Source organism: Gluconacetobacter azotocaptans, from assembly GCF_014174355.1.
Taxonomy (GTDB): Bacteria; Pseudomonadota; Alphaproteobacteria; order Acetobacterales; family Acetobacteraceae; genus Gluconacetobacter; species Gluconacetobacter azotocaptans.
This window is the reverse complement of sequence record NZ_JABEQF010000003.1, coordinates 56221-165893: the sequence shown is the minus strand read 5'-3', so window position 1 is coordinate 165893 and position 109673 is coordinate 56221. Positions and strand designations below refer to the sequence as shown.

Below are 109673 nucleotides of genomic sequence, written 5' to 3'. Positions count from 1 at the left end.
AAATCCGTGTCCGGCAATGCCGCGCGTTCTTCCTCGGTCAGTCTGGCCATGGTGCTCGCCCCCATTGTGCGGGGCCAGCATATCACGGCATGCGACGTTCATCATCGCTGGTGCGCGGGGCCCGGCCCTGCGGTGTCACACCAAAGGGCCGGGCGTATGTCCGTCAGAAAGACGCGCCGATCGTTCCGAAGAACATGCGCGGCGGGGTGGGATACCCCACATAGGTATCGGCATCACCGGGGGTGAGGGACGACCACGAGCGGGCATTCGTCAGGTTGCTGATGTTGAACTGCAGTTTCAGGCTGTCCATGTGCGGAATATGCTGGAACGTGTAGCCGGAGCTGACGCCCAGCAGCAGGCGCGGCGGCACCATGACGCTGTTGGTCAGCGTGCCGGGGCGCACACCCATATAGCTGCCATTCAACTGGGCATTGAAACCACCCTGGTTGTAGCTGATGACAAACTTGTCGGACCAGACGGGAATGGCAGGCACCTTCTTGCCCTTGGTCGCATACAGCGTGGCGCCGTCCATGAAGTCGTTGCCGTAGATGCTGCTGATATACGAGACCGTGTCGTAGACGGAGAAATGCGGACCGAAGCGGAGCGTGAAGGACAGGTCCATGCCGTTCGTCGAGACGTTGCCCAGGTTGGCGACGGTGCCGCCAACGCCGGAAATGCCCTGGTTGGGCGGCTTGATGGCGCCCAGACGGTTGTAGAAGTCCACATGGTAATATTCGAGCTGTCCGCTGATGCCCGTCAGCGGGCCGGCCCGGAGCGGATGGCTGGTACGGATGCCGGTCTCGTAGGTCCAGGATGTCTCCGGCTTGCCTGTCCGCTTGAATTCCTCGAACGCATCCTGGGTGGTGACGGCCCACGGAGAGGTCGAACCGTACCCGGTCTGGGCAAAGGAGTTCATATTCTCCTGGATGTTGGCGAAGAGCTGTTCATGCGGCGTGAAGCTCCACAACGCGCCGAACGCGGGAAGGAACGGCTCGACGGACGGGATCGTGCCACCCGGAACAGTATGGGTACTTGTGTCCACCAGCGTCTTGGCGCCCGTCACCGCGGCGGCAAGGGATTGCGGCAATGCCGCGACCGGCAGCGTGCCGTTGGTATAGACCAGTTCCGACTTGAACCCCGCCGTCAGTGTCAGATGGGGCGTGACCCGCCAGGTATCCTGAAGGTGGGTGACGAACGTATTGGTGAAGAACACGTTGTTCCATTGCGTGAACAGCGGGTTTTTTGGCGTTTCGTACGGCGTCAGCGTATTCGTGGTGGTCAGCGGGTACCAGTAGCGGCCCTGGCTGTTGTTGTTGCGTTCATACCAGCCGCCGATTTCGATATTATGGTGGCCGATATGGTAATGCAGGGTGCTCATCAGGCCGCCACGGTAATCGTCATATTCCGTGGTGCGGACGGCATAGCCGGTTCCGCCGGTCGCGTCCCAGACCTTCGGGTCGATTCCGGCGACGGTGTAGGTGAACTGACCGTTCTTGATGTATTTCGTGCCCGTCGGATCGAGGTACGAGCCCAGAATGGTCAGGATGGCATTCGTGCGGACCGAGGTGGCGACCACCCCTGCGCCGTCATCGTAATGAAAATACAGTTGGTTGTCCCACGTCAGGTTCGGCGCGAACTTGTGGGAAATATTCACGTAGGTCAGGTAGTCGGTCCGCTGGGCGGCGGAAAAGTAATACAGATTGTTCGGCGCGCCCGGCGCTTTCGCCTTCGAGGACTCGGACGGATAATTCGCCATCGCCGCATCGAGGTCGGGATAGAAGGCGCCACGGGCATAAAGATCGGTGGGCGCGGTCAGGCCCTGCGTGTTCGGCTCGGCCTTGTTCTGCCAGTCGAAATATGCGGTGACGGTCGTGTTTTCATCCCTGTGGACGAACTTGCCATTGACCTGGTAACCGCCCTGGCGGTTGGCCGGGCCCAGGTTCCACGGACGGGCGTCCTGCCGGGCAAACGCGAAATAGGCCGCATTGCCGTTGCCGAACTGGCCGGTATCGACACGGGCGAATGTCCGGAACGTGGAGTACTCGCCAAAGGTCTGACGGATCGTGGCCCCCGCCTTCCGCTTGGGATCGCGCGTGGTGAATTCGATCGTCCCGCCCAGGTTGCTGGTCGAGGCCGTTCCCAGCGCGCCGGCGCCGGATGACAGCGAGGTACGCCCGATATCTTCGCTGATGGCCGCGCGCTGCGGGGAAAGACCATTGTAATTTCCGTACGCACCAGCACCCAGCGGAATGCCATCCAGCGTGTAACCCAGTTGGGTATTGGAAAATCCATGCACGAAGATGCTGGAATTCTGCTCGTTGTTGCCCCACGGATCGACGTTGGTGAAGGTCACGCCGGGCAGCAGGTCGAGCGCCTGCATGGGGTTCTGGCCGGGCATCATCTCCTGTATCTGGTCGCCGCTGATGCTCATGACCGACCGGGTGTGATGACCGGTCGCAACCACCTGCTCGATGCTCTCAGCCTGGCTTGCGCGCACCTTGCGGGCCGTGCGCTTGAAAGGGGCGGCGCTTGCCTTGTGCACGACCAGGCCGCCGCCGGGCATGGGTTCCACCGTCATGCCGCTGCCGGACAGCAGCCGGTGGGCGGCTTCGCCCGGCGTCATGGTGCCGTTGACCGCCGGGGCCTGGTGATGGGCAACCAGTTCGGGCGGGAAGACGATGCTCTGTCCGGTTTGCCGTCCCAGTGCTTCCAGCGCCTGATCCAGCGGCTGCCGGGCAATATGCACGGCGGTGGTGCCGGACGCCGCGCCCAGGGCGGGCGGCGTAAGAATGGAGGCCCCTGCCGTCAGAAGAAGGACGGATTGAAGGATGGACCGGGGGTGGGCTGTCATGAATCGTGTGTCCTGCTGTCGCGTGCGGTGGCGGTCTCGGCAGGAAGACAGATGAAAACCGGGAATCCTCCGTCATGGAGGCGCGGTTTCATGAAAACGTCATACAGGAACGATTTTGAAACCTTCTGTCACGGGCACCAGCCTGACGGGCAGAAGGCGGGGCAGCATCTGAAGAAAGCTGTCGCCCTGCGCAACGTAATAGACGCCGCTCAGCCGCCGGTCCGCCAGGGCCGGCGCGGCGAGGACGATTTCCCGCGGCGTGTAGCGGTTGATTTCCGCGATGACGTCGCGAAGGGAACGGTTGCGAAAGATCAGGCGCCCGCTTCGCCAGGACAGCAGTTCATCCAGGTCGGGCGTGTCCACATCCATCCTTCCGTTACGGAAGATCCGCAGGCGTTGGCCGGGGTTGATCCAGGTTCCGTCCCGGGGAAGGCGCGGGTCGTGCAGAAAGACCCGGCCTCGAATGGCCGTCACGTCGGTGCAGCCCGGGTCGATGCGGATATCTGCCGTTGTATGAACGGGAAGATGCAGATCGACGTCCCGCGCCGAGATGTGGGCGACCACTTCCGTGGACAGGACAACCTGCCCTTTCTCCAGAACGGCGGGCCGGCCATCCGACAGCACCAGGCGGGTATTGGTGTCGAGCTGGCATCGTGTCTGCCCGGCCAGGGTGACGCTGCGCAGCCCTCCGGCGCCGGTTTCCAGCACACGTTTCGCATGCGCGTACCGTGACAGGGGCGTCAGAAGCAGCCCACCGGCGCCCAGGCAGGCCAGCGCATGCCGCCGGGTGAAGCGGTGTGCGCGTTCCTTGGGGCGCACGGCGGCGGCGTGCGGCAGGACGACCCCACCACCCATCTCCCACAGGTCGGTCAGATGTTCGAAGACGGTGGCGTGACGGCGGTCGCTATGAAGCCAGCGCAGAAAATGGTCCCTGTCGCGATCCGTGCAGTCGTCGGCATGCAGGCGCGCGATCCACTCGGCGGCACGTTTCTGAACGTTGGAGGTGTTCGGGTGATATTTCAAGGATTGACCCAGGATGAAAGAAAGACCAGCGCCTTGGCGATATGTTTTTCAACGCTGCTTTCGCTGATACCCAGCGTGGCGGCGATGTCGCGATATTTCATTTTCTCGACGCGGTTCAGCAGAAAGGCCTGCCGCGTCTTTTCCGGAAGCTGCGCGCAGCCTTCCTGAAAGCGCGCCATGAGCTGGGTCGCGGCATAGGCTTCTTCCTGTGACGGGGCCGGATCCCGTACCTCCACAAGCATCTCATTCCGGTCCGCCGGCGCGACGCAGCCGTTCTGTTCCCGTTTGCGGGCATTGAGGGAGAGATTGAGCGCGCTTCGGGTGATATAGGCTTCGGGACTCGTAACGGTGCCCTCGGGCCGTTCGAAATAGTTCAGAAGAGCGGCCTGCAGGTGATCCTCGGCGTCGTCCCGGCGCGTGAGGGCACGAACCCGCCGATAGAGGCGCAGCCATTCCGTCTGACAGGGCAACCAATCTTCCGCCAAGGGTCTTGCAATCCCGGTTCAGAACGATGTCTGGAAAATGATGCCTGTCCATTACGGAATTTGCCGGGACAGTTCCGTGACAATTTTATGAAAAGAGAGGGGGCGGTGTGGGCATGCGGGCTTCTTGTTTGTCTTGACGGTATGCAGGGCGGATAGCCGCCTCATCCTTCGAGGGAGGACTTCCGGATGGTGTTTCTAAGGCGCAGGACGTTGCTGACGGGAATGGGCGCGGGCCTGCTGCTGTCCACGCGGCTGAAACATCTTCAGGCGGCGACGCCGCGAAATCTCGATGGAAAACCTCGTTTTGACGTCTCGCCCTTTCAGTTGGGCATAGCGTCGGGCGATCCGTCACCCGACGGATTCGTGCTGTGGACGCGGCTGGCGCCGTCGCCCCTGCAAGAGGGCGGCGGCATGACGCTGCGCCCGGTTCTGGTCGATTGGGAGGTGGGAGACGACGAAAAATTCTCCCGCATTGTCCGCAACGGGCAGGCCATTGCGCATCCGGAACTGGCGCATTGCGTGCATGTCGAGGTCGAAGGACTGCAACCCGACCGGCCGTACTGGTACCGCTTCCGCATTGCCGGTTATGAAAGCGCCATCGGCCGCGGCCGCACGCTTCCGCTGCCGGGCGCACCGGTGCAGCGTTTGCGTTTCGCCGCGGCCGGCTGCCAGCATTACGAACAGGGCTATTATACCGCCTGGCGCGCCATCGCGAACGAGCCGATCGACTTCGTCTTCCATTACGGTGACTATATTTACGAAGGCAAAGACAGCGGGGAGGGCATCCACAAGATGAACGGCCGCCCGTTCAAGGCGCTCCGTCGCCATGTGGGCCCGGAATGTTACTCGCTGGACGAATATCGCCGCCGCTATGCCCTGTACAAGCAGGACCCGGACCTGCAGGCCGCCCATGCCGCTGCGCCCTGGCTGGTCAGTTCCGACGATCATGAGGTCGATAACAACTGGGCGGGCGACACTGATCAGGACGGCACGCCGCCCGAGGTTTTTCGTCAACGCCGCACGTCCGCCATGCAGGCTTATTACGAGCATATGCCGCTGCGTATCCGTTCCCTGCCCGATGGCAGCCACATGCAGATGTACCGTGATTTCCGGTACGGCGACCTGATGAATATTTTCGTTCTGGATACCCGGCAGTATCGCAGCGACCAGGTCTATGGCGACCATGACGCGCCGCAGGGGCCCGATGTCTGGTCGCCCGAGCGCACCATGATGGGTGCGCCGCAGGAACAATGGCTGTTCGACGGGCTGGGCCGGTCCGACACGCGGTGGAACATGCTGGCGCACCAGGTCATGATGATGGATCTGGCCCATCGGAAGTCGGCACATTCCGAGCTGATCTACAGCATGGACCAGTGGTCCGGCTATCTCTACGCGCGCAAGCGCCTGCTGCAGTTCATCGATCAGCATTGCCCCGGCAATGTCGTGAACGTGACTGGCGACGCCCACCGTCATTTCGCAGGCGATCTGGTCTACGACCCCGACTATCCCAAACCCGTCTCGGTCGAGTTCCTGGCGACTTCCATTTCGTCCGGTTCAGACGGGCTGGGCGACGACGATGCGTTCAGCCGGTCCGTCCGCCGCGAAAATCCGCAGCTCAAGGCGACCACGGACAAGCGCGGTTACGTGCTGTGCGATGTCGGGCGCGACGTCTGGCACGCGGACCTGAAAGTGGTGGACAAGGTCATGGAGCATGACGGCCAGCTTTCGACCTATGCAAGCTTTGCCGTGGAACGTGGACGACCGGGCCTGCAAAAAGCCTGAGAGTCCATCCGGGCCCTCAGGGTTCCGCCCGAACCCGGCAAGGGCCTCGGCCCTTTGGTGGGTTCGGGCAACGCCCGATCTGTCCTTCGGGTTTCCTAATGAAGTACGGCGCAGGCAACCCGGTCGCCCGCGCCGCCGATCGGCTGGGTCTGGTAATCGTCGGAATGGGCGTGGATCACCAGGGACGCGCCGTCGGCGTCCAGCAGGGGCGGATGGCCGCCTTTCGACGTCAGCGAGACCAGCGTGGAATACAGCTCGACCGTCGCCGAACCGTCCGGGCCGACATAGAGGTTGGGAAGATCGCCCGCGTCATTCGCCTCCGGGTTCAGCAGGCCATGCACCACGGGCGTCACTGCGTGGACATGCCCGCCCGCGCTGGTGAATTTGGGCGTGGCGCAATTTCCCTTCTCGTGGAAGTGCACGCCGTGCCAGCCGGGTGTCAGGCCCTTGGCCTGGATGCGGACCAGCACGCCTTTCGGTGCCGCCGTCACCTGAACCGTCCCTTTCGACGTGCCGTCGGCCCCTGTCAGGTCGCCCGAGGCCGTATCGGCCGCAGAGGCAAGCGAGGGGATCGACACCAGCCCGCACGCAAGGACGGCGAACAGTTTAAGGCCCCGATTGAACATTGCGATTTCCTTCTTCTTTCTGGTCCGGCCGATCGGCGCGGGCGTCGGCACGCTAGCATCCTTCCCGCCCGGGGTCAGAATATCATGTTCGCGACGTCCCCCGCGGCCGGGCAGGCCGGGGCGGACAATATCGTCTCCAGCGCCGCGCCCCAGGCCAGCACCTGCTCGTCGGCGAAACGGTGGCCGACGATCTGCAACCCGACCGGCAGCCCGTCCGCCGCGCATCCAATGGGTATCGACAGCGCCGGCAGTTGCGGCAGCAGATTGAAGGGGCAGGTCATGTCCAGCCCCCCGAAGCGGCCGTCGGGCAGGGTGGCGGCATAATCGTCGTCGGTTGCGCCCGCCGGAGGCGCGGTGATGGCGCAGGTGGGGCAGATCAGGGCGTCGTACCGCGCATACAGCCGGGCCATGTCCCGCCACATGGCGGTACGCAGCAGGTCGATCCGCTTGTAGGTCATGGCGTCCATCGCCAGGCCGCGCGTCATCATCGCGACCACCGCCGGGTCCATGCGGGGGCGATGGGTGGCCAGCTCGTCGCCGAAATAGGCCGACATGAACACGCACCAGAGGTCGAACCACTGGTCGTTGACGGCGCGCGTCCAGTCCAGCGCCACCTCGTCGACCACGGCGCCCGCCTGGCGCAGCGCGTCGGCGGCCTGCCGGACCAAGGCTGCGACCTGCGGTTGGACGGCGTAATAGCCCAGATCGAGCGACAGCGCGAAGCGCCGGCCGCGTAACGTGCCGGCCCGTGCCGCCGCGCCGTCGAAGTCGATCGGCAGCGAGGAAATATCCTCGTCGCTGCCGCCCGCCGTCACCTCCATGAAGGCGGCGGCGTCATCGACGCTACGGGCCAGCGGGCCGAAATGCGAGATATTGTCGAACAGGCTGGGCAGGATGGTCATCGGAATCCGGCCGAGGCTGGGCTTGAACCCGACGACGCCGCAAAGCGCCGCGGGAATGCGGACCGAGCCCCCCATGTCGGTGCCCTCGGCGAACGGCACCACCCCTGTCGCCACGGCGACCGCCGACCCGCCCGACGACCCGCCCGGGCTGCGGGCCGGGTTCCACGGATTGCGGGTGACGCCCCAGCGCGGGCTGCTGGTGAAACTGGAATAGGCGAATTCCGGCGTCGTCGTCTTGCCGATCAGGATGGCGCCCGCCGCCTGCAGGCGACGGACGCACAGCGCGGTTTCGTCCGGTACCCAGTCCGGGCGCGTCCAGGACCCCAGCGTCGTCAGGTCGCCGGCGGTGGGGGTCAGGTCCTTGGCCACGAACGGCACGCCGTGCAGCGGCCCGGTCTCAGCACCGCGCGCCACCGCCTGGTCGGCGCGGCGGGCGGCCTCCATCGCCTGCGCCGCGCGGATCAGGGTGAAGGGGTTCAGCGTGGCCTCGATGCTCCGGGCGCGGCGGATCGATTCCGCCACGATGGATTCCGCACTGAACGTGGCCGCACGCACGCCGCGTGCGATCTCCCGCGCGGGCAGGTCCAGCGGATGGGTCATGACGCCACCGCGACAGGAGCGCAGGCTTGCCTCCGGGGGGCGGGTCTGCTCCCTTTCCCGGGGCGGCAGGAACAGGGGCGCGTTTCATGGATTGGGTACCCGGGCCGCTGGCCGGCTCCCCCGTGGACTTCCCGTCCTTCCACGCCTGGAATGCGTCCCTGGGCGCGGCCGCCACCGCGATCGGCACCCGCGACTTTCCCGACGCCCTGAGGGCGGCGCTGGATTTGCTGGCGCCGTCGCAGATGATGAACGGCTTTTTCTATTCGCCCGAGGGTCGCGCCTTCGATCTGTATAGCGAAAGGCTGGTGGCGGACCGCGCGTTGATCGTCGATCGCTACCTGACCGGCGCCTTCGTGCTGGACCCGTTCCACGACGCCGTCAGGGCGGACGGGCAGCCGCGCATGATCGCGATGCGGGACTGCGCACCCGACAGTTTCACGCAGACCGAATATTACCGGCTGCATTACGCCGCGACGGGGATCGTCGATGAAATCGGCTTCGTCCTGCCGCTGGACGGCGGGCATGTCGGCGTGCTGTCGCTGTCCCGCCTTGGCCCCGCGCCCCCCTTCACCGCCGGGGAACGGGATCGCCTGCACTCCGTCGCGCCGATCGTCTGCGCGTTCGGGCAGAGACACTGGTTTCTCGCCCCTGGCCGCGTATGTGACGGCGCAGGGCCGGTAGCCAGGATCGAACATGAGCGCCTCACCCGGCGCGAGACCGAGATCGTCACCCTGATCCTGAAGGGCCATTCCACCCCGTCGCTGGCGGCGGTGCTTGGGTGCGCGCCCAACACGGTCAAGGTCCATCGCCGGCGGATCTACGCCAAGCTGGCCATTTCCAGCCAGGCCGAACTGTTCCGCCTGTTCTGGGCATGAAGGTTCCGGGCATGAGGACCGCCTCATCCGGCGAACTCCATGTCGGGCGGCGTGCGCCGGAAGCCGCGTGTCCGGCAACCCAGATAGGCGACCCCGAGCGCCAGCCACGCCAGGCCCAGCAGCCGCGCGTGGCGGTCGAGGTGCCAGAGCAGGACGATATCGCACACCGCGCCCAGCGCCGGAACGACGACACCCGCCAGCGCCCCCAGCGCGCGAATGCGCCTGTCGCCCTTCAGATACAGCGCGATCACCGAGAGATTGACGGTGGCGAATCCCAGGAAGGCGCCGAAATTGATGAAGGAGGCTGAGGTCGCGACATCCATGGCCAGCGCCGCAAGCCCGATCCCGCCGACCAGCAGCAGATTCAACGCCGGCGTCAGCCAGCGCGGATGCAGCCTGCCGAAGAAGGCCGGCGGCAGGACCCTGTCGCGGCCCATGGCGTACAGCAGGCGGCCGACGCTGGCCTGCGCGGCAAGGCCCGAGGTGAACTGCGCGACCACCAGCGTGGCCAGGAAAACCGTCACGAACAGATCGCCGCCGATGGCCCGGGCAACTTCGGCGGCCGCCGCGTCGGTCGAGGCGAACGCCGCTCCGGGATGGGCCAACTGCGCAAGATAGGCGGACAGGACGAAGATCAGCCCGCTGCCCAGGGCGATGACCAGGATCGCCTTCGGCATGATCCGTCTGGCGTCGCGCGTTTCCTCGGCCAGGGTCGTCACGGCGTCGAAGCCCAGGAAGGAATAGGCGGCGATCGCGGCCCCGGCCACCGACGCCGAAAACGGGACGCCGGCCGTGAAGAACGGGGTAACCGACACCAGCCCGCCCGGACCGTTCAGCAGCAGCACATAGCGGGCCGCAAGCCCCAGGAAGGCCGCCAGCACGGCCATCTGCACCAGCATCAGGACGATATTGACCCGGTTCGCGCAGGCGATGCCGACGATGTTGATCGCACTCGTCAGAACGATGAAGCCGATGATCCAGACCCCGCCGGGAACGCCGGGAAAGGCGAAGGCCAGATAGGCCGCCCCGATCAGCCAGATCACCATCGGCAGGAAGATATAGTCCAGCAGCACCGCCCACCCGACCAGAAAGCCGATGCCGGGGCCGATCGCCCGCCGGGCATAGCTGTAGGCCGACCCCGCCACCGGATGGACGCGGGACATGACGCAATAGCTCATGGCCGTCAGGAAAATCGCCGCCGCCGCGATCAGGTAGGACATCGCCGTCGTCCCCCGGCTGGCGGTGGCCAGCGTGCCGAAGGTGCCCAGGACGATCATCGGCGCCATATAGGCCAGGCCGAATAGAACGACGGACCCCAGGCCAAGCGTCCGGTCGAGTTTCACATTGCCGTCCACCACGCCCCTCCCTGCGACGGCAGCATGACGCGGCGGTGCGCGCGTGACCATAATCCCAAGGGGGTATGCCGGCCCGCGAAGGCAGGGCTTTGTCCCAGCCGGGGTCGGGCTAGGCTGACGTTGCCGTCCGGTTGCTGGGACGGTCCGCCAGATCGTCGGCGACCTGCTGTTCCTCGTCCAGCTCGTCCAGTTCCACCATCGCGCTCTTGGCCGTACGGGCCGGCAGTTCGGTCGCCAGGCCGGGTGTCACCCGTCCGGGCTTCAGCCGGCGCACCACCGAAAAAGCGCTGAGTACCGCCCAGCTGCCGACGACGACGCTGCCCAGCACCTGGCCGATCTGCACGCCGCATGGCCCGTATCGCATGCCGATCCACACGAACGGGATCGTGCCCAGGGTCGCGCGCCCCCAGTTGAACAGGGTGGAGTACAGCGGGAAACCCAGATTGTTGAATGCCGTGTTGGCGACGAACAGCATGCCGATGAAGACGTAGCCGCCGACGGTCCAGGTGCAGAACAGGCGGATCAGCGCCGCGGTGGTGCCCTGTGCCGAAAAGCCTGCGACCACCAGATTCTGCGCCGGCAGCAGGATCAGCCACGTGACCGCGACGCACAGCGCCACCAGCTTCAGCGACGCGACCAGCGTCTGGTGCACACGGTCCAGCTGCCCGGCGCCGAGATTCTGCGACATGATCGGGCCGACCGACCCGGTCAGCGCGAAGACGAAGGCGAAGGCCACCGGCACGATCCGGTCGATCGTCGCCTGTCCCGCGACGGCGGCCAGCCCGAAGGTGGCCATGGCATGGGTGACGACCAGCCCGCCGATCGGCGTCGCCAGGTTGGTCAGGATGGCCGGCGTAGCCACCCCGCCGACCAGCCGCGCGTCGGACAGGATGTAGCGCGCGGCCGGCCATTCCAGCATGTCGTGCCGGCGGACGGCATGAAACCCCAGCGCCGCGACGAAGCCACGCGACAGGACGGTGCTGATCGCCGCCCCTTCCAGCCCCAGATGCAGCCCGAAGATCAGCAGCGGGTCCAGCGCCGCCGAGGCCAGCGCCCCCACCAGCGTGACGTTCATCGACCGCCGCGCGTCGCCCACGGCGCGCAGCAGGCTGGAACAGCCCATGCCCACTGCGATCAGCCACAAGCCCGGCGAGACGATGCGGATATAGCGCCCGGCCTGTTCGGCCGCCCGTCCGGTCGCGCCGAACAGATGCAGGATCGGGGCCGAGAACAGCAGCATGCCCAGGCCCAGGAGCGCGGTCGTGGCGATCATCACCAGCAGGAAGGACGACGCGATCCGCCGCGCCCGCTCGTGGTGGCCGCAGCCGATCTGCCGGGCGGTAACGGCCCCCAGCCCGATCGACATGCCGATCGACACCGCGATCTGGACATAGCCGACCGCCCCGGTGAAGCCGATGGCCGCCGTCAGGGCCGGGTCGTTCAGACGCGAGATATAGAACAGATTCAGCAGATCGACCGCGAAGACGGCCATCAGCCCGATGGCGCCGGTCCCGGCCATGACCACCACATGGCGCATGATGGCGCCGGAACAGAATCGGGCTGGGCGGCCCGTCACCGCGCGGTCTCCATGGTCGATCCGGTGTTCTCGCGGTCCGGGGTCCGGTCGCCAGCCGCCCAGGCGGCCCGGATCGCGACCTTCCGGACGTGTCTTGCACTCATCGCCGCGATGATAGCCGCTTTCCCGCCGGGCGGAAGCCCGCTTGGAAGGCCGGGCCTTGCCCGAACCCGGCAAGGGCCAAGGCCCCTGCATCCCATTCGTTTTATAAAGTCGCGGGTTTCCAAAGGGCTAGGCCCTTTGCTGGGTCAAGGACGACGCCCCGCCCGATGGCCCGCGAAATTGACTCAAAATTAATGCCTATGCCGGGCGGGCCGACGTCACGCGGAAAGCGCCACCGCCCGGTGCCCCGCGCAAGCGCCCTCGCCCGACAGGCCGCGCAGGAAGAACCGCACCCAGCGGCGGATATTGGCCTCGATCGCCGCGGGAGTGGCCGGTTCGCGGCAGTGGAACAGTTCCGCCAGGATCATCTTGCCGATGGTCATGCCGAACAGGCCGCGGCCCAACTCCACCACATCGTCGATCGCATAGCCGCCGGCGGCCTGCTGACGGGACAGCCAGGCCTCGACCTGGTTGCTGTGGCCGCTGATTTCGATGCTGTCCATGATCTTGCGGATTTCGCGTGAATCCCGGATTTCGCCCACGATGGCGCGGATCAGGCACATCCGGTCGGGTTGCAGCACGTTGGTGGCGATCGACAGCAGGATCGCCACCAGCTCGTCCTCGGGCGTGGCGAAGCAGCCGATGAGCGGCGTGTATTTTCCGTCGAACAGCCGTTCGCGAATCAGATTCCGAAACAAATCGTGCTTCGACGGGAACATCTGGTAGATCGTCTTCTTTGACATGCCGGACACGTGCGCCAGCTTGTCCATCGACGCGGAATGGTAGCCATGATCGTGCAGTACCTTGCAGGCCGCCCGCATGATCAGGTCCCGCCGTTCGCCTTCCTCCAGCACGGGCGGTCGCCCCGGGCATCGCTTCTCCTGGCACGCGGCGTCGTCGTCGGCAGGCGGGGGCGGCATGGCCGGTATCGTGGCCCCGATGTCGGGCATTACCGGTTCTCCTCGTAGCGTCTGGTTCGGCGGGGGGGCCCCTCGGGGGCCATTGACCGGATTTTAGAAACGAAATAGTTTCCGATCAAGAAAACCACGCAGTTTCCATATGCCGCTTATGCATGGGTCTGGTTCAGGGGCCGCCTGGCCCACGAATTCCCGTGCCCCAGTTCGTGCCGCACCACGTCTTTTCCAGGGTTGATATACGCAATGACGCACCCTCGTCCCTTCCGTGCCGTCCTTCTCGCCGCCGGCGCGTCGCTGGCGCTGGCCGGCTGCGACCGCAAGGCCGCCCCACCCGCACCGCCGCCGCAGGCGGTGGGCGTCATCACCCTGCGCGCCAGCCCGGTCGAACTCACCACCGACCTGCCGGGCCGGACCGAGGCGGTGGAGATCGCGCAGGTCCGCCCCCAGGTGAACGGCGTCATCCAGAAGCGGCTGTTCGTCGAAGGCTCGGACGTCACCGCGGGCCAGCAACTCTATCAGATCGACCCGTCCGCGTACCAGGCCACCTATGATTCGGCGCATGCCCAGTTGCTGCGCGCCCAGGCCGCCCGGGTTACGGCCCAGGCCCGGCTGGACCGCTACGGCCCGCTGGCCCGCGCCCATGCCGTCAGCCGGCAGGATTACGACGACGCCCTGGCCACCGCGCGGGAAGCCGACGCCGATATCGCCCTGGCCCGCGCCACCATGAGCGGGGCGGCGGTCAATCTGGCCTATACACGCGTGCTGTCGCCCATCAGCGGCCGCATCGGCCGGTCGCTGATGACGGTGGGCGCGCTGGCGACCGTCAACCAGACCTCCAACCTGTCGGTCGTCACCCGGCTCGACCCGATCTATGTCGACGTGAACCTGCCCGCCACGCGCCTGCTGGAACTGCGGCGCGAACTGAAGCAGGGCCGGCTGAGCCGCGCCGGCGACGACGCCGCGACCGTCAGCCTGACGCTGGAGGATGGCAGCAGCTACGAAACCCAGGGCCGCCTGGAATTCTCCGAGGTCAACGTGGACGAAACGACGGCGACCGTCGTCGTCCGCGCCGTGTTCCCCAACCCCGAGCACCTGCTGCTGCCGGGGATGTACGTGCACGCCGAATTGCAGGAAGGCGTCGATCCCACCGCCCTGCGCGTGCCGCAGGTGGCGGTGACACGCACCCCGCACGGCGACCCCATCGTCATGGTCGTCGGCGCGGACAAGAAGGTGTCGATCCGCCCCGTCACCACGGGGCCGGCCGTCGGTACCGACTGGATCGTGACCGCGGGGCTGAAGCCCGGCGAACAGGTCGTCGTCAGCGGCCTGCAGAAAATTCACCCCGGCGACACCGTCAATCCCAGCGAGGTCGCACAAACGGATGCCCCCCAGGGGCAGAAGGCGGGATAATCGTCCATGTCGCGTTTCTTTATCGACAGGCCCATCTTCGCATGGGTCATCGGCCTGGTCATCATGCTGGTCGGCGCCGTTTCGGTCTTCCGCCTGCCGATCGCCCAGTACCCCTCCATCGCGCCGCCGCAGATCGCCATCAGCGTCACCTATCCCGGCGCGTCGGCCGAAACGGTCAACAACACCGTCGTGCGGCCCATCCTGCAGCAGATGTACGGGCTGGACCACCTCGAGTACGTCTCGGCGCAGTCCTATGCCAGCGGGCAGATGGAAATCGACCTGACGTTCGAGCAGGGAACCAATCCCGACATCGCCCAGGTCCAGGTGCAGAACAAGCTGCAGCTCGCCCAGCCGCGCCTGCCGGCCGAGGTCACGGCCCAGGGCCTGACCGTCACCAAGGCGGTCAAGAACTTCATGCTGGTCCTGGCCTTCATCTCGACCGACGGGTCCATGTCGGGCTTCGACATCGCCGATTACGTGGCGTCGAACGTCTCCGACCCGATCAGCCGCGTCTCGGGCGTGGGCGACCATACGCTGTTCGGCTCGGAATACGCGATGCGTATCTGGCTGGACCCCGGCAAGCTGTTCAAGTACGGCCTGACCATCAATGACGTGCAGGCGGCGATCCAGGCCCAGAACATCCAGGTCTCGTCCGGCGAGATCGGCGGCCTGCCCGCCAAGCCCGGCGCGCGCCTGGACGCCACCATCATCGGCCCGACCCGCCTGACCTCGCCCGAGGAATTCGGCGCCATCCTGCTGCATGTGGAGCAGGGCGGCTCGCAGGTGCGTATCCGCGACGTGGCGCGGGTCGAACTGGGGCCGCAGAGCTACACCGTCAGTTCGTACTACAATAACAAGCCCACGGTCGGCATGGCGCTGAAGCTGGCGCCCGGGGCGAACCAGCTGACGACCGAAACCGCCGTGCGCGCCGAGATCGACCAGCTGTCGAAATTCTTCCCGCCGGGGCTGAAGGTCGTCTATCCGCTGGATACCGAACCCTTCATCGTGCTGTCGATCAAGGAGGTCGTCATCACCCTGCTCGAGGCCATCGGCCTGGTGTTCCTGGTGATGCTGGTGTTCCTGCAGAACTTCCGCGCGACCCTGATCCCGACCATTGCCGTGCCGGTGGTGCTGCTGGGCACGTTCGGGGTGCTGGCGGCGCTGGGGTTCACCATCAACACCCTGACCATGCTGGCCATGGTGCTGGCCGTCGGCCTGCTGGTCGATGACGCCATCGTCGTGGTGGAAAACGTCGAGCGCGTGATGGCGGAAAAGAAGCTGTCGCCCAAGGAAGCCGCGCGCGTGTCGATGGATGAGATCTCGGGCGCGCTGGTCGGCATCGTGCTGGTGCTGACCTCGGTGTTCCTGCCGATGGCGGCCTTCGGCGGGTCCACCGGCGTGATCTACCGCCAGTTCTCGGTCACCATCGTGTCCGCCATGTGGCTGTCGGTCCTGGTCGCCATGATCATGACGCCGGCGCTGTGCGGCACGATGCTCAAGCCCGGCACGCACGAGAAGACGCACGGGCCGGCCGGCTGGTTCAACCGCACGTTCGACCGCACGAACCGGGGCTATCAGTCCGGCATCCGCTGGATGCTGGAGCGCTCGGTGCTGTCGCTGGTGCTGTATGTGGCGGTCACCGGCCTGACGGTGTTCCTGTTCACCCGTATCCCCGGCGGCTTCCTGCCGGACGAGGACCAGGGGCTGGTGTTCGGCCAGGTGACCACGCCGCCGGGCTCGACCAAGGAGCAGACGGCCGCGATCAACCGCAAGGTCACCGACTACATCCTCAAATCCGAGGGCGACAACGTCGTCTCGGTCTTCTCGATGAACGGCTTCAACTTCGCGGGGCAGGGCCAGAACGCCGGCGCGTTCTTCATCCGGCTGAAGGACTGGGACGTCCGTCCGGGGGCGGCGCGCACGTCCTCGGCCGTGGCCATGCGGGTGATGATGCATTTCTGGGGCGACCCCGAGGCGCAGATCTTCGCCATCAACCCGCCGGCGGTGCTGGAACTGGGCAACGCGACCGGCTTCGACCTGGAACTGGAGGACCGCGGGCATCTGGGGCATGACAAGCTGCTGGCCGCCCGCAACCAGATCCTGATGGCGGCCGCGAAGGACCCGCGTCTGGTGGCGGTGCGCCCCAACGGCATGGAGGACGCGCCCCAGTACCTTCTGGATATCGACCGCGAGAAGGCGAACGCGCTGGGCATCACCAATGCCGAGATCAACATCACCATCCAGGGCGCGCTGGCCTCGATCTACGTCAACCAGTTCATGCGCGACGACCGGGTGAAACAGGTCTACATCCAGGGCGAGCCCGATGCCCGCATGCTGCCCGGCGACCTGGATAAATGGTACCTGCGTAACGCGACGAACGGGCTGGTGCCGTTCAACGCCTTCGCGTCCGGCAAATGGATCGTCGGCCCGCAGAAGGTCGAGGATTACAACGGGCTGAACGCGTTCGAAATCCTGGGCCAGCCGGCGCCGGGCTACAGCACCGGCACCGCCGTCACCGCCATCCAGGAAGCGCTGGCCAAGCTGCCGCCGGGCATCGGCTACGAATGGACTGGTCTGTCGTTCGAACAGATGGCCTCCGGTTCGTCCACCGCGCCGCTCTATGCCCTGGCCGCGACCGTCATCCTGCTCTGTCTCGCGGCCCTGTACGAAAGCTGGGCGATTCCCTTCGCGGTGCTGCTGGTCATCCCGCTGGGCGTGCTGGGCGCCCTGGTGGCGACCCTGACGCGGGGACTGGCGAACGACGTCTATTTCCAGGTCGGCCTGCTGACCACCGTGGGGCTGGCGGTCAAGAACGCCATCCTGATCGTGGAATTCGCCAAGGCGTTCTTCGAGGCCGGGGACGACCTGCTCGAGGCCGTGGTGAAGGCCGGGCGCGAACGCCTGCGCCCCATCCTGATGACGTCCATCGCCTTCGTCTGCGGCGTGTTCCCGCTGGCCATCTCGACCGGCGCCGGGTCGGGCGCGCGTGTCGCCATCGGCACCGCCGTGGTCGGCGGCATGCTGTCGGCGACCTTGCTGGCCGTCTATTTCGTGCCGCTGTTCTTCGTTCTGGTGCTGCGGCTGTTCCGGGTGACCCGGATCAAGGACCGGACGGATCCGCACGCGCCGCCGTCCGGGGCCTCGTTTCCGTCCGGTCAGGAGAAATAAGTCAATGAAGGGAGTTCTCCATCCGCGCCGGGCGGCGCTGCTGCTGATGGCGGCCCTGCCCGGATGCACCCTGATTCCGGACTACAAGCGCCCGGCGCTGCCGGTGTCGGCGGCCTGGCCGCAGGGCGCAGCCTATCACGCCAGTGGTACCGGCCAGATCGGCACCGCCGCGGCCGACCTGGGCTGGCGCGATTTCTTCGTCGATCCGCGCCTGCAGGCCCTGATCGCGCTGGCGGTGCGCGAAAACCGCGACCTGCGTTCGGCCGCGTACGCGGTCATCCAGGCGCAGGGCCAGTACCGGGTGCAGCATGCCTCGCTGTTCCCGCAGATCGGCGCGACCGGCCAGGCGATATACCAGGGGCCGTCCGACAACGCAGGCCTCAGCTTCGCGCCGGGGCTGGGGCGCAATGTCGGCACCTTCCGCTATTATTCGGCCGGCATCGGCTTCTCGTCCTACGAGATCGACCTGTTCGGCCGCATCCGCAGCCTGTCGCGCGAGGCGACGGACGAGATGATGAGCCAGGCGGAAAACCAGCGCGGCGTGCTGATCAGCGTGATCTCGCAGGTCGCGACGACCTATGTGGCCTGGCTGGCCGATCATGAGCAACTGCGCGTGACGGAACAGACCCTGGCCTCGCAGCAGGAAAGCCTGCGCCTGACCCAGGCGCGCTTCGACCGGGGCGAAACCGACCAGCTGACCCTGCGGCAGGTCGAGACCGAGGTCGAGCAGGCGGCGGCGAACCGCGCCCAGTACCAGCGCCAGGTGGCGCAGGACGAAAACCAGCTGGTGCTGCTGGTGGGCGCGCCGCTGCCGGCCGACCTGCCGCCGCCCGCACCCTTCGGCCGCCAGACCGTGATGGCCGACCTGCCGGCCGGCGTGCCGTCGGACCTGCTGGACCGCCGGCCGGACATCATGTCGGCCGAATACGCCCTGCTGTCGGCCAACGACGATATCGGGGCCGCGCGTGCCGCCTTTTTCCCGCGCCTGATCCTGACGGCGTCGGACGGGGTGTCCAGCCTGCAGTTCCACAACCTGTTCACCTCGGGCGGCACCACGTGGGGGATCAACCCGCAGATACAGGTGCCGCTGCTGACCTGGGGGCAGAACGAAGGGTCGCTCCAGGTATCGAAGGCGCGGCGGAACCAGCGGCTGATGGCATATGAAAAGGCGATCCAGACCGCGTTCCACGAGGTGTCGGACGCGCTGGCCGCGCGATCGACCTATCTGGACCAGTCCCGCCAGATCGACGCGCTGGTCGTATCGTCGGCCGACGCCTACCGGCTGGCGCGGATGCGCTTCGACGCGGGGGTGGATTCCTACCTGACGACGCTGGACTCGCAGCGCGCGCTCTATACTGCGCAGCAGAACCAGATCGTGGTGCAGGAAGCGCGGTACCAGAATCTGATCACCGTCTACCGGGCGCTGGGCGGCGGCTGGATGGAACACGCCCCGGCCAGGACGGCTGTGGCGACGCATCCTACGGCCGGCTGAACACCGGCGTACCGGACGATTGCAAAAGGCGGGCCGCAAGGCCCGCCTTTTCGCGTTTCAGGCAAGGACGTTACGCAATAGCCGATGGTCACGGTCCGCGTATATTGTGCAGTGCAATGTATTGTGCACTGCAACAAAAGCAGTGATCCACGTTTATTTATATATTTCCGTTGACGGCCAGAAAAAAACAGGTCATTAAAGACCCACCAGAGCGAGAAGACCGGAACGGCCCGCTCCCAAGAACAAGAAACCTGCGGCATTACGATCGCAGGAACAAAAAAGCCGGGGGTCACGAAACCCCTGGGACCTGATTTCGCAGGAGGTGCATCGCAATGCGGTGCACCTCTTTTTTTGTTCAATTTTCCGCGACACCCGCTAAAACCCCGACGGGAAACCCCCAGGAGTGAAAAGACGCACGCCGTGAAAACCCAATCCCAGGATCCCAGGCTGGTCATCGCCATCATCATGGTGACCGTCGCGATGGGGGCGCTGGACGCCATTTCGCTGACCCATCTTCAGGTTTTCACCGGCTACATGACCGCGACGGTCATTCTGATCGCCGTGCATCTGGTTTCGGCCCAATCCATCCTGGGCCCGGGGCTGCTGGCCATCACGTCCTATCTGGTCGGCGCGGCGCTGGGCGGGCGGCTGGTGCGGCGCGCGCATTCCCGCCGGCGTACCGTCGCCGACCTGCTGATGGGGGTGGGCGCGCTGATCCTGGCGGCGGCGGCGGTCTGGTGGATCGACATGGTGGGGCGCTACTACGTCACCCTGGTCATCATGGCCGTCGCGATGGGATTGCAGACCTCGGCCACCCGCCATGCCCAGGTCACGGACCTGACCCTGCCGGCGGCGACGCTGCTACTGCATGGGCTGGTGCACGACAGCCGCCTGGCCGGCGGCCCCGCGCGGGGCACCTGGCGCCGCCTGGCCGCCATCTTCGGCCTGTTCGGCGGTGCGGTGCTGGGCGCGTGGGCGTCCAGCCGATCGGTGCCGATCGCGATCGCGCTGGTCGGGCTGACCATCACCGGCGCGGGGTTCCTGCTCTATCTTCGCGATCACCCGCTACTGGAACGGCTGGAAAACGTCAGCCCGCTTTGAAGGACGCATCGCAAGGGCCGAGGCCCTTGCCAAGTTCGGGCGAGGCCCGACCGCTTCAGGGAACGCGGGCGACGCGCAGCGTGTTGGTGCTGCCGGCAACGCCGAAGGGCAGGCCGGCGGCGATCACCACATTGTCGCCGGACCGGGCCAGCCCGCTGGACACGGCGGCTTCGACCGCCTGGTCGACCACCGTCTCGACGGTGCGGACCGGGGTTTCCTGACCGACCGACTGCGCCAGCACGCCCCAGACCACGCACAGGCGGCGCGCGATCTCGTCCGTGGGCGTCAGGCCGATGATCGGGCACGACGGACGTTCGCGCGAAATGCGCAGCGCCGTGGCGCCCGCCAGCGTGAAGGCCACGATGGCCCGCGCGTTGACGGTGGTGGCGATCTGGCCCGCCGCCGCCGCGATCGCATCGGCGACGTAGCCTTCGGGCGCGGGGCAACTGGCCTGCATGATCGACAGCCACACCGCGTCGTCTTCCACCCGGCTGACGATGCGGTTCATGATGCCGACGGCCTCCAGCGGGAACTGGCCCGCCGCCGTCTCGGCGGACAGCATCACCGCGTCCGCGCCGTCGAACACGGCGGTTGCCACGTCCGACGCCTCGGCCCGGGTGGGGGTCGGGGCGCTGATCATGCTTTCCAGCATCTGGGTGGCGACCACCACCGGCTTGCCCATCTGGCGGGCCACGCGGATGATCCGCTTCTGCGCCAGCGGCACGGCCTCGGGCGGCAGTTCCACGCCCAGGTCGCCGCGCGCGACCATCACCGCGTCGGACAGCCGGACGATCTCGTCCAGATTGTCCATCGCCTGCGGCTTCTCCACCTTGGTCATGATCCAGGCGCGGCCGCCGGCGATGGCGCGGGCTTCCTCGACATCCTCGGGGCGCTGGACGAAGGACAGGCCGATATATTCGACGCCCAGTTCCAGGGCGAAATCCAGGTCCTTGCGGTCCTTGGGCGTCAGGGCCGGGATCGGCAGGACGATGTCGGGGACGTTGACGCCCTTGCGGTCCGACAGCACGCCGCCGACGGCGACGATCGTGTCCAGATGGTCGGGCCCGGTCGCGCTGACCACCAGGCGCAGCTTGCCGTCATCCAGCAGCAGGTTGCTGCCGACATTGGCGGCATGGATGATCTCGGGGTGCGGCAGGCGCACGCGCGCGGCGGTGCCGGGGGTGTCGTCCAGGTCCAGCCGGAAAGCCGCCCCGGTCTCCAGCGTCACGCGGCCGTTCTCGAACGTGCCGACGCGCAGCTTGGGGCCCTGGACGTCGGCCAGGATCCCGATCGGCCGGCCCAGTTCGGCCTCGACGGAGCGGATGATCTCGTGGCGCGCGGCATGGTCGGCGTGCGTTCCATGCGAAAAATTCAGGCGGAACACGTCGGCGCCCGCTTCCGCCAGGGCGCGGATGGTGGCCGCGTCGGACGAGGCGGGGCCCAGGGTCGAAACGATTTTCGTTCGCCGGGGGCGTGGCGCGGAGACGATGGTCATGGGCATTTTCTCCTTCTGGATTTTTTTCTTCGACCGGCCCGCCGGTCCTGGAAACGGACCGGCGGGCGCGGAAGTCAGGACGGCTGGATTGTCTCCTGCGGCAGCAGGCCCCAGACCGATCTACGGTCCAGCCAGCCGGAATAATGTTGCACGCTGACCCGGCACCAGCTGGTGCCGGCCGCACAGGTGCGGAACGTGCCGACCGCGCCGGGCCGCAGGACCGCGACGATGGACGACGCGGCGTCGGCGGACGACCGCAGCATGACGGCGCCGGGGATCCTGGCGGCTTCGGCCGGGTCCGCCAGACGGCCGACGATCCGTGTATCCGAATGGCCGGCCGGGGCAGGGGCCGGCTGGCCCGCCGCAGGCTGGGCCGTGCCAGGCTGAGCGGCGGCCGGCTGGGCGGTGGTGGGCTGAACGCTGGCCGGCTGGGCCGGATCGACCGGCTGCAGGCCCGGCACCACGAAGCTTCGCGTTCCCACCAGGGTGGCCTGGTGGACCCACCCCTTCTGCCCGTCCGAATCCTCGACCAGCCGCCAGACGTCGAATTCGCGTTCGATTTGCACGGGCAGGTCGCGGCGGTGGTACACCCACTGGATCGGATAGCGCTGCCCGGGGCCGGAACGCATGTTGACCTCGTCGGCGCGCAGCGCCGCGAAACGCGGCAGCGGCAGGCCGGTCACCGTGCCCTTGTCCTGATCCTTGTCGGGCGTGCCCCCGGCCGGCGGCATGTTGGCGGGGGCCGTCCCGTTCGCGGGGACGGTCGGCGCGGCAGCTCCGGTCACCGCCCCCGCCACGGCCCCTGCGGCCATGCCGGTGGCGACCCCGGTGGCAATCCCTGGCGCATGGTGTGTCGCGGTCGCGGCGGACCGGTGCGCCGGCGCATGATGGTGATGCGGCGGGGCCTCGGCGTGCCGGCCATGGGCGGCCGACGAAGCCGCGTGCCCGGCCGCCCCGTGATGGTGGCGGTGCGCGCCCTTGGATGCCGCGCCCTTCGCCGCCCCGGCCGTGGTGGTCCCCGCATGATGATGGTGGTGGCGGTGATGGGCCGCGCCACCGGGGGTGGTACCCTGGGCCGCCGCCGCCGTCGCATACAGCACGGCCGGGACCATCAGGGCGATCGACAACGTACCGCCCCCGACGCGACCGCGCGCGCCGGAAGACGGGATGGGCAATAGGGAAAGGATCATGGCTGCATCCCTGCCAAGGCCCACGCCGCTCGGCAAGGGGGATCCGTCGGGAACGGACAGGTCATCCCGCCTCACAGGCTGACGATCTGCCGGCCACGGGCCGCGTCGAGAAACGTCGGAACGCCGGCCACCTCGACCTCGGGCAGCAATGCATCCGTCGCCAGACCGGCGATGCGCAGCCCGGATTCACACGCCAGCAGGACGCCGTCCATCTCGCACACCGCCGCGCGCAGCGTGTCGAACCCGGCGACGCCGCTGGCCTGCACCGCCGCATCGCGCACCGCGTCACGCAGGCCGCTCCAGTCCCGGGCCAGGGCATGCACCCCCTGTCCGGCAGCGAACAGGATCACCGGGCGGTCGACCGCCAGCGCCCCCGCCGCCAGCACGAAGGCGTAATGCGCGCGCTCGTACCCCCCGTCCAGCAGCAGGATCGCCAGCCCCCCGGCCGGGGCGTCAGAGGCCCGGAAAGTCTCATCCGGCATGGATGTCGCAGGCCTCCTTCGCGGTTGCCCCCTTCGCAAGCGCCGCATGCGCCGACAGGTCGCGGATCGTCGCGTGCGGGCCGCACAGCGGGCACGCCGGATCGGGCGACAGCCGGATGGTATGGAACCGCGCCGCCAGCGCGTCCCAGACCAGAAGGCGGCCTGACAGGCTTTCGCCGATCTCCAGAAGCTCCTTCAACGCCTCGGTCGCCTGCAACGTTCCCATCACCCCGGTCACCGCGCCGAAAACGCCGGCTTCGGCGCAGGACGGAACGGCGTCGGCCGGCGGCGCGGACGGATACAGGCAGCGATAGCACGGCCCCCCAAGATGCGGCCGGAACGTCGAGACCTGCCCCTCGAACCGCAGGACGGCCGCCGACACCAATGTGCGCCGTTCCAGCGCGCAGGCGTCGGCCACCAGGTAGCGGGTGCCGAAATTGTCGCATCCGTCGCAGACCAGATCATAGCGTGCGACCAGGGCGCGGGCATTGTCCGCGTCCAGCCGCATGGGGTGGCGGTCGACCTGGACCAGCGGATTGACCGCGTGGATCGCCTCGGCGGCGGAATCCACCTTGCGCCGGCCGATCCGGTCGGTGGTGTGCGCGATCTGGCGTTGCAGGTTCGACAGATCAACGACGTCGTCATCGACCAGCCCGATCCGCCCGACCCCCGCCGCCGCCAGGTACAGCGCTACGGGCGACCCCAGGCCGCCCGCGCCCACCACCAGCACGCTGGCGTCGCGCAGGGCCGCCTGCCCGGCGCCCCCGATTTCGGGCAGCAGGATATGGCGGGCATAGCGCTGGATCTCGGTTTCGGAAAAATCGGCGATCATGCGTCCTGCCTCGGATGGGCCTGTGCGCATGGTATGAACCCGGCGCGGCCGGACGAATACGGCCTTCGGATCATCTTTTTGTGACAATTTATTTCGCGCGGCATGAAAACCATGCATGCCCGATATGCTTACGATATGGTCTGGATGCAAGATCAGGGGACGATTTGATGCACCGTTTGGGACGTCTCATGCCAGTCGGCCACATGGTCGCCGTCCGTCGGCATCAGGCCCGCCGGATCTGCGCCGTGACGCTGGTGATGTCCCTCTCCCTGTTCGTCGCTTCGCCGTTCGTGACGCTGTGGTCGGTCTCCTCGGCCCTCCAGGCCAACGACATGCGGACGCTGGGGTCCTTCCTGAACTGGCGCGCTGTCCGTACCAGCCTGAAGACGCAGATTGTCGACAGCGTCGTCGGCCCCCAGACAGCAGCCGACGACGAACTGCCGGAATTCGGCTCATCCTTCGCCACGGCGGCGGTGTCCAATGCCGTGGATCTGAACGTGAACGCCAACAATCTCGGGTCGCTCGTCGGGCAGGTCATGCCCGCGGCCCCCGCCGTCCCCGGGGAAGCACGGGTGGCGATCCTGCGTCACGTCCATGTCCGTTTCATGCGCCCCGACATGTTCGAGGCCAGCATCGCGGTGCCGGGTCACGAACATGAAAGCCCCCTGCATCTGCAGATGCGCATCCAGGGCTGGCGCTGGAAGATCACGCGGGTGGATCTGCCGTCCACCCGCCCCGACCATCCGATCATGGAAGCGTCGGCCGAACCGGCCCAGAGGGTCCTGCTGGCCCGCTAGCCGGCCCCGAAGGCACCACTTGCCTTCAATGCCTCTGATCGGGGTCCTGGGCCTCAGGCCCCCCGCTCGTGGATAACGGTTGGGTTTGGGCAATGTCCGACCTTTCCGGGCCGGGCAGGCCCATTCAGCGGCGCGACCGTGCGGCGGCCGTCTCGGCCGGCAGATCCTCTTCCAGAATGGTCATATGCAGGGCGTAGGATACCTCGCCCTCGTCCTCGTCGCGGTGGATCGTGCCGATGACCTCGCCCTTCACGGCGACCTCGACCGACAGGCCGGCGCGCGGCGGGGGGTTGACTGTCAGTTCGGGCGAACCCAGAAGCCGGCGCAGGCAGACCTGCAGGCGGGCGATCTCGGAGGCTGACATGCTGCTCATCACTTTATGCTCCCTGGGGGTATGGCGGTCCGGTTCCGGTCGGGTACGGGGCAGGCCGGAACGGATGAAATCCGGCGTGCCGGCCGGGTTGCCGCCCGCTATAGGGACATGGGCCTCCACCCGCAACCATTCCCGCACATTGTTCGCGCCTGCCCCCGAAACGTCTCCTTGCCGCCCGGACCACGCCATGATCCGCCGTTTTTCTCCATTCCCTCGTCTTGTATCCTCTGCATGGAGAATGGTCTTGCGGATGCGTGCCGCCCTTTTCGCCCGTTTTGCCCGCTCGTGGGGCCTGGCCTGCGTTGCCTGCCTGGTCGTGGCGACCTCGATCCGCGTCGGGGCGGCGGCAACGCCACCCTTCGGCCCCGCCGAGGCCACGCGCACCCTGACGGCCCGCACGCTGGCGCGGCAGATCCAGCAGGACGGGCCGCAGAAGGTCGTGCAGGCCCTGACCCAGAACAAGGAATGGCCCCAAACGCGCCGTGCGGTGGCAACCGGCTGGCAGAACTGGATCGACCTGATGCCCGATCTGATGTCGGCTACCGACCCCGCGACCACCCGGTCGCTGCAACTTGCCCTGCGTCAGGCGCTGCCGCGCAATCCGCGCGCGGTCGTGGCGGCGCTGGACCCCAAGAATGGCCCGGTGCGGGGTGGCCGGACCATCTGCGCCCCGGCCGGCATGCCGGCCACCTGGCATCGCCGCGCCATCCGCGCGGTCGAGGCCCTGCACGATATCCACCTGAGCGACGTGGGCGCGGACTGCCTCGATGCCCTGAACGGCAGGACGCGTTCGTAGGCCGTCACCATGCCGAACCGGCTTCCCGGCGCCGGGCGGTTTCTTGCAAGGCGCGCCCGCACTGACGTACCAGGATGCCCCCGCATGTCGGGACTCGGTATGAGAAGGAGGCAGGGCGCAACGTCCTGCCTTCGCCTTAATCGGCCTGACCCGTAGCGGCGCGCCAGATCGACAGCCGCGCCGCCCCGTGCCGGTGTTCCGCCAGCAACGGCCCGGCTCCGGCCGGCGCGTCCTCGTCGGCGGCGGTCTCGACGACGATCAGCGCGCGGGGTGCGATCCATCCCGCACGCCCCAGCGCCTGCAGCGCCCGCGCCGGCAGGCCCAGCCCGTAAGGCGGGTCCAGGAACACCAGCCCGCAGGCTCCATCCTTGCCGGCGGGCGGCGGGCGGGTGACGTCGATGGCGCGGATGGTGGCGGCGGCTTCGGCGCGGCAGGCGGCGACATTGGCGCGCAGGGCCGCCAGGGCCGCGCGGTCGGTCTCGAAGAACGTGCAGTGGGCGGCGCCCCGCGACAGGGCCTCCAGCCCCAGGGCGCCGGTGCCGGCGAATCCGTCCAGTACCCGCGCGCCCACCACCGCGTCGGCCCCCGCCCAGGGCGCGTGCAGCAGCATGTCGAACAGCGCCTGCCGCACGCGGTCGGCGGTGGGGCGGGTTGTGCGGCCCGGCGGGGCGGCCAGGGCGCGCCCGCGACGGGTTCCGGCGACGATGCGCATCCCGGCCGGTCCGGGGGCTAGCGGTGGCGTCCGGCCCGGGCGGGCGCGGCTAGGCCGGGCACCTGTTCGCGCAGGACCTTGCCGGGCACCTCCTCCAGTTCGGAGCGCAGCAGGGTTCCCAGCTGGAAGGGGCCATAGGACGTGCGGATCAGGCGGCTGACATGCAGGTTCAGCCCGCGCATCACCTTGCGGATCTCGCGGTTCTTGCCTTCGCGCAGCGACACGGTCAGCCAGGCATTGTCGCCCTTGCGGGAATCCAGCCCGGCCTCGATCGGGCCGTAACGCACCCCTTCGAACACGCTGCCGCCGGCCAGCGCCTTCAGCCGGGCCTCGTCCACCACGCCGAAGACCCGCACGCGATAGCGCCGGATCCAGCCGTTCGACGGCAGTTCCAGCCGCCGGGCCAGTTCACCATCATTGGTCAGCAGCAGCAGCCCCTCGCTGTTCAAATCCAGCCGTCCGACGCTGATGACGCGGGGCATGCCCGCCGGCAGCGACGCGAACACCGTGGGCCGCCCTTCCGGGTCGCGATGGGTCGTCACCAGCCCGTCCGGCTTGTGATAGCGCCACAGCCGCGTGCGCTCGGGCGTTTCGATCACCGCGCCGTCCGCCTGCACGATGTCGCCGGGCCCCACGAAGGTCGCCGGATGGGTGACCACCTCGCCGTTCAGGCGCACGCGCCCTTCCTCGACCATCCGCTCGGCATCGCGGCGGCTGGCCACGCCCGAGCGCGCCAGCCATTTGGCGATCCGTTCGCCGCGGTCGGGGTGTGGGGTGTCGTCTTGGTTCATCGTCTGGATCCCGAGGCGTCGGTCAGGGCAAGAAAGAGGCGTGTATCGGCGGGGGATATGGCGAATTCCGGATGCCATTGCACGCCCAGGCAGAAAGGATGGGCGGGATATTCGACCGCCTCGATGATACCGTCGTCGGCTGTCGCGCAGACCACCGCGCGCCCGGGCGTGCGGACGGCCTGGTGATGGGCGGAATTGACCGCCAGGCGGGCCGCGCCGGTCACGCGCGCCAGCAGGGTGCCGGGGACGATGTCGATTTCATGGCCGGGCTGGTCGCGGGGGTTGGGCTGTTCGTGCGCCAGCGCCCCGGGGCAGGCGTCGGGAATATGCTGGATCAGCGTGCCGCCCAGCGCCACCGCCAGAAGCTGCTGCCCGCCGCAGATGCCCAGCACCGGCATGTGCCGCGCGATCGCCGCCCGCGCCAGCGCCAGTTCCGCACCGGTCCGGTTCGCCTTCAGGGTCACGGCGGCATGGCGCGCGCTGTCGCCATACAGGGCTGGGTCGACGTCGAACGCCCCGCCGGTGATCACCAGCCCGTCGATCCGCGCCATGATGTCGTCCGTCAGCGCCGCATGGTGCGCCAGCGCCACCGGCACCCCGCCCGCATCGGCGATGGCATCCATGTAGTTGCGGCGCAGCGCATACCACGGATAGCGCGAATAGGCCCCGCCGTCGGGGGCGCCGTCCTCGCTGTCCAGGGTCACGCCGATCAGGGGGCGGGATCGGGTCATCCCGCCTGACCTAGAGGAATATCGCGGTGAAGGAAATCGCCCCGGCGTGCCGGGCGGAAAATCCGGGCTCAAGGGGTGGTCAGGCAAACTCCTTCACAATCCCCACCGTGCGATCCAGCCCGGCGTCCGTCGTGAACACATGCGGGGCCAGCCGGACGATCGCGGGCAGGCCGCGCGCCGCCATCTCCAGCGGCGCATAGGGCGCGGGCACGACGCTGGCGGTCACGCCGCCCTGCCCCAGGCGCTTCACGATGTCGGCCCCATCCAGCCCGTCGATGGTGAAGCTCACGATCCCCGACAGCACCGCCCCCCGGTCATGCAGGCGTACGCCGGGCAGCGCGCGCAGCCCGTCACGCAGGCACGTGGCCCGATCGGCGATGCGGGTCCGAATGAACGGCAGGCCTAGTGTCAACGCGCCCTCGATCGCGGTGGCCAGCCCCAGCCGCCCCGCGATGAAGGCCTCGCCCCCTTCGTACCGGCGCGCATCCTCGCGTCCCGCGCCGAACTGATCCGCCATGACGGCCTGGGTGCGCGCCAGGAACCGGCGGGACGCATACAACACGGCGGTGCCCCGGGGGCCGCGCAGCCATTTCCGCCCGCTGGCCACCAGCCCGTCGCACCGCAGCGCATCGACATCCACCGGCAACTGGCCCAATGCCTGGCAGGCATCGACCAGATGCACCGCCCCGATCTCCGTCGCCAGCGCCCCGAGTGCGTCCGCCGGATTGACCAGGCCGCCCGTCGCCGGGCACCAGGTCGTCAGGACCAGCCGCGTGCCCGGCCGCACCGCCGCCCGCGTCGCCGCGACGTCGGTCTCGCCCTGCGCGTCCGTCGCCATCACGTCGACCGAAACCCCGTCCAGCCCCCGCAGCATCGCCAGCGTCCCGCCCCAGCAGGCGCGATCGACCAGCACGCGGTCCCCTGCCCGCAACCCGACCGACAGCAGCAGGGCACGCAGTGCGCCGTTGCCGCTCTCGACAAAGGCGATTTCGTCCGGCCGGGCGCCGATCAGACGCGCGGCGTGGCCGTAGCCGGCGTCCAGCCGCTCCCGCGCTTCGGCCGCCGCCCAGGGCGCGCCCCGTTCGGCCTCGCGCAGCAGATGACCTGTCACCGCCTCCAGAACGGGGGCCGAGGTCAGGCCGCAGGCCGCATTGGCCAGGTAGACGCCCGTTTCAGCCCGCGCGGGCGCGATCCAGCGTGTCGTCGGATCGGACATCGTTTTCCTCCATGATGGGGTTTCCTCCGTGATGGGTGGGGGATCGGGGTCCAGGGCCTCAGGCCCTGGTGGGTTCGGGCAACCCTCGGGCGGCGAAACGTCGCGCCCCGGCCACGCAGCAGACGACACCCGCCGCCGTCAGCACCAGCGGCCAGCCGATCGCCTCATGCAGAAGGGCAGCCGCCAGGGCGAAGGCCAGGAATGGTTGCAGAAGCTGCACCTGCCCCACGGCGGCGATCCCGCCCAGGGCCAGGCCGCGATACCAGAAGACGAAGCCCACCAGCATGGAAAACACCGTCACATAGCCCAGCCCCAGCCACGCCGCCGGCGGGATGCCGCGCAGCGACGGCGGGCAGAGCACCAGCGCCACCAGGGCCATGGGCGGGGCCGCCACCAGCAGCGCCCAGCAGATGACCTGCCAGCCGCCCAGCCGGCGGGCCAGCGCGCCGCCCTCGGCATAGCCCAGTCCACACAGCAGCACCGACGCGCCCATCGCCAGGTCGGCCGTGCCGAACCCGCCGCCGCCCTGCAGGGCCGCCATCAGCACCACCAGCCCCGCCCCGCCGGCCGAACACAGCCAGAACGGCGGACGGGGGCGCTCGCCCCCGCGCAGCACGCCGAAGAAGGCCGTCGCCAGCGGCAGCAGGCCCAGGAACAGGATCGAGCGCGACGCCGTCATATGCCGCAGCGCCATGGCGCTGAGCAGCGGAAACCCGATGACGACGCACAGCGCGACCGTCACCAGCGGCCAACCATCCGTGCGGGCCGGGGGCGATGCGCGCATGCCGGCCAGGAACAGCGCCCCCAGCACAGCCGCCAGAGCGGCCCGCGCGGCGGTCAGGAACACGGGGTCGAACCCCGTCACGGCCAGCTTCGTCGCGGGCATCGACCCGCTGAAGATCGCCACGCCCACCAGGCCGCAGATCCATCCTTCGGTCGTCTTGTTCAGTGCCATCGCCTGTCTCCTTTCCCGCAATCCTTTTGCGGCAGGAGGGGACAGGCTTTCCAGAGACAGTCCGGTACGATTATCTTGTACTGTACCGATCAAGGATACAGTACGGAATGGCACAGGCGGCAGGACAGATCGGGCTTTGCCCGAACCCACCCGTTATCCCGGATCGGGGGCCTGAGGCCCTGGACCCCGATCATAAAACGACTGGGTTTCCAAAGGGCGATGCCCTTTGGCGGGTTTCAGGGCAGCGCCCTGAGGCGTGCCATTCGTTAGGCGGATTGGTGTAAGGATGAATGACTCCCAACCCCGGGACGGCACGCGCGTGGCGCGGATCGTCCATGAAGTCCGCCATCGTATCGACCGCCGCCAGTTGACGCCGGGCGCGCGCCTGCCGTCGATCCGCCTGATGGCGGAAACGATGAAGGTCTCGAAATCCACGGTGGTGGAGGCCTATGACCGCCTGGCCGCCGAAGGCGTGATCCGCGCGCGCGCCGGCGCCGGCTTCTTCGTGACCGCGCCGCTGGCGCCCCTGTCACTGGATATGGAACCGGCACCCCGCGACCGGGATATCGACCCGCTGATGGTATTGCGCCAGTCGCTGGAGGACGCCAGCCGGCGGATCGCCCCCGGCTGCGGCTGGCTGCCCGAAGCCTGGATGCCGGAGGACGCCATGCGCCGCGCCCTGCGGACGATCGCCCGCACCGGTGACGGATTGTTCGAGTACGACGCGCCCCTCGGCCTGCCGGCCCTGCGCCGCCTGCTGGCCCGGCGCATGGCGGACCATGATATCATGGCCGCTCCGGCACAGATCCTGCTGACCGATTCCGGCACCCACGCGCTGGATCTGGTCTGCCGCTATTTCCTGCGGCCGGGCGACGCGGTGATGGTGGACGACCCGTGCTATTTCAATTTCCACGCCATGCTGCGCGCGCATCAGGTGCGGGTCGTCGGCGTGCCCTACACGCCGGATGGCCCCGACCTGGACCGTTTCGCGGCTCTGGCGACGGAGGCCCGGCCCCGGCTCTACGTCACCAATTCGGCGCTGCATAACCCGACGGGCGCAACGCTGTCGCCGGTCACGGCGCATCGCGTGCTGAAACTGGCCGAAGCCCATGACCTGATCATCGCCGAAGACGACATCTTCGCGGATCTGGAAGACACCCCGGCGCCCCGCCTTGCGACTTTCGACGGTCTGGACCGGGTCATTCGCATCGGCAGCTTCTCCAAGACCATCTCGGCCTCGCTGCGCTGCGGCTATATCGCCGCGCGGCCGGACTGGATCGACGGGCTGATCAACCTGCGGGTCGCGACCGGCATTTCCGGCGGCCGTGTGGCCGCCGAACTGACGCATATGGTCCTGACCGACAGCGGCTACCGCCGCCACCTGACCGCCCTGCGCCCCCGCCTGGCCCGCGCGATGACCACCACCATCCGGCGGCTGAAGGCGATCGGCATCACGCCCTGGCTGGAACCCACAGCCGGCATGTTCCTCTGGGCCCGCCTGCCGGACGGCTGCGACGCCACCGACCTCGCCCGCCGCGCCCTCACCCACAATATCGTCCTCGCCCCCGGCAACGCCTTCAGCGCCAACGGCGCGGCGGGCGGCTTCATGCGGTTCAACGTGTCGCGGATGGAGGGTGCGGAAATCTATGAAAGCCTGTCCGACCTGATGCACCAGACGGTTTCGGAACGGGCTTCCTGAATCCTTCGCGTGTCATGAAATCGGCGAGGCATCGGCTTGCGGTTGGGGCTGCCCCACATGAACATTCGCTGCGCTTTCGGATATGAAACTCTCAATAGCGGACGGTGGCGTCAGGTGCCTGCTGACAGCTACCGCCTCCATCCTGGACGCTTACGCAGGCGATTGGCTTTCGGTAAAGCGGACATATATGCCTGTACGAAAATCGTCTTTCGTTCACTTATTGGTGGGTCCGTCTCATGGATTGGTTTGGAATTATGTGTTCCACACTTTCGACGAGCGTTCTCAACTGCCGCTTGCCGGCCGAACGCTGCATGGCATGGACATCCGCCTTGCTGAAGACCATCACGGTTCTGGCCTTTACTGGCGTAGTCATTTCCGCAGCCGGGACTGCCTTCGGTCGTGACCTGCCGCCGATCGCCGAATGTATCAGTGCTGCGACCGTGCTGCCGCTACTGGGGGGAGTAGGAGACAGTCCCCTGGTGGAGGCGAAATTCGACGGTATGCGCGGCGCACTATTTGTGTCCCCCCAATACGGAAAATTTCTCGTAAGAAATGTATCTGACAATTTCTGGTTCGCCGACGATGGTTCGGTGACCGCTATTGGGATCGACCGGCAACGGGAGTCGGCGGAGTTGACGCACCTCGATCGTCTCCAATTCGGAACACTTGAGCTTCACGACCTGAAGGCGCTCATCGTAGAGCGCGCTTTCCCGGTGCGTGTCGATGGATTGCCCATTGTGGGCATCATCGGCCGCGAGTTTCTCGACGAGTATGGGTTAATCGAGCTAATTGATATCCCTCACAGGAAGTTGGCGTTCTATCATTGGGATCACGATCGATGTGGCTCTTCTGCGCGATTGCTGGGGGCAGATGCTCACGTTGCGAATTTGTATGAAGATGACGCCGTCGACGGGACGATCGCGGGGAAAAAGGTAAGGATTCATTTCGACCCAGACCTTGGTAGAGATATGCTGCCTCTGAATGAGGCAAAGAGATTAGGCTTTACCGAAAGGGCGCTTAAAATGCGACCTCAGGTCATGCTCGATTTCGTGGGAGCGAATCATGGCTATCTGAGTGAAAAGGTAGCTGTATCGGTTGCCAACTTTGACCTGCCACGGCAGGATTTTCTCATTACAGAAAATATTGAGAGAATATCATTGGGATGGCAATTCTTCCAGAAGAGAACGGTCATGTTCGATTTTAAATATCGGACATTCGGAACGGTGGACGTCAGCGACCCCGAACCGCTTCCACCTGCAATGCATCTTCATTTCGATTCTTATAGCATCACCAACGTCGGGGTGCGTGAAAATACGGGAACATTCTATGGCCCTGATCAGAAATAATGATGCGAAGCAGAATGACTACTTTTCTTATCTTCCCCCTTGAGAGCGGACATTCCGCTTACCCCCCAGACCGGCCGCCCGAATGCAATTGGGTTACGTCCGCTTACGGGATTCATATTTGAACACACACAGACGGCCTGCACAGGCGCAAAGCTGAATGAGAAATTTCGGACCGCCTGAGGCATGACAAGGGTATTGCCTGTCAGCAAGCACTCGCAGCCCTGATCCTTGCCATCGCGTTTCCAAAGTCGCTCGATGCGGGCGGGATACGCAACAGGTGCGGGGGATTGTGTGCCAGGCGCCGTGGGGTTAAGTCCCGTTCATGAGCACCTCCGCACCCGCCTGCCCGCAATGCACCCTGGAAGAGACGCACGTCGAAGGGGCGAACCATGTCTGCGAGGTCTGCGGTTATGAATGGCCTGCCGACATCGCCGAAGCCGCATCGGCCGAAGATGTGGTGCGCGATGCCAATGGTGTCATACTTGCTGATGGCGACACGGTCGTTGTTATCAAGGACCTCAAGGTGAAGGGGTCCTCGACAACGCTGAAGGTGGGCACCAGGATCAAGAATATCCGTCTGCGCGGCGGCGACCACGCGGTTGAGGCCGGCAGCTACATGCTCAAGGCCGAGTTTCTGCGGAAGGCGTAAACGCGCGTGCTTCTTGCGCCTTCCTGCCCGCATCCACCCATCACGCCTCCGGCCGCGACCCCGCGATAAGAATATCCACCAGGCGCTTGGCGCTGGCCTCCCATCCGGGGTCGGAGGCGATGTTGGCGACGCCGACCAGGGCGCGCAGCAGGTCGATGGGATCGAGGTCGGGGCGCATTTCGCCGCTGGCGACGGCGCGGGCGACCAGGTCGCGGATTGCGGTCTTCATGCTGTCGCCCGACGCGGCGTAAAGCGCGGATGGCCCGCCGACGAGCGAGTTGAGCGCGGGTGCGATCACCTGCTTGGCCGCGATGTAATCGACAAACAGCCGCATCCAGTCGCGCAGGGCCTCCAGCGGCGGATGTGTCGCGGCCAGATGCCGGGCCGCCGCGCCCAGCCGTTCGACCTCGGTGCGATAGACCGCCTCGATCAGCGCGTCGCGGGTCGGGAAATGACGGTACAGCGTGCCGATGCCGACCCCCGCGCGGCGGGCGATCTCATCGAACCGCACCTCCGTCTTGCCTTCGGTGAACGCGGCCTTGGCGGCGGCGATCAGCCGTTCGCGGTTGCGTTGCCCGTCGCTGCGCGGCCGGCGTCGCGCGCTCTTGTCCTCGGCCAAGCGGTTCCCCCTTGTTAAACGGAGCAATCCTCCGTATATGAATAAGCGGAGAATATCTCCACATAACGCGCATGGCGCCGCCCTTCGACGCGCATGCCGCGTATCCATATTCCGGACAGATCACGGAGGCCATCATGGCAGACGAATTCGGCGCGACCTCGACGACGGACGAGGTGCTGGCGGGCGTGACCCTCGCCGGCAAGCGCGTGCTGGTGACCGGCGTTTCGGCCGGGTTGGGGATAGAGACCGCCCGCGCGCTCGCCGCCCATGGCGCATATGTCGTCGGTGCGGCGCGCGACCTGCAAAAGGCCCAGGCCGCGACGGCACAGGTGCGCGCGGATGCGCGACAGGGCGGCGGCGGGTTCGAACTGGTCGAACTCGACCTTGCCCGGCTGGCCAGCGTGCGCGCCTGCGCGGATGCATTGAACGCCAGGGCCGAACCGTTCGATCTGGTCATCGCCAATGCCGGCGTCATGGCGACACCGTTCGGCCACACGGCGGATGGGTTCGAAACGCAGTTCGGCACCAACCACCTTGGCCATTTCGTGCTGGTCAACCGGATTGCGCCGCTGATGCGCACCGGCGCGCGGCTGGTGAATCTGGCCTCGTCCGGTCATCGCTTTTCCGATGTCGATCTGGACGATCCGAATTTCGAGCATACGCCCTACGACCCGTTCGTCGCCTATGGGCGCTCGAAAACCGCCAATATCCTGTTCGCGGTCGCCTTCGACCAGCGGCATCGCGCCCGTGGCGTGCGCGCGACGGCGGTTCATCCCGGCGGCATCCAGACCGAACTTGCCCGCCATATGGACCCGGCCCAGCTCGAAGCGATGGTCGCGCAGATAAATCAGCAGCGCGCCGCCAATGGCGAGCCGCCCTTCGCGTGGAAGACCATCCCCCAGGGCGCCGCGACATCCGTATGGGCGGGGGTGGTCGCGCCGGCCGAGGCCATTGGTGGCCGCTATTGCGAGAACTGCCATGTCGGCACGATCGTACCCGACGACGTGACGATCAGCGCGATCAGCGAGGGCGTGCGCGCCTATGCCCTCGACCCGGCGCATGCCGAGGCCCTGTGGAGCCGCAGCGAGGAAATGGTCGGCGAGCGTTTCTGAACCGCGAGGCACAAGGGGCCTTGCCCCTTGGACCCTCTCAAAGGCATCGCCTTTGAAATCCCGGCGTCAAGGCAATCGGGGTGCGCCGATCAGCCGTCGTAGACGACTGAATGCGCACTCGCGGTCAGCGTATGGTGACCCATCAGTTCCGGTTCGCAGGCCGAAAAACCGATCACGATTGCCGCGGCGGCCAGGATCAGCGTGAGTGTATTCATCGTCTTCCTCCTGTTCATATCGGTTTCGATTGTTACAGGAAACGTTACCCAGATTGCGGCAAGGGTGTCACCCGGTTTCCTGTCTGTCCAGCAAAATCAATATCTTTCCCGGGATCGCGGCCTTCGCATCGTATCCGCCGCCGCAGGCGCCTGTAACATGTTGTGATCGCGCCCCGTCATCGCCACGGGCGCATGGACCGGGTGCCTGCGGTATGGATCGAACGTCCGCGGCCCGATCCGGGTTGCACGATGCGGGAGGGATGAATCCTGGTTTTCTGCTGTCTCCGCCCGGTGCGCGATGAGTCCTGACAGTCCGCCCCGCGACCCGCGCGACCCGATGTCGATCGCGATGGACGAGGCCCGCGCCGCCGCCGCGCGGGGCGAGGTTCCGGTAGGGGCGGTGCTGGTGGGGCCCGACGGCACGGTGCTGGCCCATGCCGGCAACGCGGTGGAGGCCGGGGACGATGCCTCGGCCCATGCGGAAATGCTGGTCATGCGCGCGGCCGCCCGGCGGCTGGGCGGCCCGCGCCTGGCCGGCTGCACCCTGGTCGTGACCCTGGAGCCCTGCCCGATGTGCGCGGCGGCGGCGGTGCATTTCCGCGTCGGGCGCATTATATTCGGGGCCTACGACCCCAAGGGCGGCGGAGTGGAACACGGGCCGCGCCTGTTCGCCCGCCCCGACTGCCTGCATCGCCCTGAATGGATCGGCGGCGTGCGCGAGACCGAGTCCGCATCCCTGCTGCGCGGTTTTTTTGCTGGCCTGCGCGGCCGATGATTTGCGGCCGGCGTGCAGTTAACGCATCTTTCATCGGCAGGTAGGGGTGGTGTGCGGTCCGGTATCGCACGCTGCCGATGACGACAGTGGAATCGGGGCGGATCGCCGGTCTGGCCGCCCCGGCAACAATCAGGAACGCTATGTCTGACGAGTTTCAGCCGAATTCTTTCCCCCGCGTCCGTCGGCTGCGGGCAGGGGTGCTGGCCGCGCTGGTCGCGGGCACCGCGCTGGGCGGCGCGGCCGATGGGGCTCTTGTCGCGCGCGCGCGCGCCGACGACACCGGTGTGATCCGGCCCGACACGCAAATTCAGACGCTGCCGAATTTCGTCAACCTGGTGAAGCAGGTGAAGCCCGCGGTGGTGTCGATCACCGCCAGCCTGCGCGCCGACGCCGTCGACGACGAAGGCGGCATGGACGGGCAGCCCCAATCCCCGTTCCCGTTCCCCTTTCCGTTCCAGATGATGCCGCAGCAGCAGCAGCGCCGCACGGTCGAGGCCCGGGGGTCGGGCTTCATCATTTCGGCCGACGGCTTTGTCGTGACCAACAACCATGTGGTGAAGGGCGCGACCAAGGTCACGGTGACGCTGGATGACGGCACGACCCTGCCGGCCAAGATCGTCGGCCGTGATCCCAAGACCGATCTGGCGCTGCTGAAGGTGACGTCGCAGGGCAAGCTGCGCTTCATCGAACTGGGCGATTCCGACAAGATCGAGCCCGGCGAATGGGTGGTCGCGGTCGGTAACCCGTACGGGCTGGGCGGCACCGTGACGGCGGGCATCGTCTCGGCACGCGGGCGTGATATCGGCGATGGCCCGTATGATTCGTTCATCCAGGTGGACGCGCCGATCAATCGCGGCAATTCCGGCGGCCCGCTGTTCACCCAGGACGGCAAGGTCGTGGGCGTGAACACCGCCATCCTGTCGCCCTCGGGCGGCGGGTCGATCGGCATCGGTTTCGCCATCCCGTCCGACGTGGTGAAGAACGTCGTCTACCAACTGGAAAAGACCGGCCACGTCACGCGCGGCTATCTGGGCGTGGTGGCGCAGCAGATCACGCCGGCGATGGCCAAGGCGCTGGGCCTGAAGGCCGGCGGGCAGGGCGCACCGCCCAGCGGCGCGCTGGTCGCCAGCGTCAGCAACGGCAGCCCGGCGGAAAAGGCCGGGATCAAGGCCGGCGACGTGATCACCGCTCTGAACGGGCAGAAGATCGATACCCCGCACGATCTGGCGGTGAAGGTGGCCTCGGTGGTGCCCGGTACCAAGGCGACGCTGGGCTTCGTGCGGAATTCCGCCGAACAGACGGCCTCGGTCACCATCGCCAACCTGTCGGGCGCCGCGTCGCCGGACGGCTCGGTGGGCGACAAGAACGAGGGCGGGCCGCGCCTGGGCGTCTCGCTGTCGCCCCTGACGCCGGACCTGCGCCAGCAGCTTGGCCTGGACGGCACGGTGCGCGGCGTCGTCGTCAGCGACGTGCAGGCGGGCTCGGCCGCCGAACAGGCCGGAATCCATGCCGGCGACGTCATCCAGGCCGTGGGCAACAAGCCGGTGGAAAACCCCGGCGCCACCGTAACCGCCGTCCGCGCGGCGCTGAAGGCCAACCAGTCGGTGCTGCTGCGGATCCTGCGCAATGGGCAGAACATCTTCGTGGCCGTAACGCCGGGGTCGGGTGACGAGGGCGACAGCAACGGCGATTCCGACGATAACCAGTAACCGCCGGCGGTAAGGGAAGGTCGGGCTCTGCCCGACCCCGGCAAGGGCCTCGGCCCTTGCCTCCCATTCGTTTCATGAAGTGCTGGAAATGAGCCGGACCTGATGTCGCAAGCCGTGTCAGGCAACCAGAATCTCTGGAGAGCCGTTTTCGACGACAAACCTGTCCGCCGTCCGCACCTTTCCGCCCGGTTTGTCGGTATGCGAAATCAGCCGCGTTTCCACCCACATACGCGTGGGCGTGAAGGTGCATCTCAGATACCCCCGGTGCAGAGAATCATAATGCTGGACATGCGGATTGTCCGGCAGTGCATTTCTGATGGGTGCAGCGAGTGGCTCCGGCCATAGGGAACTGATTGAGGTGCCCAGAAACTCCGGCATCACCCCCGACCGCGGATCATCGCCGGCGCGACGCACAACCCGTGATATCAGGGTGGAATGAAGATCGCCGGACAGCACGACGGGGTTCGGTGTCCGGTATCGCTGGAGTGTATCCAGGATCCGTCGGCGATTGGCGTCATAGCCGTCCCAACTGCCCAGGTAGCGATAAACGTCATTGTCGTGGCGCATGTTGATCGGCGACATCATGACTGTCGAGCCGATAACATTCCAGCGTGCCGGCACATGGCGAAGTCTGCCGGTCAGCCAGGTCTCCTGAGACCAACCGAGCATTGTGCGGCGCGCATCGGCGGCGGCCGGGCAGGCCTGTTCATAAACCCCGAAGCCGAAACGCGGGTCCGAATGATCTTTGCAGATCGTCTCGTCGCCACGGAACTGCCGCGTGTCGAGCAGATTGAGCCGGACAAGGCGGCCGAGATCCATTCCGCGATAAATCCGCATCGACGGGGGCTGCGCCGGATGGCGCACAGGCAGGAATTCGTACCACGCCTGATAAGCCGCCGCACGACGCGCGAGCTGGGCAGGGTCCCGTGAATCCTGTTCCAACGCGTCGTGATTGTCGGGCAGCAAAACGAACGGCAGGGATTCATGCGCGGCAATCAGAGCTGGATCAGTCCGATAAAGCGCATGCCGCGCCCTGTACTCCGCCAACGTCATCGGGAGGCGGGACATCTCGTGCCGGCGAACGCCGCCTCCCCGCGTCACATCATAGATGTAATCCCCGAGGTGCAAGACGAAATCAGGGTCGTCTTCCACGATACCCCGGTAGGCATCGAAATAGCCGTTTTCCCAATTCTGGCAGCTCACCACGGAAAATTGCGCCGAGGCCGGATTTTGATCCGGGGACGCAAGAGTCTTGGTGCGCCCCACCGGACTGCGTTCTCCCCCGAGATAAAATCCATAATGATAGGTCTGCGCCGCCTGCAATCCCTGGACATGGACATGAACGCTGAAACCCAGGGCCGGTCGCGCCAGAGCCAGTCCTGACTGGACGACGTGCACGAGATCCCAGTCTTTGGCGATGACCCATTCTACCTGGATGGGATTGTGGGAGATGGGTTCGGGGTCGAACGCCGATCTTGCCAGGCGTGTCCAGAGTACGACGCCCGATGCAGAGGGATCTCCGGACGCCACCGAAAACGGAAAGCTGGTGTGTTCAGAGGCAAAAGCACGGCGCAAGGGCCCGCACAAGGCAGGGGCGGCCAGGAGGCCGAGCCCGACGGACCGTCTTGTCGGAAGATGTCGGGCGGCTCCGGAAACCGATTTCATCTCGTCATGAGCCGCCGCCAGAAGTTGCGCCGGGGTCTCGCCAGGAAGGGGCGTGTCGTGGTCGCTCACCGCGGGCTGGTTCGCATGACGCCGCCGAAACGACCCCGTTGTCAACCCAGGGCGGAATCCAGATACGGGCTGGCGGCGTCGAAGAACATCTGGTTGGTGTCGAGTTCGTACGAGATCACGTTCAGGCTCGACAGCGCACGGTCCATTTCCATCCGGGTGGCCAGATTCGCCTCCCGCCCGGCTTCCGAGGTGATCCGCTGGATGGCAAGCTTCGCCGCCCGCGCCGTGCGCCCGTAATGGCCGCCATAGCGACCGCTGAACTGCGCCATGCGGCCCATCATTTCCTCGATCACCTGCCGGGCCTGGGGCGGCAGGACGTTGCGCGCCAGGACCGCGCGCAGGCGGATCACGTTCAGACCGATGGTCATCGCCGACAGGATGCCTTGCAGGTACGCGTCGACCACCGGTTCGGGCGTCTGTTCCGCATTGGTCAGCAGCCGCACGAAGCGGTCGACATTGCGTTCGATGACATACAGCGGCGACGGCAGAGTGCGTGAGCGCGCCAGCAGCCGCAACCCCTTCAGGATGCCGGTGCGCATCTGCCAGCGCATGCCTTTGGTATCGAACGGCAGCACCAGCCGGAACGTCCACATCGCATACCACAGCGCCAGGATCAGCGGCATGGCGGTGTTGAAGAACGCGATTTCATCCAGGCGGGCCTGGTTGGCCGGGCCGATCAGGATGGGCAGGAACAGATTGTACGACACCGCCGCCAGGATGATGGTCGGATAGGCGAAGGCCAGCCCCCCCGCCAGCATCGGCAGGCTGAGGCAAAGGGCCAGCATCTCGTAGCTCGAGGGGGTGGCCAGCACCCACAGCACCAGCACCCCCGATACGCCCACCGCCCACAAGGCCCCGGTCAGGAACGCCTGCGTCGCCAGCGCCGGCTTCTCCAGCGTGGCGAACAGGCTGCAGACGATCGAGACGAACATCAGGAACGTCAGCCCGTCGCGCCAGCCGGTGGCGATCCAGATCACCCCGGCGCCGAAGATCGTGACCGAGGCCCGCAGGCTGTTGGCCAGCGCCTGCTGCCAGTCGCGGAAGCTGCGGATGCGGTAATGGAAATGGTCGTGCGGCAGCGGATGCAGGCTGGCCTCGAACTGGATGATCGCCTGTTCCAGATCGTCCAGCATCGCGTCCAGCCCGTGCTGCAGCATCCTCTGCCGTTGCAGGACCGCCGCCGCGTCGGCGGATGCCGGCGGCCGGCTGTCGCTGCCCATCTCCTCGCCCAGCGAATCGGCGATGCTTTGCCGGCAAGCGGCCCGCAGCGCCCCCAGGCGGTCCAGGACCGGACGGACATCGCCGCTTTCCAGCCGGGCGGGCAGGTCCAGCAGGAACGTCCGCACCCCCTCGGCATTGGCGTGGAACCCGTCGGCGGGCACCCCGCCGGGCATATGCATCAGCGCCGCCAGGTCCAGCCCGCGCGACAGCAGCACCGCGATCCGCGCCAGGGCCGCCCGGGCATGATCGCCTTCATGGCCGTGATGGCGGCCCAGTTCGACCTCGGCGAATTCGATCTGGTCGCTGAGGGTGGTGATGGTGGCGAACACGCTCCGCGCCCGCGACAGCACCTGCCCGTCGCCGGCCAGCAGCGCGGCCAGCGACCGGGCCGCGCCGTCGATGGCGGTCAGGAAGTTGTGCGTCAGCCGGTCCCGCGCCCGTTCGCCCAGGCGGAACTGGAACAGCGCGGACACCGAGGATTCCAGCACGATGCCCAGCACGATGTAGGTGGCGCGGGCCATGGCGATCTGGAAGATGTGTTCGGGGTCGGCGATGCCGTCCAGCGCGATGATGGCGTAGGTGAAGCCGCTGGCCCGCATGCCGTGGATACGGTAGTTGGTCATCGTCGCCGGGCCGGGCAGCAGCGTGCCGACAAAGCAGAACAGGCCGATGCCCACCGCCAGCGCCACGATGAACAGCAGCGGCGACTGCGGCAGGGCGGCGACCAGCGCCACCGCGCAGATGGTGCCGACGACCATCCCGAACAGGTGCCAGCGCGCCTTGGCGACGCTCTTGCCCCGTGTGCCCTGGGCGACCATCCAGACCGTCAGGGCCGCCCATTGCGGGCTGCCCAGTTCCCACCACAGGGCGATGCCCAACGCGACCAGCGACGTGATCGTCGTTCGCAGCGCGTAGCCGAAAGTCAGCAGGTCGGGGGCGAACAGCCAGCGCAACTGGTCCTGCCGCCGGGGGGGGGCCGACCACAGGCGGGACCACAGGTCGCCGACGCGGGTCCGGGCCAGGGTCAGCGCAAGACTCCTCATCCCGGCATTCCTGCTCCCCGCTCCGGCGTGCGACGCCGCCCCTGCGACGGTTCCTCTGCCTGTCTAGATCACACGACCGTCGCCCGGCAGGCAACGTTCCGCATAACAGACTTCCCCAAACCGTATCTTTCCGGCCGGCGAAAGCGTGCGCGGATCAGTCGTCGTAGGACACCAGGGTTTCGACCGGGATGTCCAGGCGCTCGCGTCCGCCCAGCGCGCGGATCTCGATCAGGGTGGCGGCGCCGACGACGTTGGCCCCCACCTTGCGCAGCAGCGCGACCGACGCAGCCAGCGTACCGCCCGTCGCCAGCAGGTCGTCCATCACCACCACCCGCTGCCCCGGGCGGATCGCGTCGGCTTGGATATGCAGGGTGTCGGTGCCGTATTCCAGGTCGTATTCGTGCGACACCGTCGCCCCCGGCAGCTTGCCGGGCTTGCGCAGCATCACCAGCCCGCAGCCCAGGCGGCTGGCCAGCGGGGCGGCGGTCAGGAAGCCGCGCGATTCAATGGCGGCCAGCATGTCCGGCGCCCAGGGCGCGACCGCGCGCGTCATCCGGCCCATGGCCACCTGCCAGGCATCCGCATCCCGCATCAGGGTGGAGATGTCGTAGAACAGGATGCCGGGCTTCGGAAAATCCGGAATGCCGCGAATGTGCTGCTTCAGGTCCATCGTGGCGGTCGTCATGTCCGTGTCCAAATCCATCCCATGCGAAAAGCCGGCCCGAACCTGATGTCCGGACCGGAAAAATCCCGACCTGCTGTAGCCCGCCGCCGCCGTCGCCCGCAAGCCCGCAGGGCGCCGGGCCTGGGCGCATCAATGAAGGACGGGCACGTCGGGCAGCGTCGCCTCGGCATCGCGCGGGCGTCCGGGCCGCATCAGCACCATCAGCAGCATGATGACCGCCCCCAGCAGCATGACCCCCGCCATCGGCACCGGGTTGTTGGCCGGCAACATGCCGACCACGGCCCCGGCAACGGCGCCCAGCACATATTGCAAGGTACCGATGAAGGCCGCGGCGCTGCCCGCCAGGCGCGGATGGTCGGCCATGGCGCCCACCGTCGCGTTGGGGCCGATGATGCCGGTGGTGCCCAGCGCCACCATCATCGTCAGGATCAGCGGAATCAGCGCCAGGCCGTGCAGGACGGCGCCGCCCCGCATGGCGAAGGCCATGACGATCGACACCACCACCATCGCCACCGTGCCCAGCAAGGCCGTCCCCACCGACAGGCCCAGGATACGGGTCGCGTCGATACGCCCCACCAGCATGCCGTTCAACTGCGACGCGCCGATCATGCAGACGGCGAACACGCCGAACAGCATGCCGAACTGCGCCGGCGAGAAGCCGAACAGATGGATGAACACCGACGGCGCTTCCGACAGGTAGGTGAACGACATGAAGGCGGCGAAGCCCGCCACCAGGGCGTTGGTGATGAACCCCCGGTCGCGCACCAGCGTCAGGTAACGGCTGGCCAGCGCCACCGGCGACATCACGCTGCGGTCGTCCGGCGCCAGGGTTTCGGGCAGTACGCGCGCGACCAGGAAGATGCAGATCAGCCCGTAGACCGCCGACGCCCAGAAAATGGACCGCCATGTGGTGAACGACAGCACGAAGCCGCCCAGGGTGGGTGCCAGAATGGGCACCACGCCCATGACCAGCACCAGCCGCGACATCAGCCGCGCGGCCTCGTTCCCGTTGGACATGTCGCGCACGCAGGCGCTGGGGATGACCAGGCTGGCCGACGCGCCCAGCGACGCCAGCAGCCGGAAGCTGGAGAACGTCCAGATGTCCGGCGCCAGGGCGCAGCCGACCGAGGCCAGGGTATAGACCAGCGTGCCCACCAGCATGGGCATCCGCCGGCCGAACCGGTCGGACAGCGGGCCCATCGTGATCTGCCCCACCGCCAGGCCGACGAACCAGACGGCGAGCGTCATCTGCGCCGACCCCGCCTGGGCGTGCAGGGACGCCTCCAGCGCCGGGAAGGCGGGAAGATAGATATCCGTCGATACCGGACCGACAGCGGTCAGAAAGCCGAGCAGGATGGCGATCCAGCTCATGGGCGCGGCAGTCTGGGCGGCGGCAGGGGCATCGTCGGATCTCGCGGCTATCGCGGAAGACGCCATGGCGGCACTCCGTAAGAGATCGTCGGGCCCTACTATCCCAGCGGCCCTTCGCATTTCATCATCTAAATACAGTAAGGCAGCAATTCGCTGTACGCGGTGCATCTCCGCAACAGCCCGCCCACCTTGCCGTTGGTCGCACAGGGCCCGCCAAAACCGGCGGGAACGTGGCAATTTCAGGACATGTCCCGGGCGGCGCCCTGCGTCATGCCGCCCCGTCGCATCAGCCACAGGCCAAGTGCGGCGGAGGCCGCGAACAGCAGCGCCGCCAGAGCCACCTGCCATGCGTGGCCGATCCGCGCGCCGCTGCCCAGCAGGACGAAGACAATTGTCTGGGGCAGGCTTCCGGCAAGGGTGGCCAGAAAAAAGGACCGCGCCGGGGCGGCCGACACCCCGGCCAGCAGGTTCAGCATCAGCGCCGACCCCACCGGCAGCAGCCGCAAGGTCAGGATCGTGGCGAACGGACTGGCCGCGACCAGAGTGTCCAGGCGTGCCAGCCGCCCGCCCAGACGCCCGCTCAGCCACCGGCGCACCGCCGCCCGCCCGACGCACCGCGCCCACGAAAACCCCGCCACCGCCCCCGCCACCGTCGCCGCCGTGGCGAATCCGACCCCGGCGAACGGGCCGTACGCCACCCCGGCCGCGAAGCAGACGACCTGGCGCGGCAGGCCCAGCGCGCAGAACAGGGTGGCCACCAGAAGGAAGACCGCCCGCCCCCATGCCCCATCGCGCAGCAAGGCGGTATCGGCCATCAGCCCGTGCAGGCCGGGGGTGAAGCGCAGCAGGGTACCCACCGCCATGAACGCGGCCACCATCAGGGCCGGCCGCGCCAGCGCGCGCATCCGGCCGGAGGCATCCGGCGGGTTCGGGGGGCTGGCCCGCCCGACCGCGCCGGCCCGGGGATCGGAATACGGCATGGCTTGCGCCCTAGCATCGCCTTGCGGCCGGCGGCAAGGGCGGTCTAAATCGACCGCATGTCCGCAAGCATTTCCTACCGTCCGGCCGGCGGCCGCGACGACGCAACGCCCGTGACCCTGCGAAACCGTCGCCGGGTGTCGGTCTGGCTGTTCGCCGTGTGCTTCATGCTGATCGGCATGATCGCGCTGGGCGGCTATACCCGCCTGACCGGTTCGGGCCTGTCGATCATGGACTGGCGGCCGGTCACCGGCATCGTGCCGCCGCTGACGCATGCCGAATGGGAACGGCAGTTTGCGCTGTACCAGACCATTCCGCAGTACAAGATCCTGCATGACGGCTTCGGCCTGTCGGGGTTCCAGAAGATTTTCTGGGCCGAATGGACGCATCGCTTCTGGGGCCGGATGATCGGGCTGGTGCTGCTGGTGCCGCTGGTGTGGTTCGCGGTGACCGGCGCTCTGACGCGCGGGCTGGTCGCGCGGCTGCTGCTGTTCTTCGTGCTGGGCGGGCTGCAGGGGGCCATCGGCTGGTTCATGGTCGCCTCGGGCTTCAACCCCGACAGCACGGCGGTGGCGCCGGTTCGGCTGGTGCTGCATCTGTGCTGCGCCTTCGCGCTGTATATCGCGATCCTGTGGACCGCCCTGTCCGTGCGCACGCCCGTCGCCCCCTTCATCCCGGCCACGCCGCCGGTGGTGCGCACCCGGCGGCTGGTGCGGATCGCCACCGTGCTGATCGGGATCACCATCATCGCCGGCGGCTTCACGGCAGGGACGCACGCGGGCTTCACCTACAATACGTTCCCGCTGATGGACGGTCGCCTGATCCCGGCCGGCTATGCGCGGTTGACGCCCTTCTGGCTGAACTGGTTCCAGAATATTCCCGCCATCCAGTTCGACCACCGGCTGCTGGCGACCGCCACCGCGCTGGCGATCGGGGCCTGCGTGTTCATGGGCCTGCGCACGCCGCAGATCGGCAAGCCGGTGCAGGACGCGCTGATGCTACTGGGCTGGGCCGTGCTGATCCAGTACGCGCTGGGGGTCACCACCCTGCTGCTGGTCGTGCCCGCCTGGGCCGGGACCGTGCACCAGACCTGGGCCGCCGTCCTTCTGACCGTCGCCATCGTGACCCTGCACCGGCTGCGCGGCGTCGGCCGACCCTGACGCAGGGGCCGGCGCGGCGGGGGGCGATACCGCAGGGGCAGCAACCTCGGGCGAGGAAGGACGCAGCGGCGCAGGCGGCACCTGGGCCTGGGGCACCGGGGCAGGATCGACCACCGGGCCTTTCACGTCATAGGCATTGAACGGTGGCAGGGGCTGGGCGGCCGGCTGGTCGGCGCGCGGGTTGCGGTCCAGCACCACGCGGGTGTCCTGCGGATAGCGGTTCATCAGGCCCAGCAGGGTGCCATTGGTCCAGCCGAAGCCGACCTGCATCGGATATTCGCCGCCGCCCTTGCCGCCGGTCGGGCTGATCACCGGGTTCACCACGTCATATTTTTCCAGCAGCACGCCGGATTTTTCATAGGTGCCGATCACCCGGCCCATCCAGCGCGCGGCGATCTCCTGCGCCAGGTCGTCGATCCCGTACTGGTTCAGGCCCTTGATCGCCATCCATTGCGTCGGCGCCCAGCCATTGGGGGCATCCCATTGCTGGCCGCTGACCCGGTCGGTGGTCGCCAGCCCGCCGATTTTCAGCAGCCGGGCGCGCAGGGTCGCGGCCACGGCCTTCGCCTGGTCGGGGGTGGCCATCTGCAGGAACAGGGGCATGACCGTCGCCCCCGAAAGGACCGGCGACAGCGCGCCCTTCTTCCAGTCGTAATCGAAGAAGGCCCCCTGCTTGCCGTCCCACAGCAGGCGGCGGATGGCGTCGATCCGCGCCGTGGCCTCATGCGCATAGCGGGCGGACAGGGCCGTGTTCCCGCTCAGGGCATAGGCATGGGACAGGGTCTGTTCCAGATGCGCGATCAGGCAGTTCAGCTCGATCGGCAGCAGGTCGGTGGTGTGGATGGTCGACAAGGTGTGCCCGTCGGCCAGCCAGCGGGACGAAAAATCCCATCCCGTCTCGCCCCCGGCCCGCAGGTCGCGGTAGACTTCCGCCGCCGGGCGGTTTGTCGCGGCGGCGGTGGCGATGTCCTGGGGCGAGCTTTCGTCGCGCGGGGTCGACAAATCGTCCCAATGGCGGTTCATCACCGTCCCGTCGGGCAGGCGCACGACATGGCGGTAGGCCCCGCCGGGTGCGGTCTGCGCCGCGCCATCCATCCAGTAATCGTACTCGCGCTGCAGTTGCGGCAGGAAAGTGGTGTAGGCCACCTGCCCGTCATGCATCGCCAGCAGGTCGATCATCAGCGCGAAGAAGGGCGGTTCCGAACGGCTGAGGTAATAGGTGCGGTTGCCGTTGGGCATGTGTCCGTACCGGTCGATCAGCGAGGCGATGTCGCGCACCATGCTGCGCATCAGGTCGATCCGGCCATCCTCGTACAGGCCGATCATGGTGAAATAGCTGTCCCAATAGTACATCTCGCTGAACCGGCCGCCGGGCACGACATAGGTGTAGGGCAGCGGCAGCAGCGACGAATGGGCCACCAGCGTGTCGGGCGGGCGGCTGAGGACCTCCCACATGCCGGTGATGTAATCGCGCACGCCCTCGTTCGGCCGGCGGCGGTAGGACACGGTCCGGCGCGGCGCGACCGAGAAATGCTGGGCCACGAAATCCTTCAGCACGAATCCGGGGCGGGCCTTCTGCGCCGCGTAATCGGCCAGCAGCGCGTCCGGGGCCTCGTCGGGGATGGCGTCGGCGACGGTCTTGGCGTCGTCGAAGACATGGGCCGCGCCGATGGCGGCGAACAAACCGTCCAGCGCGATGGAGGGCGGGCGCAGATCCTGCTGGTCGGCCGAGGGCACCGCCACCGCCGGGCCGGCCGGAAGCCGTGCCAGATAGACCGCGGGCGGCGGAAGGGCCGCGCCGAAGGGCGCGACGGCGGCGACCGGGGGCGGAAAAGGGGCCGGCAGAAGCATGGCCTGCGCGGCGCTGTCCGGGGGGGCGCCCTGCATGACATCCTGGGCCACCGCCGCCGGCGCCATGACGGCCGGCAGGACGGCCAGAAGGCCGGCCAGAGAAGGTGCGATGCGGACGCGGGACCATGCGGAGGCGGGGGGACGGGTCTGATCGGGCACTGTCACTGGGCGCGGTTTCCTCGGTCGGTCAGGGACTTGGCGGGGTCAGGATGCCTTGCGGCGGCGGGATCGGAAAGAAAAACGGCCCGGATGGAGGGAAGTTCACCCCTTCGGCACCTGCCGGTGCTGGCCAATCGGACGGTTTCGCCCCATGTCGGAATACGATTATGACTTGCGATAACCGACCCCGCCGTCCGGAGACCGCCCGATGCCCTCGACCGCTCCTATCCTGAATCCCCCCATCCTGAACCCACTGACCGCCACCGACCGTCTGTTCTTCGACCGGGCGGGGGCCACGCTGGGACGCACCGAGGCCGAAAACCTGGTCCGCCGCACGCTGGAGGGCATGGATGACGGCGAACTGTTCCTGGAATATCGCGAGAGCGAGATGATCTCGCTGGACGACGGGGTGATCCGGTCGGCCACCTTCGATACCTCGTCGGGGTTCGGCCTGCGCGCCATCCTGGGCGAGGAAACCGGCTTCGCCCATGCCGACGAATTGAGCGAATCGGCTCTGATGCGCGCGGCGGAGACGGTGACGCAGGTCCGCGCCGGGCGCTCCGGCGTCATGGCCGCCGGCCCGCAGGCCACCAACCGGCACCTGTATGGCGACGCCAACCCGCTGGGCGAGACCGATTTCGCGTCGCGCGCCGCCCTGCTGTCGGCGCTGGACGGCTATGCCCGGGGGCGGGATTCCCGGGTGGTGCAGGTTTCGGCCTCGCTGGCCGCGGAATGGCAGGCGGTGCAGATCATCCGTGCCGACGGCCAGCGCGTCGCCGATCTGCGGCCGCTGGTGCGGCTGAACGTGTCCGTGGTGGTGGAGAAGGACGGCCGGCGCGAAAGCGGCGGTCATGGGCTGGGCGGGCGCTATTCCTACACCCGCCTGCTGGATGAGGCCGTGTGGAAGGGCGCGGTGGACGAGGCCCTGCGCATGGCGCTGGTCAATCTGGACGCCGTCCCCGCCCCGGCGGGCGAGATGGAGATCGTCCTGGGGTCGGGCTGGCCCGGCATCCTGCTGCACGAGGCCGTGGGCCATGGGCTCGAAGGCGATTTCAACCGCAAGGGCACGTCGGCCTTCGCCGGCCTGATGGGCAAGCGCGTCGCCGCCCCGGGGGTGACGGTCGTCGATGACGGCACCCTGCCCGACCGGCGCGGCAGCCTGACCGTCGATGACGAAGGCACGCCGTCGGGCCGGACGGTAATGATCGAGGACGGCATCCTGACCGGCTACATCCAGGACCGGATGAACGCGCGCCTGATGGGCGTGCGCCCCACCGGCAATGGCCGGCGGCAATCCTACGCCCACGCGCCGATGCCACGCATGACCAATACCATCATGCTGGGCGGCGACTCCACGACCGACGAGATGATCCGCTCGACGAAGCGCGGCCTGTACGCCGTCAATTTCGGCGGCGGCCAGGTGGACATCACCTCGGGCAAGTTCGTCTTCGCGGCGTCGGAAGCCTATCTGATCGAAGACGGCAAGGTCACGGCCCCGGTACGCGGCGCCACCCTGATCGGCAACGGGGCCGACGCGATGACCCGGGTGACGATGATCGGCGGCGACATGGCCCTGGACCCGGGCATCGGCACCTGCGGCAAGGCCGGCCAGGGCGTGCCGGTGGGCGTGGGCCAGCCCACGCTGAAGATGACCGGGCTGACGGTGGGCGGAACGGGGAAGTAAAGGCCGGGCTTCGCCCGAACCCGGCAAGGGCCTCGGCCCTTGCATCCCATTCGTCTTATAGAGTCACGGGTTTCCAAAGGGCTACGCCCTTTGGTGGGTCAAGGGCAAAGCCCTTGCCTGCCCCGCTCCATCTCCTGTCGCATCCGCGCGATGACGGCAGGCAGGCCGTCGAAGATCGCCTGGCCGATCAGGAAATGGCCGATATTCAGTTCCACGATCTGCGGCAGGGCGGCGATCGGGCCGACATTGTCGTAGGTCAGGCCATGGCCGGCATGGACCTCCAGCCCGGCCGCGTCGGCCGCGATGGCGGCGGCGCGCAGGCGGTCCAGTTCGCCGGCGCGGCCTTCGGCGTAGGCGCCGGTGTGCAGTTCCACCACCGCCGCGCCGATGGCGGCCGAGGCCGCGATCTGCGCCGGGTCGGGGTCGATGAACATCGACACGCGGATGCCCGCCTCGCCCAGCGCGCGGACGCGCGGTTCCAGGGCCGCGACCTGGCCGGCGACGTCCAGCCCGCCCTCGGTCGTGACCTCGGCCCGGCGTTCGGGGACGATGCAGCACGCATGCGGCCGCAGGGACAGGGCGATGCCCACCATCTCGTCCGTTGCGGCCATTTCCATGTTCAGCGGGGCAGAGACGTCGGCGCGCAGGCGAGCGAGGTCGGCATCGCGGATATGGCGCCGGTCCTCGCGCAGATGGGCGGTGATGCCGTCCGCGCCGCATGCTGCGGCCAGGCGGGCGGCCTCCACCGGGTCGGGGTGCGCGCCGCCGCGCGCGTTGCGCACCGTCGCCACGTGGTCGATGTTGACGCCCAACCGCAGCATTTTGGGCCGTAGCACCTTGGGCGGAGTGGAATCGGTCATGCGGCCCCCCTGTTGCGCGCCATGTCATCCGCCAGGCGCAGGGCGGCCAGCAGGCTGGACGGGTCGGCGACACCCTGTCCCGCGATGTCGAACGCCGTCCCGTGGTCGGGCGAGGTCCGGACGATGGGCAGGCCCAGCGTCACGTTCACCCCGCCCGCCATGTCGATGGTCTTCAGCGGGATCAGCGCCTGGTCGTGATACATGCACAGCGCCACATCATAGCGCGCCCGGGCTGGCGGCGTGAACATGGTGTCGGGCGGCCAGGGGCCGGTGACGTCGAACCCGTCGGCCTGCAGCGCCGCGATGGCCGGGCCGATGATCGTCTGTTCCTCGTCCCCCATTACCCCGCCCTCGCCGGCATGCGGGTTCAGGCCGGCGACCGCCAGGCGGGGGGACGCGATCGCGAAGTCACGCCGCAAGGCCGCCGCCGCCGTGCGGCCGCAGCGGATGATTTCCGCCGTGGTCAGGCTGTCCAGCGCGCGGCGCAGCGACACATGCACCGTCACCGGCACCACCCGCAGTTCGGGGCATGCCAGCATCATGACCTCCTGCCCCGCAACACCGCAGAGTTCGGCCAGATATTCCGTATGACCGGGGTGAGGGAAACCCGCCTGCTTCAGCACCAGCTTGCTGATCGGGTTGGTGACCATGGCCGCGATCTGGCCGGCCTGCGCCAGGCGCACCGCGCGTTCGATGCTGCCGGTGATGGCCGGCGCGTTGGCGGAATCGGGTTGGCCCGGCCGGGCGGGCCGTACCAGATCGACGGGCAGGACCGGCAGGGCGTCGGGGAAAACCAAGGCAGCTTCGGCCATGTCGGCTACCGCACGCACCGGGGCGTGGGCGGACAGCAGGGCGACGTCGCCCGGCACGACGAAGACCGGGCCGTCGCCCGCGCGCAGGGCGCGCCACGCGGCGGCGGTGATCTCCGGCCCGATCCCGGCCGGATCGCCCATCGTCAGCGCCAGCATCGTCCGCCTGCCGTCTGTCATGTTGCCACTATCCTATGAGGTGGGGTCTTTTGCGGGCTCCGCCCGAATCCGCAAGGGGCCGCAGGCCCCTTGACCCCGATCTGTTTCAACGACTGGTTTCCAAAGGCGACTGCCTTTGGCGGGGTGCGGGGCAGAGCCCCGCTTACACGTCGGCCAGCGCCCCCAGCACCCGCACCCACGAGCGGATGCCGCGATGGAACGAGGTCAGGTCGTATTTCTCGTTGGGGGAGTGGATGCGGTCGTCCTCCAGCGCGAAGCCGATCAGCAGCGCGTCCATGCCCAGGGCCTGCTTCACCTCGGACACCACCGGGATCGAGCCGCCGCTGCCGATCGTGACCGCCGGATGGCCCCACTCCGCGCCCAGCGCGGTCAGCGCCGCCCGCAGCGCCGGGCCGTCCGACGGCACGACGCTGGCAAACGACCCGCCATGGGCGGCGAATTCGACGGTGCAATCGGCCGGTAGCATCGCGCGCACATGGTCGCGGAAGGCCGCGCGGACGCGGGCCGGGTCCTGCCCCGCGACCAGCCGGAACGACACCTTGGCCGAGGCCTGGGCCGGCAGCACCGTCTTGAACCCGTCGCCGGTATAACCGCCGGTCATGCCGTTGATTTCAAAGGTCGGGCGGCACCAGGTCTGTTCGATCGCGGAATAGCCGCGTTCGCCCGCCGGCACCGACAGGCCCACGGGGCCAAGGAAGTCGGCGTCGGACGGCGCGATGGCCTGCCATTGGGCGCGGACCTCGGCCGAGGGGTCCTGCACCCCGTCGTAGAAGCCTGGCAGGACGACACGCCCGCTGCCGGCCTCGCGGACCGAGGCCAGGATGCCGCACAGCAGTTCGATCGGGTTTCGCGCGGCGTTGCCGTAGATACCCGAATGCAGATCGCGGTTGGCGCAATGGATGGTCACGTCCTCGCCCACCATGCCGCGCAGGGCGGTGGTGATGGCCGGCACCCCGCCGTCCAGCATCGAGGTGTCGCAGATCAGCGCCACGTCGGCGCGCAGTTCGTCGCGATTGGCTTCGAGGAACGGCAGCAGGTTGGCGCCGCCGCTTTCCTCCTCGCCTTCGATGACGACCGAGACGCGCAGCGGCAAGGTGCCGTGTTCGGCCCTCAGGGCGCGCAGGGCCTCGACAAAGGTCATGACCTGCCCCTTGTCGTCGGACGCGCCGCGCGCGACGATCCGCGCCGTGCCGTCGGCATTGCGGACCAGTTTCGGGTCGAACGGCGCGGAATCCCACAAGTCCAGCGGATCGACCGGCTGCACGTCGTAATGGCCGTAGAACAGCACATGCGGCCCCTCGGCCGTGCCATGGTCATGGGCGACGACCATCGGGTGGCCGGGCGTATCGCGCACCGAGGCGTCGAGGCCGATCGCGGTCAGTTCCGCGCACAGCCATTCCGCCGCCCGGCGGCAGTCGCCGGCATGGGCCGGCTGGGCCGAAATGCTGGGAATCCGCAGGAAATCGAACAGCCGGTCCAGGCTGGATTCCAGCGTACGGTCCACCCGGCCCAGCACGGCGTTCAGGTCGCGTCCGCTCGTCATACCCATAATCCCATCCTCGATCCGGCGTCGCGGCGCGTCGGCGCGGCACGACAATCGAGGGGAATGTGCGAACACGGCGCGGGAAATGCAATCCGTGGCCGTCAGTGGGCCGTCAGGTGGGCCGGCGGGCGCGATACAGGGCGGGGAAATCCACCGGGTGCATCAGCACCGGCGCGAACCCGGCCTCGCGCGTCAGGTCGGCCAGCACGTTGCGCGCCGCCGGGAAGATCATGGCCGGCACGTCGATCAGCAGCAGGGGTTCCAGCGCGGCGGGGGGCGCGTCGTGCAGGGACACCAGGGCGGCATAGGCGATATCGGCCTCGAACACCGCACGCGCCGGCCCCTGGCCGGCGGGGGCGTTTCCCCGGCAGCGCAGGATCAGCGCGACCTCGAACAGGCTGGACGCTCCCTCGACCTGCCGCGCATCGACATCCAGGTCCAGATGCAGGGCGGGCATCCCCTTGGGGGCGGCATGCACTCCCGGCGCGGCGGGAACCGCAAAGGCGACCGATTTGACGTACTGGCTGACGATCAGCGCGCGGGGCGTCGGCGGGGGGGACGAGGTCCCGCCGGGAAGGGTGTCGACGGCATGTCCTTCGGTCATGGGGTGCTGCATGCTCCTGCGCGTGAAGCGCGAGCCTGCCCGACGATCGTGAACCGAAGGTTTATGCGTTGCCCGAACCCGCCGGGGCCTGAGGCCCGGACCCCCGATTACGGAATCCACCCCCGGGCACGCACCAGCGCGACGGCGGCCAGGGTGACCATGCAGGTGATTTCGCCGTCGCGGATCATGCGCTCCAGCTCGGCCAGGGGGACGGTGTGGCTGGTCATGTCCCCTTCCGTGGCCTCGCGCCGGGGCGGACCCTGCGTCAGGCCGGTCGCCAGGTAGACATGGCCCCGCTGGGTGGAATAGCCCGCCCCCTGGTACAGCGTGCCGGCATGGCGCAGGGCAAAGGCGCGCAGGCCGGTTTCCTCTTCCAGTTCGCCGTGGGCCACGATTTCGGGGTCGGTGTCGGGGCGGTGTTCCCACATGCCCATCGGCAGTTCCCACAGCCGCGCGCGCACCGGATAGCGATATTGCCGGACCAGGGTCACGGTAGGCCCCTCCGGCCCGTTTCCCAACGGCAGGACGACGACGAATTCGCCGCGTTCGACCACGCCGTACAGACCCTCGCCGCCATCGGGACGACGGATGATGTCCTCGCGCAGGCGGGTCCACGGGTTTTCATAAACGATGCGCGACGACAGCGTGACGAACCCACCCGTATCCGGCCTTCCCATGTCGTCGCTCATACGTCCTCCTCTGCCCCGGGACCGATCCCGGACCGTCAGACGATCATGCCGCACCCCGGGGTGGCGGCGTCAACGCCGCGTCCCGTTCTCGCGCGGTCGTGACGGGCTGGAGGTGGACATGGGCGACGATTCCGCGGGACAGGGTGCCGGGTAGGGCGTCCCGCCACCTTGGCGGCAACCCGGCGGGGGTCGTATGGTGTCCGCAAAAGAGACAGGAGCCTCCCCTTCGCCATGACATCGCTGCGGACGTCTTCGGGTAATCCCACGCTGCGTATCCTGGCGGTCGTGCTGTTCAACCTGATCTGCTACGTCGATATCGGCCTGCCGATGGCGGTCATTCCCGTGTTCGTCCATCAGACGCTGGGCTACAATACCGTCGTCGCCGGCCTGGCCGTGTCGCTGCAATATCTGGCGACGTTCGCCTCGCGCGCGACGGCGGGCCGGTTCGTCGACGGCCGGGGGGCCAAGCCCGCGGTCGTGATCGGCCTTGCCACCTGCACGGCGGCGGGCGTGGCGCTGATGCTGTCGGGGGCGTTTCCTCACCGCCCGGGCCTGTCGGTCCTGCTGCTGATCACCAGCCGCATCCTGATGGGTGTGGGCGAAAGCTGGACGGCGACGGGCGCCATCCTGTGGAACATCGGCCGCGTGGGGGCCGAACGCACGGCGCAGGTCATCTCGTGGAACGGCATCACCTCATATGGCGGAATCGCCCTGGGCGCCCCGGTGGGCGAGATGCTGTCCCACCTGCCCGCCCCGTTCGGCGGCCTGCTGGGGGTGGGCCTGCTGTCGGCGGTGCTGGCCTTCGGCGGCCTGCTGGCAGCCTCGCGCTACGCCCCGGTGCCGCCGATGCCCAAGGGTGAGGTGCTGCCGTTCAGCCAGGTCTTCTGGCGGGTGTTCCCGCACGGCGTCGTGCTGGCGTGCGGGTCGGTCGGCTTCGGTGCGATTTCGGCGTGCCTGTCGCTGTATTTCTCGGCCCGGCACTGGCAGGGGGCGGCGCTGGCCCTGACGGTGTTCGGCGTGGTGTTCGTGCTGGTGCGGCTGCTGTTTTCGCGCCAGATCGGGCGGCAGGGCGGGCTGAAGGTGGCAGTCGTGTCGCTGCTGGTCGAATCGGCGGGCCTGCTGATCCTGTGGCGCAGCACCGGCGTGCTGTCGGCCGACCTGGGGGCGGCGCTGACGGGGGCGGGATTTTCGCTGGTGTTTCCGGCGCTGGGGGTCGAGGCCGTGTCCCGCGTCGGGCCGCAGAACCGGGGGGCCGCGCTGGGGGCGTTCAGCGTGTTCCTGGATATCGGCATCGGCCTGTCGGGACCCATGCTGGGCCTGATGATCCAGAGCCTGGGCTACGGCCCGATGTTTCTGGCGTCGGCCCTGTTTACCGGGGCGGGGGTCGGTGCCACTGTGCTGCTGCGAGGGCGGACCCGCCCCGGCGTCGCCTGAGAGGCTGGTTACGTTCGCCCTGTGGCGAGCCGGCCCCCGGGGATGTCACGCGGACGCGGCCAGGCCGCCTGTCCACCCGCGCCAGCCGTCCGAATTGTAAACAGGAGGATGAGGATTCATGTCCGTTGCCGCCGTTGCCGTATTCTGTGGATCCCGTTTCGGAACCCGTCCCGCCTTCCTGGCCGCGGCGCGCGAAATGGGGGCCGGCCTGGGCGAGGCCGGGATGCGCCTGGTCTATGGCGGGGGCGATGTCGGGCTGATGGGCGCGGTGGCGGACGCCACGCTGCTGGCCGGCGGCCAGGTTTCGGGCGTGATCCCGACCTTCCTGCAATCGCGCGAAGTGATGCATGCGGGGGTGGACGACCTGACGGTCACCGATTCGATGCACAGCCGCAAGCAATTGATGTTCGCGCGGGCCGACGCCTTCGTCGTGCTGCCCGGCGGCCTGGGCACCTTCGACGAGACGATGGAAATCGTGACCTGGCGGCAGTTGAAGCTGCATGACAAGCCGATCTTCATCGTCAACGTCGCGGGCTGGGCCGATGCGATGCTGGCGATGCTGAACGCCGCCGTTCACGACGGTTTCGCCGAGACGTCGGCGCTGGACCTGTTCGAGGTCGTGCCCGATGTCGCCACGGTGATGGCGCGCCTGACCGCGACGGCCCACCTGCCGACGACCGAGGATGTCAGCCGCCTGTGACGCGGGATGCCGGCCCCTGACGGTGCCCGCGACCTGACGGCCGGCGAAAAGATGGCGAGGGGGCACTTGCGGAGACCCGGGATGGGTTGTATAGCCCCCGTCAAGTTCGGAGTGTAGCTCAGCCTGGTAGAGCACTGTGTTCGGGACGCAGGGGCCGGAGGTTCGAATCCTCTCACTCCGACCAGCTTTTTCAAGACGTTATACACAAAAGCCGCACTGGTTCAGTTATACGACTGAACACAGGAGCGGCTTTCTGTCTGTTTATCCCGCCAGATAATCCCGGTTCGCCCCCACCAGCGCGTCCCAATCCTCGCCGTCCGGTGCCAGGCCGCCGGCCGGCATCAACTGCCGCCAGGCCAGGCCGTGCACCTCCATCAGCCGCGACCGCAGCCAGCGCCAGGTGCAGCGCTGCGTCGTGCCCCAGGTCAGCAGCGTGACCAGCGCATCCTCCGCCACGCCGTCATAGGCCCAGGCCAGCAGGCAATGCCCGCCCCACGATCCTGGCGTCTGGTCGCCCGGCGTGGCCGTGTCCCACACACCACCCTCGGCTTGGTCGGCCAGCGCGAGATGCACGCCCAGATAGGCCGCGCCCAGCCCGGCCATAATGTTGCGCAGCCCGTTCAGGTCCGCCGGATCGGCGCTGCCCCACAGGGGGAACAGCGTCTGGCCGGCCAGCGCGTATCCGTCGCGCGCAGCATGGGTCAGCACGTCCACCTCGACGCCGCCCTGGTCGGTCGCCGGATCGGCAGGCATGTAGCCAGTCGACCGCTCGTAGAACAGCACAGCGTCAGCGTCCCGCACGGCCACCTGATAGCCGGCCAGCGCGGCCGTCGCGCGGATGTGGTTGCCCAGGCCGGCCGAGGTACAGTCCCCCAGCACGTCATTGCCCAGCATCAGCGGCGCCGGGTCGATATGGTCGCGGATCAGGCGCGGGGGCGCGCGGCGCGCCATCATGCGCAGGCTGGTCATGGTGGGTTGGCCGGGGCGTGTTTCGGCCGGCCGGCAGCCGAGCTTGCGGCCCATCACTCCAGCCCCGCGTCGCGAAGCTGCTGCGACCGCCGGACGCGGAGGATCTTGAGCGAGATCAGCGCCAGGACCTGCCCGCCGAGCGCGCCGAGCAGCCCAATGGCGACATCATGAATCATGGAGAAGGCTCCGATTTGCTGGGGTCGGGCTGAACGCACCCGCGCACAAGACCGGCGCAGGCCCCGTTGCGGCCCAGCAGCGTGGCGCTGGGCCCGGAATAGACGACAGAGGAGATGCGCCCGTCGCGGATCGTCGCGGTCGCCCGGCAGGTGCCATGGCCGCCTAGGCTCAATTCGAGCGACAGCGGACCCTTGATGTCGAACGGCCCCTGAACCTGCTGGTCCTGCCGCCAGGTCAGGGTTTCGATGTCGCCGCGCTGCTCCGCCCGGTCCGGCACCCCCATGCAGGAGAGGGCGGCCGGGCGCGGCTGGCCGACAAGGGCGCTCCGGGCGCGCTCCGGTAGCGTCGTGCAGCCGGAGAGAGCCAGTAGCGCGGCCAACGCGGCGCGCGTCACCGGCTGACGCCGAGAACCCGCAGCGCCTGCGCCTCGGTCATCTCTGGCGCGGCGACGGCGCGGGCGGCCGACACGCCAACCAGGCCCTCGAACAGACTGATGACGGTCCGCAGCGCACTCACTGCCGTGTTGGCGTCGGCGGCGATCGACGCCGGCAATGCCGGCCCCATGCCCTTCAGGGCTACGCCGATCGCCGTGCCGACAGCGGCCAGCGCATGCAGCACGCTGTCCACACGGGTTTTCCAGGTCGCATCATTGTAGTCGATCGTAAGCGCCGAGCCTGCCGCCGATGACAGTGCCGTCAGTGCGCCGGAGAGGGCGGTTTCGGCCGCCGCGATCAGCGGGACATACGGCGCAGCCGCCGGGACGGTGGACAGGAATCCCGTCACGGTCGCGGCCGCGTTCAGCCCGGCTTGGCCATAGGCGTCGATCTTGGCGACGTTCAGCGTGATGGTGGTCACATTGCCGTTCGTGGAGACGGCGCAGGCAGCCAGGGCAGAAGCGCCGGCGAGCGCGATCGCGCCGCGCAGCAGGGAACGGCGGGAAAGATGGGCCATCTTAATTTTTCCTGTTGATTTTTGGGGTCAGATCAATGGTCTGGAGTCAGACCGTCGGCGCAGACTCGGCCGGCACCGCGGGAACGGGCGGTGCGATCGCGGCCTTGAGGTCGGACAGGCCCGAGAAGACCTTGGCCAGCGCCGCATCGACGCCGTCGATGTCCAGCGCCGGGTCCAGCCGCGGGACCAGAGTCGATGCCAGCAGCGACGCGGCCGTGCCGGCGATGGCGATGTCGGCCTTGACGGCGGCGCTTTCGCTCTTTCCGGCGGCGTCGGAGATCAGGGCTTCGAGGGCGGTGACGGATTTCAGATCGGCCATAGGGGCCTCCATACGAAAAGACCGCCTCGCGGGCGGTCGGGGGGGTAGGATTGGGGTGCCCCGCAGTCAGGCGGGCGGGGCGGTGTCGCTCTCGGCCGGCGAGTTGGCATCGCGCAGCCGGTTGGCTGCCCAGCCGACATTGAGGGCGACGACATTGATCGCGCGGTAGATCGGTCCCCAGCGCGATCCGGGTGCGGGCGCAGGTACGCCCGCCGAGATCGCCGCGCAGGTGACGACGAGCCATGCGGCGTAGAGGCTGTATTGCGCCGGCAGGCACAGCAGCAGCGCGCTGAGCGCACCGGCGATGCCGGACACGCGGGTTGCGGTGTTCATTGCTCGTTCCCTTGCAGGCCACAGCGATAGAAGACGTGACGCCCGATAGTGCAGCGGGGCCTCCGGCCATCTGCCCAGATCGGAAGCGGCTCTATGCCGTCGGCGAAATAGTGATCGGAGCCACATGTGAGGTCCTCCAGATCGCCGGCGGACAGACATTCGGCCAAAGCCAGCGCCTGGCGGAACTGCGGGTCGGAATCCGTCACGGCCAGCAGCTTCGTCCGGTTCGGATCGGTCCGCAGCCAGCATGAAAACTGCCAGGGCTTGAGGCAGCAGGATCCGATCGAAGCGCCCCACCAGCCGGGTTGCGCCGCGCGATTGCCGATCACATTCAGAACGGCCTGCATCCCACGCGCACCTTCGCCCCGTGCCTCACCCCAGGCAGTACGGGCTGCGATGTCGATGTCGCTCACGGCGAGTTGCCTCCTGTGAGCGACACCACGACGTGTACGACGCCCGATCCGAGGATCGACGTCACCAGCGTGATCAGGCCTGTGACGACTGCCCGGGCGCCGAATAGCCGCGCGAGCTTGTCATTCACGTCGCCGATCTGACGCGACACGGCATCCAGCCGCGACGTCACGAACGTGGTCAGTTCGGTGATCTTGCGGTCGACCATGGACTTGAGGTCCTCATGCTTTCCGTCCAGCGCAGACAGGCTGGTTTCCAGCACCAGCACTCGGTCTTCGAGCAGGCGGACGCGCTCCGCATCTCCCTTCGGAGCCAGGTCTTGAGGCATTCGATTTTCCAATAAAAAAGCCGCCCTACTGGGCGGCTGCGATCGTCTCGATCGGGAGGACGCTGACATGACGCCAGCGGCCGTCAATTTGTCGGTGTCGTTCCCGTGGCCTGATCCAACCAGTGACCGGCACTGTCCGCATAGATCCAGCGGCCGGTGCCGGCGCCTGCCGCCTGTCCGGGCGCCCGGCAATCGTGGCACCAGAGCATCGAGCTTTCCGGCACGCCAATAAGGGCGGATATCACGGCCCACGTCAGGGATGTGTTCCCCGCGATGCTCGCTGTGTTGCCAATAACGATCTGACCGCCATTCACGGCAATGCCGTTGGACGCGGTATAGCCAGCGGCGGTCGAGTATCCGTTGGTGTCGATGGCGGACGTGGTAGTGCCGGCCGCGTTATGCGTCGCCAGAGACGTTGCCCAAAGATTGGCCTGCTTGTCCAAAGAGTAGATATACGCCGCATTCTCATTGAGTCCGAGCTGAAAATACCCCGGGTCGGTAGCAGAGGCACGGAACATTGCCAGATCATTGGTTGACCCGCGGATCACGATGCCTGATCCGTACGGCGCGCTGCCGCCTGAATAGGTGCCGTGGTTGATCTCGATAGCCGCCGAATTCGGGTTCGGGTAGTTCCCTCCGCCCGTGATGTAGAGCGTGCGGCTGAAGCCGCCGTCGGCAACCTGCCCGTTCCAGTTCTGGTTCAACTCCAGGATATTTCCGGAATTGGTGTCGACGTTTTGCACCATGTTGACGATTTCGGAACCATAGGCGGTTCCAGTCGCGCCACCGGTCCCCGTATCCCCACCGAAATACAGGCACGCAATTCCTCGAATCGTCGTGTTTGCGTCGGACGCGTTTGGCCGCTGCGGCAGGCACTCAACCGAATGCCCGACATAGGTTACGCCGGCGCCGCGCGATGGTACGGCCGCCGGGTCCAGCACCTCGCGAATGTTCGTCACTACGTTCCACGGGTTCGTGATTTCGCTGTTGAACGTGCCGTGCCCGTTCTCCGGCGTGCCTCCCATTGTCCCCGCAACGACGTTCCCATTGAGGTAGTAGATGCCCGGCAATTCGTTTTTCAGGCTGCCCACGCCGGGATACAGGTAATCGTTGGATGCCCCGGACAGGGCGTTCGCGGTATATCCTGATGCGCTGTACGGGAAATTGAGGACACGGAATCCCGTTGTCGCCGGGGCAGTCTCATAGGCGGATAGAAAACCATTTCCGCTGTCGGCCGTTCCTGCAACCGCCCCGAAATCCAGCACATTCGGCAGGTCCACGAAATGCTGGGCGATCGTGCGCGCGGCTGCGTCATTCGCAAATCCGGGGATCGACTGCGCGCCGTCCAGCCTGCCCCCCGATACCACAGGCGTCGACAGCAGCTGGTTTGTGGACGATCCGTCCATATTGGCGACGGTGCTCGACTGCAATGTGCCCTCGGCGGCCGAGGCCCGCGCGACCTCTGCCACCAGACCCGAATAGTCCGCTTTTCCGGACTGGATGGTCGATAGAATGGCAGCTGACAGAAGCTGACCAGGCAACAACGGCACGATCTGGGACTGGGCGCGCACGAGAGACGGGACAAGGCAGAGCACCGCTGCCAGGACACCGCATTGGATTCGGTTCATCGAGTGCCTCAATCGGTATAAGCCGCCGGTGCGGCCGGCAGCGGGGCGCTGGTGGTGTCGGTGCCGGCGACGATCACCTGGAGCGCAGTGACGTAGGCGCGCATGGCCGGCCCGAATGTCTGACCCATGACGGCGGCAAGGGCGGCCTGCTGGTTGACGATGGACATCGCTGCTTGTGCCTGCTGGGCCAGGGTCACCGTGACCGTCTGCACATATGTCGCGGTGGACGCAACGGTCGACAGGTCGACGACATTGCCGTTCCCGTCGATGGCTTCTGGGGCGCCCGACGCATTGGCCTGAATCCGCGCGCCTTTGGCCTGCGCCTCGAAAAGCGAGGCGTATGTGTCATCGTCGACGAATGTGTAGCCAGAGGACACCGCGTCTGCGGTCGTGGCCGGACGGAATCCGCCCGAGGATGAGTATTGCCAAGACATGTTATGCGATCCCCACTACCCATGCATTGCCCGTCATGGTGGCGGCATTCTGATTGCAGGCGAGGCGAAAATCTCCGCCGGATTCGCTGGGAGCGCCCATAACCCAGCAACGCTCACCCATCCCGATGCCGCCAATATCGAACACAGTCGTTCCGGGCACGCCCAGAAAGGTCGAAAACGCTCGCGGCCACGTCACGGAAATATTGTTGGTCTCGTATGATCCGTTGGCGCTCCCACCCGGGCCCGTGGTGGCCTGGAATGTGACCCATTGGAACAGCAAAGAAATGCCGCTGCCGACCGGGGCTTCGATGCAGCCGTTTCCAGATGCAATCCCGGAGGCTGCAATGGCCACCAAGTCCGCGTAGTATGCGAGGGTCCCTTTGTCGGTAGCGTCGACCTGAAGGCGCGCACGACCTGAACCGGCAGAATCGAAGCCCAAAAAGACCTTGTTCGTGCCTTGGTTTGCGCCGCCTCCCTGCTGGACTGGAGTGAAGCCCAGAATGTCCTGCTTGCTCGTTTGCAGGTTGCTCTCGATTGTCGTGGCGCGCAGGGTTTCGTTCGCAACGAACTTCTGGATTGCCGCCGACAGCTGCCCCCAATTGGTGCGGTCGAGAGCCATGCCGGCGTCAAGGATCGCCTGCACGATCTCCGCCATCATCATATTGTAATGGCAGGCCAGATCGCCCGTTGCCGGGATATTCAGCGCGGGGTCCCCGTCGGTGGCCCAGCCGGGCGTACCCGTTGCGGGCATCGTATCTCGACTGGCTTGCGGCACCGTATTGGGCGCGATCAACAGTTCCATTGGACCCTCAAGTCAGCGTGTTGAAATCGAGTTCGAAATTGCCGAGAACGGCAGGATTGCCCTGGCCGCCGTAGTCCCACATGAGGATGGTCCGCGCGGGCGCGCGGGTACGGATCTCGCACTGCAGGACGGTATTTCCCCAGGTCGCATAGGGTTCGCCGAAGACGTCGCCGAACTGGCGCTGCCGGATCGTGAATTGCGGGGCGCTGATTTTCCAGGCGAAGGCCCAGTCGTCCCCGCCGAACGTGCCGCCAAAGGTCTTTCCAAAACGCGATGGCGCGAATTGCGTAATGGTGATGTCATAACCAAGCGATTTCGCCAGGGCGGTGTAATAGGCGACCGATGATCCACCAGTATCGGTCAGGCGCGCGACGACCTGTGCCTGACGCTGTTCGATGGTTGGACTGTCGCCCGCGCAGGGATCGGGCAGACCCAGGGTTGATTCCCATTCCGGCAGCAGTTCCACCGCCGTCGCCGGGAAGGCGTCGACCAGAAGGTTGCCGGCCCGCGCCCCATTCCGCTGAAACGTGGGTGCCCACACAGATGCGAGCCTGAAGGCCATGCTGCCCGGCTCGCGGGACCAGATCGGGCCACTGGGCAACAGGCGCAGGATCGCGGACCGGAAATCCGCCATCGAAAAGACAGGTGCAGCCATGGCTCACGACGCGAAGGTGATGGTGCCCAGCGTGGGCATGCAGCCGTTCGTTGCTCCAACGACCGGGGCCGAAGGCGACGCGACACTGAAGGTGGGCAGTCCGAGCGCAGAAATAGCCTCGTCCCACATGTTCGGGTGGATCGTGCCGTTCGCATAAGGCGCGCCAGGCGGCTGCCACGTGCCCTTCGGCGAGGAGAGGCGCGTGAACATGTCCTGCAGCGCCTCCGTAATGGCTTCCTGGTTGGCTTCCGTGTTCGCGGTGCCCAGGTCGGCGATCACGAACGGCGTCGGCTGGGCGATTGGCGAGCAAACGATAACCAGGTCCGTGACCGACTGGTCGACGCTGACCGCATCCGCCACGGTCAGCTGATCGCCGGTTGCCGTCGCATAACGCGGCTCGGCGGTCGATGCCCCATTCGTTCCCTGCGGGAATCCGCCGTGGGCAGCCTGGGCTTTGTCCAGCATGATATAGAGCACCACAGTTCCCGCGCCGGCGCCGTTCGGCGCGCACCAGGCGCGGGTGATTCCCGCGACGTCCGTCGCCCATCCGACATAGTCCACCGGCTTCCCGTTGGTGCCGCCTGCCTGATAGGCCGCAATGGTCCGCCCTCTGAAGGAGGTCTGGTCCTCGATGTCGGCGCCCCCGGTCCACGATGCCGTCACGGTGCCCGAAGTCTGGATGCCCGGGACGGGGCTGCTGAGGGTCGCAATCGTGCCGGCCGGCACGTTTCCGGCCGCGCCGGCCGCCGCCATCGTGGCGTTCGCGACTGTCACGCCGTTGGTGGTGACGCTGTCGGCCGTCGTGGTGGCGACGTAGCCGCCGGTGAGGGTGATCTGCGTGCCCGCCGGGATGATCGAGGTACCGGTTGCCGCGAATGACACAGGACCCGATGCGGCCGTCGCCGCCTTCAGGAAGACGTTCTTGAGGGCCGCCCAGCCCGCCAGGAATTCATCCTGCGCGGTCCAGGGCACCGATTGCAGCGACACCCAGTCGATATAGCCGTAATGCAGCCACGCCAGCCCGCATAGGACCATGGACAGCACATACAGGACCGAGAAGCGCAGCAGGGAGACCACGCCCGGAATGCCGCCGCTGACGACATCCTGCACCGCCTGCTGGCGCAGCTGGGTCAAGGTAGGACGTGCATAGGGCATTTACGAGAGTTCCTGCCAGGACCAGGCGAAACGGAATGTGGTCGGTGTCGATGCCATGGCCTCGGTCACTGCCACGCTGAACTCGACACCCTGTCGGTTGGTGGGGTTCCACCACGCATCGACGACCACGGACGATGCGACGCCATCATCGACCATCCATTGCAGGGCCTCAGCCAGGATGACCTTGACCTCCGCCGGGATCGCCGTCGCGCCCGCCTTCACGGCCCGCGCCAGTTCCCACAGGCGCGAGCCGATCGGCACATCGGCGAAGGCGTCCCCCCACCAGCCGCGCCGGTCGTCCTGGGCGCTGCCCGTGGGGCCGGCCGGCCCCGTGATGCCGGCCGCGACGTCGGTGGTATCGGGCTGGGCCGGCGCGATGCGGTCGGTGAAGATCGAGATCATCACCGCCGATGTCAGGGCGTCGCCCAGCGCCAGGTCGCCGCCCATGATCGACCAGTCTCCGGTTCCCGTGTCCGGGTCCCATGATATTGCGATATCCATGCTCTATCCGTCAGGTGGTGACGGGCGCGCCGGTCTGGTCGTTGCCCTGTTGCACGCCGCCATGTTCGTGGGTCGTCAGATGCACGCCGTCGGCGATGAAATCGGCCGCCGTGACAGTGCCGGAGAAGGTCCAGTTGCCGCTGATCGTGCCCTTGCCGCTGACCGGATCGATCTGGATCGATCCATCCGACTTCATCCAGACTCGCGATCCGGTCCGGGGATGGTAAAGGCTCACGTCACCAGGTTGAAGGGCGGCCGGGCGGTTGCGCTGATCCCCACTGGCGACGGCAACGCCGCGCGTACGGTCGCCGCCTTGGAAGATCACAACGATGTCTGCCCCTTCCACCGGGCGGCTTGCCAACCCGTATTGCTGCAGCAGCGGGACGTCCGACCGGATTTCGCCTCCCGGCAGCACCACCTGGAGGCGTGAAACGGTCAAGCTTTCGTCGGTATCTGCGATCTGGCGCGCAATGCCCAGCGCCATCAGGATGCGCTGGCCCAGGCGCCGCAGCGGCGCCGTCACATGCCCCCCGGCAGCGGCGCGGTATCGGTGCTGGTGATGGCACGCATGCCTTCATTCTGCTGCACCGGCAGAAGGATGGGTTCCGGCGTCATGGCCTCGGGCGGCATCAGGGTCACATCGCAATGCGTACCCCCTTCATCGCGCCGGAAGACCAATTCCACGATCAGCCGTTCGATCCCGTCGCGCTTCAAGGCCTTCAGACTGACCTGTGCAACCGTGTTGGGCGCCCACAGATTGCCCTGTCCGTCGCGCCAGCTGTCGCAGGTCAGTTCGATCACTTGCGACCGCCCGTAGCGGCGGTTGGATTCCCACTGCACGCGGCGTTTGGCGTAGTCGTAATTGGCATCGTCGCCGGCCTCGATCGGCAGCAGCATCTTGCGCCAGGGCCGGGTGTTGGTGACGCCCTGGTCGTAGGCAATGGCATTGACCGGCTTGGTCTTGGCCGTGAATTCGCTGACATAGTCGCTGCTGGTCGGCGACTGGGTCAGCACCAGCGGCGTCTGGATGATTGCTTGGATCGACGCGAAACGCCCCGCCTGGCTGGCGCGCACGCGCGCTGCCTCGACATTCCGGCCCTGGGCGAATGCGGACGGGACAATTGTGGTGCCGACCGGGGCAAGGGTGATATTGCCGTCCGGGCGATCATAGAACAGGCAGTTGGCCAGGCGGCACACCCGCTCGATCGCCTCGTACGCCGTTTCCGACAGAATGATCGAAAAGATCTGGATATCGACATTGCCGGCACCATTCACCGGATAGACTGAGATGCCGGCGGTCGCCGCCAGCTTCTGGATGATCGCCAGCGCATTCATGCTGTTGAGCTGATAGGTCGCAATCTCGGCCGCCGATTCCACCAGGTCGATCGATTTCGAGGCCACGGCGACATGGACGGTGTGGCTGTCCGGCGTTATCTCGCGGTCCACCGTGATCACGTATCCGGTGATGACCGGGTCGTTGCCGATCAGGATCTGGCATACGTCGCCTTCGTTGATCGTCACCGCGGTCTGGCTGTCCGGCTGCCATTCGGTGGCGATCAGGTCGGCCGACCAGGGCATGATTTCCACGCCGCAGCGGATCTGCACCTCGGTCCAGCCGGTGATCTTGACGCCGCCCACGACGATCGAAACCGCGTCCGACGGCTGGTTGCCGTAGCCCAGCACGTCGCCGATCGATGACAGCAATCCTGACATTTTGGTGACCTTCCACAGTTCCCAAATTGGGAATATTTCTCTTGTTCCCAAAAATGGAACATGCTAGAAAATCGACATGAACGTGATCGCGCTGAAAACCCTCAGGGACTTCTGGGTCGCCGAACCCAAGGCGGAGACACCGCTGCGCGCGTGGTATGCCCTGGCGGCGAAGGCGGAATGGGCCGGCCCCGCCGATATCCGCGCGATGTTCAACAGCGCGGATTTCGTCGGCGACAACCGGGTGATTTTCAATATCGGCGGCAACAAGTACCGGCTGATTGTTCATGTGGCCTATCGCCACAAGCGCGTGCTGATCAAGTTTGTCGGCACACACAAGGATTATGACGACATCGACCCGGAGACCGTGTGATGATGATGGACATTCGACCGATCCGCACAGACGCGGACCATGAATGGGCGCTCAAGGAAATCGAGCGTTATTTCGAAAACGAGCCCTCCCCCGGATCGCCGGACGGCGACCGGTTCGACGTGCTGGCCACGTTGATCGAGGCCTATGAGCGCGCGCATTTCCCCATCGAAGCGCCCGCCCCCATCGATGTGCTGCGGTTCTACATGGAGCAGAACGGCCTGGCGCAGGCCGACCTGGCCCAGGTGCTGGGTTCGCGCCCCCGCGCCAGCGAGGTGCTGGCCGGCCGGCGGGACCTGAGCCTGACGATGATCGCGGCAATCCGGGCGGCATGGGGCATTCCTGCCGACCTGCTGGTTCCGCAACGGATCGCCGCGTAAGCCCTCGTCAACTGGACAGCGCCTCGAAACTGGTCGGCATGAAGGCCGGATGAATCGGGTTGGCCCGCTGGATCAGATCCGGGGCGCGCGTGGCGTTGGCATAGACCTGCTGGGCCAGCACCAGGGCGGGCAGCGGGGCATTGCGCTCCACCGTGATGATGTCGGGCAATTGACTGGCCCGCTGCGCCAGATCCTGCAGCACATCGGCCCGCAACGCGCGCAGGGCCTGCCATGTGGCGTCATAGCCCGCGTCAGCCGCGATCGTGGCCTCGTTGTCCAGCAGGATGCCGACCTGCTGGCGCAGGGCCTCGGCCTGATTGGACGACGTGGGCTGCCAGTCGGAACAGGCGGTCGCGATCGACAGCAACGCGCCCTGGCGGCACAGGGCCGCCGTGGCCGTCCGCACCGTCGCGATCGCGCCCCCGATCGGCGCCGACGACGCCAGCACGGCGGGATCGTAGGACGTCAGCTGCATCAGCAGCGCGATCTGGGTGCCCGGGTCCGGGATCGCGGTGCGCAAGGCCTCCGGCACCGCAAGAACGGCAGCGGCCAGCGTGCCGGTGCTGGCCTGGTCCGCGATCGCCGCCGCCGTGGCGGCCAGTGTCTGCTGGCTGATGCCCAAGGCCGCCAGGGCGCTGGACACCGTCGCCGACGGATCGACCATGCCGGCATTGAGGTTGGCATAGCGCCCATTATTGCCCGGCACCGTCGCGACCGACGCCGCAAAGGCGGCGGGCGACGACAGGGCCGACACCGCGCCGGCCGCCCAGTTGGTCGCTGTGTCCACGGCCGCCGCCACGACCGAGGCACCGACGGCCATAGGCGCCGCGGTGGCGTTGCCGTAATCGGACGACGATGCGGCGTTGAACGCCAGCGTCGCCACGCCGATCGCGGCATGCAACGCCGTCAGGACTAGGCCGCCGAGGTAGTTTTTCTGCTCCAGGAACTCGAATTCCAGGTCGATCACCCCGGAATAGCCATCCCGCTCCCGCCATTCGAAGCGCAGGCATGCGGCCTGGACTGCACCGATCGAGGGATGCAGCAACAGGCCTGGGCCCTTGGTCTCCACCGCGTTGACAAGCAGGTCGCGCTGTGTCGCCGCCAGTGCGCCCGTGACGAAGCCCCGGACGCGATAGAGCCGTCCCTTGCGCCCCAGATCCTCGGCCCAGGGCGTATCGCGGTAGGGATAGTCATGGACCGCGAATTTCCGCCCCGGCTGCCCGCCGCTGCCCACAACCGCGAAGGGTACGCCACGGAACGAGCATTGCAGATATTCGGCCGCCGTGCTGACCAGGGATGATAGGGCACCGGACACGTTACAAACCTCCCCCCGATAGCTCCGGCGTCATCGCCCGGCTCTGGCTGATGGATGACACCCGCACGCCCGGGCTGGCCGACGTGGCCCGGACGGTCGACCCGGGCGGGGCGTTTTCGTGACGGATCTCGACCCTTAAAAGCGCGATCGCGTCTGCAAGACTAGGGCCGTTGACGTTGCCGGGCGGGACGGTGACGGGCGGGGCGGATGCCGCCAGATTTCTGGCAATCAGGTCGGAGTAGGCTGTCCCAGGCGTGCCATTGGCATCAGATCCGACCCTCCCGGTGCTGAGGAAGGTCAGCGCCGCCCCGGCGCCCTGGTTGTGGGCGTAGCCCAGAACCTCCAGCCTCTGCTGGTCGGTCATTCTCCTGAAGGACCCGCTATAGGCATTCAGGGTCGCCTGATTGGACGCAGTATAAGCGCGGAAAAACCGTTCCTGCATTCCGGGATCGTTCAGAAACTGGGCCTGCGATGGCACGGCCTCGTGCAGCCAACGTGCCGCGTCCGTGATGGCGCCCCTGCCCATCTGGTATCGCCCGGCGTAGGCGCCTCCGGCGCCACCCATCTGGTCATAACGGGCATGTTCGATTGCTGCGACGCTCCGGGCGTAGATGCCGAACAGACCATCGTTTTTCGTAGGGTCGCTGCGGAGCGACCGGCGCAGGTCCGACGAAAGCGTGTCGTTTGATGCGGTATAAGAAGGATGTAGCGCCTCGTAGGCCGCCCAGCCCAAGGCGGTCCGTTTGGCGGCGCCCAACCCGAAGCGGCCCACGGCAGCGAGAACGCCCCCCTTGGCAACCGACGAGGCTCCTCCCGCCGCCGCTGCGGCCTCTTTCGCGGCCTGAAGGGTGCGGTATGACGTCGCCAGGGACAGAATGGCCATGCCGACCTGTCCGATGCGGAGCACGACGCTGGCGCCCCACAACTCGGCCCCGATCATCGCAATCTGCTTGGCGGTGTCGAGCCAGCCCCCCAGCCCGTCCACTACGCCGGAAATCTCGTCATAGACGCGATGGATGCGATCCTTGATCTCCTGCCAGCCCCCATTGCGCATCCACCGCGCGAAGTCGCGGGCATATTCTCCGGCCTTCTGCGAGATCCATTCCCGATTATTGTTGATCAGGTCCGCGAAGAAGCCGTTCAGATCTTCCAGCGCGGGGGATAGCGATTCGGCAAGGCTGTCGCCGAACCCTTCCGACGCCAGGCGCAGTGCCACGAAGGAATGATTGAACCGCCTGGCCGCGTCGGTGTTGCGTTCTGTCGAGGCGCCATACTTGTCCGCAAGGCGGACATCGGCCTGATATTGATCTTCCGTTTCATTCAGGATCGGCATCAGCCCCTGCGCGGCCCCGCCGAACGCGGCGAACGCCGCGATCGTGCGCGCGGCGGGGTCGCGGATGGCGCGAATTTTCTGGGCGATGCGCTCGAACATCTTATCAGGCGCGATCGTCTGCAATTCGCGCAGGGAGATTCCCAGCGCCTGGAACTGCGCCGCGGCCTCGGGCGCGAAGCCGTTCGCGGCTTCCCACCTGGTGGTGGAGAGCTGCTGCAGTGCGTCGCCCATGGCATCGCCCGATCCGCCCGCCAGTTCGGCCGCGCCGCGCATGGACTGCAACCGCTTCGGCGCCATGCCCATGGCGCGGGCGGCAGTGCCCAGCCGGGTGCCGACCTCGGCCCAGGCCGTCGCCAGGCGGTAGACGCCCGCCACGCTGGCCGCGCCGGTGATCGTGCCGAGGACCGGCACGATCTGCCCCATGGTGCGGAAGACACCCAGGGCGGAGCGCCCGACGCGCGCCATGCCGTTGTTCAGCGTGCTGAGGCCCGACAGGTGGGCAAAGCGCCCGAACGATGACCGCAGGCGCTCGACCGGCGCGCGCATCCGGTCCAGCCGTCCGTTGATCCGGTCCACGATCGCCGACGCGCGGTCGACGGCCGAGATCGTGACCTTAGCGCCGACGTTTGCCATTCTCTGCCGCTTTCTTCTGCTGTTCGCCGATGCGGTTGGCTTGCTCAACCCATTCGAGCATCGCCGTTCCGGTCAGGCTCTCCGCTTCGATCCGGGTCCAGCCCGTGAAAAAGCGGCTCAGCTCGCCCGGTAATTCGGCCCAGTTCGCGGGCCACGTGTAAAAAAACCGGTCAGGTAATCCGCCGCCTGCGCGAATTTCCCGATCGGCATTTTCAGGACGGCGGCCATCGGCCAGCCGCTGACGGCAGCGACCAGGTCGATTTCCCCCTGCACGAAGGCCTCGGGCGTTTCGCGTGCGGTGCGGGCGATATAGGCCTTGCGCTGAGCGACGGTCGGTTCATGCAAGGCCATGTCGCCATGGTCCTGCCCGACTGCCTGGACCGGCGGAGACAGGACCAGGCGGAGATCGGACGACAAGTCGGGGTCTTCATCCGCAGGCCGGCGGGCATTTTCCTCGAAATCGGTGACGTAGGCCACCGCGCGGTCCAGGGCCCTGACCGGCAGCCTGTCGATCGCCGCCGCTGGCCATTTGGCAACACGGGCCACCAGATCAAGCTGCGCCGCGTAGGCCGTCGATCGTGTGGCCCGCGCACCCATGACCCTGGTCGAGAACAGGACCTCGGCCACCAGCGGCTCGCGCAGGCGCAGTTCCGTGTAGCGGGTCCCCTTCCACTCGATCGACTCGTCCAGCACGATCAGGCCGGGCTCGTCGGGGGCGGCTTCGTCGTCCGGGGCCGCCATGGCGGACAGGACGTATTCGTCGGACAGATCCAGGGTCATGCCACCACATCCACGGTCACGGTGTCGCTCTCGCAGTGGAACTCGAAGGTTCCTTCCTGCGTGTTCACATTGATCCGCTCGGTCTGCCAGGCATTCACGGCGGTAACGATCTGGCCGTTGACCTTGACCATCACCACGGTCAGGCTGCTGGCACCCTGCAGCGACGTGGCGTCGAAGTCGGGGCGGTCGCGCAGGGTGGCCTGGATGAAGCCCTCGCCGGGCATGGTCGAGAAACCCTCGACCGCGCTCTGCCCCTTCAGGGTTTCGTTGACCGGACCGCTGGCCTGGTGTTGCGCCTCGCCGACGATGTTGAAGACCTCGCCATTGATCGTCAGCGTCGCCTGGCCCGAAAGGGGGCCACGATAGACGGTTGCCATGGTTTTTGTGTTCCCCTTACGATTTCACGAACTGGCAGTTGCCGGCGATCTGCCAAAGCTGGTTGGCGAAATCGTACGGCATCAGCAGGCTGACCTGCCCGTTGCCGGCGTTCTGCGCGACCAGGTTCTGCGCGAAGGTATCCGCGTTCTGAACCCACAGCTGCTGCCCCTGCCAGCGATAGCGGGCCACCACCGACTTGCCGATCAGCTGCGCGGTGGTGAACTTCGCCCCCGCCGGAATCACGGTGCCGTCGGCGACCAGGCCGTATCCGCCGAACTGGCTGGACAGGTAGGTCTGCATGTCCTGCAGGCAGATTTCCGCCGTCAGCAGGGTTTCGATGTCCAGGTAGCTGTCGTCCGGCTCGCCGGACGCATTTTCCTGGTAGGTCGTGATCAGCCGCTCGACCATCACCGTACCGCTGTCATCGACCTTGTGGGTCGAGATGCCATCCCACAGCAGGCTGTTGCGCTGCGACGAGATGAACCGGCCGGCATCGGACGGCGGCAGCACGTTCAGTACGCCCGCGCTGCCGGTGATCGGCAGGGTGGGATTGGTGCGCATCGAAATCGCGGTCACCGCGCCGATTTCGGTGGCCCATGCCATGGGCGCCGACGGACTGTCGGATATGCCCATGATCGTCGTGTGCGGGTCGTTCTGGGTCAGGCCGAAGGCCGTGGCCTCGCCATAGCTGCCGCGATAGGCGGTGACGCCGTGGCCATAGATCTGTTCGGACGGTGCCCACCGGCCGGTCAGGTTGTCGAACTGCGTCTTGAACACCGACAGGCTGGCCGTGTCGGTATAGGGGTGGATGAACAGGTCATAGACCCGGTCGCCCAGCCCGGACAGCGCCGAGGCCAGCGTCGTGGGGTTCTGCGTGCCCCCGGTCATCTGCGCCAGCGTGACGGTGATTCCGGACGGCGTCTGCTGGCCGCCCGCGGTGCCCAGCACGTTGAGGCCCAGCAGGATATCGTTGCCGGACATCCCCTTGTTGAGCGCCGTGACGTCGACCTTCCCCGCCGTGGTGCCGTCGACAGCCACGGTGACCGGCAGGCCCGATACGCCGGCAGCGGCGGAGACGATATTGGTCGCGATCGTGGCGGGCGTGTCGCCGGCCGTCACCAGCACCGGCACCAGGGCATCGCCGATATACAGGGCCAGCGTGCCGGAGGCGGCCGCCGTGCCGCCGATGGTGACGGAGCCCGTCGCGGCGACCGAGGCCGCATCGTCGCCCAGCGGCAGCACCCAGACCTCACCCTGGCTGTCCAGCGCCATGTAGCGCGCGACCATGATGGCGCATTGGGACCCGGCGCCGTATTTCGTCACCGCGTCGGTCGGGCCAGCGGAGATCGACGCGGTGCCGGCGGTCGCGGAGCCAGCGGCCAGCATCTGGCCGACGATCAGGACGCGCCGCGCGGTCTGGGCGGTATTGGCCTTGGAATTGTCCAGGGCGAAGCGGATGCCGGGAACGCGCGTGTTCGCGGCATAGCCCGGGATGGTGATGCTGCCGCTCATTTCTGGACCTCAGGCGCGGGCGGGATGGCGGGTGCGGGCTGGGCGGCCACGGGGGCGGCCACGGGCGGCGTGGCCTTCACCACGTCGCCGTTGCGCTCGCACAGCAGCCAGAAGGTCGTTTCGGGGACGGTTTCGCCCGCCTCGGACAACAGCCGGCGGGTGCCGGGCCAGCGCACGGCGCGGCCCGGGGCGGGTTTTACGAACATGAGGGGATGTCCTCAGGATTGAGGGAAGGTGACGTCCATGGCGGCAAAATCGGTGTTCCCGCCGGACTGCAGGGTACCGGTGATGGAGGTCAGGGCCGGCCCGGTGATCGGGTAGAACTCGGTCCATTCCAGGTAGAAATCCATCCGCGCCTCGCCGATCACCGGGTTGGTGTCCGCGTTGACCCGGATGCCGATTTCCATGCTGCTGACCTGCTGGATCATGGACAGCAGCGGGCTGTTGGTCATGATGGCCAGTTCGATCTGTTCGGTCAGGGCATCCAGCGCAGTCTCGGCGGCCGGGCCGCTGGATGCGCTGACGCGGGCGACCACCATGATCTGGGCGGTCCGCAGGAATTGCGGCGGCCCCCGGTTGAGGCTTTCGCCCCGGTCGGACGGGCTCTGGATATAGACGTTCGGCAGGTCGGCCGCCCGGCTGGGCATCGTCCGGGCGGTGAAGACATTCGCCCCCACCGCCGTGTTCGCCCCCAGGATCGCAGCGGCCACGGCCTCGCGCAGTTCCACGCGATAGAGGGTCATCCGTCGGCCTCGATCAGTTGCAGGTGCGCGGCCCCCTTGCCGTCGGGCTGGACCTCGTTGACCAGGTAGACCTGGCCGCCGACGGTGACCGTGTCGCCCTGCAGGGGCGGCGTGGGGAACTGGCTGAGCTGCACGCCCAGGATCGGCGTGCTGGCGGTGATATGGTCAGGGGCCATGCCGCCGTCGCCGCCTTCGACCATAAAGGCACGGAACCCGTTGTCGAAGATGGCGGTGATGGCGACGGGCTGCGCCCCCGGCGCGGCCGACGTCCAGGTGACGGTGTCATCCCCGAACGCCTGCATGCACGGCCCGATAACCAGGCCGTCCCAGTCGATGGCCATCGCCGGTCAGGCTTCCATGCGCCCGGACTGAAGGATTTCCGGGCGCGTGCAGATGTGCAGCGGATAGGAGTAGGTCTCCATCCGCCACCAGAAATTGCGGTCGCGATCGAAGATCGGGATGACATAGATCGGCTTGCCGAGCGTATTCACCCACTGGGCGGCCTCGGCTGGCGCCAAGGCGCGCTGGAAGACGCCGGGGGCACCCTGGGGAAAGAACTTCACCTTGTCCGTCGGTACGGCAACCGTCGTGTTGTCGTTCGACCCGCGATAGTTGAACCAGCTGATGCCGCCGAAGTCCATCGCCTCGAAGGCGGTTCCCTTCCGCAGTTCCCGAGCCGCCTCCCAGTTGAAGTAGGTGGTGAGGACGTCCTTGTGCGTGATCAGCGCATCCCAGAAATCATCGCCGCACATCGCCATGACACGGGTGGAAGGAAGCCATGCGCCCTGGGCTGCCCGCATCATCGCACGAACGATCTTGTTGCACTGAATGCGCAAGCTGCCGAGCGTGGGATCGGCGGCGTCAAGGGCGAAGCCGATTTCCTCGGGACGCTCGATCTCGAATTCCTGCGCCCAGTCGTAGAGCACGGACCCATCCGCGTCGAGCAGCTTGCCCTGGATGGCGCCCAGGCGGTGCAGTTCCCAGGTATATTCCATGTTCGCGGTCAGTCCGGTCGGGCCTGCCAAGCGGCGGCTGACTTCGTCCTGCACCTGCATCAGTTCAGTCTGAGTGCCGAAGGCGCGCACATTCTGCAATTCGGTCGCATAGATCGTGTCGCCATGAGCGAGGCGCGGCACCTGGAAGAAGCGTGCCTTACGCTTTTCCGTGTCGCGTTCGGTCGCCGGAGCACCGCGCGGCGATGTGGGGATGACGACCAGCTTCTGATCGCGTTCCTCGACCATCAGGAACGATGTGCGGATCGGCAGGTCCTCGAACAGGACGAGATCGCCGATTCCGGTCGGGTTGAAGGGTACCTTGTCGACGTAGCTGGTCAGCTCCATCGTCGTGAACGGGTCACGATTGAAGACGTTCAGCGAAACCATATCTGCATTCCGTGCGTGCGCAGCCGCGCCTCCCGGCCCGAGGCCTGGAAACGCGCATGCTGTCGTTGTTTAGAGAGGCGCGACTGCGCCAGGAATTATCGGGCGACGATGCCCGCGCCCGCCAGGCTGGCCAACGCCTGCGCCTGCGCCTGCAGGGCTGCCGCGTTCGCGGCGGCGGTCACCGATGCATCCCACTGGAGTTCGGCGCCGTTGACCTCGGCCATCCGTTTGATGACGGTGACCTTGCGGTAGGACAGGGCGGGAACCGTGACCAGATTGAAGAGGATGCCGACCGCCGCCGCCGCCCCGGTATAAGGCACGTATTGCGCGTCATTCGCCACGACGACGATCGTGAAGCCGTCGCCGGCAACGAATGCCGTTGCGCCCGCCGCGATGGTGAACGCCAGCCCCCCGCCGGAGAACGCGGCGCCCGTCGTGCCGGCCCCGATCTCGTTCCCGGAGGAATCGGAGACCGTGAAGGCAGTCGGCGCTGTGAACGCGACCGCATAGTTGCCCGGTACCGTGCCGCTGGCGACCGTTACAACACCAACGGTGCCGTTGCCCGTGTTCTCCACGCCGACGACGACATCGGCCTGGGCCGTTCCGCCAGCGCTGACCACCAGGCCGCCCTCAAAGGTCGCATCGGATTCCGTGACATTGACGATTTCCCCCAGATCCCGCGAGAGGAAACCGTTAGCCTCGCGGACCAGAAATGCGCCGTCATAAAAATATTCGTTCAGGACTGGACTGACCATTTCCCCGATCTCCTTCAGGATTTCAGCTTGATGCCGGCCCGCGCCGCCGATGCTTCCCAACTGCGGGACGCGCCGACAGATTCATCAGGCGCCGCCCGGTCCATTCCGACACGCGTATCGCCGAATGCGCGCATACGGGCGGAAAGACCGGTGTCGCCGGACCGCGATTGGGCGCCCGCGGCACTGGCGCGCAGCAGATCCACGGCCTGATTGCGCGGCAGGCTGGTGTTGAATGCGAGATGTGCCGCCAGATCGGGGCGCGTGGCGGCCGCCTTGGACCGGAAGATCGCGGCGCATCGGGCTCGCTCACGGGACCGGGCGGCCGAGGCCTGCGGATCGTCCTCGTCCGTCTCGTCATCGGCCGAGGCGTCGTCATCATCGTCGTCATTCGCCCGCTGACGCGATGCCCGGCGCCCCGCAGGCTCGCCGTCGCCCGCTTCGCCGTCATCGTCATTATCGGCGCGCCGGGCCCGGCGCCCATTGGGGCGATCTTCGTCATCGTCCCCAGCGTCATCGTCCGCGCCCCTGGCGCGGCGACCCCTCGGTCGGGCATCATCGTCGTCGTCATCGGATGCGCCGTCGCGGCCATCGTCGTCTTCGTCGGTGTCGACGCGATTGTCATCCTCTTCCGCGCGACGCCCGCGCGAGAGGGTGGTGGAGCCCAGCAGATGGGCGAACGACAGCGCTCCCCTGGCACGATTTGCCATTGACCTGTTCCCTTTCAGTTTTCTGATTGATCAGAGCGACGACAGCAGTTCGGCGAATGCGTCGCTTGGCGCGCGCACGGCGTCGGCCAATCCGGCCTGTACTCCCGCCGCGCCCAGGAAGGTTCCGCCCTCGTATGACCGGACAAGGGTGGATTTGATGTCGCGGTTGCGCGCGACCGTATCGCAGAACAGACTGCCCATCTGATCGATATCCGCCTGCATTCTGGCCCGAGCGTCATCCGAGAGCGGCTCCAGCTCCGATCCCTCGGCCTTCCGGGCACCGTAGCGGATCAGCGTGACGACGACGCCCTGCTTGTCCAGCGCGCGGGACAGGTCCGTGTGCATGCAGATGACACCAACCGATCCGGTACCACCCGTCCGCGGCACCGTGATTCTGTCGGCAGCCGATGCCAGTGCATAGGCTGCACTGAACGCGTTCTCGTTCAGAATCGCCCAGATCGGCTTCTTTCCCCGATTGGCGTAGATCAGGTCGACCAGATCGAAACAGCCGGCGACCTCTCCGCCGGGGCTGTCGATATCCAGGACAATCGCCTTCACATCCGCATCGAGCAGCGCGGTCATGAAATTGATCCGGATCCCGTCATACCCGGTCATGCCCGAATAGGGCCGGAGGTTGCCCAGCTTCTGAACCAGCGTGCCGACCACAGGAATGACTGCGACCCCGCCGACGACATCATAACCGACGTCGAGGGCAGGGCTTTCATCAGCCAGTGTCGACGCATCGAGGGCGATCGCCTTTCCGCCGTGAAACAGATGTGTGACACCGAGCCGGTCGGCCAATGCACACACCACGACCTCCGCCTTCTGCGGATGGATCGCGACCGGCACGTTGAACAGGCGCTGGGCGAGGAACGGAAAGCGGCTCATTGTGCGTCCGGCTTCTTTGTTGCGTCATTGGCCGGAACGCCGACCGCCCATTCCGGGAAGGGTAGCTCGCGTTCCGTCATCATGCGCCGTTCGATCTGGCGTTGATCCAGGACCTCCTCATAATCCAACCCCTGTTCTGCGCATTCGCGCTCCAGCGTGCCGAAGCCGGCATCGAGGCCGAGGACGGCGCCCTGACGCTCTGCCACCGGATCGACCCATCCTCGGCCCGGTCCGATCCAGTTGCAGCGGGCATAGGCCGCGCGCGCTTCCAGAAAATCAGGAGCGTTTCGGGGCAATGGCACACGCTTGCGGTCGAACTGTTCCTCGAGGTGCGCCACATAGACCGGCGTGGCCGTGTCGATTGCGAAATCGCGCCGCCGCCGGAGCATTGTTTTCCACGTTTCCAGCATGGACGAGCGCGACGAACTGTAATTCGTCTGGCTGTAATCCATGCTCATCTGCTCTGCCGACACACCCATCGCCGCGCTGAAATTGCGCAGGAAGGCATGCTGGAAGTCCTGGAAGCCGCTGTAGGGGCGGGTGGCCGAGACTGTGCCGATCTTCTCGCCAGGAGCGAGGGATGCAACGCGCACGCCTCCGATCGAGATTGGGTTCTCGCGGTGAAACCGCGCCCTTTCCGCCTGATAGGGCGACACCTCGTCGCTGCCGCCCATGATCAGCGCAGCATCCTCCGGGTCATACGGGCTTTCGAAGAACATGCCGTGGATCGTCTGGATCAGGGCCTGTTGCAATTCAGCCTGATCATAGCGCGACAGCATCCGGAACCGGTTCATGACAGGGGTGAATGCGCTGATTCCCCGATGCTGGTCGGCATCATCCGAATCGTAGGAATGGATGCAGACAGGCCGCCCCCAGGAGGTAAAGCGGGGCAGACGATCCCAGATCATACTCTCCACGGCATCGAAATAGTCGTACTGATGCGCGCGTCGGATGTGATAAGCGATGGCTGCACCATCGTCGTTCAACTCCACACCGCCGCGCAAATTGTGCGTGTCCATCTGCTGGTACGGGTTGGACAGCCGATCGGGATGGACGAGGCGCACCGTCGTCGCGGAATTCGAGCCCATGTCGCGCCGGTCGGGGTCCCATCCCATGACGAGGACCGAATCCCCGTCCTTCATCCGGTGCAGAAAGGCAAGTCCGAAGATCTGCATGACGGTCATTTTCTGGACCGCATCGCACAGGAACAAAGGATCTTCAGAGAATGTCCGCCATTCGGCCTCGACCGCACGCCGGTAATCGTGCGCCCACTCGCCGTCAAAGGCCGGTCCATAACGCCGGCTGAGGGCACGATGGTCGGGCGTCGCGACCAGGCGGAACTGCGCGCCGACGACATTGTCCCGGATCCGCGTGATGCCGCCGCGTGCCCATCCGTCATTACGATAGAGGTCGTTCGCCCGCGCTGCCATCCGGTCGCGGTTGATATTGATCGCGTTATCCGGCGAGCGGAGGAGGGGATTCCACTCGGCGCTTTCCTCGCCGAACAGGTTGGCCGCGTCATAGGCAAATGCGCCGCCCATGCCGCCCATGAAATTTCCTGGCAGCGTCGACGGAACATGGATCGGGCTGTCGCCAGCGACCGCCTGCCACATGCGACCGAGGAAGCCGGGTTTTTTCATCGGAAATATGGCCTCATTGCTCGCCTCGGGGTCGCGGCGCCGAGGAGAATGTTGAATTCACGAATGTTCTGCCGCAGTTCCGCCTGGGTAGCGGCCGCAAAGCTGACTCCTCGGCTGCCGTCCCCCTGCGCGTAATTCACCGACTGGGGGCGCTTGCCGCTCATCAACTGGATCAAGGCCTGCTGCGCCCCATTGCGCGCCGCGAGAACCTGCGCCTCCGTCATGCCCGCCCATGGGCCGCAGGAGACGGGGAAAACAGATTTGGCCATCAAAGTCCTCTCTGACGCAGCACGCGGCGCAGGGCCGCGGCCACAACACGGTCCTGTCGGGCATTGAATGCCTGCTGGACGATCTGCTCGACCGGCAGGCGCATCCGGTAGGTTGGAGCGCGTGGAGTGAAAATAAGCACCGCTGAGACCTTTCCAGGCCCCATGAGCTTGTAGATTCCCTTCGGTCGACCATTTCCACGTTCGCGCGCTACGAAATATTCGCTGCGCTGTGCCTTCGCCGCTTTGCCCTGCCGGGCCAGGCGCCGCGCTGTCTTGTCGGTCATGTTCGATGAGGCGTCGGCCATCAGGCCAAGCCTGGACAGGATGCGCGTCATCTCTCCCGGTCGGATGTTTCCGTACTGATCGAGGGGGGCACCCGGTCCGGGCAGCCAGTATTGCCCTCCGGAAATTCGGGCGAGAGCTTTTTCCGACCGCTTCATATCGCGTGCGCCCCCATGGATCTGGGGGCCAAGATATTTTATCGCAGGCGTTCCGTTGGGGGCGAAATCCTTGCTGGCGACCCAGGCCGTGAGGTTATCTGCCGTTGCTGGACGAACAAAAAAGCCATCCAGCGTGAAGTGATTGGGGCGGTCGAAGACTTCTTTCATTCGGTCTACGACTGCCCTTTTCCCGTTGGCTGCAAGCATGTTCATGGCAAATGCCGTGGCTGTTCGGATCTCGCCTTGCGATAACTTGGCCAGATCATTTTGAAGGCTTCCCTTGTCCAGAGATACCCGCAGATCCAGTGCCATCAGATGACCCCCTTACTGCTACGTGGCCCACCGTCTCCGCCCGCCCATCGAAGGGCGGGATGGCGCAGGACCCGGCACCACCTCCATCGCAGGCGCTGGCACCGGGGCCCGATTGACGATTATCGGCTTCACCATGGAATTCCTGTCCCATTGTTCAGCCCACAAGGGCGGCTTGCTCCAATCCATGCGGTTAATGCCCATGATTCGCGCCATCACGCCTGTCATGACGAGAAGATCCAAGGCCTCGTTGCGGGCGGAAGATGTCTTCTTTTCCCATCTGCCGTCTTTGCGACGGTTCTCGGCGACGATCTGCTCGAAGAATGCGTGCGGCGCAGCCACCGACCGCAGGTCGGCAGGGAAGTGGATGACCGCAGAGCCCGGATCGATGCTCTGTAAGGCCGCGTTTACGTCGTCCTTCATACGGTTGGGGTTGAAGATCCCCAACGGGACCTCCCCGCGCGCGCCGGCCAGCCGATCTTTCCGCTGGCTGTCGGGGTAAGAGATTGCGATCGACCGGGCATCAAGACTGGATGCCCCCTTGAGAGGCAATAGGCTCCACGCCTCTCGGCCGCCGATCATCCCATATTTGCGGGCTTTCCCGCGCTTCTTTGCCCGACGCCATGCATCATAGGCTTGCGTTGTTACCCCGGCTTCACCGCCGCTGTCATAGCCAGTGGCCATGACGCGCATGCCCATCTGCGCGTCGGTCGCCAGGGGATAGAGACGATCGGCGATCCCGTCGATCAGATCGTCCCAGTCCTCAGTGCATTTCGCCGGATCAGCATCGATCACCTGGTGGTCGACAATCCAACTTTCCCCGTTTTCCCCCCAGCCGCGAGTCATTATCTCAAATCGTGAGGCCTGCACATCAACTGCACTGGTCAGGAACCGGACACCAGCGGGAACGGTGCCCATTACCAGATCAGGCTCGACGCGGTCAGCCAGCACTGTCCCATCCAGAACGCCGGCGCTCCCTGGCGGATCGAACGGCAGACCCCAGCGTTTGACGATGACGTCCTTCAGGTTTTGCAGGGCATCATCGTCCCCGCGCTCCAGTGCGCGTTCCGCTTCCACGCGCGCACGGGCGAGGCTACCGATCCCCCCGATAATGAATGGGGACATCAGGCCCGTAATCCAGAAACCTGCCGTATCGCACTGGATCAGGTCGCCGGTCACGTCCCCGTCGATGCTGATGGCCTGCCCGCGCCCGACCCATATACCGTCGCGGTTCATGGCTCGCCGCCACTTGTCCTCGATCAGCGCACCGCAGCAGGGGCAGGCCATGCGCGCGGCGTCGCGGATCTCGTCCAGCGGCGCATTCTCCGGCCAGTCCAGGGTCATGACCCGGCTGGCCGTGGGGTTCGGCGAGGAAAACCCGTTGCAGTGCGGGCACGGCCAATACCAGACGCGCCGGTCGCTGTCGGCATAGAGCCGCATGATGCCGGCAGTCCATTTCTGCGGGTCCAGGCCTGCCGCGCGGTCGGGATGGCTTTCGGCCAGGACCATGGATTCATAACCGAACGTCTGGCGGCGGATGTCCGCCAGCTTGTAGGGATCGCCCTCCTTGTCGTCGCAGGCGTCCAGTTCGGTGATGATGATGCGGCCGGCCGACTTGTTGATCAGGTTGCTGTAGGTCGCGGCCAGGAACTGGACCCACATGGACCGGAAATTCTTGAACGCCATCGAACGGGCTTTCGCGCCCTTGCCCAGGGCGGCAGCCAGTTCCTTGTGACCGTCGATCATGGGCTCGATCTCGGCCTTGACGTACGCCTCGATCATCGCCTCGGTCGATCCGTAGACCAGCATGTCGGCCGGGTCGTTCCCGACCGATTGGAGCATCCAGTTCTGGCCGACCGTCGTTTTCCCGCTCCGTCCGGGCCCGACGATAGCCGTCGTCAGATGGGTCCGACTGGTCAGGGCCTGCATCGGACCGACCAGATACGGCGCCTCGTCATGGTTCCACTTGCCGACGAAGCCGCCGCCGCGGTTGTTCAGGAAACGGTGGGCCGCGGCATAGTCGGCCACATCGACCCGTTCGGCGGGCAGGAACTGGCGCAGGGCGCGCGCCACGATCGCGCGCGGGTCCGCGAACTGGACTTCAGCCAGCGAGCCGAAGCTGGGCACCTCCGTCATCGGCAGTCTCAGGCTCCAAAGATCGCAACGCGCCCTCGACGGCCTGGCGCTGCATGTCGGCAAATCGCGTCTCGGCCTGACGCACCATGGCATCCGGCCAGCCCTGGTCGCGGCCGAGCTGCCGCAGGAACGTGCCCATATCGCGGGACAGGCGCGACACCGCGCCGATGAACAGGTCCTGCACTTCCTCGGCGTTAACCAGCTTGCCGGCCCGCTCGGCCTGCTTCATCTGCAGGTCGCGCAGCCGCGCCAGGTCGATCTGTTCCTTGACCGGGATCCGTGACGACATGCCCGGTTCTGGCTCAGCAGACGGCCACAACGCATCGAACGACAGCTGGAGCTTCATCAGCTCTTCGTCGCGACTGGCGTCCCGCTCAGCCTCTTCCTTCCTGCGCTCGGCCAGGAACGAGAAGACCGCCGCCGGATCGAACGCGTAGGGCACGCCATTGCGGCCGCCCGCCGCCACCGGAAATTCCGGCCAGCGATCTAGCCAATTGGTCAGGGTCGGCAGCGAGATGCGAAGCAGGCTGGCCAGCTTGCGCTTATTGACCGTCGGTGCGCTGGGCAGCTCCGGCTGATCCACCCTGACCTCCGACAACAACACCAACAGAAACACCAACCCTTTGAAAATTTTATCAAAGAGAGCGACTAACCGGGGTGCGAATAGCTCCCGGTAGGGGACCCCTCCAGGAGGGACCCATGAGTTATGCGTCGGGGTGGGCATCCCATCCCTGGCCGCGCGTGTTGCGCATGGCTCGCCCGACCTGCGTCGGGGCTCCTCGGCCGTGCGGCGGGCCAACGAAAAACGGCGCGAACCCCGAAGGATGCACGCCGCCACCACTAGGAATTTCTATGCGGCAAAGTGGGGAATTTGGGAAGTGAAAAATTCCGGTTGTGCGATTTTTTTTGCGATGACCGCTACGGCCAGGCTGTGCCAGCTTTTGGCGGTGTGGTGATCGATATGCAGGCGATCGCCGATCTTGCGCCAACTCCAGCGGTAGCGATGCGAGATCGGGTGTACGATCATGCGCATGCACACGACGCGCCGCCAATTGATGCAGTCGCCATCGATCATCGAAATCCACCCCATCGCCTCGTCCATTCGTGAGATGGCGTCGGAGGTCGGACGCGGCATTCGCATGGCATCATCCGGAATGGCATTGATCCAATTCAGGTCCGCCTCCGCCACGACCTCGGGCCAAGCCACCCGGCAGCCAGCAGGCTTCAACCCATGCATAGGCATCGCCGCCAGGGTGCACGCTGCCTCGAACAGACGCCCCGCGACAGCATCGGCGACTGACAGCCCGTCTGCCAGGACAATGCGCGAATTCATGCCGCGCTCCGGCCACGAACGGCAAAGTCCTCGCGGCGCGGCTGAGGACCGACATCCGCATGTCTGCTCAGCTTCACCCATTCCTTGTGCGCCTCTCGATACAGAACTTCTTCCTCGGCAGTCAGTTCGAGATCCGGAACATCACGGCGCGCAATCGCTTCGGGGATAGAATTTTTGAAGAAATTCAATGTTGTGATGACTGCGGCCTTGGCTTTTGCCCGCTCAGAGCCTTTGCGGATGGTGGCTAGGATCAATCGTTCCGCCTCGGCCTCGCTCAAGCCGGCAGTCAGCGCATCGGCGAGCCACTGGCGGACGATGCCGTAATTCGCCACCGACCGCGCCGGATCGAAGCCAGCAGCATCCAGCGCCCCACGTCCGATCCGATGGAAGGCTGTATCGCTGATCTCGTGTTTTTGCGCGCGCGTGCCAGCTATAGCTTCAGATCTATTATCAGTACTAGCTAGCTTAGCTATAGGCGCACATTGCGGCTCTTGGGTTTGGCGTCGGGTTTCATGATCCACGGTGCGTCCTCCTGGAATGGGCATCATTGCCGTGCGTTGGCGGGGATCGTTTTGCGGCTCGGGATTTCTGTTTTTTGGCCGTCTCCCGCCCTTCATGCCGTTCTTTCGGGACGCGATCGCGCGCCGCGACGGCATCAGCTCCTCTGGGAGCGACAAGGTGCGGGTACCCGGGTCGTAGGTTATAGCTAGGTTTTTCGCCCAGGTTTCAATGTAGGTTTCGAGTTGGGTTTCCGTAACGTGAACCCGAAAACGTGCGAGCGCGTCGAGCGTATATCCCGCTGCCTCACCGATAGGCAGCACGCCGTCGATACCCAGTTCGATGATGGCCCAGACCAACCGTTGCCACAGCACGATCGCTTCCACCGGCATGGCCAGGATGCGGATATGCGTCACCGTCATGACGGCCAGCCGTGCGGCCATACCCTGTTGGGTTTTGCTCAGGTTCATCTCAATACGCCCTTAGCCTGTATCCGTCGCGGTAGGTTTCCATCACACCGATTGCGACCAACGCCGTGACGGCCGGGGTGATGTCGGCGATGTCTGCTGCCAACAATCTGGCAATCTCTTCGATCGTGGCCACGCGGGCTGACGCTGGAGCGCGAATATGCGGCAGGGCGTCCGCCAGGTCGCACAGTTCGAGCCAGGCGGCCCGTGCGCCGAGCGGCAGGACGCGCCACCTTTGATCGCCCATGACCGTTCGGGCATGTCGCCCGGGCCTCTGTCGTACGGGTGCCATGGTCAGAACTCCGGTCCAGTCATGATCCATGCCGGCGACCGAGGATCTTCGCCCAGGTCGCGGAACCATGTGGTATTGTCGTCGAATTGCATCCGGCATGCGCCGGTCGGGCCGTGCCTGTTCTTGCCGATGATGATATCGGCCTTGCCCTTGCTCTCACGGGTCATTTCCACGATCCGGGCACAACGCGCCTCCCAGTCGGCGCGGCTCTCGTTCACCCGGCGCGGGATTTCTCCGTCATCGGCGATCTTGGACAGGTAATAATGCTCGCGATGCAGGAAAATCACCGTGGCGGCATTCTGTTCCAGTGCACCGCTGTCGCGCAGGTCATCCAGGCGCGGCGTCTTGTCGTCGCGCTTCGCCGATTCACGACTGAGCTGCGATAGGGACAGGACAGGGATGTGCAGTTCCGATGCCAGGTTTTTCAGATCCAGACTGACTTCTGAGAGAATCTCGTTCAGGTTGGCGCCGCGCCGCAGGGCATCGCTTCCCCTGATCAAGGCAATGTAATCAGCCACGATCAGATCAAGGCCCTGCTTTTGCCGCGCCATGCGGCGCGCGCGTGCCCGGAGCTGCGCCACGGTGATACCCGCACGGTGGTCGATCACGAGTGGCAGCGAAGCGGCCGCGCGCTGCCCATCTTCGAGATCGCGCCATTGGTAATCGGCCAGTTCCTCGCGGCGGCCGCTCACGATATCCTCCGGGATATCCCATCGTCGCCCGGTGAAGACCGACAGCGTGGAGAGACCAGCCCATGCGGCCCCGGCCCGTGCGCCAAGTTGCTCGGCCCGCATCTCACCGGACCAGAACAGCACACGGTTGCCGGCCGCTGCCGCGCGTGCGGCGATACCGAGCCCCAGCGCAGTCTTGCCCATGGCAGGTCGGGCGCCCAGCAGCGTCAGATCCCCGCGATGGAGACCTGCCGTCATGCGGTCGAGGGCCTTGTATCCCCAGGTCACGCCGGAAATTCCGTCCTCGCGCTGCGCGGCCTCGCGCGCGTTGGCGACAGCCGTGCCTATCGCCTCATCCAGCGGTACCAGCGGATCACTCTCGCCGCATCCCTGCGCGATCCGCAGCAGCCCGGTTTCGACCTGGTCGCGGATGTCCTCAGCCGTTTGCTCGCCCGGGCGACAGCACAGATCGGTCGCCTCGGTGCACAGATCGAACAGCGCCCGCATTAGCCATGCCTCGCGTACGGCCGTGGCGTAGGCCGGAACGGTCGGCCAGCCGACGAACGCCATCATCAGTTCGCCCATGACCTTGCCGATATCATCGCCGTCCAACGCGTCATGGTGGCGGAAGATCGGGGAAATGACGGTCGGGTCCGCCACGCGCCCGGCCTGGACCAGGCGTCGGATGGCGGCATACATTTCGCCGTAGAGCGGAACATAGAAATGCTCCGGCTCGATGATTTCCTCGACAAGCGGCACGGCCTTGGCGCTGTTCACCAGAAGGGCACCGATCAGCGCCTGTTCGGCGGCGACATTCGATGGCCGCTCGCGCAGCGCCGCGCCCCAGGGCGAGCGCACCTTTTCCGGAATGTGGTTCATGCCGAAGGCGTCCGCTTGCGCCGGTACCGTCCGACGCGCTCCCAGCCCATTTTGCCCAGCAGTTCGTCACTGCCGCGCCGGTTCGTGTTCTGGACGTTCAGGACCGCCTGGGGGCTCACACCGCAATCGCGCGCGAACTGCGATGCGCTTCCGGCTGCGCGAATGTCTTTATTCAGTTCTGAATAAAAACCCCGGAGTGTCAGCAGGTCGTCAGCCATTCTTGCCGCCTCCGTTTCGGCTGACAAGAGCGAGCATGCGGCCGCCGCGCACGTAGGTCGCGCCCGACGATGTGACGCGGACCTGATCACGCAGGCGGTCTGCATTGGTGATGCGCGGCGCGGATGCGCGCGCCGCGTCTGGCATCTCGCGGCCGGGCGGCACTCTCGGCGTGGGCCTCTGCTCGCTTTTCTTGACGGCCGGCGTCCTGCCACCGAGGCGGCGTTGTCGCAGGCTGCCCAGTTCGAGCAGATTGATCCGGTCTGCAATCGACGATCGCGGCATGCCGAACTGCGCAGCTATCTCCGGATCCGTCCTGCCCGACCGCAGAAGATTAGGTAGTTGGGGATCTATCCGCGACCAGTCAGTCTTTTGTCCGCTCGGCATCAGGCGCACGCCTGCATCGGGCTGAACGCGCCCCGCGGATGCGACCGCACGACGACGGGACGGCCCGCGATGCGGTCGCCGCGGGCATCGGCCAGCCGCCCGCGCACCGTCCGCGCGGAAACCCCCAGCGCCGCCGCGATCGCCGGTACCGAAGCGCCATCCAAGGCCATGCGGTCCATGATCGGACCAAGCCGCATCCAGTCGATTTGTGCCTTCATCGCTCTTCCTTCCGATGTCCAGGCGCGGCCGCGGGCATCGCCCGCGTCGTCACGACCCGCCAAACCAATCGCGTTGACGCCGGTCCAACCGGCGCTCTCGGGCCCGCAGCCAGTCGAACCGCTCCCGCAAGCGGTCCTGCGCAACGTCGATCGAGCGCCGCTCCCGATCTATCTGGCTGAGTTCCCAATCCATCCAGGCAACCCGATATTCCAAAACCACCCAGGCGCAGGCCCCGCGCGCGAATGCCTGAACCGCATGCCAGCCACGGGCCACGGCACACCGCAGGCCGATCACCGGCCACCCCCGACACCCTCATCCAGGCGCGCCGCGAGCAGATCGATTTCGTGCGCGATCTGCGCCTGGCGGGCGCGCAGGGCGGCGACGCGCCGGTCCCGGACCGCTTGCCATTCATCCGCAGAGACAGTGCGGATTTCATGATGCCACGCCGCGCGCACACGACGCTCGGTCAGGCCGAAGAACCGCGCGACCTCGATAAATGCGGTTTTCAGACCCTGCCCGCGACGGGACTGCACCTCGTCGCAGATCATGTCCTGGAACTGTTCGTGGATGGTGCTACCCGACATCGGGCGCTCCGCCGGCGGGGCCTTGGGTGAAATACCCGCGCGCTTGGGTGAAATACCCAACATCTTGGGTGTCCTCTCTGCCATCGTTCCGATTGTCGAGGTCGGGAACAACGGTGCGGGAGGAGTCAGCGCGGGAAGAAACAGACGACGAAGACGGGCCGGCCGGCTGGGTGCCACGCGCCAGCCAGCCGCCCGCGACGGCGGACAGCGCATCCGGCAGCACATCGCCGATATGCCGCAGTCCGCCGGTCATCACGCGAAACCCCTGACGGCCGGGGCATTGTCGCCCCGGCCGCTTCGGACCACCATGGGGTCGCCCGACCAGACCATGGAGGATTCTATGAACACACGGCCGAACCCGGATCCACAGATCGCGGAACTGACGCGCCGGATCAGGGCACTCGAACAGCACGCCGTGGCGACGCGGCACCTCTTGCTGACATTCGTCCTCGACCAGATGCCGGCCGCCACTACCGACGATGCATTCACCCGGCTCTGCGACGATTTTTTCAGGCGCACGGCATCGGCCTGGATCGATCCGGAAGAAGATCCGCACAAGACGGAACCCAGGCGCCGGGCGCTCGAAACCTTGCAGGCCGACATGCATAAGGCGTGGACTGAGAAGCGCTGGGGCAAAGGGCGCCTGATTCCCATCACAGCGGGCTCGGGCCGAACAATTGCGACTGCACCAGACGGATCGCCGCGTCGAGAAATTCTAACCGCTCGTCATCGGCCGGATTCCACATCACATTCTCCTGCATCCGAGCGTAATGACGATCCCGCTGGCACATGAGCGCATGAAAGATTTCCGCAGCGACCGGCTTTTCGACAACAAGCATGATCCTCTCGGCCGGGATATCTTCCGCGGTATCCTCGGTCGTGGTGGACAGCCCCGCTTCCACTCCGACAATCGGAGCGCCACCGAGGAGAGCAGAGTCATCACCCAGGAATGCGATGATGCGCTCCGCAGCAGAGAACACATAGCTTTCCCTGCCTCGGGCCGCGAAACCACCGATCGCTCCCAGCTCAAGCAGCCGAACGGCCTGCATGAACGCGAATTGCCTTTGATTGGACGTCATCACGCCACCGCCCCTTTATTCGCAACTGAATAACCATCCCGGAGACCGCTCTTGACCGCCCTGTCGCCACAGCGAATCGCCAACCTGCTGCAGATGCAGCAGAACGAAATCCGATATCTGCGCGCGGTCGTGATGACCCTGGCGGAAAGCGCCCCGAAGGCAGTGCGCGACAAGGCGCGGGATCTCGTTGCCACGCTGGAGAAAGACGCCCCAGTCATCGTGACCGACCAGCCGCACCGCGAATACGCGATAACCACATCCAGCATCGCCGCCAGCGACTGGGTGATGGCGCTATCGCGCGCTGACGAAACGCCGCCGTCTCCTTAGCGCGCTGGGCCATGTATTCGTCCCAGTCAGAAATGTCGTGGCTCATGCTGCAATCCCATTCACAAACGAATACAATCCAGGAGACATCCCCCGATGCCTGAAACCGGTGACAAGACCATCCGGCAGATGCAGATTCGCCTGCAGAAACTGGACACCGAAGTCCTGTTCCTGCGCACGGTCGTCACCGAGCTTTTGTTGGCAATGCCGCCCAAGATCATCACGTCGATCCAGGGCCGGGTTGCAGCGGCCGAGCAGACGAAACCACGCGTCATCACCGCAGGACCCGACGCAGAAAATGCGCAGCTCGACGCAACACGTTGCGCATCGTTCTGGAGCGCGATCCTTCATGGCGTCGAAAGCAGACGAGATTCTTAGAGCGCGCTTGGAACGCCTCGATCTCAATGCTCCGCTGATCGATGACTTCGTCCCAGTCCGACGTGTCGCGAGCCGTCATGCCGACGCCCCATTTGCAGCGACATTGGACGACGGCGCCATGACAGCACCGTCGTCATCGTTCATCCTGCTGCTGTCCACACAATCAGGAGACGATTCGTCATGGCTTTCGAACCCGTTAACGACCGGGAGCATATCCTCACCCGGGAGGGTCTCATCCGCACCATTTACGCCGAAATCCTTGAAGCTTCCGCCCGGGGAAGGAATGGTGCCTCCTTCACGCGCGACGAAATCCTCGACCTGTACGCCGATGCGGTCCAGGTCGTTGATGGCAGGCGTCCCTCCCGATAAATACTCCTCAAAAACCCGGGCGGCCGCGACGATCTGGGCAGCAGCCTCTGCCCGAGTGAGGCGAGCATTGGTTTGTAATTGGGCTGCATATCCGAGAGCCATCTCGCGCACCCGCGCGCGCATGGTGTTGGTCATCATGCCGCGATCCCTTCCTCCGCACCTGCAGCATTGCCCGCACAAACTGGGCAATCGGCCGGCAATTCAATATCCAATTTATCGCTCATGCCGCGATCTCCCTTCGTGCAAGGCTCTTCGAGGCGCGGGACGAGTCGACCGGATACTGCCCAGGAGCGAACAGATCCGGGCGCAAGTCCTCCCGGGGGATGCCCGTAACCGCATGGACGGCATTCACCCTCTCGGCCGGGATTCGGCGCCATGAATAGAGCGATGGTATTTTGATACCCAGGTGCCGAGCGAGCGCCGTAGGGCCTCCAGCAGCATCAATCACTCGCCTGACGGTTTCGTTCATCATGGATACATACTAAGCAATGCCTATCATCCAATGCAATAGGCAAACGCTAGGCGCATGTAGTCATCGCCTAGTGCAAATTGCCGGAATGGAAGATTGGCCCACACGACTTAGACGCTTGCGGAGCGCAACACGCCTTTCTCAGGTCAAGGTCGCCAAAGCTCTTGGAATCTCGGGGCCGTCAGTCGCGCAATGGGAAATTGGGCGATCCAAGCCGTCTCTAGATCGCCTGCCTGCACTGGCTGAACTCTACCAGGTCACGCTCGAAGAGCTATGCGGAACAGATCTAGGTGATCCGCATTCCGCACGTAGAGCCGCGTCTGAAGTGGCGGTGAAATCGCTCCAGGACGAAGTGTTTGGAACTAGGACAAAGGTTGTGGGCTACGTTGGGGCAGCCGATCGGGTAGTGATTTACGACCACGAAAGCCTTGAAGAGGAACAGGTTATCCTGCCGTTCTTCAATTACCCTGGTCGCGTTCTACGGGTGCAGGGCGAATCTATGCTGCCACGGTATAAACCGGGCGAGCTGATTGGAATCCGGCTCCCAGGCAGGGAGTCTCCATCGGCGAAGATGCTGGGTCAGGACGTGGTCGCGAAGCTTGCCAATGATCAGATGGTCCTTAAGACAGTCGTAGCTGGAGCCGCTTCAGATACATTCACTCTCCTCTCGGTGAACCCAATGGTGCCACCCATCTACGACGCGCCGATCGAATGGATCGCACCGATCGATTTCCACCTTCCCAAATCTTGGTAAGATTGAGCGTAATCTGGCGCGAGCATGGAAGCCTCTCGAAAACGAGGCCGCAGAATGGGTCGTGTTTACCAAGTCCCCCACTTGCTGATCTAGGCTGCCAAACGTAATCATGAATCGTTGGATAGTATCCTGACCGGGGGATTGCGGACGTGTATGACCAGAACGATGATTGCCACACGATATTTGTGGCCAAAAGACTGGTTTTGACTGTCTTTCTTTCCTGCCTAGGCCTCAACCTGTTAAGCAGTTCAGCCTTGGCTGAAGACCTGTATCACGTGACCGCTCCGATCTATGCATGCGTTAATCCTCGCGCAACCAAGGCACTGGCGAACAAGGAAGACCCGCGCCAGCACGATATGCGCTGGGTCCGATTTGTGATACAGGATGGCCGTTGCTTCCAGATTAGCCCGAACGATACATGGGAGGCGATTTCGGAACACGACGGAATAAAATTGCTCCGCCACGATCCGCCCGTCTCCGGCATGCCTCCTCTTTATTTTCTTGCCGACCAGTTAGCCTCTGGCTTGCCGGCCCCTCCCGAACAGTCGCCATCTGTGCCCGAGGATCAGGCGCCACACACATCGACAGACGACCCGGCCGTCTCTCCTGTTCAGCCAGAAGCAGGAAGCGCGCCGCCTGCCGATTCTTCGGGCGCCATCCCGTCGGCTGCAGCTGCAGGGCGGAACAGCGACCAAGGAGTCGCACAGGAGGCACCATCGACTCCGTCACCGGGCACGGCGCCGGCCGCCCCTGCTGACTCAGGGGGCCACACCGGTCTCATTATTCTTCTAATGGGAGCGTTGGGGTTACTTGGCCTTCAACTGCGAAAGAAGGCTATCGCACGACGACGCCTAGAAGGAGCCCTGGCCATAGTAAATACAGAGATTGACCGACAGTCTAATGCGCTCCAGATTCGCAAGTTGCAACTTGCAACCCCGGACCATTACGGAACAATAAACCTAGCAAAATGGCAAAAAGAGATCGGTTACTTCTGTGAGTCTCGTCTTCTCACCTTTCTTACTGGCAACGGTCTTGGGGACCAATGGCCGTTAATAGCGGCCCAGACTGCGCAACGCGTTGACGCAATCGCGTCTGCTGAACCTTCGAGGGACTCAACATCGCCGCAGTTCGTGAGCGATCCGCGTACGTTCGATCCTAGGATGGACCCGATCGACTATGAACGACACTGCGCTTTTCTGTTGCAGCAGGCTGGCTGGGACGCGCGAGTCACGCAGGCGAGCGGCGACCAAGGCGCAGACGTCATTGCGGAGCGCAGAGGTCAGAAGATCGTAGTGCAGTGCAAGCTATACGGCCAGCCAGTCGGAAATAAAGCGGTCCAAGAAGCATTCGCCGCGAAGGAGCATCAGAGGGCGCACGTCGCGCTAGTTGCCTCAAATGCTGAATTCACGCCGTCGGCGCGGCAGCTCGCTAGCACCACCGGTGTGATCCTCATGCACCACAGCCAATTGGCGCAGTTTCGTATCTGACCACATGTCCGTTTCTCTATCGGCGGCCCAAAATTTGGAAAACGAACTATCCGCTAGGCATTGCCTATTGACCAAATAAATAGGCATTGCTTAGTATTCTCCATCGCCACCCCGCGATGGAGGTTTCCTTGCCCGCACACTCAACGCCCACGCCCTACGGCGACAAGCCTTCGGCCAGCAGTCTTCTGCCTTGCCGTCACGGGCTCACGCTTGCCCACACCGACCTGCTGCTGATCATTGCGTCCCTGACCGGCGCTTCGGATAGCCGAGGCAACGCGGAGCAGGTCCGTGGCTGGCTTGAGGCCGCGCAGCACCGCACGGCATGCCGCACGGAAGCGAAATTCCTGGTCGTGCATGCTGTCGCCCGCGCCGTCATGCCAGGACATGCCCGCTACGGCCTGGTCGCCACCCTTCACCGCATGGACGGCTTCGTGCGCGAGGCGATCGCCTGCCTGCCACTCAGTGCCGATCAGAGATCGGGCGGCCAATGATCGCCCTGAACGTGGCGATGCCATTCCCTTTCCAACTGGTCGAGCATGCTGCCCCAGATCGTCGTGATGTAGCTGACCGCCCACAGCTCCAGACGCTGGACGTCCTGCTGCTCCGGGGCCTGAAGTGGGAAAAGGCGCTCGCGCATTTCCAGGTGCTTCTCCGTCAGGCGCGTCGCGGCGCGAATAAGCTCAAGGCGTACGGCTTCGGAAGGCTGGGCACCTTTGAACATGTCGGTTTCCTCATCGATTCGGTTGCACGTTCGATGATGGAAGCGGCGGGAATGTCTGGCAACGGCCATTCCCGTATGCGGAGGGCGCAACCATGAATGCCCAGGCATCCCCTCACAGCGTCGCATCGACCGGCGCGCGTAGCCACCTCAGCACCAGCAGCGACCGCAGGTTTGCCGCGTCGCGTGTGCTGTCGATCCTGCTGCACGACGCATCGACCCCGCACGTCATCCCCACGGCCACCACCCGCGCGCAGATCCGCCGCGCGATGGCGGACCTCGAAAGCGCCCTGACGATCGAGGCCAATGCGGCGTCGCGCCTGCGGGTGGTGCGGGGATGAGCACGGCCACCCTTGCACCGGCGACGGTTCGCCGGAAACATCACTCCGACCAGATCAGGAGCATCCATGGCGGAAGACGAAATCACGCCATTGCCCGCCCCGCAGGAGCCAGCGTGGGGCGCGATCGGGGCGGATTTCCCGCTCTGGCAGGCGAAAGAAGCGATGGCGCAGATCGAGAAGCGTATCGCGACGCAGACCACGACGCTCGGCGTCTACGAAACGCGCGCAACGACATTGCTCGGATGGCTGAGTGCAGAGGTCATTGCGACGGTCACCGCAACGCTCTCAAGGCTCGTTTCGACCGCGCCCGGCAACCTTTCCGCAGCGGCCGTTGTAGCGATGGCACTCAGTGTTCTGATTCCTGCAGCGACGTCTGCCTTCCTTCTGACACGAGTATTCACGCCAAAGGATTGGAGCGCCGGCGGTGCGGATATTGGGTGGCTTGTGGCGTCCGACATGACGGAGCCGAGCGAACTGGAAGTCTTGCAGGCCTTTGCACAGGCGGGCGCCGTTGGGGTGACGACCAACGACGCCGCGCTTCATGCCGCCTTCCGTTCGCTGACGCTGGGCTGGCGGTGGTTTTTGGCCGTTCCGATGTCGGCGCTGGTCGTCAGCCTTTTCGTGTTGGCGGCGGTCCGCTAGGCCCCTGCCGCGTCATTGGCGAGGCCGGCGTTGGCCGTGGCGCGGTCGGAGGCACGTTTTTCGTATCCGGAGATCTCGGAACGACCGGCGGCCGGATCGGCGCGCTCGGTCGCATCGGTTGCTTTACCACTGGTTTCCTCATCGATTCGGTTGACACATCGATGATGGAAGCTGCGGGAATGGCTGGCAACGGCCATTCCCGCATGCAGGGACTGCCGGCATGAGCGCCGATCGCACCCTGCAGGCGCTGGAAACCGTCACCGTCCCACGGGCCGAGCTGGGCACGAACGCTGCCCTGGTCCGCGTGATCGAGGTTGCGTCGTCGATCCTGTCACGGTCGCATCGGATGTCCGACATCGACGGGCATGACCTGCTGTCGGCCTGCACCGTGGCGCGCACCGCCATCACCCGCGAGATCGATGCCGCCGCCGCCCGGCAGGCTGAGGCCACGCGCCGCGACCGGGCCATCCCGGCGCGCCGCGTGCGTCGCCGCGTATCGGCGGGCCTTGCGCGATGACCGGCGGCATCGACATCACGCCGCTGTCCCGTTCCGTGGACGGCATCCTGGCCGACCCGCCTGTTGACCCGTCGCGCCTGCTGTACCTGTCCGACACTCTGGACCGCCTTGCGTCGGAACTGGACCAGGAGCGCAGCCTGCGCGCCGCCGCCGATGCCCGCCACCAGGCCGTGCGCCTGCGCGCCGCCGCGATGCGGCTTGAGGCGCGCCGGTCTGGAACGCAGCCCGCCCAAATCATCGAATTTCCCAACTCCGCCGCGAGCGGAACCGGAGAACCGACCCCATGACCAAGTCCGTCCCGGCCATCGACCTGATGCGCCAGCTGGAGAACTGCGCCCCCGATCGTCAGGAGCGCGTGACGAAATTGTTGGAGGATATCTCGTTCCTGCGCCGCAGCGCGGAACTGAGCCGCCACCAGGGCAATACCGACATGGCGGAAACGCTCGTGAACGTCGCCATCGGCCTGGCGCAGGAAATCGAGGACATCATCCTGCGCAACCCCGGCGTGCCCCATATTCCGCCGGTTCCGCGCGCCAGCCGCATGATCCCGCATCGGGGGTTTATCTCGTGATGTCGGCAAAGGCGCTGCTGAACGCGACAGGTTTCGCCGTGCTGTTCTGGTTGGCCACCATCTGCGTCGTGCTGTGGGGGCTGTCATGACGCCGGGCCAGATCGACATCGAGGACGCCATCGCCCGCACCATCATGACGGCGCGGGCCGGGGTGCCGGCTATCCGCAACGTCAACAGTGCCGGCATGGCGCTGAACCGGGTCTGTCTGCATGGACGGCAGATCCGCCACATTGAGACGATGCGCGGCCGGTCGCTGATGGACCGCGTCCGTACCCTGATCGAATACGGCCTGGAGGATGCCACGAAATACCGTACACCGCCCGCCGAATCCCTGCGCCCGGTCGGTAAGCGCCGCATCGTATCAACCTGCCTGGCGGTCGACACCGTGCGCGACATCCACCTGGTCGCCATCGGCGGCCAGCATCCGCTGACTTTCGCCGCGGCGGTGCGGTGGCTGGTGGATCTGGGGATCAAGGCGGACCGGGAGGGCGGGACATGATGTGCTGGCTCGCCATCATCATCGCCCTGCGCGCCTGCCGCGATTGCGCGGGCCGGGGCTGGATCCGCACCACCTGGTCGGGCGGTCGGGACATTTTCACCTTTCACACCGTCGAGGCCCTGGCGATCTGCGCCGGTTGCGACGGCGACGGCGACGGGCGGCAGGCTTGGGCGCGGGGAGGGCGAGCATGATGCGAACCCGCCGAGGCAGGAAAATTCGAACGGTTCGGACCCTGGGTTGCTGGGGCTTTAGTGCCGTGACCAACCGCGTTGTCGGAAGCCGGCATAGGTGGGACCGTCTGGGGCGATGCGAATTCTGTAATCGCACGCAGGATCAGGTGCGAATTATCGAAATCAAGTCGGCTCCCGATGAGGGAGGGGCGACATGAGCAAGCAGCGATATGCTTGGGTGCCGTCTGAAACCGACGACGAGATGACGCTCATCGTGGACGGCAAACGCGCCGGGGCGCTCATCCTATGGGAGGACAACAAAGACCACAGCCAGGGCTGGACCTGCATTGTCGTGCAGGAAGATGGCGACGATCAGGAACTTATGCCGCCCGATGCATTTTGGACGCCGCTTGAGAAAGCACAGCGCTTTTTGCTGGACGCAGTCGGGCTGGGCTCGGTGCAAGAGCCTGCCCCGGACAAGACGCGCGTGCGGTCGGTCCATCAGATACCCGCCGGTCGTGAGGTCGCGCTGACGCGCACGATTGCTGCGATCCTGCGCCGAGAGCGGGAAAAATCCGGCATGAGCCAGCAGGATCTGGCCAAGGCCGTTGGGGTCAGGGCCGAGATCGTAAAGGAATGGGAGGCGGGAGCTTCACAGCCTCGCCTGGTGCGGCTGCTGGATCTGTTTTCTGTCCTGGACGCGCTTCCGGGCGCAATGGATGAAATTCTTGCAGAGGACGCGAAGATTTGGGGAGTACAGGCATGAACGCCATCCCACGTCCAGCCCTCCGCTGGCATGGCGGCAAATGGCGCCTTGCCCCGTGGGTGATCGAGCATTTCCCGCCGCACGATTGCTATGTCGAGCCGTTCGGCGGTGCGGCATCCGTCCTCCTGCGCAAGCCGCGGGTCGGCGCCGAGGTCTATAACGACCTGGACGACGACGTGGTCGGCTTGTTCCGGGTCCTGCGTAACGCCGACCAGGCGGAACGCCTGATCGCAGGACTGCGCCTCACGCCGTTCGCACGGGCCGAGGACGCCGATTGTCGCCGGCCGGCGCCCGATGCGGATCCGGTCGAGCGCGCCCGCAGACTGATCGTCAGGTCATTCATGGGATACGGGTCCGATGCGTGCCGCGCCGATCGAACGACCGGCTTTCGGTCTGGTAGCAATCGCGATCGCGGTAAATGCACTGCGGCGCGTGAATGGGCAGCATATCCGGACGCATTGCGACTGACCGTCGACCGCCTTCAGGCAGTCGTCATAGAACACCGCGATGCGGTCGAGGTCATGCGGATGCACGACCGGCCGACCACACTGCATTACGTCGACCCGCCCTATCTGCCGACTACCCGCCGCCTGTCGCACCGGGGGCACGGCTACGTGCACGAGCTGACGGCCGAGGACCATGCACGGCTGCTGGGCGCGCTGTGCGAGCTGACCGGCATGGTGGTCCTCAGTGGCTATCCGCACCGGTCCTACGACGCCGCGCTGCCCGGCTGGATGCGCGTCACCACCAGCACCCACGCCGACGGCGCCCAGCCGCGCGTCGAGGCGCTGTGGCTCAATCCTGCGACGCAGGACGCACTCGCCCAGATGGCCTTTCGGTTCGGGGGTGCGGCATGAGCGCGACCCCTCTCATCCGGAAAATCCGGCACACCGAGACTCTGGGCTGCTACGGCGTCAGCCCCGTGACGAACAAGCGCGTAGGCAGCCGCCATTCCTGGGGTTGGCTCGGCCGCTGTCGGTTCTGCGGCCGCACCAAGGACCAGGTGAGGCACGTCGAAATCCAGCTGGTGCCGGTGGATGGGGGCGCGGCATGAACGCCGTTGCGCCAATCGGTCGCCTGGCGCCGATGCAATGGTCGCTGGACACCGCAATCAACGTGGTCCTGTTCGCCGGACTGGGCGGCGCCTGCGCAGGCCTGGAGGACGCAGGCCTGCCGGTCCACGTTGCCAACAACCACGACCCGGTGGCGCTGGCTGCGCACGCCGCGCTGTTCCCGCACACGCGCCACGTCGCCGGCGATATTTTCGACGTGGACCCGCTGGTTGCGACCAATGGCCGGCCCGTGAATATCCTGTGGGCATCGCCCGACTGCCGCGATCATTCCGTGGCCAAGGGCGCGGCGCCGAGATCCGCACGCGTCCGGTCCCTGCCGTGGCAGGTCTGCCGCTGGGCAGGCAAGACCCGCCCGACCGTCATTATGATGGAAAACGTCCGCGAGATACGCGGCTGGGGGCCCCTGATCGCAAAGCGCGACAAGACCACCGGCCGTGTGCTCAAGCTGGACGGCACCGTCGCAGCCCGGGGCGAGCATGTGCCCCGGCACATGCAGCAGCTGGTGCGCGACAAGCGACGCCTTGGCCGGTCCTATCGGGCGTTCATGGCCCATATCCGGGGGCTGGGATACGATTACCAGGACCGGGATCTGTGCTGCGCCGACTTCGGCATCCCGACCAGCCGCCGGCGCTGGTTCGCCGTGGCGCGGCGGGACGGCCAGCCGATCGACTGGCCTGCTCGTACACATGCCCCGATCGCCCAGGCCAAGGCCCTGCGCCTCAAACCCTGGGTCGGCGCACACACGATCATCGACTGGTCGATCCCGATGCAGTCGATTTTCGACCGGGCCCGTCCGCTGGCTGCGAACACCAATCACCGGATCGCGGTTGGTCTGCGGAAATTCGTGCTGGAATCGCCTCGGCCGTTCATTCGGCCGTTCATCTTGCCGCTGACCCATACCGGTGGCGTGCGGGTCCATGACATGCTGGACCCCCTGCGGACACTGACGGCAGCGCATCGGGGCGAACTGGCGGTCGTGGCGCCGGCATTTGTCGAGGAACGGCGCGGCGCCAGCGTCGGGCAGGACCTGGCGCAGCCGCTCGGTGCCCAGACACAGATCCAGCACCACTCGCTGGTCGCCGCCTGGATGGTCCAGTACAATTTCACCGTAGCCGAGGGCGTCATCGGCACCGGCATGGACCAGTCGGCTTCGACCCTGATGACGCGCGGCACCCAGAAATACGTCGCGGCGGCCACCCTGGCGAAGCTGCGCGGCACCAGCACGGCGGCCGACATTCATTACCCGGTGCCGACCCTTTCCGCCGGCGGCAACCATGTCGCGGCCGTCGCGGCGTTCCTGACCAAATATTACGGCCAGGGATCGCAGAGCCAGGCGGCAAGCGATCCGCTGCATGCCCTGACCACGCTGGCCCGCTTCGGCATCGTCACCGTCCAGTTCCAGGGCGCGCCGCATGTCCTGTCCGACGTCATGATGCGGATGCTCCACCCGTCCGAGGCGGCCGCCGCGCATGAACTGACATTGCCCGCCATGATCGAGATCGACGGCCAGCGCCGGGCGCTGACCAAGAGCGAGTCCATGCGCCTGATCGGCAACAGCGTGCCCAAACGCATGGCCACCCTGCTGGCCCAGGCAAACCGCGTCACCGCCCTCGATCGGGCGGCGGTGATCGCTGCGGAGTGATGATGATGGAAAATGCGAAATCATTTCTGATTCCGGCCAATTTAACTGGCGATCAAGTCGACGCATTTTGCCGAGAGTGGAATCTGCACGCTCCAGACGTGCGCCGATTTGCTGCTACTCTTTGCAGGGTTGTCGGCACGCCCGCCGAGGCGAGCGGTAAGTTACGGGTTTTCGACGTTGCAGATGCGTCATATGGGCCACTCGACGCGAAATACGTCCGCCATGCTGACGCCGAAGCCCTGATCGCTGCCCGCGACGCCGAGATTGCCGACAAGGATCGGGAGATAGAAGACCTGAAGGCAGCTGCCGAGACGGTCATATCGTTCGATGAAGCCTATCGGCGCAAGATCGAGCGACGTGTTTTGCCCGCAGCGATGGGCGATATGATGAAGATCGCCAGCCTCATAGAATGGGCCCAGAAGATCCGAGACCAATTCGGGAATACGTGCGTCTATGCTGTCGATCTGTCATGGGGTGCCGTGGCGCTGAACCGGGAGGCTGATGACCGGAAGCGTTTGTCCCCCGGAAAGACTTCGTGGACCGATAATCCCGATTTCGAAGGGGCCGATACCGAAGCCGCGTTCGCGTCCCTCAAAGAGGAGAATACAACCTTGACCGCGCAGATCGACACGATCGCGCAGGAGACGCGGGAGGCGTGTGCGCTTGTCGTGGAGCGCTGGGGTCTGCACACACTTCAGGCCACCGGCATGTGGCTGATCGACAAGGCAGGAGTCGCTGCCGCCATTCGCCACTCGGGGGGAGAGAAGGCGTGAGCGAACCCTGCACCTGCATGGGCTATCCCGTGGCCATCGTCTGGCGTGATCGCGCGCGATGCGACGTCAGCGCCTACCGATGCACGCGCTGTGGCGCGTCGTGGGGTGGGGCCAGTGCGGCGGCCAGGCCGATTTCCAATCTGGACCTGTCGCGCCGCGAGAGTAAAGCCATCAAGCAGGGAGATGCCCCATGACCCAGCACAGGACGCGGGAAGAGCAGATCAGCGCATTGGCCGGGAATCTGTCCGGGGTCCGCTGCATAGGAGCGTTCGAGCGGGAAAGCGCCCGTCGCCACATAGAAGAAGCCGAATCCCGAGCCCGCGCCGAGGCGCAGGCCGAGATCGGGGACGTCTACCAGCGCGGCGTCCAGAACGGGCGCGAAGCCGGAATCACAATCGGCCGGCACCAGGCGCAGGTGGTCATTGCGGCCGCGATCAGGTTGGCCTGGTCAGAGGCCGGCACCGAGTCGGTCCTGAATGGCGGCGACCCGGTCGCATTCGATCCGTGGCCTGAGATGGACGCGCTCCTGATAGCGCTGGACCAGGCGCGGCCGAACTGGCGCAGCCAGACACGGATGGAGGGCACTCAAGATGCCCGATAATCCGCTGCCATCCCATTCCTGCCTGTCCGATCTGGTGATCGGTCAGGCAGCCTACACGACCCGCCTCTACGGCGACGGAAAGGGCGCCTACGTCGGTGCCACGCGCGAGGACGGCGGCGCCTGCGCGATCGCGCACGTCGGCCGGCTGGTCACGATCGACGGCCAGTGTGTGCTGGAGCTGACGGGGTATTTGACGACGCCGGCGCGCGGTGAGGGAGAGGCAAATGGCTGAGGCGACGTGCTGCCGGGTGAAATCTCTTGCGGATCGGTGGGAGTGCTCGCCCGCCAAGATCCGCCGCATGATTGAAGCAGGGAAGCTGCCAGCTATCCGCCTGGATGGGATGGTCCGCATCCCCCTCTCCGCAGTCCTGGAAATCGAGGCAAAGACTGAATGCCCGCAAACGACAAGCCGCGACTCTGCCGAGTCGCAGGGCGCGACACATGGCACATCTATCACCAGCGCAAACGCCTCTCTACGGGCTGCACGGATCGCGCGTCGGCTGAATTAGTTCTCTCGAAATATGTCGCCGATCTATCTCGGCCGCAGACGCAGGCAGTCGGGATTTCGCAGATTCTGGACCTTTATCTGGCAGACCGTCGGGATGCCCTCAAGCCGGGCGCGGACAGGCTGGCGTTCGCCCACAAACAGGTCAGTGCCTGGTTCGGCGAAAGGCCAGTCGAAGCTATCACCGACCCGGAATGCCGAGCCTATTTGAGGAATCGTCTGGCCAACGGAATCAGCACCAGTACTGTGCGGACAGAGATGCAGGCACTCCGTGCGGCGCTGCGGTGGGCAGCGAAAGAGAAACTGACGGCCGAAGCGCCGCATATCCCCCTGCCTCCGCGCGCCGTTCCGAGGGAACGATGGCTGACCCGCGATGAAGCGCAGGCTCTCATTAAAGGATGCGGTTCCCATCACATGCGACTGTTCGTCATTCTGGCCCTTGGGACCGGCGCCCGAGTCGCATCATTGCTCGAACTGCCGTGGTCACGGGTCGATTTCGATGGCCGGGTGATCGACCTACGTGATCCGACCAGGCCGCGCACATCAAAAGGGAGGGCCCGCGTTCCCGTCAATGACGGCTTGCTCGCTGCGCTACAGGAAGCGCATGCCGTCCGGGAGACCGACTGGGTAATCGAGTGGGCCGGCAACAAGGTCGCTTCGATCAAGCGCGGATTTCGCGCGGCGGCCGAGCGGGCTGGGCTTCAGGGCGTGACGCCCCATACCCTGCGGCATACTGCGGCCACCTGGATGGCTCAGGCAGGTGTCCCGCTTTGGGAGGTAGCCGGATTCCTGGGGCACTCGAATACGAGGATGGTCGAGGATACCTATGCCCATCATAGCCCAGGCCATCTCAAGGCAGCATCGCGCGTCCTCGACATGAGCATATTGCAACAGTTCCCGGTTGCGCGCGTGAACACGGACACGGAAAAACTCACGGAATCCCGTGGTGCAAAATGCTCAAACTCCTGTGGAGGAAATGACCTAACAGATTGAAAAGAAACAACCGTTATAAGTGTTCGGGACGCAGGGGCCGGAGGTTCGAATCCTCTCACTCCGACCAGCTTTTTCAAAGATATGATGACCATCGCCGTTGCGGCCGGCCCGTTCGAAAGAACGGGATGGCCCGCAAGGGCGTTGTCGTGCGTACTGGCCATGCTGGCGCGAGCCCTTAAGCAAACATCAACGCCCGCCGCCCATGCTGGCCGTCGGGCGGCGCATGGGGTGTCGCGCCGATCCAGCATGGGGTGCGCCACGATCATGTTCGCCTCGTTCCTGCGCGACCGCCGGACACGCGACGATGCTCCTGTTCACAAGGGCGTAGCGCGCACGATCGGCCTTGCCGATGTCGCGGACTCCGTCGCCTGCCTGGAAACCTGTCCCGCCCAGCCCGCCCGGTTCGCGGGCGGTGGCGCGCTGCTGGATGGCGAGACGAACCCGTTCCTGGCGTGGTCGAGTTCGCCGGTCACGGTGACGGTCCACCATCTGCGCGATGTGGTCTACGATGTCGACCACCGGGTACTGATCAAGGACGGCTGCCTGATTGCCGAGACCTGCTACCTGCAACCGCCGGAAGCGCTGGCGCGGATCACCGTCGATCGGGCGCGGCTGGGCCGACTGGCCGGGCCGGGGGTGGCCATTCCGTGCAGCGACCACTGGCCGGGCAATTACTATCACTGGATGGCGCACACCCTGCCGGTGATCGCGTCCCTGTCCGATCGGCCGGAATGGGGATCGGCACGGCTGCTGCTGCCGGCGCTGCTGCCGTGGCAGCGTCGGACGCTGGAACTGCTGCGCCCCGGACGCTGCGGGATCGAACCGATCGCCGCCGGGGCGCAATATCGGGTCGACCGGGTCGCCTATTGCAATATCGTGGCCGGGGCAGCCGATTTCGCGATGTCGCGGCTGTGCGGGGCGGTTTTCAGGCGCATGGCGGCGGCCGTTCCCGTCGCCCGCCGGCCGGGGGCGCGCCTGTACGTAAACCGCAGCGGAACCGGCAATCGCGCCATCCCGAACGAGAGTGCTCTGGCCGCGCGACTGCACGACATGGGTTTCCTGGCGGTGCGGCCCGAGACCCTGGCGCCCGAGGCGCAGATCGACCTGTTCCGGGCCGCATCGATGGTGGTGGGGCCGCTGGGCGCCGGCATGACCAATATCGGCTTCTGCCGGCCCGGGACCGTGGTGTACGATCTGGTGCCGGACCATCACGCCAATCCCTGCTTCCTGGCCATGGCCATGCGGGGGGACCTGGCCTATTGGGCGGACTGCTTTCCCACCGGGGCGGACAGGCAGGACCATGTCGCCAACTGGGCGCACGGGATCAATGTCGGGCAGGTGGCGCGGCGGGTCGTGGAATTGATGCCCTGAAACCCGCCAAAGGGCCTCGCCCTTTGGAAGCCCGGTCGTTTATCCAGGGTCGGGGTCCAGGGCCTCAGGCCCTGGTGGGTTCGGGCAACGCCCGATCTGCCTGCGGGCGCCCCCTCCTGACAACCGGCCGGACGTTCAGGCGACGGTGGTTTCCGTGCGGCGGCCGGGGACCAGAACGGTGGCGACGGCCACCACGCCGATATTGACCAGCAGCGCCAGAAGACCGGTCGAAACCGCCTGGTGCAGGCCGCCCAGGGCCAGGACATGCGTGGGTTTCAGCCCGTCCTGGAAGCACAGATACGTCCCGAACAGCGTGCCGACCGTCCAGCCCAGCAGCATCGCGCCGGCCGAGAAACGAATCCGCGTCAGGCCCAGCACCAGCGCCGGGAAAGTCTGAAGAATCCATAAGCCGCCCAGCAATTGCAGGTCGATGGCGAACTGGGCATTCAGGAACAGCACGCAGGCCAGCGCGCCCAGCTTGACGCCGAAGGCGACGATCCGGGCGGCTCCGACGTCCTGTCCACGCCCGGTGAGGATGTTGCGCGTCACCAGGTTGGCGGCGCCGATGGCCATGACCGCCGCGGGCACCAGCGCGCCGACGGCGACGGCGGCGAAGCAGAAACCGCTGAACCATGCGGGGAAGATGGCCAGGAACAGCAACGGCACGACTGACGAGGAGTGGGTCGTCACGATCCCCGCGGCATGCGCCATCAGGCCCAGCATCGCGATCAGGCCCAGCAGCAGCGTATAGGCCGGCAGCATGACCGCGTTCTTGCGGATCGTGTCGGCCGAGCGCGCGGCCAGCACGCCGGTCAGCGTGTGCGGATACAGGAATGCCGCCAGCGCCGACGACAGCGCCAGCGTCGCATAGGGCACGGCCTGCCCGGCCATCAGGGCGTGGTTGCCCTCGGGTTTGGGCAGGTGCTGCGCGGCGGTGGCGAACATCGCGGCATATCCGCCCAGATGCACCGGAATGACGATCACGGCGGCCAGCACCGCAATATAGATCATGATGTCCTTGATGAACGCCGTCAGCGCCGGGGCATGCAGCCCGCCCAGCCACGTATAGGCGGCCAGCGACACGAAGGCGACGATCAGCGGGATTTCGCCCGGCAGGCCCAGCGCCGCGATCACCGTGCGGATGCCGATCAGCTGCAGGGCGATATAGGGCATGACCGCGACCAGGCCGCTGCAGGCGATCGCCAGTTCCAGCGGGCGGCTGCCGAAGCGTGCCCGCACGATGTCCGCCGCCGTGGCATGCCGGCCGGCATGCGCGATGCGCCACAGGATGGGCATGACCAGGAACACGAACGGATAGACGATGATCGTATAAGGCAGCGCGAAGAAACCGAACGCCCCGGTGGCGTAGACCAGGGCGGGCACCGCGATGACGGTATAGGCGGTATAGAAATCGCCGCCGACCAGAAACCATGTGACCCAGGTGCCGAACTGCCGGCCGCCCAGGCCCCAGTCCTCGGACTTGTCGGCGCCGTGCGCGGGCCGGTGGGCGCGCCACCAGCTGACGGTGCTGCCCAGCAGGATCGTGGCGGCGAAGAACAGGATGAAGACGATCAGGGCCGCCGGACCGGGTGCTTGCGCGGTCATGAACGCGCGCCCTTCTTCCAGACCAGCAGGACCAGCAGGGACGTCAGCGGCACCCAGGCCAGCTGGTACCAGTAGAAGAACGGAAACCCCAGGAACGAGGGTTCGATCCGGTCATAAAACGGAAGCCATAACAGCCCCAGGAACGGCAGAAGCAACGCCAGACGGAGCATTTTCATCCCGATGCGCCTTTTTTCTTGTTGGTTAGGGCAGACGTCGCCCATTCGCGTGGGCCTGTCAACCGGACAGGAGCGGGCGGCGGCAGGCCCGGATTGCCGGATTTCCCATGCCCCGACACGGAAAAATCGACGGCGCGGGCCGGGAAGCGGCCGTCCTGCCGCAACCGGCATCACATCGGTATCGAAAGAACAGGCGGGCCGGCAGATCGTTCACAATAACGACGCCCGCGGGTGCCGGCCCCCGTGCCCCCCATCCGGACGCGCCGGCCATGCTCGCCACGCAGCCCACCTCGGCGCCCGCGCTGCCGCCCCGCGCGTACGGCCGCGCAGGCCCGAAAACAGGCCGCGAGCAGACAGGTTCCGTCATAATAAAAAGATCGAAATCCGCCCGATGAGCAGCTAAGAAAGCAGGGCGGCGCCCGAACAAGCAAGATCAAGAAAAGTTCGGGTCAGAGGAATGCCTACGTTTCGCGCAGAAAGAACACGGGGCACAAGGAGATACCGAGATGACGAAGTGGGTCTATGGTTTCGGAAGCGGCACCAACGAAGGCAGCGCCGGCATGCGCGACCTGCTGGGCGGCAAAGGCGCCAACCTGGCGGAAATGGCGGCGATCGGCCTGCCCGTGCCACCAGGCTTTACGATCACCACCGAGGTCTGCACCAGCTTCTATGAAAACGGCCGGGCCTATCCCGCCGAACTGAAGGCGCAGCTCGACACGGCCCTGCACGGCATCGAGGAGACGCTGGGCCTGCGCTTCGGCGATCCGGCCGCCCCGCTTCTGGTCTCGGTCCGCTCGGGCGCGCGGGTGTCGATGCCGGGCATGATGGACACCGTCCTCAATCTGGGCCTGAACGACAGCACGGTGGAAGGGCTGGCGGCCTCGTCGGGCGATCCGCGCTTCGCCTGGGACAGCTATCGCCGCTTCATCCAGATGTACGGCTCGGTCGTGCTCGGCGTGTCGCACCATCGCTTCGAGGACCTGATCGAGGAGACCAAGCGCGCGGCCGGCGTGCAGGACGATACCCGCCTGTCGGCCGAGGACTGGCAGGACGTCGTCGCGGGCTACAAGGAGATCGTGCTGCGCGAGACCGGGGACGACTTCCCCATGGACCCGCACGCGCAATTGTGGGGCGCGATCGGGGCGGTGTTCGGGTCGTGGATGAACCCGCGCGCCAACACCTATCGCCGCCTGCACGACATTCCGGCCAGCTGGGGCACGGCGGTCAACGTGCAGGCCATGGTGTTCGGCAACATGGGCGAGGATTGCGCCACCGGCGTGTGCTTCACCCGCGATCCGTCCACCGGCGAAAACGTCTTCTACGGCGAATACCTCATCAACGCCCAGGGCGAGGACGTGGTGGCCGGCATCCGCACCCCCCAGCCGATGTCCGAGGCCCGCGCCCGTGGCGACGAGGTGTCGATGGAAAAGGCACTGCCCGACGCCTATCGCGAACTGCTGGCGGTGCGCGACATCCTGGAACGCCATTACCGCGACATGCAGGACATCGAATTCACGGTCCAGGCCAACCGCCTGTACATGCTGCAGACCCGCACCGGCAAGCGCACCGCCGCCGCCGCGCTGCGGATCGCCATCAGCATGGCCGAGGAAGGCCTGATCACGCATGAGGAGGCGATCCGCCGGGTGCCCCCCTCGTCGCTGGACCAGCTGCTGCATCCGACGCTGGACCCCGAAGCGCCCCGCACGCTGCTGAGCCGCGGGCTGCCGGCGTCGCCGGGGGCGGCGGCGGGCGCCATCGTCTTCACCGCCGAGGACGTGGAAATCCGCGCTGCCCGGGGCGAGGACGTGATCCTGGTCCGGATCGAAACCTCGCCCGAGGACGTGCACGGCATGCATGCCGCGCGCGGCGTGCTGACCACCCGTGGCGGCATGACGTCGCACGCCGCCGTGGTGGCGCGCGGCATGGGGCGCGTCTGCGTCGCCGGCGCCGGCGGGATCCATGTGGATTATCGCGCGCGCACGCTGTCGGTCGGCGGCACCGTCCTGCACGAAGGCGAGTGGATCACGCTGGACGGCGCGACGGGCGAGGTCTTCGCCGGCCGGGTCGGGACGATCGAACCCACCCTGTCGGGCGATTTCTCGACCCTGATGGGCTGGGCCGACCGCACGCGCCGGATGAAGATCCGCGCCAACGCCGAAACGCCCGAGGACGCCGAGACCGCGCGCCACTTCGGCGCCGAGGGAATCGGCCTGTGCCGGACCGAGCACATGTTCTTCGCCCCGGACCGCATCGGCTTCGTGCGGCAGATGATCATGGCGGGCGACGACACCGCGCGGACGCGCGCCATCGACGCGCTGCTGCCGTTCCAGCGCGAGGATTTCAAGGCGCTGTTCCGCATCATGGCAGGGCTGCCGGTGACGATCCGCCTGCTGGACCCGCCGCTGCATGAATTCCTGCCGCATGGCGATGCCGAACTGGCCGAGGTCGCGGCGGCGCTGGGCGAAAGCGTCGAGGCCCTGGCGGCCCGCAAGGCGGC

124 protein-coding genes, 1 tRNA gene and 2 pseudogenes (2 of these 127 only partly in view) are annotated in these 109673 nt (G+C 66.4%); 45 read left to right on the top strand and 82 right to left on the bottom strand.

The genetic code is table 11. The features are described 5' to 3' along the window. The 4 genes from HLH34_RS04770 to HLH34_RS04755 all read right to left on the bottom strand — a co-directional run. Positions 1-50: the 5' portion of a hypothetical protein gene (locus HLH34_RS04770; RefSeq protein ID WP_183118459.1), read on the bottom strand. Its footprint begins 154 nt before the window's first position; 50 of the gene's 204 nt are visible here — the first part of the coding sequence; it begins with the start codon at positions 48-50; its stop codon lies off the left edge, out of view. Between the two features lie 113 nt (positions 51-163). Continuing rightward, entirely contained in the window at positions 164-2851 is a 2688-nt protein-coding gene (locus HLH34_RS04765) for a TonB-dependent receptor plug domain-containing protein (protein ID WP_183118458.1), read from the bottom strand. 99 nt (positions 2852-2950) lie between these two features. Further along, positions 2951-3874 (bottom strand): FecR family protein, encoded by a 924-nt coding sequence (locus HLH34_RS04760; RefSeq protein WP_183118457.1) that lies wholly within the window; start codon positions 3872-3874, stop codon positions 2951-2953. After that, on the bottom strand, positions 3871-4344 hold the full coding sequence (locus tag HLH34_RS04755) for an RNA polymerase sigma factor (RefSeq protein WP_220792037.1): 474 nt from the start codon (positions 4342-4344) through the stop codon (positions 3871-3873). Before HLH34_RS04755 ends, HLH34_RS04760 begins: the two co-directional genes overlap by 4 nt. Positions 4345-4545: 201 nt before the next feature. Here HLH34_RS04755 and HLH34_RS04750 point away from each other — a divergent pair, with 201 nt between their 5' ends. Then, positions 4546-6141, top strand: coding sequence for an alkaline phosphatase D family protein (locus tag HLH34_RS04750; protein ID WP_183118456.1), 1596 nt, complete (start codon positions 4546-4548; stop codon positions 6139-6141). A gap of 95 nt (positions 6142-6236) precedes the next feature. Here HLH34_RS04750 and sodC read toward each other — a convergent pair whose 3' ends face one another. Together sodC and HLH34_RS04740 are read right to left on the bottom strand one after the other, a co-directional pair. Next, positions 6237-6767, bottom strand: a complete 531-nt coding sequence (sodC, locus tag HLH34_RS04745) for a superoxide dismutase[Cu-Zn] (RefSeq protein ID WP_183118657.1) — start codon at positions 6765-6767, stop codon at positions 6237-6239. Between the two features lie 74 nt (positions 6768-6841). Continuing rightward, positions 6842-8269, bottom strand: coding sequence for an amidase (locus tag HLH34_RS04740; protein ID WP_183118455.1), 1428 nt, complete (start codon positions 8267-8269; stop codon positions 6842-6844). An 86-nt stretch (positions 8270-8355) separates the two neighbouring features. On the opposite strand from HLH34_RS04740, the gene HLH34_RS04735 reads away from it, so the two are divergent. Next, on the top strand, positions 8356-9144 hold the full coding sequence (locus HLH34_RS04735; RefSeq protein WP_183118454.1) for a helix-turn-helix transcriptional regulator: 789 nt from the start codon (positions 8356-8358) through the stop codon (positions 9142-9144). A gap of 23 nt (positions 9145-9167) precedes the next feature. On the opposite strand, the gene HLH34_RS04730 is transcribed toward HLH34_RS04735, so the two are convergent. From HLH34_RS04730 to HLH34_RS04720, 3 genes are all read right to left on the bottom strand, one after another. Further along, positions 9168-10502 carry an APC family permease gene (locus HLH34_RS04730; protein WP_204737814.1) on the bottom strand — a complete coding sequence of 445 codons (1335 nt, stop codon included), beginning with the start codon at positions 10500-10502 and terminating at the stop codon, positions 9168-9170. Positions 10503-10608: 106 nt separating this feature from the next. Then, on the bottom strand, positions 10609-12036 hold the full coding sequence (locus HLH34_RS04725; RefSeq protein WP_183118656.1) for an MATE family efflux transporter: 1428 nt from the start codon (positions 12034-12036) through the stop codon (positions 10609-10611). Positions 12037-12395: 359 nt separating this feature from the next. Next, positions 12396-13127: a TetR/AcrR family transcriptional regulator gene (locus tag HLH34_RS04720; RefSeq protein WP_244959648.1), complete on the bottom strand. Its 732-nt coding sequence runs from the start codon at positions 13125-13127 to the stop codon at positions 12396-12398. Between the two features lie 210 nt (positions 13128-13337). Between HLH34_RS04720 and HLH34_RS04715 the strand changes: the two genes are divergently transcribed. The 4 genes from HLH34_RS04715 to HLH34_RS04700 all read left to right on the top strand — a co-directional run bounded on the left by HLH34_RS04715 (position 13338) and on the right by HLH34_RS04700 (position 20265). After that, positions 13338-14504 carry an efflux RND transporter periplasmic adaptor subunit gene (locus HLH34_RS04715; protein WP_183118452.1) on the top strand — a complete coding sequence of 389 codons (1167 nt, stop codon included), beginning with the start codon at positions 13338-13340 and terminating at the stop codon, positions 14502-14504. Positions 14505-14510: 6 nt separating this feature from the next. Further along, on the top strand, positions 14511-17672 hold the full coding sequence (locus HLH34_RS04710) for an efflux RND transporter permease subunit (RefSeq protein WP_183118451.1): 3162 nt from the start codon (positions 14511-14513) through the stop codon (positions 17670-17672). Positions 17673-17676: 4 nt separating this feature from the next. Then, on the top strand, positions 17677-19164 hold the full coding sequence (locus HLH34_RS04705) for an efflux transporter outer membrane subunit (protein ID WP_183118450.1): 1488 nt from the start codon (positions 17677-17679) through the stop codon (positions 19162-19164). Between the two features lie 420 nt (positions 19165-19584). Next, positions 19585-20265, top strand: a complete 681-nt coding sequence (locus tag HLH34_RS04700; RefSeq protein ID WP_264784397.1) for a YoaK family protein — start codon at positions 19585-19587, stop codon at positions 20263-20265. Positions 20266-20320: 55 nt separating this feature from the next. Here the strand turns inward: HLH34_RS04700 and pyk are convergent, their stop codons facing one another. From pyk to HLH34_RS04680, 4 genes are all read right to left on the bottom strand, one after another. Beyond that, positions 20321-21760, bottom strand: coding sequence for a pyruvate kinase (gene pyk, locus HLH34_RS04695; RefSeq protein WP_183118449.1), 1440 nt, complete (start codon positions 21758-21760; stop codon positions 20321-20323). A gap of 74 nt (positions 21761-21834) precedes the next feature. Beyond that, entirely contained in the window at positions 21835-22872 is a 1038-nt protein-coding gene (locus HLH34_RS04690; protein ID WP_183118653.1) for an SH3 domain-containing protein, read from the bottom strand. A 149-nt stretch (positions 22873-23021) separates the two neighbouring features. Beyond that, entirely contained in the window at positions 23022-23432 is a 411-nt protein-coding gene (locus tag HLH34_RS04685; protein WP_183118448.1) for a DsrE family protein, read from the bottom strand. After that, positions 23422-24264: a HesA/MoeB/ThiF family protein gene (locus tag HLH34_RS04680; protein WP_183118447.1), complete on the bottom strand. Its 843-nt coding sequence runs from the start codon at positions 24262-24264 to the stop codon at positions 23422-23424. Before HLH34_RS04680 ends, HLH34_RS04685 begins: the two co-directional genes overlap by 11 nt. 188 nt (positions 24265-24452) lie before the next feature. Here HLH34_RS04680 and HLH34_RS04675 point away from each other — a divergent pair, with 188 nt between their 5' ends. Continuing rightward, positions 24453-25061, top strand: coding sequence for a DUF2939 domain-containing protein (locus tag HLH34_RS04675; protein ID WP_240161954.1), 609 nt, complete (start codon positions 24453-24455; stop codon positions 25059-25061). Between the two features lie 124 nt (positions 25062-25185). Here the strand turns inward: HLH34_RS04675 and HLH34_RS04670 are convergent, their stop codons facing one another. Further along, positions 25186-25434, bottom strand: coding sequence for a DUF3126 family protein (locus tag HLH34_RS04670; RefSeq protein ID WP_183118445.1), 249 nt, complete (start codon positions 25432-25434; stop codon positions 25186-25188). Between the two features lie 250 nt (positions 25435-25684). Here HLH34_RS04670 and HLH34_RS04665 point away from each other — a divergent pair, with 250 nt between their 5' ends. Next, entirely contained in the window at positions 25685-26230 is a 546-nt protein-coding gene (locus HLH34_RS04665; protein WP_240161955.1) for a hypothetical protein, read from the top strand. A gap of 136 nt (positions 26231-26366) precedes the next feature. Here the strand turns inward: HLH34_RS04665 and rsmD are convergent, their stop codons facing one another. The 5 genes from rsmD to HLH34_RS04640 form a co-directional block, all read right to left on the bottom strand. Next, positions 26367-26942 carry a 16S rRNA (guanine(966)-N(2))-methyltransferase RsmD gene (gene rsmD, locus HLH34_RS04660; RefSeq protein ID WP_183118443.1) on the bottom strand — a complete coding sequence of 192 codons (576 nt, stop codon included), beginning with the start codon at positions 26940-26942 and terminating at the stop codon, positions 26367-26369. Between the two features lie 17 nt (positions 26943-26959). Beyond that, entirely contained in the window at positions 26960-27733 is a 774-nt protein-coding gene (locus HLH34_RS04655; protein ID WP_183118442.1) for a pseudouridine synthase, read from the bottom strand. After that, positions 27730-28464, bottom strand: a complete 735-nt coding sequence (locus tag HLH34_RS04650) for a gamma-glutamyl-gamma-aminobutyrate hydrolase family protein (protein ID WP_183118441.1) — start codon at positions 28462-28464, stop codon at positions 27730-27732. The genes HLH34_RS04655 and HLH34_RS04650 overlap by 4 nt, the downstream gene beginning before the upstream one ends. 79 nt (positions 28465-28543) lie before the next feature. Next, complete coding sequence (locus tag HLH34_RS04645) at positions 28544-29680, bottom strand: aminotransferase class V-fold PLP-dependent enzyme (RefSeq protein ID WP_183118440.1); 1137 nt, start codon at positions 29678-29680, stop codon at positions 28544-28546. A 58-nt stretch (positions 29681-29738) separates the two neighbouring features. Next, entirely contained in the window at positions 29739-30635 is an 897-nt protein-coding gene (locus HLH34_RS04640) for a DMT family transporter (RefSeq protein WP_204737833.1), read from the bottom strand. Positions 30636-30921: 286 nt separating this feature from the next. Between HLH34_RS04640 and HLH34_RS04635 the strand changes: the two genes are divergently transcribed. The 3 genes from HLH34_RS04635 (at position 30922) to HLH34_RS04625 (ending at position 34329) form a co-directional block, all read left to right on the top strand. Continuing rightward, a complete protein-coding gene (locus HLH34_RS04635) occupies positions 30922-32334 on the top strand; it encodes an aminotransferase-like domain-containing protein (protein WP_183118439.1) in 1413 nt (470 codons plus the stop codon). Between the two features lie 329 nt (positions 32335-32663). Continuing rightward, complete coding sequence (locus tag HLH34_RS04630; protein ID WP_183118438.1) at positions 32664-33680, top strand: hypothetical protein; 1017 nt, start codon at positions 32664-32666, stop codon at positions 33678-33680. A 322-nt stretch (positions 33681-34002) separates the two neighbouring features. Beyond that, positions 34003-34329 (top strand): zinc ribbon domain-containing protein YjdM, encoded by a 327-nt coding sequence (locus HLH34_RS04625; RefSeq protein ID WP_183118437.1) that lies wholly within the window; start codon positions 34003-34005, stop codon positions 34327-34329. Positions 34330-34369: 40 nt separating this feature from the next. Here the strand turns inward: HLH34_RS04625 and HLH34_RS04620 are convergent, their stop codons facing one another. Further along, positions 34370-34948, bottom strand: a complete 579-nt coding sequence (locus HLH34_RS04620) for a TetR/AcrR family transcriptional regulator (protein ID WP_240161956.1) — start codon at positions 34946-34948, stop codon at positions 34370-34372. 134 nt (positions 34949-35082) lie between these two features. On the opposite strand from HLH34_RS04620, the gene HLH34_RS04615 reads away from it, so the two are divergent. After that, entirely contained in the window at positions 35083-36060 is a 978-nt protein-coding gene (locus HLH34_RS04615) for an SDR family NAD(P)-dependent oxidoreductase (protein ID WP_183118435.1), read from the top strand. 89 nt (positions 36061-36149) lie between these two features. On the opposite strand, the gene HLH34_RS19595 is transcribed toward HLH34_RS04615, so the two are convergent. Further along, a complete protein-coding gene (locus tag HLH34_RS19595; RefSeq protein ID WP_264784396.1) occupies positions 36150-36275 on the bottom strand; it encodes a hypothetical protein in 126 nt (41 codons plus the stop codon). A gap of 298 nt (positions 36276-36573) precedes the next feature. On the opposite strand from HLH34_RS19595, the gene HLH34_RS04610 reads away from it, so the two are divergent. After that, on the top strand, positions 36574-37050 hold the full coding sequence (locus HLH34_RS04610; protein WP_183118434.1) for a nucleoside deaminase: 477 nt from the start codon (positions 36574-36576) through the stop codon (positions 37048-37050). A gap of 140 nt (positions 37051-37190) precedes the next feature. Further along, complete coding sequence (locus HLH34_RS04605; protein ID WP_183118433.1) at positions 37191-38759, top strand: Do family serine endopeptidase; 1569 nt, start codon at positions 37191-37193, stop codon at positions 38757-38759. Between the two features lie 117 nt (positions 38760-38876). Here HLH34_RS04605 and HLH34_RS04600 read toward each other — a convergent pair whose 3' ends face one another. The 5 genes from HLH34_RS04600 to HLH34_RS04580 all read right to left on the bottom strand — a co-directional run bounded on the left by HLH34_RS04600 (position 38877) and on the right by HLH34_RS04580 (position 45793). Beyond that, positions 38877-40493 carry an alkaline phosphatase D family protein gene (locus HLH34_RS04600; RefSeq protein ID WP_183118432.1) on the bottom strand — a complete coding sequence of 539 codons (1617 nt, stop codon included), beginning with the start codon at positions 40491-40493 and terminating at the stop codon, positions 38877-38879. A gap of 41 nt (positions 40494-40534) precedes the next feature. Continuing rightward, entirely contained in the window at positions 40535-42757 is a 2223-nt protein-coding gene (locus HLH34_RS04595) for an FUSC family protein (protein WP_183118431.1), read from the bottom strand. A gap of 154 nt (positions 42758-42911) precedes the next feature. Continuing rightward, positions 42912-43442 (bottom strand): adenine phosphoribosyltransferase, encoded by a 531-nt coding sequence (locus HLH34_RS04590; protein ID WP_183118430.1) that lies wholly within the window; start codon positions 43440-43442, stop codon positions 42912-42914. A gap of 129 nt (positions 43443-43571) precedes the next feature. Then, positions 43572-44879, bottom strand: a complete 1308-nt coding sequence (locus tag HLH34_RS04585) for a multidrug effflux MFS transporter (RefSeq protein WP_183118429.1) — start codon at positions 44877-44879, stop codon at positions 43572-43574. A gap of 173 nt (positions 44880-45052) precedes the next feature. Further along, positions 45053-45793 carry a TVP38/TMEM64 family protein gene (locus tag HLH34_RS04580; RefSeq protein WP_244959644.1) on the bottom strand — a complete coding sequence of 247 codons (741 nt, stop codon included), beginning with the start codon at positions 45791-45793 and terminating at the stop codon, positions 45053-45055. A 57-nt stretch (positions 45794-45850) separates the two neighbouring features. On the opposite strand from HLH34_RS04580, the gene HLH34_RS19340 reads away from it, so the two are divergent. Further along, a complete protein-coding gene (locus tag HLH34_RS19340; protein WP_306417756.1) occupies positions 45851-46951 on the top strand; it encodes a COX15/CtaA family protein in 1101 nt (366 codons plus the stop codon). Here the strand turns inward: HLH34_RS19340 and treF are convergent. Next, positions 46892-48868, bottom strand: a pseudogene (treF, locus tag HLH34_RS04575) (alpha,alpha-trehalase TreF); the annotation flags it as partial. The gene HLH34_RS19340 and the pseudogene treF sit on opposite strands and share 60 nt — an antisense overlap. 301 nt (positions 48869-49169) lie before the next feature. Between treF and tldD the strand changes: the two are divergent. Beyond that, entirely contained in the window at positions 49170-50645 is a 1476-nt protein-coding gene (gene tldD, locus HLH34_RS04570; protein WP_183118428.1) for a metalloprotease TldD, read from the top strand. Positions 50646-50743: 98 nt separating this feature from the next. On the opposite strand, the gene HLH34_RS04565 is transcribed toward tldD, so the two are convergent. The 5 genes from HLH34_RS04565 to HLH34_RS04545 all read right to left on the bottom strand — a co-directional run bounded on the left by HLH34_RS04565 (position 50744) and on the right by HLH34_RS04545 (position 55330). Beyond that, the gene (locus HLH34_RS04565) at positions 50744-51505 is read right to left on the bottom strand and encodes a pyridoxine 5'-phosphate synthase (protein WP_183118427.1); all 762 of its coding nucleotides are present in this window, start codon (positions 51503-51505) and stop codon (positions 50744-50746) included. Further along, positions 51502-52473: a 4-hydroxythreonine-4-phosphate dehydrogenase PdxA gene (gene pdxA, locus HLH34_RS04560; RefSeq protein ID WP_183118649.1), complete on the bottom strand. Its 972-nt coding sequence runs from the start codon at positions 52471-52473 to the stop codon at positions 51502-51504. Before pdxA ends, HLH34_RS04565 begins: the two co-directional genes overlap by 4 nt. Positions 52474-52636: 163 nt before the next feature. Further along, on the bottom strand, positions 52637-54043 hold the full coding sequence (locus HLH34_RS04555; protein ID WP_183118426.1) for a dipeptidase: 1407 nt from the start codon (positions 54041-54043) through the stop codon (positions 52637-52639). A 106-nt stretch (positions 54044-54149) separates the two neighbouring features. Further along, on the bottom strand, positions 54150-54641 hold the full coding sequence (locus HLH34_RS04550; protein ID WP_183118425.1) for a protein-export chaperone SecB: 492 nt from the start codon (positions 54639-54641) through the stop codon (positions 54150-54152). Positions 54642-54748: 107 nt separating this feature from the next. Beyond that, a complete protein-coding gene (locus HLH34_RS04545) occupies positions 54749-55330 on the bottom strand; it encodes an NUDIX domain-containing protein (RefSeq protein WP_183118424.1) in 582 nt (193 codons plus the stop codon). A gap of 231 nt (positions 55331-55561) precedes the next feature. Here HLH34_RS04545 and HLH34_RS04540 point away from each other — a divergent pair, with 231 nt between their 5' ends. From HLH34_RS04540 to HLH34_RS04530, 3 genes are all read left to right on the top strand, one after another. Beyond that, positions 55562-56764, top strand: coding sequence for an MFS transporter (locus HLH34_RS04540; RefSeq protein ID WP_183118423.1), 1203 nt, complete (start codon positions 55562-55564; stop codon positions 56762-56764). A 118-nt stretch (positions 56765-56882) separates the two neighbouring features. Next, the gene (locus HLH34_RS04535) at positions 56883-57464 is read left to right on the top strand and encodes an LOG family protein (protein WP_183118422.1); all 582 of its coding nucleotides are present in this window, start codon (positions 56883-56885) and stop codon (positions 57462-57464) included. A 107-nt stretch (positions 57465-57571) separates the two neighbouring features. Next, positions 57572-57648 (top strand) — tRNA-Pro (locus HLH34_RS04530). A 77-nt stretch (positions 57649-57725) separates the two neighbouring features. Here HLH34_RS04530 and HLH34_RS04525 read toward each other — a convergent pair. From HLH34_RS04525 to HLH34_RS04455, 16 genes are all read right to left on the bottom strand, one after another. Beyond that, complete coding sequence (locus tag HLH34_RS04525) at positions 57726-58487, bottom strand: hypothetical protein (protein ID WP_220792036.1); 762 nt, start codon at positions 58485-58487, stop codon at positions 57726-57728. Further along, positions 58487-58609: a hypothetical protein gene (locus tag HLH34_RS19590; protein WP_264784395.1), complete on the bottom strand. Its 123-nt coding sequence runs from the start codon at positions 58607-58609 to the stop codon at positions 58487-58489. Before HLH34_RS19590 ends, HLH34_RS04525 begins: the two co-directional genes overlap by 1 nt. Continuing rightward, the gene (locus tag HLH34_RS04520; protein ID WP_183118420.1) at positions 58606-58989 is read right to left on the bottom strand and encodes a hypothetical protein; all 384 of its coding nucleotides are present in this window, start codon (positions 58987-58989) and stop codon (positions 58606-58608) included. Before HLH34_RS04520 ends, HLH34_RS19590 begins: the two co-directional genes overlap by 4 nt. Positions 58990-59000: 11 nt before the next feature. Then, entirely contained in the window at positions 59001-59561 is a 561-nt protein-coding gene (locus HLH34_RS04515; protein WP_183118419.1) for a hypothetical protein, read from the bottom strand. 46 nt (positions 59562-59607) lie between these two features. Continuing rightward, positions 59608-59880: a hypothetical protein gene (locus tag HLH34_RS04510; RefSeq protein WP_183118418.1), complete on the bottom strand. Its 273-nt coding sequence runs from the start codon at positions 59878-59880 to the stop codon at positions 59608-59610. Between the two features lie 66 nt (positions 59881-59946). Continuing rightward, a complete protein-coding gene (locus HLH34_RS04505) occupies positions 59947-60213 on the bottom strand; it encodes a hypothetical protein (RefSeq protein ID WP_183118417.1) in 267 nt (88 codons plus the stop codon). Beyond that, positions 60210-60626, bottom strand: a complete 417-nt coding sequence (locus HLH34_RS04500; RefSeq protein ID WP_264784394.1) for a cell wall hydrolase — start codon at positions 60624-60626, stop codon at positions 60210-60212. The genes HLH34_RS04505 and HLH34_RS04500 overlap by 4 nt, the downstream gene beginning before the upstream one ends. Further along, complete coding sequence (locus HLH34_RS04495) at positions 60623-60952, bottom strand: hypothetical protein (protein ID WP_183118416.1); 330 nt, start codon at positions 60950-60952, stop codon at positions 60623-60625. The genes HLH34_RS04500 and HLH34_RS04495 overlap by 4 nt, the downstream gene beginning before the upstream one ends. A gap of 83 nt (positions 60953-61035) precedes the next feature. After that, positions 61036-62580 (bottom strand): hypothetical protein, encoded by a 1545-nt coding sequence (locus HLH34_RS04490; RefSeq protein WP_183118415.1) that lies wholly within the window; start codon positions 62578-62580, stop codon positions 61036-61038. 8 nt (positions 62581-62588) lie between these two features. Beyond that, entirely contained in the window at positions 62589-63014 is a 426-nt protein-coding gene (locus tag HLH34_RS04485) for a hypothetical protein (protein ID WP_183118414.1), read from the bottom strand. 1 nt (position 63015) lies between these two features. Further along, the gene (locus HLH34_RS19335; RefSeq protein WP_244959640.1) at positions 63016-63816 is read right to left on the bottom strand and encodes a hypothetical protein; all 801 of its coding nucleotides are present in this window, start codon (positions 63814-63816) and stop codon (positions 63016-63018) included. A 7-nt stretch (positions 63817-63823) separates the two neighbouring features. Further along, entirely contained in the window at positions 63824-64471 is a 648-nt protein-coding gene (locus HLH34_RS04475) for a YmfQ family protein (protein ID WP_183118413.1), read from the bottom strand. 3 nt (positions 64472-64474) lie between these two features. After that, entirely contained in the window at positions 64475-65626 is a 1152-nt protein-coding gene (locus HLH34_RS04470) for a baseplate J/gp47 family protein (RefSeq protein WP_183118412.1), read from the bottom strand. Next, the gene (locus HLH34_RS04465) at positions 65627-66127 is read right to left on the bottom strand and encodes a phage GP46 family protein (RefSeq protein ID WP_183118411.1); all 501 of its coding nucleotides are present in this window, start codon (positions 66125-66127) and stop codon (positions 65627-65629) included. Between the two features lie 10 nt (positions 66128-66137). Beyond that, on the bottom strand, positions 66138-66650 hold the full coding sequence (locus HLH34_RS04460; RefSeq protein WP_183118410.1) for a phage baseplate assembly protein: 513 nt from the start codon (positions 66648-66650) through the stop codon (positions 66138-66140). Continuing rightward, on the bottom strand, positions 66647-67840 hold the full coding sequence (locus HLH34_RS04455) for a phage baseplate assembly protein (RefSeq protein WP_183118409.1): 1194 nt from the start codon (positions 67838-67840) through the stop codon (positions 66647-66649). The genes HLH34_RS04460 and HLH34_RS04455 overlap by 4 nt, the downstream gene beginning before the upstream one ends. A 76-nt stretch (positions 67841-67916) precedes the next feature. On the opposite strand from HLH34_RS04455, the gene HLH34_RS04450 reads away from it, so the two are divergent. Beyond that, a complete protein-coding gene (locus tag HLH34_RS04450; protein WP_183118408.1) occupies positions 67917-68210 on the top strand; it encodes a type II toxin-antitoxin system HigB family toxin in 294 nt (97 codons plus the stop codon). Next, complete coding sequence (locus HLH34_RS04445) at positions 68210-68587, top strand: helix-turn-helix domain-containing protein (protein WP_244959638.1); 378 nt, start codon at positions 68210-68212, stop codon at positions 68585-68587. The genes HLH34_RS04450 and HLH34_RS04445 overlap by 1 nt, the downstream gene beginning before the upstream one ends. Before the next feature lie 7 nt (positions 68588-68594). On the opposite strand, the gene HLH34_RS04440 is transcribed toward HLH34_RS04445, so the two are convergent. The 28 genes from HLH34_RS04440 to HLH34_RS04310 form a co-directional block, all read right to left on the bottom strand. Beyond that, positions 68595-69902 carry a DNA circularization protein gene (locus HLH34_RS04440; protein WP_183118407.1) on the bottom strand — a complete coding sequence of 436 codons (1308 nt, stop codon included), beginning with the start codon at positions 69900-69902 and terminating at the stop codon, positions 68595-68597. Position 69903: 1 nt separating this feature from the next. Beyond that, entirely contained in the window at positions 69904-71868 is a 1965-nt protein-coding gene (locus HLH34_RS04435; RefSeq protein ID WP_183118406.1) for a hypothetical protein, read from the bottom strand. 117 nt (positions 71869-71985) lie between these two features. Further along, a complete protein-coding gene (locus HLH34_RS04430; RefSeq protein WP_183118405.1) occupies positions 71986-72648 on the bottom strand; it encodes a phage tail assembly protein in 663 nt (220 codons plus the stop codon). Further along, on the bottom strand, positions 72645-73025 hold the full coding sequence (locus HLH34_RS04425; protein WP_183118404.1) for a phage tail tube protein: 381 nt from the start codon (positions 73023-73025) through the stop codon (positions 72645-72647). Before HLH34_RS04425 ends, HLH34_RS04430 begins: the two co-directional genes overlap by 4 nt. Before the next feature lie 16 nt (positions 73026-73041). Then, on the bottom strand, positions 73042-74538 hold the full coding sequence (locus HLH34_RS04420; RefSeq protein ID WP_183118403.1) for a phage tail sheath subtilisin-like domain-containing protein: 1497 nt from the start codon (positions 74536-74538) through the stop codon (positions 73042-73044). Then, the gene (locus tag HLH34_RS04415; RefSeq protein ID WP_183118402.1) at positions 74535-74744 is read right to left on the bottom strand and encodes a DUF2635 domain-containing protein; all 210 of its coding nucleotides are present in this window, start codon (positions 74742-74744) and stop codon (positions 74535-74537) included. The genes HLH34_RS04420 and HLH34_RS04415 overlap by 4 nt, the downstream gene beginning before the upstream one ends. A gap of 12 nt (positions 74745-74756) precedes the next feature. Continuing rightward, positions 74757-75281: a hypothetical protein gene (locus HLH34_RS04410; RefSeq protein WP_183118401.1), complete on the bottom strand. Its 525-nt coding sequence runs from the start codon at positions 75279-75281 to the stop codon at positions 74757-74759. Further along, positions 75278-75622, bottom strand: coding sequence for a head-tail joining protein (locus HLH34_RS04405; RefSeq protein ID WP_183118400.1), 345 nt, complete (start codon positions 75620-75622; stop codon positions 75278-75280). Before HLH34_RS04405 ends, HLH34_RS04410 begins: the two co-directional genes overlap by 4 nt. A 6-nt stretch (positions 75623-75628) precedes the next feature. Then, entirely contained in the window at positions 75629-76663 is a 1035-nt protein-coding gene (locus tag HLH34_RS04400; protein ID WP_183118399.1) for a major capsid protein, read from the bottom strand. Positions 76664-76758: 95 nt separating this feature from the next. Then, complete coding sequence (locus HLH34_RS04395; protein ID WP_183118398.1) at positions 76759-77418, bottom strand: head decoration protein; 660 nt, start codon at positions 77416-77418, stop codon at positions 76759-76761. Between the two features lie 14 nt (positions 77419-77432). Next, positions 77433-78125, bottom strand: coding sequence for a hypothetical protein (locus tag HLH34_RS19150; RefSeq protein ID WP_220792035.1), 693 nt, complete (start codon positions 78123-78125; stop codon positions 77433-77435). Between the two features lie 30 nt (positions 78126-78155). Beyond that, positions 78156-79013: a S49 family peptidase gene (locus HLH34_RS04385; protein WP_183118396.1), complete on the bottom strand. Its 858-nt coding sequence runs from the start codon at positions 79011-79013 to the stop codon at positions 78156-78158. After that, on the bottom strand, positions 79010-80653 hold the full coding sequence (locus HLH34_RS04380) for a phage portal protein (RefSeq protein ID WP_183118395.1): 1644 nt from the start codon (positions 80651-80653) through the stop codon (positions 79010-79012). Before HLH34_RS04380 ends, HLH34_RS04385 begins: the two co-directional genes overlap by 4 nt. Beyond that, positions 80650-80922, bottom strand: coding sequence for a gpW family head-tail joining protein (gene gpW / locus HLH34_RS04375; RefSeq protein WP_183118394.1), 273 nt, complete (start codon positions 80920-80922; stop codon positions 80650-80652). The genes HLH34_RS04380 and gpW overlap by 4 nt, the downstream gene beginning before the upstream one ends. Beyond that, entirely contained in the window at positions 80922-81674 is a 753-nt protein-coding gene (locus HLH34_RS04370; RefSeq protein ID WP_183118393.1) for a hypothetical protein, read from the bottom strand. The genes gpW and HLH34_RS04370 overlap by 1 nt, the downstream gene beginning before the upstream one ends. A gap of 18 nt (positions 81675-81692) precedes the next feature. Further along, positions 81693-83807 carry a terminase gpA endonuclease subunit gene (locus tag HLH34_RS04365; RefSeq protein WP_183118392.1) on the bottom strand — a complete coding sequence of 705 codons (2115 nt, stop codon included), beginning with the start codon at positions 83805-83807 and terminating at the stop codon, positions 81693-81695. Continuing rightward, a complete protein-coding gene (locus tag HLH34_RS04360) occupies positions 83773-84423 on the bottom strand; it encodes a terminase small subunit (protein WP_342354498.1) in 651 nt (216 codons plus the stop codon). The genes HLH34_RS04365 and HLH34_RS04360 overlap by 35 nt, the downstream gene beginning before the upstream one ends. 234 nt (positions 84424-84657) lie before the next feature. Continuing rightward, a complete protein-coding gene (locus tag HLH34_RS04355) occupies positions 84658-85140 on the bottom strand; it encodes a DUF6362 family protein (RefSeq protein WP_183118390.1) in 483 nt (160 codons plus the stop codon). Next, positions 85137-86108, bottom strand: a complete 972-nt coding sequence (locus HLH34_RS04350) for a hypothetical protein (protein WP_183118389.1) — start codon at positions 86106-86108, stop codon at positions 85137-85139. The genes HLH34_RS04355 and HLH34_RS04350 overlap by 4 nt, the downstream gene beginning before the upstream one ends. 1 nt (position 86109) lies before the next feature. After that, positions 86110-86352, bottom strand: a complete 243-nt coding sequence (locus HLH34_RS04345) for a hypothetical protein (RefSeq protein ID WP_244959634.1) — start codon at positions 86350-86352, stop codon at positions 86110-86112. 47 nt (positions 86353-86399) lie between these two features. Next, positions 86400-87947, bottom strand: coding sequence for a replicative DNA helicase (locus HLH34_RS04340; protein WP_183118387.1), 1548 nt, complete (start codon positions 87945-87947; stop codon positions 86400-86402). Beyond that, positions 87944-88165, bottom strand: coding sequence for a helix-turn-helix domain-containing protein (locus HLH34_RS04335; protein WP_183118386.1), 222 nt, complete (start codon positions 88163-88165; stop codon positions 87944-87946). Before HLH34_RS04335 ends, HLH34_RS04340 begins: the two co-directional genes overlap by 4 nt. Then, positions 88158-88448: a hypothetical protein gene (locus HLH34_RS04330; protein ID WP_220792034.1), complete on the bottom strand. Its 291-nt coding sequence runs from the start codon at positions 88446-88448 to the stop codon at positions 88158-88160. Before HLH34_RS04330 ends, HLH34_RS04335 begins: the two co-directional genes overlap by 8 nt. A 101-nt stretch (positions 88449-88549) precedes the next feature. Continuing rightward, a complete protein-coding gene (locus HLH34_RS04325; RefSeq protein ID WP_183118384.1) occupies positions 88550-88768 on the bottom strand; it encodes a helix-turn-helix domain-containing protein in 219 nt (72 codons plus the stop codon). Positions 88769-88817: 49 nt separating this feature from the next. Then, a complete protein-coding gene (locus HLH34_RS19145) occupies positions 88818-89063 on the bottom strand; it encodes a hypothetical protein (protein ID WP_220792033.1) in 246 nt (81 codons plus the stop codon). After that, positions 89060-89353, bottom strand: coding sequence for a hypothetical protein (locus HLH34_RS04320; protein WP_244959633.1), 294 nt, complete (start codon positions 89351-89353; stop codon positions 89060-89062). Before HLH34_RS04320 ends, HLH34_RS19145 begins: the two co-directional genes overlap by 4 nt. Continuing rightward, a complete protein-coding gene (locus HLH34_RS04315; protein WP_183118694.1) occupies positions 89343-89960 on the bottom strand; it encodes a hypothetical protein in 618 nt (205 codons plus the stop codon). The genes HLH34_RS04320 and HLH34_RS04315 overlap by 11 nt, the downstream gene beginning before the upstream one ends. Before the next feature lie 46 nt (positions 89961-90006). Next, positions 90007-90432: a hypothetical protein gene (locus HLH34_RS04310; RefSeq protein ID WP_183118382.1), complete on the bottom strand. Its 426-nt coding sequence runs from the start codon at positions 90430-90432 to the stop codon at positions 90007-90009. A 51-nt stretch (positions 90433-90483) separates the two neighbouring features. On the opposite strand from HLH34_RS04310, the gene HLH34_RS04305 reads away from it, so the two are divergent. Continuing rightward, positions 90484-90759 carry a hypothetical protein gene (locus HLH34_RS04305; protein ID WP_183118381.1) on the top strand — a complete coding sequence of 92 codons (276 nt, stop codon included), beginning with the start codon at positions 90484-90486 and terminating at the stop codon, positions 90757-90759. A 93-nt stretch (positions 90760-90852) separates the two neighbouring features. Further along, positions 90853-91134, top strand: a complete 282-nt coding sequence (locus HLH34_RS04300) for a hypothetical protein (RefSeq protein ID WP_183118380.1) — start codon at positions 90853-90855, stop codon at positions 91132-91134. A 75-nt stretch (positions 91135-91209) separates the two neighbouring features. Here HLH34_RS04300 and HLH34_RS04295 read toward each other — a convergent pair whose 3' ends face one another. Together HLH34_RS04295 and HLH34_RS19800 are read right to left on the bottom strand one after the other, a co-directional pair. Further along, positions 91210-91641 (bottom strand): hypothetical protein, encoded by a 432-nt coding sequence (locus HLH34_RS04295; RefSeq protein WP_183118379.1) that lies wholly within the window; start codon positions 91639-91641, stop codon positions 91210-91212. Between the two features lie 82 nt (positions 91642-91723). Further along, a complete protein-coding gene (locus HLH34_RS19800; RefSeq protein WP_183118646.1) occupies positions 91724-91972 on the bottom strand; it encodes a transcriptional regulator in 249 nt (82 codons plus the stop codon). A 19-nt stretch (positions 91973-91991) separates the two neighbouring features. Between HLH34_RS19800 and HLH34_RS19750 the strand changes: the two are divergent. The 4 genes and pseudogenes from HLH34_RS19750 to HLH34_RS04275 form a co-directional block, all read left to right on the top strand. Continuing rightward, a pseudogene (locus HLH34_RS19750) lies at positions 91992-92234 on the top strand (helix-turn-helix domain-containing protein); the annotation flags it as partial. Positions 92235-92303: 69 nt separating this feature from the next. Then, a complete protein-coding gene (locus tag HLH34_RS19745) occupies positions 92304-92726 on the top strand; it encodes a S24 family peptidase (RefSeq protein ID WP_264784402.1) in 423 nt (140 codons plus the stop codon). Positions 92727-92875: 149 nt separating this feature from the next. Next, positions 92876-94213 (top strand): restriction endonuclease, encoded by a 1338-nt coding sequence (locus HLH34_RS19140; RefSeq protein WP_264784389.1) that lies wholly within the window; start codon positions 92876-92878, stop codon positions 94211-94213. Positions 94214-94341: 128 nt separating this feature from the next. Further along, on the top strand, positions 94342-94704 hold the full coding sequence (locus tag HLH34_RS04275) for a hypothetical protein (RefSeq protein ID WP_183118378.1): 363 nt from the start codon (positions 94342-94344) through the stop codon (positions 94702-94704). Here the strand turns inward: HLH34_RS04275 and HLH34_RS04270 are convergent. Then, positions 94683-94934, bottom strand: coding sequence for a hypothetical protein (locus HLH34_RS04270; protein ID WP_183118377.1), 252 nt, complete (start codon positions 94932-94934; stop codon positions 94683-94685). The genes HLH34_RS04275 and HLH34_RS04270 overlap by 22 nt on opposite strands. A gap of 92 nt (positions 94935-95026) precedes the next feature. Here HLH34_RS04270 and HLH34_RS04265 point away from each other — a divergent pair, with 92 nt between their 5' ends. Further along, positions 95027-95272: a hypothetical protein gene (locus HLH34_RS04265; protein WP_183118376.1), complete on the top strand. Its 246-nt coding sequence runs from the start codon at positions 95027-95029 to the stop codon at positions 95270-95272. Between the two features lie 66 nt (positions 95273-95338). After that, entirely contained in the window at positions 95339-95914 is a 576-nt protein-coding gene (locus HLH34_RS04260) for a hypothetical protein (protein WP_183118375.1), read from the top strand. On the opposite strand, the gene HLH34_RS04255 is transcribed toward HLH34_RS04260, so the two are convergent. Further along, the gene (locus HLH34_RS04255; RefSeq protein WP_183118374.1) at positions 95911-96111 is read right to left on the bottom strand and encodes a hypothetical protein; all 201 of its coding nucleotides are present in this window, start codon (positions 96109-96111) and stop codon (positions 95911-95913) included. The genes HLH34_RS04260 and HLH34_RS04255 overlap by 4 nt on opposite strands. Before the next feature lie 23 nt (positions 96112-96134). On the opposite strand from HLH34_RS04255, the gene HLH34_RS04250 reads away from it, so the two are divergent. From HLH34_RS04250 to HLH34_RS04185, 15 genes are all read left to right on the top strand, one after another. Continuing rightward, positions 96135-96431, top strand: a complete 297-nt coding sequence (locus HLH34_RS04250) for a hypothetical protein (RefSeq protein ID WP_183118373.1) — start codon at positions 96135-96137, stop codon at positions 96429-96431. Next, complete coding sequence (locus HLH34_RS04245) at positions 96428-96718, top strand: hypothetical protein (protein ID WP_183118372.1); 291 nt, start codon at positions 96428-96430, stop codon at positions 96716-96718. Before HLH34_RS04250 ends, HLH34_RS04245 begins: the two co-directional genes overlap by 4 nt. Next, the gene (locus HLH34_RS04240) at positions 96715-97002 is read left to right on the top strand and encodes a hypothetical protein (protein ID WP_183118371.1); all 288 of its coding nucleotides are present in this window, start codon (positions 96715-96717) and stop codon (positions 97000-97002) included. The genes HLH34_RS04245 and HLH34_RS04240 overlap by 4 nt, the downstream gene beginning before the upstream one ends. An 85-nt stretch (positions 97003-97087) precedes the next feature. Then, positions 97088-97501 carry a hypothetical protein gene (locus HLH34_RS04235; RefSeq protein WP_183118370.1) on the top strand — a complete coding sequence of 138 codons (414 nt, stop codon included), beginning with the start codon at positions 97088-97090 and terminating at the stop codon, positions 97499-97501. Next, complete coding sequence (locus HLH34_RS04230) at positions 97498-97692, top strand: hypothetical protein (RefSeq protein ID WP_183118369.1); 195 nt, start codon at positions 97498-97500, stop codon at positions 97690-97692. Before HLH34_RS04235 ends, HLH34_RS04230 begins: the two co-directional genes overlap by 4 nt. A gap of 193 nt (positions 97693-97885) precedes the next feature. Further along, positions 97886-98437, top strand: a complete 552-nt coding sequence (locus tag HLH34_RS04225) for a helix-turn-helix domain-containing protein (protein WP_183118368.1) — start codon at positions 97886-97888, stop codon at positions 98435-98437. Next, the gene (locus HLH34_RS04220) at positions 98434-99294 is read left to right on the top strand and encodes a DNA adenine methylase (RefSeq protein ID WP_183118367.1); all 861 of its coding nucleotides are present in this window, start codon (positions 98434-98436) and stop codon (positions 99292-99294) included. Before HLH34_RS04225 ends, HLH34_RS04220 begins: the two co-directional genes overlap by 4 nt. 193 nt (positions 99295-99487) lie before the next feature. Beyond that, positions 99488-101152, top strand: coding sequence for a DNA cytosine methyltransferase (locus HLH34_RS04215; RefSeq protein WP_183118366.1), 1665 nt, complete (start codon positions 99488-99490; stop codon positions 101150-101152). Continuing rightward, positions 101152-101925 (top strand): hypothetical protein, encoded by a 774-nt coding sequence (locus HLH34_RS04210; RefSeq protein ID WP_183118365.1) that lies wholly within the window; start codon positions 101152-101154, stop codon positions 101923-101925. Before HLH34_RS04215 ends, HLH34_RS04210 begins: the two co-directional genes overlap by 1 nt. Next, positions 101922-102119 carry a hypothetical protein gene (locus tag HLH34_RS04205; protein ID WP_183118364.1) on the top strand — a complete coding sequence of 66 codons (198 nt, stop codon included), beginning with the start codon at positions 101922-101924 and terminating at the stop codon, positions 102117-102119. Before HLH34_RS04210 ends, HLH34_RS04205 begins: the two co-directional genes overlap by 4 nt. Then, complete coding sequence (locus tag HLH34_RS04200; RefSeq protein ID WP_183118363.1) at positions 102116-102526, top strand: hypothetical protein; 411 nt, start codon at positions 102116-102118, stop codon at positions 102524-102526. The genes HLH34_RS04205 and HLH34_RS04200 overlap by 4 nt, the downstream gene beginning before the upstream one ends. Further along, positions 102516-102758: a hypothetical protein gene (locus HLH34_RS04195; RefSeq protein ID WP_183118362.1), complete on the top strand. Its 243-nt coding sequence runs from the start codon at positions 102516-102518 to the stop codon at positions 102756-102758. The genes HLH34_RS04200 and HLH34_RS04195 overlap by 11 nt, the downstream gene beginning before the upstream one ends. Next, positions 102751-103035 carry a helix-turn-helix domain-containing protein gene (locus tag HLH34_RS19795; RefSeq protein ID WP_373318618.1) on the top strand — a complete coding sequence of 95 codons (285 nt, stop codon included), beginning with the start codon at positions 102751-102753 and terminating at the stop codon, positions 103033-103035. The genes HLH34_RS04195 and HLH34_RS19795 overlap by 8 nt, the downstream gene beginning before the upstream one ends. Next, positions 102918-104024 (top strand): site-specific integrase, encoded by a 1107-nt coding sequence (locus HLH34_RS04190; protein WP_183118361.1) that lies wholly within the window; start codon positions 102918-102920, stop codon positions 104022-104024. The genes HLH34_RS19795 and HLH34_RS04190 overlap by 118 nt, the downstream gene beginning before the upstream one ends. 228 nt (positions 104025-104252) lie before the next feature. Next, positions 104253-105395 carry a glycosyltransferase family 61 protein gene (locus tag HLH34_RS04185; RefSeq protein ID WP_264784388.1) on the top strand — a complete coding sequence of 381 codons (1143 nt, stop codon included), beginning with the start codon at positions 104253-104255 and terminating at the stop codon, positions 105393-105395. A 135-nt stretch (positions 105396-105530) separates the two neighbouring features. Here HLH34_RS04185 and HLH34_RS04180 read toward each other — a convergent pair whose 3' ends face one another. Further along, positions 105531-107000 (bottom strand): sodium:solute symporter family protein, encoded by a 1470-nt coding sequence (locus HLH34_RS04180; protein WP_183118360.1) that lies wholly within the window; start codon positions 106998-107000, stop codon positions 105531-105533. Continuing rightward, positions 106997-107176 (bottom strand): DUF3311 domain-containing protein, encoded by a 180-nt coding sequence (locus tag HLH34_RS04175; RefSeq protein WP_182940555.1) that lies wholly within the window; start codon positions 107174-107176, stop codon positions 106997-106999. The genes HLH34_RS04180 and HLH34_RS04175 overlap by 4 nt, the downstream gene beginning before the upstream one ends. 506 nt (positions 107177-107682) lie before the next feature. Between HLH34_RS04175 and ppdK the strand changes: the two genes are divergently transcribed. After that, a protein-coding gene (gene ppdK, locus HLH34_RS04170) for a pyruvate, phosphate dikinase (RefSeq protein WP_183118359.1) crosses the window boundary here: on the top strand, positions 107683-109673 show its 5' portion. Its footprint extends 700 nt past the window's final position; only the first 1991 of its 2691 coding nucleotides appear in the window; its start codon is at positions 107683-107685; its stop codon lies off the right edge, out of view.

Bases quoted from the DNA above. Each gene is read 5' to 3' on its own strand.
- HLH34_RS04610 (WP_183118434.1), top strand. From the start codon at position 36,574: ATGAGTCCTGACAGTCCGCCCCGCGACCCGCGCGACCCGATGTCGATC.
- HLH34_RS04580 (WP_244959644.1), bottom strand. From the start codon at position 45,793: ATGCCGTATTCCGATCCCCGGGCCGGCGCGGTCGGGCGGGCCAGCCCC.
- HLH34_RS19795 (WP_373318618.1), top strand. From the start codon at position 102,751: ATGGCTGAGGCGACGTGCTGCCGGGTGAAATCTCTTGCGGATCGGTGG.
- HLH34_RS04325 (WP_183118384.1), bottom strand. From the start codon at position 88,768: ATGAAGGCACAAATCGACTGGATGCGGCTTGGTCCGATCATGGACCGC.
- HLH34_RS04765 (WP_183118458.1), bottom strand. From the start codon at position 2,851: ATGACAGCCCACCCCCGGTCCATCCTTCAATCCGTCCTTCTTCTGACG.
- HLH34_RS04190 (WP_183118361.1), top strand. From the start codon at position 102,918: ATGCCCGCAAACGACAAGCCGCGACTCTGCCGAGTCGCAGGGCGCGAC.
- HLH34_RS04200 (WP_183118363.1), top strand. From the start codon at position 102,116: ATGACCCAGCACAGGACGCGGGAAGAGCAGATCAGCGCATTGGCCGGG.
- HLH34_RS04225 (WP_183118368.1), top strand. From the start codon at position 97,886: ATGAGCAAGCAGCGATATGCTTGGGTGCCGTCTGAAACCGACGACGAG.
- tldD (WP_183118428.1), top strand. From the start codon at position 49,170: ATGCCCTCGACCGCTCCTATCCTGAATCCCCCCATCCTGAACCCACTG.
- pyk (WP_183118449.1), bottom strand. From the start codon at position 21,760: ATGACCATCGTCTCCGCGCCACGCCCCCGGCGAACGAAAATCGTTTCG.
- HLH34_RS04385 (WP_183118396.1), bottom strand. From the start codon at position 79,013: ATGAGCCGCTTTCCGTTCCTCGCCCAGCGCCTGTTCAACGTGCCGGTC.
- HLH34_RS04635 (WP_183118439.1), top strand. From the start codon at position 30,922: ATGAATGACTCCCAACCCCGGGACGGCACGCGCGTGGCGCGGATCGTC.
- HLH34_RS04340 (WP_183118387.1), bottom strand. From the start codon at position 87,947: ATGAACCACATTCCGGAAAAGGTGCGCTCGCCCTGGGGCGCGGCGCTG.
- HLH34_RS04270 (WP_183118377.1), bottom strand. From the start codon at position 94,934: ATGTTCAAAGGTGCCCAGCCTTCCGAAGCCGTACGCCTTGAGCTTATT.
- HLH34_RS04715 (WP_183118452.1), top strand. From the start codon at position 13,338: ATGACGCACCCTCGTCCCTTCCGTGCCGTCCTTCTCGCCGCCGGCGCG.
- HLH34_RS04410 (WP_183118401.1), bottom strand. From the start codon at position 75,281: ATGACCCTCTATCGCGTGGAACTGCGCGAGGCCGTGGCCGCTGCGATC.
- HLH34_RS04590 (WP_183118430.1), bottom strand. From the start codon at position 43,442: ATGACGACCGCCACGATGGACCTGAAGCAGCACATTCGCGGCATTCCG.
- HLH34_RS04435 (WP_183118406.1), bottom strand. From the start codon at position 71,868: ATGGCAAACGTCGGCGCTAAGGTCACGATCTCGGCCGTCGACCGCGCG.
- HLH34_RS19340 (WP_306417756.1), top strand. From the start codon at position 45,851: ATGTCCGCAAGCATTTCCTACCGTCCGGCCGGCGGCCGCGACGACGCA.
- HLH34_RS04470 (WP_183118412.1), bottom strand. From the start codon at position 65,626: ATGCCCTATGCACGTCCTACCTTGACCCAGCTGCGCCAGCAGGCGGTG.
- HLH34_RS04465 (WP_183118411.1), bottom strand. From the start codon at position 66,127: ATGGATATCGCAATATCATGGGACCCGGACACGGGAACCGGAGACTGG.
- HLH34_RS04740 (WP_183118455.1), bottom strand. From the start codon at position 8,269: ATGACCCATCCGCTGGACCTGCCCGCGCGGGAGATCGCACGCGGCGTG.
- sodC (WP_183118657.1), bottom strand. From the start codon at position 6,767: ATGTTCAATCGGGGCCTTAAACTGTTCGCCGTCCTTGCGTGCGGGCTG.
- HLH34_RS04675 (WP_240161954.1), top strand. From the start codon at position 24,453: ATGCCAGTCGGCCACATGGTCGCCGTCCGTCGGCATCAGGCCCGCCGG.
- HLH34_RS04665 (WP_240161955.1), top strand. From the start codon at position 25,685: ATGCGTGCCGCCCTTTTCGCCCGTTTTGCCCGCTCGTGGGGCCTGGCC.
- rsmD (WP_183118443.1), bottom strand. From the start codon at position 26,942: ATGCGCATCGTCGCCGGAACCCGTCGCGGGCGCGCCCTGGCCGCCCCG.
- HLH34_RS04345 (WP_244959634.1), bottom strand. From the start codon at position 86,352: ATGGGCGATCAAAGGTGGCGCGTCCTGCCGCTCGGCGCACGGGCCGCC.
- HLH34_RS04425 (WP_183118404.1), bottom strand. From the start codon at position 73,025: ATGGCAACCGTCTATCGTGGCCCCCTTTCGGGCCAGGCGACGCTGACG.
- HLH34_RS04180 (WP_183118360.1), bottom strand. From the start codon at position 107,000: ATGACCGCGCAAGCACCCGGTCCGGCGGCCCTGATCGTCTTCATCCTG.
- HLH34_RS04735 (WP_183118454.1), top strand. From the start codon at position 8,356: ATGGATTGGGTACCCGGGCCGCTGGCCGGCTCCCCCGTGGACTTCCCG.
- HLH34_RS04415 (WP_183118402.1), bottom strand. From the start codon at position 74,744: ATGTTCGTAAAACCCGCCCCGGGCCGCGCCGTGCGCTGGCCCGGCACC.
- HLH34_RS04565 (WP_183118427.1), bottom strand. From the start codon at position 51,505: ATGACCGATTCCACTCCGCCCAAGGTGCTACGGCCCAAAATGCTGCGG.
- HLH34_RS04670 (WP_183118445.1), bottom strand. From the start codon at position 25,434: ATGAGCAGCATGTCAGCCTCCGAGATCGCCCGCCTGCAGGTCTGCCTG.
- HLH34_RS04370 (WP_183118393.1), bottom strand. From the start codon at position 81,674: ATGGCACTGGATCTGCGGGTATCTCTGGACAAGGGAAGCCTTCAAAAT.
- HLH34_RS04175 (WP_182940555.1), bottom strand. From the start codon at position 107,176: ATGAAAATGCTCCGTCTGGCGTTGCTTCTGCCGTTCCTGGGGCTGTTA.
- HLH34_RS04365 (WP_183118392.1), bottom strand. From the start codon at position 83,807: ATGACGGAGGTGCCCAGCTTCGGCTCGCTGGCTGAAGTCCAGTTCGCG.
- HLH34_RS04235 (WP_183118370.1), top strand. From the start codon at position 97,088: ATGACGCCGGGCCAGATCGACATCGAGGACGCCATCGCCCGCACCATC.
- HLH34_RS04650 (WP_183118441.1), bottom strand. From the start codon at position 28,464: ATGACCCGATCCCGCCCCCTGATCGGCGTGACCCTGGACAGCGAGGAC.
- HLH34_RS04540 (WP_183118423.1), top strand. From the start codon at position 55,562: ATGACATCGCTGCGGACGTCTTCGGGTAATCCCACGCTGCGTATCCTG.
- HLH34_RS04615 (WP_183118435.1), top strand. From the start codon at position 35,083: ATGGCAGACGAATTCGGCGCGACCTCGACGACGGACGAGGTGCTGGCG.
- HLH34_RS04230 (WP_183118369.1), top strand. From the start codon at position 97,498: ATGATGTGCTGGCTCGCCATCATCATCGCCCTGCGCGCCTGCCGCGAT.
- HLH34_RS04510 (WP_183118418.1), bottom strand. From the start codon at position 59,880: ATGGCCGATCTGAAATCCGTCACCGCCCTCGAAGCCCTGATCTCCGAC.
- HLH34_RS04450 (WP_183118408.1), top strand. From the start codon at position 67,917: ATGAACGTGATCGCGCTGAAAACCCTCAGGGACTTCTGGGTCGCCGAA.
- HLH34_RS04690 (WP_183118653.1), bottom strand. From the start codon at position 22,872: ATGGTCCCGGCCGTGCTGTATGCGACGGCGGCGGCGGCCCAGGGTACC.
- HLH34_RS04350 (WP_183118389.1), bottom strand. From the start codon at position 86,108: ATGAACCTGAGCAAAACCCAACAGGGTATGGCCGCACGGCTGGCCGTC.
- HLH34_RS04260 (WP_183118375.1), top strand. From the start codon at position 95,339: ATGGCGGAAGACGAAATCACGCCATTGCCCGCCCCGCAGGAGCCAGCG.
- HLH34_RS04215 (WP_183118366.1), top strand. From the start codon at position 99,488: ATGAACGCCGTTGCGCCAATCGGTCGCCTGGCGCCGATGCAATGGTCG.
- HLH34_RS04400 (WP_183118399.1), bottom strand. From the start codon at position 76,663: ATGGTTTCGCTGAACGTCTTCAATCGTGACCCGTTCACGACGATGGAG.
- HLH34_RS04335 (WP_183118386.1), bottom strand. From the start codon at position 88,165: ATGGCTGACGACCTGCTGACACTCCGGGGTTTTTATTCAGAACTGAAT.
- HLH34_RS04405 (WP_183118400.1), bottom strand. From the start codon at position 75,622: ATGGCCATCGACTGGGACGGCCTGGTTATCGGGCCGTGCATGCAGGCG.
- HLH34_RS04505 (WP_183118417.1), bottom strand. From the start codon at position 60,213: ATGAACACCGCAACCCGCGTGTCCGGCATCGCCGGTGCGCTCAGCGCG.
- HLH34_RS04245 (WP_183118372.1), top strand. From the start codon at position 96,428: ATGACCGGCGGCATCGACATCACGCCGCTGTCCCGTTCCGTGGACGGC.
- HLH34_RS04420 (WP_183118403.1), bottom strand. From the start codon at position 74,538: ATGAGCGGCAGCATCACCATCCCGGGCTATGCCGCGAACACGCGCGTT.
- HLH34_RS04595 (WP_183118431.1), bottom strand. From the start codon at position 42,757: ATGAGGAGTCTTGCGCTGACCCTGGCCCGGACCCGCGTCGGCGACCTG.
- HLH34_RS04495 (WP_183118416.1), bottom strand. From the start codon at position 60,952: ATGCCTCAAGACCTGGCTCCGAAGGGAGATGCGGAGCGCGTCCGCCTG.
- HLH34_RS04525 (WP_220792036.1), bottom strand. From the start codon at position 58,487: ATGGGCCGCAAGCTCGGCTGCCGGCCGGCCGAAACACGCCCCGGCCAA.
- HLH34_RS04515 (WP_183118419.1), bottom strand. From the start codon at position 59,561: ATGGCCCATCTTTCCCGCCGTTCCCTGCTGCGCGGCGCGATCGCGCTC.
- HLH34_RS19335 (WP_244959640.1), bottom strand. From the start codon at position 63,816: ATGGAACTGTTGATCGCGCCCAATACGGTGCCGCAAGCCAGTCGAGAT.
- HLH34_RS04680 (WP_183118447.1), bottom strand. From the start codon at position 24,264: ATGATCGCCGATTTTTCCGAAACCGAGATCCAGCGCTATGCCCGCCAT.
- HLH34_RS04555 (WP_183118426.1), bottom strand. From the start codon at position 54,043: ATGGGTATGACGAGCGGACGCGACCTGAACGCCGTGCTGGGCCGGGTG.
- HLH34_RS04310 (WP_183118382.1), bottom strand. From the start codon at position 90,432: ATGACGTCCAATCAAAGGCAATTCGCGTTCATGCAGGCCGTTCGGCTG.
- HLH34_RS04550 (WP_183118425.1), bottom strand. From the start codon at position 54,641: ATGACCGAAGGACATGCCGTCGACACCCTTCCCGGCGGGACCTCGTCC.
- HLH34_RS04490 (WP_183118415.1), bottom strand. From the start codon at position 62,580: ATGAACCGAATCCAATGCGGTGTCCTGGCAGCGGTGCTCTGCCTTGTC.
- HLH34_RS04320 (WP_244959633.1), bottom strand. From the start codon at position 89,353: ATGTCGGGTAGCACCATCCACGAACAGTTCCAGGACATGATCTGCGAC.
- HLH34_RS19590 (WP_264784395.1), bottom strand. From the start codon at position 58,609: ATGATTCATGATGTCGCCATTGGGCTGCTCGGCGCGCTCGGCGGGCAG.
- HLH34_RS04195 (WP_183118362.1), top strand. From the start codon at position 102,516: ATGCCCGATAATCCGCTGCCATCCCATTCCTGCCTGTCCGATCTGGTG.
- HLH34_RS04455 (WP_183118409.1), bottom strand. From the start codon at position 67,840: ATGTCAGGATTGCTGTCATCGATCGGCGACGTGCTGGGCTACGGCAAC.
- HLH34_RS04705 (WP_183118450.1), top strand. From the start codon at position 17,677: ATGAAGGGAGTTCTCCATCCGCGCCGGGCGGCGCTGCTGCTGATGGCG.
- HLH34_RS04640 (WP_204737833.1), bottom strand. From the start codon at position 30,635: ATGGCACTGAACAAGACGACCGAAGGATGGATCTGCGGCCTGGTGGGC.
- HLH34_RS04545 (WP_183118424.1), bottom strand. From the start codon at position 55,330: ATGAGCGACGACATGGGAAGGCCGGATACGGGTGGGTTCGTCACGCTG.
- HLH34_RS04430 (WP_183118405.1), bottom strand. From the start codon at position 72,648: ATGACCCTGGATCTGTCCGACGAATACGTCCTGTCCGCCATGGCGGCC.
- HLH34_RS04300 (WP_183118380.1), top strand. From the start codon at position 90,853: ATGCCTGAAACCGGTGACAAGACCATCCGGCAGATGCAGATTCGCCTG.
- HLH34_RS04240 (WP_183118371.1), top strand. From the start codon at position 96,715: ATGACCAAGTCCGTCCCGGCCATCGACCTGATGCGCCAGCTGGAGAAC.
- HLH34_RS04485 (WP_183118414.1), bottom strand. From the start codon at position 63,014: ATGTCTTGGCAATACTCATCCTCGGGCGGATTCCGTCCGGCCACGACC.
- HLH34_RS19150 (WP_220792035.1), bottom strand. From the start codon at position 78,125: ATGGCAAATCGTGCCAGGGGAGCGCTGTCGTTCGCCCATCTGCTGGGC.
- HLH34_RS04645 (WP_183118440.1), bottom strand. From the start codon at position 29,680: ATGTCCGATCCGACGACACGCTGGATCGCGCCCGCGCGGGCTGAAACG.
- HLH34_RS04685 (WP_183118448.1), bottom strand. From the start codon at position 23,432: ATGCCGGATGAGACTTTCCGGGCCTCTGACGCCCCGGCCGGGGGGCTG.
- HLH34_RS04295 (WP_183118379.1), bottom strand. From the start codon at position 91,641: ATGATGACCAACACCATGCGCGCGCGGGTGCGCGAGATGGCTCTCGGA.
- HLH34_RS04255 (WP_183118374.1), bottom strand. From the start codon at position 96,111: ATGGCCGTTGCCAGCCATTCCCGCAGCTTCCATCATCGATGTGTCAAC.
- HLH34_RS04475 (WP_183118413.1), bottom strand. From the start codon at position 64,471: ATGGCTGCACCTGTCTTTTCGATGGCGGATTTCCGGTCCGCGATCCTG.
- HLH34_RS04710 (WP_183118451.1), top strand. From the start codon at position 14,511: ATGTCGCGTTTCTTTATCGACAGGCCCATCTTCGCATGGGTCATCGGC.
- HLH34_RS04265 (WP_183118376.1), top strand. From the start codon at position 95,027: ATGAATGCCCAGGCATCCCCTCACAGCGTCGCATCGACCGGCGCGCGT.
- HLH34_RS04355 (WP_183118390.1), bottom strand. From the start codon at position 85,140: ATGAATTCGCGCATTGTCCTGGCAGACGGGCTGTCAGTCGCCGATGCT.
- HLH34_RS19595 (WP_264784396.1), bottom strand. From the start codon at position 36,275: ATGAATACACTCACGCTGATCCTGGCCGCCGCGGCAATCGTGATCGGT.
- HLH34_RS04250 (WP_183118373.1), top strand. From the start codon at position 96,135: ATGAGCGCCGATCGCACCCTGCAGGCGCTGGAAACCGTCACCGTCCCA.
- pdxA (WP_183118649.1), bottom strand. From the start codon at position 52,473: ATGCTGGCGCTGACGATGGGCGATCCGGCCGGGATCGGGCCGGAGATC.
- HLH34_RS04210 (WP_183118365.1), top strand. From the start codon at position 101,152: ATGATGATGGAAAATGCGAAATCATTTCTGATTCCGGCCAATTTAACT.
- HLH34_RS04535 (WP_183118422.1), top strand. From the start codon at position 56,883: ATGTCCGTTGCCGCCGTTGCCGTATTCTGTGGATCCCGTTTCGGAACC.
- gpW (WP_183118394.1), bottom strand. From the start codon at position 80,922: ATGGCCAAATCTGTTTTCCCCGTCTCCTGCGGCCCATGGGCGGGCATG.
- HLH34_RS19800 (WP_183118646.1), bottom strand. From the start codon at position 91,972: ATGAACGAAACCGTCAGGCGAGTGATTGATGCTGCTGGAGGCCCTACG.
- HLH34_RS04220 (WP_183118367.1), top strand. From the start codon at position 98,434: ATGAACGCCATCCCACGTCCAGCCCTCCGCTGGCATGGCGGCAAATGG.
- HLH34_RS04380 (WP_183118395.1), bottom strand. From the start codon at position 80,653: ATGAAAAAACCCGGCTTCCTCGGTCGCATGTGGCAGGCGGTCGCTGGC.
- HLH34_RS04605 (WP_183118433.1), top strand. From the start codon at position 37,191: ATGTCTGACGAGTTTCAGCCGAATTCTTTCCCCCGCGTCCGTCGGCTG.
- HLH34_RS04750 (WP_183118456.1), top strand. From the start codon at position 4,546: ATGGTGTTTCTAAGGCGCAGGACGTTGCTGACGGGAATGGGCGCGGGC.
- HLH34_RS04720 (WP_244959648.1), bottom strand. From the start codon at position 13,127: ATGCCCGACATCGGGGCCACGATACCGGCCATGCCGCCCCCGCCTGCC.
- HLH34_RS04585 (WP_183118429.1), bottom strand. From the start codon at position 44,879: ATGGCGTCTTCCGCGATAGCCGCGAGATCCGACGATGCCCCTGCCGCC.
- HLH34_RS04625 (WP_183118437.1), top strand. From the start codon at position 34,003: ATGAGCACCTCCGCACCCGCCTGCCCGCAATGCACCCTGGAAGAGACG.
- HLH34_RS04445 (WP_244959638.1), top strand. From the start codon at position 68,210: ATGATGATGGACATTCGACCGATCCGCACAGACGCGGACCATGAATGG.
- HLH34_RS04315 (WP_183118694.1), bottom strand. From the start codon at position 89,960: ATGCATGTCGGCCTGCAAGGTTTCGAGCGCCCGGCGCCTGGGTTCCGT.
- HLH34_RS04725 (WP_183118656.1), bottom strand. From the start codon at position 12,036: ATGCGCCATGTGGTGGTCATGGCCGGGACCGGCGCCATCGGGCTGATG.
- HLH34_RS04330 (WP_220792034.1), bottom strand. From the start codon at position 88,448: ATGCCGCGATCGTCGATTGCAGACCGGATCAATCTGCTCGAACTGGGC.
- HLH34_RS04655 (WP_183118442.1), bottom strand. From the start codon at position 27,733: ATGAACCAAGACGACACCCCACACCCCGACCGCGGCGAACGGATCGCC.
- HLH34_RS04395 (WP_183118398.1), bottom strand. From the start codon at position 77,418: ATGGTCAGTCCAGTCCTGAACGAATATTTTTATGACGGCGCATTTCTG.